General features: G+C 66.9%; 117 protein-coding genes, 1 tRNA gene and 1 pseudogene (1 of these 119 running past the window's edge). 72 read left to right on the forward strand and 47 right to left on the reverse strand.

The features are described 5' to 3' along the window. From ESD82_RS03290 to ESD82_RS03315, 6 genes are all read left to right on the forward strand, one after another. Positions 1 to 214, forward strand: partial view of a hypothetical protein gene (locus tag ESD82_RS03290; RefSeq protein ID WP_114669325.1) — the final stretch only. The gene continues 407 nt to the left of window position 1, outside the view; 214 of the gene's 621 nt are visible here — the last part of the coding sequence; the start codon falls outside the window, past its left edge; it ends in the stop codon at positions 212 to 214. Next, positions 211 to 516 (forward strand): DUF1971 domain-containing protein, encoded by a 306-nt coding sequence (locus ESD82_RS03295; protein ID WP_024845169.1) that lies wholly within the window; start codon positions 211 to 213, stop codon positions 514 to 516. Before ESD82_RS03290 ends, ESD82_RS03295 begins: the two co-directional genes overlap by 4 nt. A gap of 105 nt (positions 517 to 621) precedes the next feature. After that, on the forward strand, positions 622 to 1,617 hold the full coding sequence (locus tag ESD82_RS03300; protein WP_147429006.1) for an ABC transporter substrate-binding protein: 996 nt from the start codon (positions 622 to 624) through the stop codon (positions 1,615 to 1,617). After that, the gene (locus ESD82_RS03305) at positions 1,614 to 2,432 is read left to right on the forward strand and encodes an ABC transporter permease (RefSeq protein ID WP_147429005.1); all 819 of its coding nucleotides are present in this window, start codon (positions 1,614 to 1,616) and stop codon (positions 2,430 to 2,432) included. Before ESD82_RS03300 ends, ESD82_RS03305 begins: the two co-directional genes overlap by 4 nt. Then, positions 2,429 to 3,178, forward strand: a complete 750-nt coding sequence (locus tag ESD82_RS03310; protein WP_024845172.1) for an ABC transporter ATP-binding protein — start codon at positions 2,429 to 2,431, stop codon at positions 3,176 to 3,178. Before ESD82_RS03305 ends, ESD82_RS03310 begins: the two co-directional genes overlap by 4 nt. After that, the gene (locus ESD82_RS03315; RefSeq protein ID WP_147429004.1) at positions 3,175 to 4,344 is read left to right on the forward strand and encodes an NnrS family protein; all 1,170 of its coding nucleotides are present in this window, start codon (positions 3,175 to 3,177) and stop codon (positions 4,342 to 4,344) included. The genes ESD82_RS03310 and ESD82_RS03315 overlap by 4 nt, the downstream gene beginning before the upstream one ends. Before the next feature lie 19 nt (positions 4,345 to 4,363). Here the strand turns inward: ESD82_RS03315 and ESD82_RS03320 are convergent, their stop codons facing one another. Further along, positions 4,364 to 4,912, reverse strand: a complete 549-nt coding sequence (locus ESD82_RS03320; protein WP_024845174.1) for an FMN-dependent NADH-azoreductase — start codon at positions 4,910 to 4,912, stop codon at positions 4,364 to 4,366. Positions 4,913 to 5,047: 135 nt separating this feature from the next. Between ESD82_RS03320 and ESD82_RS03325 the strand changes: the two genes are divergently transcribed. After that, on the forward strand, positions 5,048 to 5,440 hold the full coding sequence (locus tag ESD82_RS03325) for a winged helix-turn-helix transcriptional regulator (protein WP_028710435.1): 393 nt from the start codon (positions 5,048 to 5,050) through the stop codon (positions 5,438 to 5,440). Here ESD82_RS03325 and ESD82_RS03330 read toward each other — a convergent pair. From ESD82_RS03330 to ESD82_RS03345, 4 genes and pseudogenes are all read right to left on the reverse strand, one after another. Further along, positions 5,424 to 5,856: pseudogene (locus ESD82_RS03330) on the reverse strand (IS5 family transposase); the annotation flags it as partial. The gene ESD82_RS03325 and the pseudogene ESD82_RS03330 overlap by 17 nt on opposite strands. 204 nt (positions 5,857 to 6,060) lie before the next feature. Then, a complete protein-coding gene (locus ESD82_RS03335; RefSeq protein WP_147427392.1) occupies positions 6,061 to 7,017 on the reverse strand; it encodes an IS5 family transposase in 957 nt (318 codons plus the stop codon). 35 nt (positions 7,018 to 7,052) lie between these two features. Further along, positions 7,053 to 7,595 (reverse strand): transposase, encoded by a 543-nt coding sequence (locus ESD82_RS03340; RefSeq protein WP_147429002.1) that lies wholly within the window; start codon positions 7,593 to 7,595, stop codon positions 7,053 to 7,055. A gap of 301 nt (positions 7,596 to 7,896) precedes the next feature. After that, the gene (locus ESD82_RS03345; RefSeq protein WP_024845887.1) at positions 7,897 to 8,208 is read right to left on the reverse strand and encodes an H-NS histone family protein; all 312 of its coding nucleotides are present in this window, start codon (positions 8,206 to 8,208) and stop codon (positions 7,897 to 7,899) included. A 556-nt stretch (positions 8,209 to 8,764) separates the two neighbouring features. On the opposite strand from ESD82_RS03345, the gene ESD82_RS03350 reads away from it, so the two are divergent. Together ESD82_RS03350 and ESD82_RS03355 are read left to right on the forward strand one after the other, a co-directional pair. Further along, a complete protein-coding gene (locus ESD82_RS03350; protein WP_147429001.1) occupies positions 8,765 to 9,826 on the forward strand; it encodes a YeeE/YedE family protein in 1,062 nt (353 codons plus the stop codon). Between the two features lie 121 nt (positions 9,827 to 9,947). After that, positions 9,948 to 10,532, forward strand: a complete 585-nt coding sequence (locus tag ESD82_RS03355; protein ID WP_147429000.1) for a rhodanese-like domain-containing protein — start codon at positions 9,948 to 9,950, stop codon at positions 10,530 to 10,532. Between the two features lie 51 nt (positions 10,533 to 10,583). Here ESD82_RS03355 and ESD82_RS03360 read toward each other — a convergent pair whose 3' ends face one another. The 13 genes from ESD82_RS03360 to ESD82_RS03420 all read right to left on the reverse strand — a co-directional run bounded on the left by ESD82_RS03360 (position 10,584) and on the right by ESD82_RS03420 (position 22,384). Then, positions 10,584 to 11,537 carry an MBL fold metallo-hydrolase gene (locus ESD82_RS03360; RefSeq protein ID WP_024845884.1) on the reverse strand — a complete coding sequence of 318 codons (954 nt, stop codon included), beginning with the start codon at positions 11,535 to 11,537 and terminating at the stop codon, positions 10,584 to 10,586. Continuing rightward, on the reverse strand, positions 11,537 to 12,448 hold the full coding sequence (locus tag ESD82_RS03365; protein WP_147428999.1) for an MBL fold metallo-hydrolase: 912 nt from the start codon (positions 12,446 to 12,448) through the stop codon (positions 11,537 to 11,539). The genes ESD82_RS03360 and ESD82_RS03365 overlap by 1 nt, the downstream gene beginning before the upstream one ends. Positions 12,449 to 12,465: 17 nt before the next feature. After that, a complete protein-coding gene (locus tag ESD82_RS03370; protein ID WP_147428998.1) occupies positions 12,466 to 13,728 on the reverse strand; it encodes an NAD(P)/FAD-dependent oxidoreductase in 1,263 nt (420 codons plus the stop codon). A gap of 53 nt (positions 13,729 to 13,781) precedes the next feature. Continuing rightward, positions 13,782 to 14,492 (reverse strand): c-type cytochrome, encoded by a 711-nt coding sequence (locus ESD82_RS03375; protein WP_024845881.1) that lies wholly within the window; start codon positions 14,490 to 14,492, stop codon positions 13,782 to 13,784. 3 nt (positions 14,493 to 14,495) lie between these two features. Beyond that, positions 14,496 to 15,650 (reverse strand): c-type cytochrome, encoded by a 1,155-nt coding sequence (locus ESD82_RS03380; RefSeq protein ID WP_024845880.1) that lies wholly within the window; start codon positions 15,648 to 15,650, stop codon positions 14,496 to 14,498. Further along, positions 15,634 to 16,926, reverse strand: coding sequence for a sulfite dehydrogenase (soxC, locus tag ESD82_RS03385; protein ID WP_024845879.1), 1,293 nt, complete (start codon positions 16,924 to 16,926; stop codon positions 15,634 to 15,636). Before soxC ends, ESD82_RS03380 begins: the two co-directional genes overlap by 17 nt. A 23-nt stretch (positions 16,927 to 16,949) precedes the next feature. Beyond that, on the reverse strand, positions 16,950 to 18,644 hold the full coding sequence (gene soxB / locus ESD82_RS03390; RefSeq protein WP_147428997.1) for a thiosulfohydrolase SoxB: 1,695 nt from the start codon (positions 18,642 to 18,644) through the stop codon (positions 16,950 to 16,952). 119 nt (positions 18,645 to 18,763) lie between these two features. Beyond that, positions 18,764 to 19,636, reverse strand: coding sequence for a sulfur oxidation c-type cytochrome SoxA (gene soxA / locus ESD82_RS03395; RefSeq protein WP_024845877.1), 873 nt, complete (start codon positions 19,634 to 19,636; stop codon positions 18,764 to 18,766). Positions 19,637 to 19,670: 34 nt separating this feature from the next. Further along, a complete protein-coding gene (soxZ, locus tag ESD82_RS03400; RefSeq protein ID WP_024845876.1) occupies positions 19,671 to 20,000 on the reverse strand; it encodes a thiosulfate oxidation carrier complex protein SoxZ in 330 nt (109 codons plus the stop codon). Between the two features lie 21 nt (positions 20,001 to 20,021). After that, positions 20,022 to 20,444: a thiosulfate oxidation carrier protein SoxY gene (gene soxY / locus ESD82_RS03405; RefSeq protein ID WP_024845875.1), complete on the reverse strand. Its 423-nt coding sequence runs from the start codon at positions 20,442 to 20,444 to the stop codon at positions 20,022 to 20,024. A 40-nt stretch (positions 20,445 to 20,484) separates the two neighbouring features. Further along, a complete protein-coding gene (gene soxX, locus ESD82_RS03410; RefSeq protein ID WP_024845874.1) occupies positions 20,485 to 20,958 on the reverse strand; it encodes a sulfur oxidation c-type cytochrome SoxX in 474 nt (157 codons plus the stop codon). A 114-nt stretch (positions 20,959 to 21,072) separates the two neighbouring features. After that, positions 21,073 to 21,633 carry a SoxW family protein gene (locus ESD82_RS03415; protein ID WP_028710431.1) on the reverse strand — a complete coding sequence of 187 codons (561 nt, stop codon included), beginning with the start codon at positions 21,631 to 21,633 and terminating at the stop codon, positions 21,073 to 21,075. A gap of 13 nt (positions 21,634 to 21,646) precedes the next feature. After that, positions 21,647 to 22,384 carry a cytochrome c biogenesis CcdA family protein gene (locus tag ESD82_RS03420; RefSeq protein ID WP_147428996.1) on the reverse strand — a complete coding sequence of 246 codons (738 nt, stop codon included), beginning with the start codon at positions 22,382 to 22,384 and terminating at the stop codon, positions 21,647 to 21,649. A 180-nt stretch (positions 22,385 to 22,564) separates the two neighbouring features. On the opposite strand from ESD82_RS03420, the gene ESD82_RS03425 reads away from it, so the two are divergent. The 3 genes from ESD82_RS03425 to ESD82_RS03435 all read left to right on the forward strand — a co-directional run bounded on the left by ESD82_RS03425 (position 22,565) and on the right by ESD82_RS03435 (position 24,411). Then, positions 22,565 to 22,846 (forward strand): thioredoxin family protein, encoded by a 282-nt coding sequence (locus tag ESD82_RS03425; RefSeq protein WP_231493225.1) that lies wholly within the window; start codon positions 22,565 to 22,567, stop codon positions 22,844 to 22,846. Positions 22,847 to 22,968: 122 nt separating this feature from the next. After that, the gene (locus ESD82_RS03430; RefSeq protein ID WP_231486941.1) at positions 22,969 to 23,292 is read left to right on the forward strand and encodes an ArsR/SmtB family transcription factor; all 324 of its coding nucleotides are present in this window, start codon (positions 22,969 to 22,971) and stop codon (positions 23,290 to 23,292) included. 69 nt (positions 23,293 to 23,361) lie between these two features. Further along, a complete protein-coding gene (locus tag ESD82_RS03435; protein ID WP_147428994.1) occupies positions 23,362 to 24,411 on the forward strand; it encodes a YeeE/YedE family protein in 1,050 nt (349 codons plus the stop codon). Between the two features lie 329 nt (positions 24,412 to 24,740). Here the strand turns inward: ESD82_RS03435 and ESD82_RS03440 are convergent, their stop codons facing one another. Next, complete coding sequence (locus tag ESD82_RS03440; protein WP_147428993.1) at positions 24,741 to 28,175, reverse strand: pyruvate carboxylase; 3,435 nt, start codon at positions 28,173 to 28,175, stop codon at positions 24,741 to 24,743. 96 nt (positions 28,176 to 28,271) lie between these two features. Then, entirely contained in the window at positions 28,272 to 28,721 is a 450-nt protein-coding gene (locus tag ESD82_RS03445; protein WP_024844432.1) for a nucleoside deaminase, read from the reverse strand. A 108-nt stretch (positions 28,722 to 28,829) separates the two neighbouring features. Between ESD82_RS03445 and ESD82_RS03450 the strand changes: the two genes are divergently transcribed. Then, complete coding sequence (locus tag ESD82_RS03450) at positions 28,830 to 30,293, forward strand: pseudouridine synthase (protein WP_147428992.1); 1,464 nt, start codon at positions 28,830 to 28,832, stop codon at positions 30,291 to 30,293. A 113-nt stretch (positions 30,294 to 30,406) separates the two neighbouring features. Here the strand turns inward: ESD82_RS03450 and hemP are convergent, their stop codons facing one another. Next, complete coding sequence (hemP, locus tag ESD82_RS03455) at positions 30,407 to 30,583, reverse strand: hemin uptake protein HemP (protein WP_010394206.1); 177 nt, start codon at positions 30,581 to 30,583, stop codon at positions 30,407 to 30,409. Positions 30,584 to 30,758: 175 nt separating this feature from the next. Next, on the reverse strand, positions 30,759 to 31,700 hold the full coding sequence (locus ESD82_RS03460; RefSeq protein ID WP_147428991.1) for a zinc ABC transporter substrate-binding protein: 942 nt from the start codon (positions 31,698 to 31,700) through the stop codon (positions 30,759 to 30,761). Positions 31,701 to 31,780: 80 nt separating this feature from the next. Here ESD82_RS03460 and ESD82_RS03465 point away from each other — a divergent pair, with 80 nt between their 5' ends. The 4 genes from ESD82_RS03465 to ESD82_RS03480 all read left to right on the forward strand — a co-directional run bounded on the left by ESD82_RS03465 (position 31,781) and on the right by ESD82_RS03480 (position 34,258). Further along, positions 31,781 to 32,275 carry a Fur family transcriptional regulator gene (locus ESD82_RS03465; protein ID WP_024844435.1) on the forward strand — a complete coding sequence of 165 codons (495 nt, stop codon included), beginning with the start codon at positions 31,781 to 31,783 and terminating at the stop codon, positions 32,273 to 32,275. Beyond that, entirely contained in the window at positions 32,272 to 33,036 is a 765-nt protein-coding gene (locus tag ESD82_RS03470) for a metal ABC transporter ATP-binding protein (RefSeq protein WP_147428990.1), read from the forward strand. The genes ESD82_RS03465 and ESD82_RS03470 overlap by 4 nt, the downstream gene beginning before the upstream one ends. A 6-nt stretch (positions 33,037 to 33,042) precedes the next feature. Next, a complete protein-coding gene (locus ESD82_RS03475) occupies positions 33,043 to 33,825 on the forward strand; it encodes an iron chelate uptake ABC transporter family permease subunit (RefSeq protein WP_147428989.1) in 783 nt (260 codons plus the stop codon). A 214-nt stretch (positions 33,826 to 34,039) separates the two neighbouring features. Continuing rightward, positions 34,040 to 34,258: a hypothetical protein gene (locus ESD82_RS03480; RefSeq protein ID WP_407672799.1), complete on the forward strand. Its 219-nt coding sequence runs from the start codon at positions 34,040 to 34,042 to the stop codon at positions 34,256 to 34,258. Positions 34,259 to 34,408: 150 nt separating this feature from the next. Here ESD82_RS03480 and ESD82_RS03485 read toward each other — a convergent pair whose 3' ends face one another. The 4 genes from ESD82_RS03485 to ESD82_RS03500 form a co-directional block, all read right to left on the reverse strand. After that, a complete protein-coding gene (locus ESD82_RS03485; protein ID WP_024844439.1) occupies positions 34,409 to 35,074 on the reverse strand; it encodes a YjbF family lipoprotein in 666 nt (221 codons plus the stop codon). Beyond that, positions 35,071 to 37,257: a YjbH domain-containing protein gene (locus ESD82_RS03490; RefSeq protein ID WP_147428987.1), complete on the reverse strand. Its 2,187-nt coding sequence runs from the start codon at positions 37,255 to 37,257 to the stop codon at positions 35,071 to 35,073. Before ESD82_RS03490 ends, ESD82_RS03485 begins: the two co-directional genes overlap by 4 nt. Positions 37,258 to 37,346: 89 nt before the next feature. Beyond that, positions 37,347 to 38,216 (reverse strand): hypothetical protein, encoded by an 870-nt coding sequence (locus ESD82_RS03495; protein WP_147428986.1) that lies wholly within the window; start codon positions 38,214 to 38,216, stop codon positions 37,347 to 37,349. Between the two features lie 127 nt (positions 38,217 to 38,343). Further along, entirely contained in the window at positions 38,344 to 39,726 is a 1,383-nt protein-coding gene (locus ESD82_RS03500) for an L-serine ammonia-lyase (protein ID WP_147428985.1), read from the reverse strand. Positions 39,727 to 39,954: 228 nt separating this feature from the next. On the opposite strand from ESD82_RS03500, the gene dusB reads away from it, so the two are divergent. The 9 genes from dusB to hflX all read left to right on the forward strand — a co-directional run bounded on the left by dusB (position 39,955) and on the right by hflX (position 52,292). Then, on the forward strand, positions 39,955 to 40,989 hold the full coding sequence (gene dusB / locus ESD82_RS03505; protein WP_024844443.1) for a tRNA dihydrouridine synthase DusB: 1,035 nt from the start codon (positions 39,955 to 39,957) through the stop codon (positions 40,987 to 40,989). Then, complete coding sequence (locus tag ESD82_RS03510) at positions 40,986 to 42,143, forward strand: two-component system sensor histidine kinase NtrB (RefSeq protein ID WP_024844444.1); 1,158 nt, start codon at positions 40,986 to 40,988, stop codon at positions 42,141 to 42,143. Before dusB ends, ESD82_RS03510 begins: the two co-directional genes overlap by 4 nt. 9 nt (positions 42,144 to 42,152) lie before the next feature. Beyond that, complete coding sequence (locus ESD82_RS03515; protein ID WP_147428984.1) at positions 42,153 to 43,595, forward strand: response regulator; 1,443 nt, start codon at positions 42,153 to 42,155, stop codon at positions 43,593 to 43,595. 85 nt (positions 43,596 to 43,680) lie between these two features. Further along, entirely contained in the window at positions 43,681 to 45,939 is a 2,259-nt protein-coding gene (locus ESD82_RS03520) for a sensor histidine kinase NtrY-like (protein WP_147428983.1), read from the forward strand. Then, complete coding sequence (gene ntrX, locus ESD82_RS03525; RefSeq protein ID WP_024844447.1) at positions 45,936 to 47,324, forward strand: nitrogen assimilation response regulator NtrX; 1,389 nt, start codon at positions 45,936 to 45,938, stop codon at positions 47,322 to 47,324. The genes ESD82_RS03520 and ntrX overlap by 4 nt, the downstream gene beginning before the upstream one ends. Positions 47,325 to 47,666: 342 nt before the next feature. Continuing rightward, a complete protein-coding gene (trkA, locus tag ESD82_RS03530; protein ID WP_024844448.1) occupies positions 47,667 to 49,043 on the forward strand; it encodes a Trk system potassium transporter TrkA in 1,377 nt (458 codons plus the stop codon). 8 nt (positions 49,044 to 49,051) lie between these two features. Continuing rightward, positions 49,052 to 50,674 carry a potassium transporter TrkG gene (locus ESD82_RS03535; protein WP_024844449.1) on the forward strand — a complete coding sequence of 541 codons (1,623 nt, stop codon included), beginning with the start codon at positions 49,052 to 49,054 and terminating at the stop codon, positions 50,672 to 50,674. A gap of 76 nt (positions 50,675 to 50,750) precedes the next feature. After that, on the forward strand, positions 50,751 to 50,984 hold the full coding sequence (hfq, locus tag ESD82_RS03540) for an RNA chaperone Hfq (RefSeq protein WP_017999735.1): 234 nt from the start codon (positions 50,751 to 50,753) through the stop codon (positions 50,982 to 50,984). Beyond that, the gene (gene hflX / locus ESD82_RS03545) at positions 50,985 to 52,292 is read left to right on the forward strand and encodes a GTPase HflX (RefSeq protein WP_147428982.1); all 1,308 of its coding nucleotides are present in this window, start codon (positions 50,985 to 50,987) and stop codon (positions 52,290 to 52,292) included. A 304-nt stretch (positions 52,293 to 52,596) separates the two neighbouring features. Here the strand turns inward: hflX and ESD82_RS03550 are convergent, their stop codons facing one another. Together ESD82_RS03550 and miaA are read right to left on the reverse strand one after the other, a co-directional pair. Beyond that, on the reverse strand, positions 52,597 to 53,715 hold the full coding sequence (locus tag ESD82_RS03550; RefSeq protein ID WP_147428981.1) for a helix-turn-helix domain-containing protein: 1,119 nt from the start codon (positions 53,713 to 53,715) through the stop codon (positions 52,597 to 52,599). Between the two features lie 134 nt (positions 53,716 to 53,849). Then, entirely contained in the window at positions 53,850 to 54,746 is an 897-nt protein-coding gene (gene miaA / locus ESD82_RS03555) for a tRNA (adenosine(37)-N6)-dimethylallyltransferase MiaA (protein WP_024844452.1), read from the reverse strand. 85 nt (positions 54,747 to 54,831) lie between these two features. Here miaA and pyrH point away from each other — a divergent pair, with 85 nt between their 5' ends. The 8 genes from pyrH (at position 54,832) to ESD82_RS03595 (ending at position 63,513) form a co-directional block, all read left to right on the forward strand. Next, entirely contained in the window at positions 54,832 to 55,566 is a 735-nt protein-coding gene (pyrH, locus tag ESD82_RS03560; protein ID WP_024844453.1) for a UMP kinase, read from the forward strand. A gap of 80 nt (positions 55,567 to 55,646) precedes the next feature. Continuing rightward, positions 55,647 to 56,210 (forward strand): ribosome recycling factor, encoded by a 564-nt coding sequence (frr, locus tag ESD82_RS03565; RefSeq protein ID WP_147428980.1) that lies wholly within the window; start codon positions 55,647 to 55,649, stop codon positions 56,208 to 56,210. Positions 56,211 to 56,215: 5 nt separating this feature from the next. Next, the gene (gene uppS, locus ESD82_RS03570; protein WP_024844455.1) at positions 56,216 to 56,950 is read left to right on the forward strand and encodes a polyprenyl diphosphate synthase; all 735 of its coding nucleotides are present in this window, start codon (positions 56,216 to 56,218) and stop codon (positions 56,948 to 56,950) included. Further along, a complete protein-coding gene (locus tag ESD82_RS03575) occupies positions 56,947 to 57,801 on the forward strand; it encodes a phosphatidate cytidylyltransferase (protein ID WP_147428979.1) in 855 nt (284 codons plus the stop codon). Before uppS ends, ESD82_RS03575 begins: the two co-directional genes overlap by 4 nt. A 4-nt stretch (positions 57,802 to 57,805) precedes the next feature. Continuing rightward, positions 57,806 to 58,978: a 1-deoxy-D-xylulose-5-phosphate reductoisomerase gene (gene dxr / locus ESD82_RS03580; protein WP_147428978.1), complete on the forward strand. Its 1,173-nt coding sequence runs from the start codon at positions 57,806 to 57,808 to the stop codon at positions 58,976 to 58,978. Next, positions 58,975 to 60,300: an RIP metalloprotease RseP gene (rseP, locus tag ESD82_RS03585; protein ID WP_147428977.1), complete on the forward strand. Its 1,326-nt coding sequence runs from the start codon at positions 58,975 to 58,977 to the stop codon at positions 60,298 to 60,300. The genes dxr and rseP overlap by 4 nt, the downstream gene beginning before the upstream one ends. Positions 60,301 to 60,403: 103 nt before the next feature. Further along, positions 60,404 to 62,734 carry an outer membrane protein assembly factor BamA gene (gene bamA / locus ESD82_RS03590; RefSeq protein ID WP_024844459.1) on the forward strand — a complete coding sequence of 777 codons (2,331 nt, stop codon included), beginning with the start codon at positions 60,404 to 60,406 and terminating at the stop codon, positions 62,732 to 62,734. Beyond that, positions 62,734 to 63,513 carry an OmpH family outer membrane protein gene (locus ESD82_RS03595; RefSeq protein WP_024844460.1) on the forward strand — a complete coding sequence of 260 codons (780 nt, stop codon included), beginning with the start codon at positions 62,734 to 62,736 and terminating at the stop codon, positions 63,511 to 63,513. Before bamA ends, ESD82_RS03595 begins: the two co-directional genes overlap by 1 nt. Before the next feature lie 31 nt (positions 63,514 to 63,544). Here the strand turns inward: ESD82_RS03595 and ESD82_RS03600 are convergent, their stop codons facing one another. Both ESD82_RS03600 and ESD82_RS03605 read right to left on the reverse strand, forming a co-directional pair. Then, positions 63,545 to 64,492 carry a nucleoside hydrolase gene (locus tag ESD82_RS03600; protein ID WP_024844461.1) on the reverse strand — a complete coding sequence of 316 codons (948 nt, stop codon included), beginning with the start codon at positions 64,490 to 64,492 and terminating at the stop codon, positions 63,545 to 63,547. A gap of 63 nt (positions 64,493 to 64,555) precedes the next feature. Beyond that, complete coding sequence (locus ESD82_RS03605) at positions 64,556 to 67,012, reverse strand: penicillin acylase family protein (protein WP_147428976.1); 2,457 nt, start codon at positions 67,010 to 67,012, stop codon at positions 64,556 to 64,558. 128 nt (positions 67,013 to 67,140) lie between these two features. On the opposite strand from ESD82_RS03605, the gene ESD82_RS03610 reads away from it, so the two are divergent. Continuing rightward, entirely contained in the window at positions 67,141 to 68,007 is an 867-nt protein-coding gene (locus tag ESD82_RS03610; protein ID WP_024844463.1) for an NAD(P)-dependent oxidoreductase, read from the forward strand. Positions 68,008 to 68,175: 168 nt separating this feature from the next. Next, positions 68,176 to 68,250, forward strand: a tRNA-Val gene (locus tag ESD82_RS03615). A 3-nt stretch (positions 68,251 to 68,253) separates the two neighbouring features. Here ESD82_RS03615 and ESD82_RS03620 read toward each other — a convergent pair. The 13 genes from ESD82_RS03620 to ESD82_RS03675 form a co-directional block, all read right to left on the reverse strand. Further along, positions 68,254 to 69,399: a tyrosine-type recombinase/integrase gene (locus ESD82_RS03620; protein WP_139294015.1), complete on the reverse strand. Its 1,146-nt coding sequence runs from the start codon at positions 69,397 to 69,399 to the stop codon at positions 68,254 to 68,256. Beyond that, on the reverse strand, positions 69,389 to 69,661 hold the full coding sequence (locus ESD82_RS03625; RefSeq protein ID WP_208852025.1) for a helix-turn-helix transcriptional regulator: 273 nt from the start codon (positions 69,659 to 69,661) through the stop codon (positions 69,389 to 69,391). The genes ESD82_RS03620 and ESD82_RS03625 overlap by 11 nt, the downstream gene beginning before the upstream one ends. Next, the gene (locus tag ESD82_RS03630; RefSeq protein ID WP_147428975.1) at positions 69,654 to 70,001 is read right to left on the reverse strand and encodes a hypothetical protein; all 348 of its coding nucleotides are present in this window, start codon (positions 69,999 to 70,001) and stop codon (positions 69,654 to 69,656) included. Before ESD82_RS03630 ends, ESD82_RS03625 begins: the two co-directional genes overlap by 8 nt. After that, positions 70,001 to 72,175 carry a DNA cytosine methyltransferase gene (locus tag ESD82_RS03635; RefSeq protein ID WP_147428974.1) on the reverse strand — a complete coding sequence of 725 codons (2,175 nt, stop codon included), beginning with the start codon at positions 72,173 to 72,175 and terminating at the stop codon, positions 70,001 to 70,003. The genes ESD82_RS03630 and ESD82_RS03635 overlap by 1 nt, the downstream gene beginning before the upstream one ends. Beyond that, positions 72,172 to 72,330: a hypothetical protein gene (locus ESD82_RS21705; RefSeq protein ID WP_167521691.1), complete on the reverse strand. Its 159-nt coding sequence runs from the start codon at positions 72,328 to 72,330 to the stop codon at positions 72,172 to 72,174. The genes ESD82_RS03635 and ESD82_RS21705 overlap by 4 nt, the downstream gene beginning before the upstream one ends. Next, complete coding sequence (locus tag ESD82_RS03640) at positions 72,327 to 72,668, reverse strand: hypothetical protein (RefSeq protein ID WP_147428973.1); 342 nt, start codon at positions 72,666 to 72,668, stop codon at positions 72,327 to 72,329. The genes ESD82_RS21705 and ESD82_RS03640 overlap by 4 nt, the downstream gene beginning before the upstream one ends. After that, on the reverse strand, positions 72,665 to 73,084 hold the full coding sequence (locus ESD82_RS03645) for a hypothetical protein (RefSeq protein ID WP_147428972.1): 420 nt from the start codon (positions 73,082 to 73,084) through the stop codon (positions 72,665 to 72,667). The genes ESD82_RS03640 and ESD82_RS03645 overlap by 4 nt, the downstream gene beginning before the upstream one ends. Next, the gene (locus tag ESD82_RS03650) at positions 73,081 to 75,726 is read right to left on the reverse strand and encodes a DNA methyltransferase (protein WP_147428971.1); all 2,646 of its coding nucleotides are present in this window, start codon (positions 75,724 to 75,726) and stop codon (positions 73,081 to 73,083) included. Before ESD82_RS03650 ends, ESD82_RS03645 begins: the two co-directional genes overlap by 4 nt. A gap of 4 nt (positions 75,727 to 75,730) precedes the next feature. Further along, positions 75,731 to 76,846 (reverse strand): DNA polymerase III subunit beta, encoded by a 1,116-nt coding sequence (locus ESD82_RS03655; RefSeq protein WP_147428970.1) that lies wholly within the window; start codon positions 76,844 to 76,846, stop codon positions 75,731 to 75,733. Between the two features lie 129 nt (positions 76,847 to 76,975). Then, entirely contained in the window at positions 76,976 to 77,173 is a 198-nt protein-coding gene (locus ESD82_RS03660) for a hypothetical protein (RefSeq protein ID WP_147428969.1), read from the reverse strand. Next, positions 77,170 to 77,430, reverse strand: a complete 261-nt coding sequence (locus ESD82_RS03665) for a hypothetical protein (RefSeq protein WP_147428968.1) — start codon at positions 77,428 to 77,430, stop codon at positions 77,170 to 77,172. Before ESD82_RS03665 ends, ESD82_RS03660 begins: the two co-directional genes overlap by 4 nt. Further along, positions 77,430 to 77,777 (reverse strand): hypothetical protein, encoded by a 348-nt coding sequence (locus ESD82_RS03670; RefSeq protein WP_147428967.1) that lies wholly within the window; start codon positions 77,775 to 77,777, stop codon positions 77,430 to 77,432. The genes ESD82_RS03665 and ESD82_RS03670 overlap by 1 nt, the downstream gene beginning before the upstream one ends. 76 nt (positions 77,778 to 77,853) lie before the next feature. Then, positions 77,854 to 78,165 carry a helix-turn-helix domain-containing protein gene (locus tag ESD82_RS03675; protein ID WP_147428966.1) on the reverse strand — a complete coding sequence of 104 codons (312 nt, stop codon included), beginning with the start codon at positions 78,163 to 78,165 and terminating at the stop codon, positions 77,854 to 77,856. Between the two features lie 99 nt (positions 78,166 to 78,264). Here ESD82_RS03675 and ESD82_RS22550 point away from each other — a divergent pair, with 99 nt between their 5' ends. From ESD82_RS22550 to ESD82_RS03770, 19 genes are all read left to right on the forward strand, one after another. Continuing rightward, complete coding sequence (locus ESD82_RS22550; RefSeq protein ID WP_407672802.1) at positions 78,265 to 78,546, forward strand: helix-turn-helix domain-containing protein; 282 nt, start codon at positions 78,265 to 78,267, stop codon at positions 78,544 to 78,546. Between the two features lie 31 nt (positions 78,547 to 78,577). Next, the gene (locus tag ESD82_RS03685; protein ID WP_116222056.1) at positions 78,578 to 78,853 is read left to right on the forward strand and encodes a hypothetical protein; all 276 of its coding nucleotides are present in this window, start codon (positions 78,578 to 78,580) and stop codon (positions 78,851 to 78,853) included. 265 nt (positions 78,854 to 79,118) lie between these two features. Continuing rightward, entirely contained in the window at positions 79,119 to 79,451 is a 333-nt protein-coding gene (locus ESD82_RS03690) for a hypothetical protein (RefSeq protein ID WP_147428964.1), read from the forward strand. After that, on the forward strand, positions 79,444 to 79,758 hold the full coding sequence (locus tag ESD82_RS03695; protein WP_167521692.1) for a hypothetical protein: 315 nt from the start codon (positions 79,444 to 79,446) through the stop codon (positions 79,756 to 79,758). Before ESD82_RS03690 ends, ESD82_RS03695 begins: the two co-directional genes overlap by 8 nt. After that, entirely contained in the window at positions 79,755 to 80,381 is a 627-nt protein-coding gene (locus ESD82_RS03700) for a hypothetical protein (protein WP_147428963.1), read from the forward strand. The genes ESD82_RS03695 and ESD82_RS03700 overlap by 4 nt, the downstream gene beginning before the upstream one ends. Position 80,382: 1 nt before the next feature. Further along, positions 80,383 to 80,586: a hypothetical protein gene (locus tag ESD82_RS03705; RefSeq protein WP_147428962.1), complete on the forward strand. Its 204-nt coding sequence runs from the start codon at positions 80,383 to 80,385 to the stop codon at positions 80,584 to 80,586. After that, a complete protein-coding gene (locus ESD82_RS03710) occupies positions 80,576 to 81,718 on the forward strand; it encodes a DUF7146 domain-containing protein (protein WP_147428961.1) in 1,143 nt (380 codons plus the stop codon). Before ESD82_RS03705 ends, ESD82_RS03710 begins: the two co-directional genes overlap by 11 nt. Next, positions 81,711 to 83,552: a DNA primase family protein gene (locus ESD82_RS03715; RefSeq protein WP_147428960.1), complete on the forward strand. Its 1,842-nt coding sequence runs from the start codon at positions 81,711 to 81,713 to the stop codon at positions 83,550 to 83,552. The genes ESD82_RS03710 and ESD82_RS03715 overlap by 8 nt, the downstream gene beginning before the upstream one ends. Before the next feature lie 458 nt (positions 83,553 to 84,010). Then, positions 84,011 to 84,769 carry a hypothetical protein gene (locus tag ESD82_RS03720; protein ID WP_147428959.1) on the forward strand — a complete coding sequence of 253 codons (759 nt, stop codon included), beginning with the start codon at positions 84,011 to 84,013 and terminating at the stop codon, positions 84,767 to 84,769. A 139-nt stretch (positions 84,770 to 84,908) separates the two neighbouring features. Further along, the gene (locus ESD82_RS03725) at positions 84,909 to 85,307 is read left to right on the forward strand and encodes an HNH endonuclease (protein ID WP_244314446.1); all 399 of its coding nucleotides are present in this window, start codon (positions 84,909 to 84,911) and stop codon (positions 85,305 to 85,307) included. A 113-nt stretch (positions 85,308 to 85,420) separates the two neighbouring features. Then, positions 85,421 to 85,912: a hypothetical protein gene (locus ESD82_RS03730; RefSeq protein ID WP_147428958.1), complete on the forward strand. Its 492-nt coding sequence runs from the start codon at positions 85,421 to 85,423 to the stop codon at positions 85,910 to 85,912. Then, a complete protein-coding gene (locus ESD82_RS03735; RefSeq protein ID WP_147428957.1) occupies positions 85,899 to 87,605 on the forward strand; it encodes a terminase large subunit domain-containing protein in 1,707 nt (568 codons plus the stop codon). Before ESD82_RS03730 ends, ESD82_RS03735 begins: the two co-directional genes overlap by 14 nt. Position 87,606: 1 nt before the next feature. Continuing rightward, on the forward strand, positions 87,607 to 88,848 hold the full coding sequence (locus tag ESD82_RS03740; RefSeq protein ID WP_147428956.1) for a phage portal protein: 1,242 nt from the start codon (positions 87,607 to 87,609) through the stop codon (positions 88,846 to 88,848). A 2-nt stretch (positions 88,849 to 88,850) separates the two neighbouring features. Then, on the forward strand, positions 88,851 to 89,723 hold the full coding sequence (locus ESD82_RS03745; protein WP_147428955.1) for a head maturation protease, ClpP-related: 873 nt from the start codon (positions 88,851 to 88,853) through the stop codon (positions 89,721 to 89,723). Between the two features lies 1 nt (position 89,724). Then, complete coding sequence (locus tag ESD82_RS03750; protein WP_147428954.1) at positions 89,725 to 90,942, forward strand: phage major capsid protein; 1,218 nt, start codon at positions 89,725 to 89,727, stop codon at positions 90,940 to 90,942. 64 nt (positions 90,943 to 91,006) lie between these two features. Continuing rightward, the gene (locus ESD82_RS03755) at positions 91,007 to 91,492 is read left to right on the forward strand and encodes a hypothetical protein (RefSeq protein ID WP_028710579.1); all 486 of its coding nucleotides are present in this window, start codon (positions 91,007 to 91,009) and stop codon (positions 91,490 to 91,492) included. Further along, a complete protein-coding gene (locus ESD82_RS03760) occupies positions 91,489 to 91,848 on the forward strand; it encodes a head-tail connector protein (protein WP_147428953.1) in 360 nt (119 codons plus the stop codon). The genes ESD82_RS03755 and ESD82_RS03760 overlap by 4 nt, the downstream gene beginning before the upstream one ends. Continuing rightward, entirely contained in the window at positions 91,848 to 92,177 is a 330-nt protein-coding gene (locus ESD82_RS03765) for a phage head closure protein (RefSeq protein ID WP_147428952.1), read from the forward strand. Before ESD82_RS03760 ends, ESD82_RS03765 begins: the two co-directional genes overlap by 1 nt. Continuing rightward, on the forward strand, positions 92,174 to 92,560 hold the full coding sequence (locus ESD82_RS03770) for a DUF3168 domain-containing protein (protein WP_028710582.1): 387 nt from the start codon (positions 92,174 to 92,176) through the stop codon (positions 92,558 to 92,560). Before ESD82_RS03765 ends, ESD82_RS03770 begins: the two co-directional genes overlap by 4 nt. Here ESD82_RS03770 and ESD82_RS03775 read toward each other — a convergent pair. Further along, complete coding sequence (locus ESD82_RS03775) at positions 92,557 to 93,009, reverse strand: hypothetical protein (RefSeq protein WP_147428951.1); 453 nt, start codon at positions 93,007 to 93,009, stop codon at positions 92,557 to 92,559. The two genes, ESD82_RS03770 and ESD82_RS03775, sit on opposite strands and share 4 nt — an antisense overlap. A gap of 20 nt (positions 93,010 to 93,029) precedes the next feature. On the opposite strand from ESD82_RS03775, the gene ESD82_RS03780 reads away from it, so the two are divergent. From ESD82_RS03780 to ESD82_RS03845, 15 genes are all read left to right on the forward strand, one after another. Next, positions 93,030 to 93,476 (forward strand): HK97 gp10 family phage protein, encoded by a 447-nt coding sequence (locus ESD82_RS03780; RefSeq protein ID WP_081750560.1) that lies wholly within the window; start codon positions 93,030 to 93,032, stop codon positions 93,474 to 93,476. Beyond that, positions 93,469 to 93,666 (forward strand): hypothetical protein, encoded by a 198-nt coding sequence (locus ESD82_RS03785; protein ID WP_028710583.1) that lies wholly within the window; start codon positions 93,469 to 93,471, stop codon positions 93,664 to 93,666. Before ESD82_RS03780 ends, ESD82_RS03785 begins: the two co-directional genes overlap by 8 nt. Before the next feature lie 69 nt (positions 93,667 to 93,735). After that, entirely contained in the window at positions 93,736 to 94,188 is a 453-nt protein-coding gene (locus tag ESD82_RS03790) for a phage tail tube protein (RefSeq protein WP_028710584.1), read from the forward strand. Further along, positions 94,188 to 94,580 (forward strand): gene transfer agent family protein, encoded by a 393-nt coding sequence (locus tag ESD82_RS03795; protein WP_051419738.1) that lies wholly within the window; start codon positions 94,188 to 94,190, stop codon positions 94,578 to 94,580. The genes ESD82_RS03790 and ESD82_RS03795 overlap by 1 nt, the downstream gene beginning before the upstream one ends. Before the next feature lie 38 nt (positions 94,581 to 94,618). Then, positions 94,619 to 94,750 (forward strand): hypothetical protein, encoded by a 132-nt coding sequence (locus ESD82_RS22415; RefSeq protein WP_269147200.1) that lies wholly within the window; start codon positions 94,619 to 94,621, stop codon positions 94,748 to 94,750. Continuing rightward, positions 94,750 to 97,644: a hypothetical protein gene (locus ESD82_RS03800; protein ID WP_147428950.1), complete on the forward strand. Its 2,895-nt coding sequence runs from the start codon at positions 94,750 to 94,752 to the stop codon at positions 97,642 to 97,644. Before ESD82_RS22415 ends, ESD82_RS03800 begins: the two co-directional genes overlap by 1 nt. 41 nt (positions 97,645 to 97,685) lie before the next feature. Continuing rightward, a complete protein-coding gene (locus ESD82_RS03805; RefSeq protein WP_244314447.1) occupies positions 97,686 to 98,324 on the forward strand; it encodes a hypothetical protein in 639 nt (212 codons plus the stop codon). Continuing rightward, on the forward strand, positions 98,321 to 98,887 hold the full coding sequence (locus ESD82_RS03810; protein WP_147428948.1) for a hypothetical protein: 567 nt from the start codon (positions 98,321 to 98,323) through the stop codon (positions 98,885 to 98,887). Before ESD82_RS03805 ends, ESD82_RS03810 begins: the two co-directional genes overlap by 4 nt. Continuing rightward, positions 98,872 to 99,243, forward strand: a complete 372-nt coding sequence (locus ESD82_RS03815) for a DUF6950 family protein (RefSeq protein WP_147428947.1) — start codon at positions 98,872 to 98,874, stop codon at positions 99,241 to 99,243. Before ESD82_RS03810 ends, ESD82_RS03815 begins: the two co-directional genes overlap by 16 nt. After that, positions 99,244 to 101,298 carry a phage tail protein gene (locus ESD82_RS03820; protein WP_147428946.1) on the forward strand — a complete coding sequence of 685 codons (2,055 nt, stop codon included), beginning with the start codon at positions 99,244 to 99,246 and terminating at the stop codon, positions 101,296 to 101,298. A gap of 62 nt (positions 101,299 to 101,360) precedes the next feature. Further along, positions 101,361 to 103,550: a hypothetical protein gene (locus tag ESD82_RS03825; RefSeq protein WP_147428945.1), complete on the forward strand. Its 2,190-nt coding sequence runs from the start codon at positions 101,361 to 101,363 to the stop codon at positions 103,548 to 103,550. Positions 103,551 to 103,554: 4 nt separating this feature from the next. Then, entirely contained in the window at positions 103,555 to 104,343 is a 789-nt protein-coding gene (locus ESD82_RS03830; RefSeq protein WP_147428944.1) for a hypothetical protein, read from the forward strand. 74 nt (positions 104,344 to 104,417) lie between these two features. Continuing rightward, positions 104,418 to 104,792, forward strand: a complete 375-nt coding sequence (locus ESD82_RS03835; RefSeq protein ID WP_072464399.1) for a hypothetical protein — start codon at positions 104,418 to 104,420, stop codon at positions 104,790 to 104,792. Positions 104,793 to 105,095: 303 nt separating this feature from the next. Continuing rightward, positions 105,096 to 105,356: a spike base protein, RCAP_Rcc01079 family gene (locus ESD82_RS03840; protein WP_147428943.1), complete on the forward strand. Its 261-nt coding sequence runs from the start codon at positions 105,096 to 105,098 to the stop codon at positions 105,354 to 105,356. After that, positions 105,356 to 106,189 carry a hypothetical protein gene (locus tag ESD82_RS03845; RefSeq protein WP_147428942.1) on the forward strand — a complete coding sequence of 278 codons (834 nt, stop codon included), beginning with the start codon at positions 105,356 to 105,358 and terminating at the stop codon, positions 106,187 to 106,189. The genes ESD82_RS03840 and ESD82_RS03845 overlap by 1 nt, the downstream gene beginning before the upstream one ends. Positions 106,190 to 106,212: 23 nt before the next feature. On the opposite strand, the gene ESD82_RS03850 is transcribed toward ESD82_RS03845, so the two are convergent. The 3 genes from ESD82_RS03850 to ESD82_RS03860 all read right to left on the reverse strand — a co-directional run bounded on the left by ESD82_RS03850 (position 106,213) and on the right by ESD82_RS03860 (position 107,511). Then, positions 106,213 to 106,419, reverse strand: coding sequence for a hypothetical protein (locus ESD82_RS03850; RefSeq protein WP_072464396.1), 207 nt, complete (start codon positions 106,417 to 106,419; stop codon positions 106,213 to 106,215). A gap of 59 nt (positions 106,420 to 106,478) precedes the next feature. After that, complete coding sequence (locus tag ESD82_RS03855) at positions 106,479 to 106,898, reverse strand: hypothetical protein (protein WP_072464395.1); 420 nt, start codon at positions 106,896 to 106,898, stop codon at positions 106,479 to 106,481. A gap of 415 nt (positions 106,899 to 107,313) precedes the next feature. Then, entirely contained in the window at positions 107,314 to 107,511 is a 198-nt protein-coding gene (locus tag ESD82_RS03860; protein ID WP_072464394.1) for a hypothetical protein, read from the reverse strand. A 504-nt stretch (positions 107,512 to 108,015) separates the two neighbouring features. Between ESD82_RS03860 and ESD82_RS03865 the strand changes: the two genes are divergently transcribed. After that, on the forward strand, positions 108,016 to 108,840 hold the full coding sequence (locus tag ESD82_RS03865; RefSeq protein WP_072464393.1) for an N-acetylmuramidase domain-containing protein: 825 nt from the start codon (positions 108,016 to 108,018) through the stop codon (positions 108,838 to 108,840). A 3-nt stretch (positions 108,841 to 108,843) separates the two neighbouring features. Then, a complete protein-coding gene (locus ESD82_RS03870; RefSeq protein WP_072464392.1) occupies positions 108,844 to 109,044 on the forward strand; it encodes a hypothetical protein in 201 nt (66 codons plus the stop codon). Positions 109,045 to 109,173: the final 129 nt, after the last annotated feature.

A 109,173-nucleotide genomic window follows, 5' to 3' on the forward strand; every position in this document is an offset into this window, starting at 1 on the left:
CGACAATGGCGATGGGGTGGTGGTGGACATCGACACCGGCCATGTGCCGCATGATCCCGCCATGGCCGGGCTGATGCCGCGCGCGGTCGCGGGGCGGGCCGATCCGGCCGAACTGGCCCGCTTCGCGGCGCTGTTCCAGGACCGGGTGCGGCGGATGCTGGCGGCGGCCGACGACCCCAAGCTGATCCATCTCTACGACTGGCCCGCGTCATGAGCCGCCCGGCCTGGCCCGGTGACGCCGCGCCCTATCGGCGCACGCCGGAATTCACCGAAACCACCGTGCCCAAGGGCCTGTTGCGTGCCCATGCGACCCGGCCCGGCACCTGGGCGCGGCTGCATGTGCTGGAGGGCCGGCTGGTCTTTCGCGACCTGGTCGGCGGCACCGAGATGCTGCTGGGGCCGGGCATCCATCCGCTGATCCATCCCGAGCGGCTGCACGAGGTCGCGGCCGCGGGCCCGGTGCGGTTTTTCGTCGAGTTCTGCGCCCGGCCGGGGGATTGCCCGGCGCCGACCTGATCTAAGTCAAGGCAGCCCGATCCCGGCCGCCTATGCTATCGCCAATCCCGCGCCAGCCCTCCGCCAGCGATCCCCGTTCATCTTGCGCCTGCCAGGAGGGCAGACATGTCCCCAATCCCTCGCCATCCCTCGCGCCGCGCCCTGCTTGCCGGGGCGGGCGCGCTTGCCGCCGCGCTGGCGGCGCCCGCCGTCCTGCGCGCAGCACCCCTGGCGCGCCTGGCGCTGTTCGGCCCGCCCGCCGGGCCCAGCATCACCCTGGCCCATGCCGTCGCCAGCGGCGCGCTGAAGGATCTGTCGGCCGAGGTATCGCTGACCGTATGGCGCAGCCCGGACGAGTTGCGCGCCGGCCTGACCTCGGGGACCATCGACCTGTCGGTGGTGCCGGTGCAGGTCGCGGCGAACCTTTACAACCGCGGCATGGGGCTGCGGCTGGTCAACACCATGACCGACGGGCTGCTGTTCATCGTGGCGCAATCCGGCGCGGTCGCGGATCTGGCCGGGCTGGAGGGCAGGCGCCTGGCCGTGCCCTTTGTCAACGACACGCCCGATTTCGTGTTGCGCGCGCTGCTGGCGCGGCAGGGCATCGCCGATAAGGTGGACCTGCTGCCCGTCGGCAGCCCCATCGAGGCGGCGCAGATGCTGCTGGCCGGCCAGATCGAGGCGGCGCTGCTCAGCGAGCCGGCCTCCAGCGTCGCGATCATGCGCGGCCGGGCGGCGGGCAAGGCTTTCGCGCGGGTGATCGACCTGCAAGAGGAATGGGGCAGGCAGGGCGATGTCGGCCCGCTGCTGCCGCAGGCCGGGCTGGCCGCGACCGATGCTTTCATGGCCGGCGGCGCCGAGTTGCTGGCGCCGTTGCAGGCCGCGCTGGCGCGGGCCAATGCCGAGGTGCTGGCCGATCCGGTGCAGGCCGCGACCGAAGCCGCCGGTGCCCTGGACATGCCCGCCCCGATCCTGGCGCTGTCGGTGCCGCATTCCCGGCTGGCCGTGCGCCCGGCCGGCGAGGCGCGCCCGGCCATCGAGGCGATCCTGTCGCTGATGGCGGAAACCGATGCCGCGATCATCGGCGGCAAGCTGCCCGACGACGGGTTCTATCTGCTGTGAGCCTGCTTTCGGCCTGTCTGGACCGGCTGGCGCGGCTGGGCCGGTTCCTGTGGTCGGCCTGGGCCGGGCTGGCGGGCCTGGCGCTGATCGGCGCGCTGTGGCAGGCCGGGCACGAGGCCTATGGCGATTTCATCCTGACCGCGCCGCTGGACACGCTGGCCGCCGCGGCGCGGCTGTTGCGCGAGGGCAGGGCGCAGGAACTGCTGGCCCTGACCACCGCCCGCGCGCTGGCCGGTTTCGGGCTTTGCGCGCTGATCGGCACGCTTTTCGGGGTGGTGGCGGGCTATTCCCCGGCTACGCTGCGGCTGTCGCGGCCGATCCTGACCCTGCTTCTGGGCGTGCCGCCGATCGCCTGGATCGTGCTGGCGATGATCTGGTTCGGTCCCTCCGACCTGACCGTGGCGGTGACGATCCTGATCTCGGCGACGCCGGTGGTCTTCGTCGGCGCGGTCGAGGGCGTGGTGACGCGCGACCGCGGCCTGGACGACATGGCGCGGGTCTTTGGCGCCGGCCCGCTGCGGCGCTTCCTGTTCGTCTCGGCCCGGCAGATTTCGGCGCAGCTGTTCCCGGCGCTGATCCTGGCGCTCGGCTCGGCCTTCAAGGTCGCGATCATGGCCGAGTTGCTGGCCAATGCCGGCGGCATCGGCGGCGCGCTGGCGCGGGCGCGGGCCATGCTGGACATCGCCGAGGCGCTGGCCTGGGTCAGCCTGGCCGTCGCCGCGCTGATCGCGGTCGAATATGTGCTGATCCGCCCGGTCCGGGCCGAGCTGGAACGCTGGCGCGAGGCGGCCGCGCCCTGGGGCGTCAAGCGATGAGCCTGCTGGAACTGAACCGCATCGGCCATGCCTTTTTCGGCCGCACCGTGCTGGAGGGCATCACGCTGGGCGTTGCCCGGCAAGAGATCGTGGCGCTGGTCGGGCCGTCGGGCTCGGGCAAGTCCACGCTTGCGCATATCGCCGCCGGGCTGGTCGAGCCGCGCGAGGGGCGCATCGCGCGCAACTACCTGCGCCACGCGATGATCTTCCAGGAGCCGCGGCTGATGCCCTGGGCGACGGCGGCCGGCAATATCGGCTTTCCGTTGCGCCTGTCGCGCGCGCCGCGCCGGATGCGGCGGCAGATGATCGCCGATGCTGCCCTGCGCGCCGGCCTGCTGCCCGAGGATCTGGGGAAATACCCGTCCGAGCTTTCGGGCGGCATGCGCCAGCGCGCCGCCATCGCCCGCGCCCTGGTGACGGACCCGGATTTCATCTATTTCGACGAGCCCTTCACCGCGCTGGACGTGGCGCTGAAGCGGCGGATGCAGGATCTGGTGATCGAGGCCGCCGCCTCGGCGCGCTTTGCCGCGCTGTTCATCACCCACGACCTGCTCGAGGCGATCCGCATCAGCCACCGCATCCTGGTGCTGGACGCGGGCGGGCGCGGCATCGCGGGCGAGCGCCTGCCGCCCGGCAGTCCCGGAACCCGCGACGAGGCGGCGATCTTTGCCCTGCGCCAGCATTACCTGACCGCCGACCCGCTGTTTGCGCATATCCACGACATAGACGAACGGCTGCGCCCATGAAGCCCTCTTTGCATCGCGTGCTGGCCGACGAAGGCTTCCGGCTGTTCTTTCCGCTTGCGGCGCTGCATGCGGCGCTGTGGCCGCTGCTCTGGGTGGCGCTCTGGTCCTTCGACCTGCCCTTTGCGCGGCAGATCCCGCCCGGGATCTGGCATGCGAACGAGATGATCTTTGGCGCCTGGGGCGCTGCGCTGCTGGGCTTTCTGACCACCGCCGCGCCGGAATGGACCGACACGCCGCGCCTGCGCGGGCGGCCGCTTTGGGTGCTGGCGGGGCTTTGGGGCCTGGCGCGGATCGCCGGGCTCCTGGGGGCGGATGCGTTGATCCTGCCGGCGACGGCGGCGGAGCTGGCCTGGCTGGTGCTGCTGCTGGCCTATTTCCTGAAAGTCTCGCTGGAGCAGCGCAGCACCCGGCTGCTCAGCTTTGCCGGCTGGCTTTTCGCTCTGACGCTGGCCGGGCTGATGGCGCGCATGGCCATGCTGGCGGGGCAGGCGGAACCGGCGGCGGAATGGCTGCGCATCGCGGGGCTGGTGTTTCTGGGGCTGCTTTCCCTGGCGCTGGCGCGCATCACCGTGCCGGTGACGAATATCGTGCTGGATCCCAGCGAAAGCACCTCGCCCTTCCGGCCGCATCCGGGGCGGCTGAACCTGTCGGCCGGGCTGGTGGCGCTGGCGCTGATCGGGCAGGTCGCGGGCCTGTCGCCGGCGGTTGCGGGCTTTCTTTGGATCGCTGCCGGCGCCGCCTTCATGGACCGGATGGCCGAGGGCTTTGTCGGTCCCGAGGCGTTTCGCGCCGAGATCATGGTGTTGATGGCGGCGGCGGGATTTTCCGGGGCGGGTCTGCTGGGGCTGGGCGCCGCAGCCCTGGGCGCACCCTGGGCCGAGGCCGGGCCGTTGCACCTGGCGCTGATGGGGGGCTTGGGCCTGGGCGTGCTGGCGGTGCTGGCGATCGCCGGGCGGTTCCATACCAGGCAGGGGCTGGGCCTGAACTGGCAGACCCGCGCGGCCTTCGTGCTGGCCGGCGCGGCGGTATTGCTGCGCGCCCTGCCCGAGATGGGACTGATGCCCTGGCCGCCCGGCCCGCTGCATCTGCTCGCGGCGCTGTTCTGGGCGGCGGCCTTCCTGCTGTGGCTGGCCGATTACTGGCCGGCGATACGCCGCCTGCCCTAAGGGGCGGGCGGCGCAGCCTTCAGGCGGCAAGCATCCGAGTCTGGCCAAGCGCCTGGTCAATGGCAGCCTGGCGCTGATCGGGGCCGATGCTGACGCCATCAGCCATCACGAATTCGGCCTCGATGCCGATGAAGGCAAAGACCGAGCGCAGGTAGCTTTCCAGATGCTCCAGCGCCACCCGCGCGTCGTCGCTGTAAAAGCCGCCACGCGCCAGGGCGACGATCACCCGCTTGCCGCCGGCCAGCCCCTCCGGCCCCTCGGCGGTATAGCGGAAGGTCTTGCCGGCCACGACGATGCGGTCGATCCAGGCCTTGAGCTGGCTCGGCAGGGTGAAGTTGTACATCGGCGCCCCGATCACCACCGTCTCGGCGGCCAGGAACTCGTCCAGGACCGATGTGTCGGCCAGCGCATCCAGCGTCAGATGCGGCAGCGGCGCGACGGCAAGGTCGCGGCGGATGACGGGGGTGCCGGGCCGGGCCTCGGCGAGCCGGTCGATGATCGCCTGGCTGACGATGCGGCTGACGCTGTTGTCGCCGGTGATGCTGCTGTCGATATGCAGGATGGTCACTCTTGCCTCCTAGGTATGGAATTTATACTGAGGCTGCTTAGATAACCATCGGCAAGACCCCCGCAAGAAGGCACAATCCTGTGCCGCAGTTACATGGCTGTGACCCGGTCACGGCCAGGAACCCGGAGAAACCAGATGCATGACCCCAACAGTTTCGGCTGCCGCGCCTTTGCCGCCGTCCTGCAGCGGATCGGCGACAAATGGAGCCTGCTGATCGTTTCGGTCCTGGCCGAGGGGCCCAGGCGGTTCAGCGAATTGCGCCGCGAGATCCCCAGCATTTCCCAGCGCATGCTGACGCTGACCCTGCGCGGGCTGGAGCGCGACGGGCTGGTGTCGCGCACGGTGACGCCCAGCATTCCGCCGCGCGTGGATTACGAATTGACCGAGCTTGGCCGCTCGCTGCGCAAGCCGGTCTGCGCGCTGGCGGAATGGGCGATGGCGAATATCGGCGCGATCCATGATGCCCAGGCCCGTTTCGACCGGGCGAGCGAAAGGGCGCTACGGCCAGGTCTCACAACCAATAGATGACGGTCGCGGCGAGGGCGCAGGCCGAGAGAAACAGGATGGGGCGGCGATCGTAGCGGGTTGCGATCCGACGCCAGTCCTTGAGACGTGCGAAGATGTTTTCGATCCGGCGGCGCAGGCGATAGAGGCTGGCGTCGTGCGGGATCGGGGCTTTCCGGCCGATGCGGGAGGGGATGCATGGCGCAATGCCTCTTTCGATCAGGGCATTGCGAAACCAGCCGGCATCGTAGCCGCGGTCTGCGAGCAGCGCCCCGGCCTGCAGGATCTGCGAGAGCGGCGCCCTTGCGCCGATGTAGCCGGAGGCCTGGCCAGCCGACAGAAGCATCCGGATCGGGCGCCCCCTGGCATCGGCCAGGACGCGCAGCTTCGAAGCTCAGCCCGCCCCTGGTGCACCCGATCAGCCGTCCGTGCCCCCCTTTGAACTGCAGGGCCCGACCGCCCGGGAACTGCGAAAGCGTGCCGGGATGTCAATCGTGCTGAGGATCGTCTGAACTACCGCTTCGGCTTCGCGGATTTTCGGGCAGAGGCGGTCTGACGAGGGCACGTCGACCGGGTATGCCGACGATTTCCGGGTATCGGCCCGTTCGAAGGGCCGGGATCGGCACCTGTGGGCAGACTCCACCTCATGCCAGCAGCCTTCGTCGGACGAGGAACAGGTTGCCGAGGGCGAACAGGGTGAAGAGCTGAGCACGGTTCTTTGCAAGCCCGCGGTAGCGGGTCTTGAGATACCCGAACTGCTGCTTGATTACCCGGAAGGGATGCTCGACCCGAGCGCGCACCCTGGCGATGACCCGGTTGATGTCCGCGTCGACGGGATGCAGCGCACCGCCCCTTGGCGCCTTGCGCATGACGCCCCAGAACTTGCCCGGCCCGGAGAACGCGGCCTCCCGCGCCGCGCTGACATAGCCCCTGTCCGCCCAGACTGATGTCTCCCCGCCGTGCAGGAGCGCGTCCCAGACCTGGCTGTCATGGACCTTCGCCGTCGTCGTCTCGAGGCTGTGCACGATGCCGCTGTCAGCATCGACGCCCACATGCGCCTTCATGCCGAAGTACCAGGTATTGCCCTTCTTCGTGGATGACATCTCGGGGTCGCGGGCCTTTGCCTCGTTCTTGGTCGACGAGGGCGCGTCGATGATGGTTGCGTCCACCAGTGTCCCGGAGCGCAGCGTGATCCCCTGATCGGCCAAATGGCTGTTCACCTCGGCGAACAGCTGCTCGGTCAGTCGGTGCTTCTCCAGCAGGTGGCGGAAGTTCAGGATCGTGGTCTCGTCGGGGATCCGATCGTCGCCAAGCTCGATGCCCGCGAACTGCCGCATGGCGTCGCTGTCATACAGTATCTCCTCGGCCAGCGGATCGCTCAGGGCGTACCACTGCTGCAGGAAGTAGACCCGCAGCATCGTCTCCAGCGGCATCGGGGGTCGCCCGCCCTTCGGCCCAGCCTTGGGGTAGTGCGGCTCGATCAGTGAAAGGAGGCGGCTCCACGGCACCACAGCCTCCATCTCGGCGAGGAACTTCTCCCGCCGCGTCTGCTTCTTCTTCATCGATTGGCGGAGGCCGGGAAAGGCAGGCTGCTTGGGCATCGGGGCGCATCCTCTGATGTCCCGCCCAGTCTACCTCAAGGCGCGCGAGGCGCGAGGTTTTTCAGACCTTCCCTGAGAAAGGCAAGTGATGTCACCGGCCCAACACCGGGGATCGACATCAGGCGCAGGCAGACGGTGTCGTCCCTGACAATATCCATCACCTTGCGGTGCAGCTGGGAGAAGGCCTCCCGGACCTTCCGTCTTGCGGCCGGCAAGACGCTGAACACCTCTTCCAGGTCCGGCAGGGCCTCGATGAGATCCTTCACTCGCGCTTCAAACCGTCCCGCATCAACAGTGCCCACCTTGAGGCCAAAGTTGCGCAACAGGACGCGGTGCTTCTGGCTGGCTACGGTCTTCACATGCACCGGGCGATACAGATTGACACGCATCATCTGGGCGATCCCGCGCGCGTCATTGCGGTCGATCTTGTCCACCTGCGCCTTGATGAAAGCCTTGGCGTGGCGCGTCTCGATGCAGATCGCCGGAAGGCCGGCCTTGGCCAGGCCCTCGGACAGCCACTGGGATAACGGACCAGCCTCCGGCCCGACCCTCTCAAGCCGGGCACCCACGCCATTCAAGGCGCGAAAGATGTCCTCCGGGTGGCTTATGACCTTGAGTTCCCGACGGATCCGGCCACCTCGTCGAGGATGCAGATCGCGGTCTCTTTTACCGATACATCCAGTCCGGCATTGTAGCTTCGTGCTGCGCTTCCTTCCCTGATGCTGGTGGCTGCTTCTCACAGACCACGCTCTACCATCGGCCCGAAGCGCAGCACCTCATGACGAGCGGGAAGGGAGGTGGGGCGCCAGCCGAATACCCCATCTGACCCGAGTCGGGCAAAAGTTTTGGCTCGATCCGCCAGACAGGTGGGAGTGCCGTTCAGATGGCGAAATCGTCCAGCGTCTTGCCGGCGGCCAATCCTTCGGCGATCCAGCGCGGTTTGCGGCCGCGCCCGCTCCAGGTCAGATCGGGATTCTCGGGGTGGACATATTTCGGCGCGGCCGCGGGACGCTGCGCTGCCGTCTCGATCAATTGCGACAGGGAAAAGCCGAATTGTTTCGCGGCCTCCTCGGCCTTGGCGCGGGCTTCGGCCTTGCGGCGAGCTTCGAAACTGGCAATCGCCTTTTCGACATCCTTGCGCAGCTGTTTCAGCTCGGCCAGCGACAGGGCATTCGGATCAAATTCGGTCATTTGCAGTTCCTTTCGATATGGCGATTGGCGCCTTGCGGCATTCGCGCCGGAAACGGCGGCCGGCGAAGGCACCGCGCGGATCGTCCGAAAATAGCTGCCAGCCGGTCGGTATATCAAGGTCCAGCCTCGCGCTTTTTCGACCGGCCCCTTGGCGCCATCGGGTATTTCACGCCCTTCGCAAATCGCGGCTGCGGCTTATGCGTTCACGCGATCTTAATCCCGGAAATTGTCCAATTTTGCTTTGGCCGGGCTGCTGGCGGCGCATTGTCATTCCGCACCTTTGCCTGGTTTCTTTTGTGCCGGCATGCGGGCATATCCGCGATCATGCGGCCGGTCATGCGATCCCGATCGGCCTGATCCGGAAAGCGCGGCGCTTGACCTTTCCGGCCGCACGCCTGGAAAATCGCCTTGCATTCATGCCTCGCGCGGGTCATCGGCGACAAGCCAGGCGGGAGGCCCCGCGCCGCGTTGATGGTTCGGCTTTCGCCGGCATATGATCCATGTCAAGGTGCGGCCGCGGCGGCCGGGGCCATATGTCGAAAATAGGGAGGCAGCCATGGATCTCGACCTTCTGCTTGAGCATGTTCCCGAGCCGCAACTGGCGGCGATCTTCGGCCTTCTGGTCGGGGCCGTCTTCGGCTTTTCCGCGGAACGGTCGTCCTTTTGCCTGCGCGCGGCGACGGTGGAATTCGCCCGCGGCAGCCTGGGGCCCAAGGTCGCGGTCTGGCTGCTGACCTTTTCGACCGCGGTGATCTGGGTCCAGGGGGCGGGGCTTCTGGGCCTGTTCCGCACCGAGCAGGCGCGGATGATGGCCGTCACCGGCAGCTGGTCGGGCGCGATGATCGGCGGGCTGATGTTCGGCGCGGGCATGGTGCTGGCGCGGGGCTGTTCGGGGCGGCTGCTGGTGCTGGCGGCGACGGGGAACCTGCGCTCGCTGGTGTCGGGGCTGATCTTCGCGGTGGTGGCGCAGATGGCGCTGCATGGCTGGCTGGCCCCCCTGCGGCAGGAACTGGCGGGGCTGTGGACCACGCCGGGCGGGCGCAATGTCAGCCTGCTCATGGCGCTGCCGCTGCGCGAATCCGGGGCCATCCTGGTCGGCATCGGCTGTGCCGTGCTGGCGCTCTGGCTGGCGCGGGCGAACCGGATCGGCCTGCCGGTGCTGATCTTTGCCTCGGGCGTGGGCTTTGCGGTGGCGCTTGGCTGGGTGCTGACCTTTTCCCTGTCGCAGCAGGCCTTCGAGCCGGTCAGCGTGACCTCGGCCACCTTTTCCGGGCCTTCCGCCAGCACGCTGATGTTCTTCCTGACCGAAAGCCCGGTGCTGGATTTCGACATCGGCCTGGTGCCGGGCGTCTTTGCCGGCGCCTTTCTGTCGGCGGCGCTGAAGCGGCGGCTGAAGTTCCAGGGCTTCGAGGGCGAGGGGCAGATGCGGCGCTCGATGCTGGGGGCGGCGCTGATGGGGTTCGGCGCCATGCTGGCCGGGGGCTGCGCCATCGGCGCCGGGGTCTCGGGCGGCTCGATCTTCGTGGCGACGGCCTGGCTGGCGCTGCTCTGCATGTGGATCGGCGCCGTCATCACCGACTGGCTGGTGGATCAATCCGCGCATCGGGCGACGGCGTGACCGGGCGGGGGCCGGAAAAAGGCGGGGCCCGGAAAATGCCGGCCGGGCGCATGAAATCACTTCGTAATATCGCTTAAGCCGTATATTCGTATCTTGCTATATAAGCAGGAGAGGATTTCACATGCGTGCCATTCTTTTTGGCCTGGCCTTGTCGGCGCTGTCGCCCCTGGCGCCGGCCTGGGCCGATGATGCGGCGGCCTTGCCCGAAAACAAGCAGACGGAGCAGAAGCTGTATCTGACCGCGGCCGAAGCCTATGAAAAGGTTGTGCAGTCCCCGCAGGAGGTGCTGTTTCTTGACGTGCGCTCGCCCGGCGAGGTGGCCTTTGTCGGCATGGCGACCGTTGCGGATGCCAACGTGCCCCACATGATCCAGCCCGCCTCGCCCGCCTGGGACGACAAGCGCGCGACCTTCAAGATGGAAAGCAATCCCGGCTTCATCGACGAGGTCCGGGCCCGGTTGCAGGCCAAGGGCCTGGGCCAGGATGCGGCCATCGTCCTGATCTGCCGGTCGGGCGACCGCAGCGCCAAGGCGGCCAACGAGCTGGCCAAGGCGGGTTTCGGCAATGTCTGGTCGGTGACGGACGGGTTCGAGGGCGATCTTGCCAAGGACGGGCCGCTGGCCGGGACCCGCAGCGTCAACGGCTGGAAGAACGCGGGCCTGCCCTGGAGCTACAAGCTGGACAAGGCCAAGATGCACGGGATGTAACCCGGCGCCCCCGTGCGGCCGGGCAGGGCAGGTGCCCGGCCGGCCGCAGTCTTATTCGAACTCCATCTCGGCAAAGACCACGCCGGCATTCTTGGTCGCCAGTTCCTCGAACGTATCGAGCCGCGACCAGCGCGACTGGTCGACGTAATAGGCGCCGCCCAGATCGCCGCCCTCCTCGATATGCGCGCCGATCTTTTCGCGCAGATCGACCAGGTAGTCGCGGGTATAGCGCGCGACCTGCGCCAGGTTCGTCGGATGGCCGTGGCCGGGAATGACATAGGCCGGCGCCAGCGGCGCGAATTTCGTCTCCCATGTCTCGATCCAGCACGAGGTGCAGGTGCCCTCGAAGATCGGCGGCATGCGCTCGTGAAAGGCGATGTCGCCGGCGATCATCATCGACCATTGCGGGATCCAGACCTGGGTGTCGCCGGGCGAATGCGCGGGCCCCAGGTGCAGCACCTCGATGGCGACGCCGCCCATGGTGATGTCCTTGCGGTCGGTGAAGGTCTCGGTCGGATGGGCGATGACCGTGCCCTCGGCCCTTTCGCGGGCATAGTTCTGCAGGCCGGCCAGATCCTGCGGCGCGCCGTCGGCGAATTCGGCGGCGGCCTCTGCATGCGCCAGGATCGGCACGCCCTGCGCCGCCCAATAGCCGTTGCCCAGCATGGCGTGGCCCTGGCCGTTTTCGTTGATGACCAGCTTGACCGGCTGGTCGGTGACGGCGCGGATTTCCGCGTGCAGCGCCTCGGCCAGTTTCCACGAGGCGCCGGAATTGACCACGATCACCCCTTCATCCGTGACGATGAAGCTGAGGTTGTTGTTGTGCCCGGCATTGTCATAGGTCGGCGGCGCGGTGGCGCCGATGGCCGAAAAGACATGCGGGATCACCTCGACCGGCTTCGAATACAGCACGGATTGCGGGTATTGATCGGGGATGTCCTCGGAGGCGAAGGCAGGCGCGGCGAAGGCGGGCGCGGCGACTAGGCAAAGGATCAGGCGGCGCATCAGATCTCTCCCGTGAAGCGATAGCCGGTCTCGGTCTTTTCGACCCGGCCGATGCCGCCTTGCGGCAGGTGGTAGCCGATGAAGGGTATGGAATCCGCCGCCAGCCGCTCCAGCAGCGCGACGCGGCTGGCGGCGGCCAGCGGCGGATCCTGGTCCGAGGGCGAGGGCCAGTCCGGGCGCTCGAAGGCGATGTGGTGGTTGCCGATCGCATCGCCAACGACCATCAGCGCGCCCTCGGGCGTCGCGATCTCATAGGCCAGGTGGCCGGGGGTATGGCCGGGGGTCAGCCGCGCGGTGATGCCGGGCAGGGCCTCTTCGCCGTCGGCGAGCTTACGGATGCTGTCGGCCACCACCTCCAGCCGGCGCGAGGCGCCGATGGCAAAGCTGGCGCGTTCCTCGCCGATGCTCTCGACGGTGGCGGGATCCATCCAATAGTCGAACTCGGCCTGGCCGATCATGTATTCGGCCTGGGCAAAGACCGGCTCGTCGAACTCGTCCAGCAGGCCCCAGAGGTGATCGGGGTGGCCATGGGTGATCAGCACATGGGTCACGTCCTCGGGCGTCAGCCCCAGCGCCTCCAGTGCCTCGATCACCTTGCCGGCGGTCGGCATGAAGTCCGGGCCCGATCCCAGGTCGAACAGCACCGTGTTGGTGCCGTCGCGCAGCAGCGTCAGGTTGCAGGGCGGCGTCAGCCCGCCCGCCGCCAGCCCGTGCCGGGCCATGAGGGCCGAGACCTCGGCCTCGGGCAGGTCGGCGAAGGCGAAGTCCAGCGGCAATTCCAGATGCCCGTCCGACAGGCTGTCGATCCGCACCGGACCCATGGCGACGGTGGTGGCGGCCCAGGCCCGCCCGTAGGGCAGGGCCAGCGCAGCGGCAGAGGTTGCAAGGAAATGGCGGCGGCTCAGGTGCATGGGGTTCTCCTTCCGGTTCAGCCGAAGATGTCGGCGGTGATGCCCGCATACCAGCCGAGGCTTTCCTCGTAGGTCAGCTTGCGCAGCGCCGCATCCTCGCCGGTGTTGCTGATGAAGTTCTCGACGCTGGCGATCCGGTCGCCGTTCGGCTGGTAGGACGCGCCCAGCTTTATGCCGTCATCGGGGGCCAGCAGCGACCAGCAGGTGTTGGAATACTTGGCCGGGAACACCCGCGACCCGGTCAGCTCGCCCCGGATCGCCATGGCGGCGACCTTGGCCTGGCTGTTGGCCGAGAAGGCGGATTTGGGCATGTCGCCCTGGGCGCTGGAATCGCCCAGGATCCAGACATTCTCGTCCATCCGCGACTTCATGCTGTCGGGATGGACCGGGGCCCAGCCGCTCTCGTCGGTCAGCCCGGCGATGGCGGCGATCCGGCCGGCGCTCTGGGCCGGGATCACGTTGCAGCAATCGACCTTTTGCGCCGTGCCCTCGACCAGCACCTCCATGCTGTCTGGGCGCACCTCGACGGCGCCGCCGCCGAATTCGGGGCCGATCCATTCGACCATGCCATTGTAATGTTTCCCCCAGCCCTCCTCGAACAGCGCCTGCTTGGAGAACTTGTCCTTGGGATCCAGGATGATGATCTTGGCGGTCGGATTGGTCTGCTTGAGCAGATGCGCGACCATGCTGACCCGCTCATAGGGGCCCGGCGGGCAGCGATAGGGGTTGGGGGGCGCGACCATGGCGAAGACGCCGCCCTGGGGCATCGCCTCGATCATGCGCCGGAGCAGCTGGGTCTGCGGCCCGGCCTTGTAGGCATGGGGCATGATCTCGGCCGCCTCCAGCGACCAGCCGGGGACCGAATCCGGCTTGAACTCGATGCCGGGCGACAGCACCAGCCGGTCATAGGGCAGCACCTGCCCGCCCGCCAGAGTGACGGTCCGCGCCGCGCGATCCACGGCGACGGCGGTGTCATTGACGACGGCGACGCCGGCGGCGGACAGCTTGTCATAGCCGTGCTGAAGGCTTTCGAAATCGCGGAACCCGCCGATATAGAGATTCGAGAAGAAGCAGGTCGTATAGACCGGATTGGCCTCGACCAGGGTCACGTCCAGCGCGCCTTGGGAATCCCTGGCCATGTAATGGGCCGCGGTGCCGCCGCCGGCGCCGCCGCCGATGACGACGACCTTCGGCTTGCCCTGTCCCAGGACGACGGGCGCATAAAGCAGCCCGGTGGCGGCGGTGGCGCCCGCGATCAGCGATCGTCTCGTCAGGATCATCTTTTTCTCCTCCCTGATGAACGGCCCGGCGCATGGCGCCGGCCGCTTTTCGGTCATTCGAGCGTGGCGAAGAAGGCCGCCAGCGCCGCGATCTCTTCCTCGCTGAGCCGGCCGGCCATCATCTGCATCACCGGATGCGGCCGCAATTTCTGCTTGTAGGCGTGCATCGCGACCACGAAATCCTCCTGCGGCCAGCCGGCGATCGAGGGGATGCCCTGGTCCGAGCCGTCGCGCTGGTGGCAGGTCGTGCATTCCGCCGACAGATAGGCGCCGAATTCGGGATCCCCGCGCAGGGCCAGAACCTCCTCGGACAGCACCGGCGCGTTGCGCCGCGCGGTGGGCTCGGCCTCTGGAATGTCCTGGGGCCGGTCGGAATGGTCGCGCATATAGGCCATCAGATCGGCCCGCGCCTGGGGATCGGCCAGGCCGCGATAAGACATGCGCGTCCCTGTCACCAGGGCCTTGGGGTTCTCGATATAGGCGTCGAGCGTTTCCAGGGTCCAGGTCAGGCCATCATTGCCCTTGCGCTTCATGGCCCTGGAATAGTTGAAATCGGCAAGAGCGGCGGCACGGCGGCCGAAAACGCCGTTCAGCCTTGGGCCGACGGCATTGCGCGCGTCCTGGCCGATCCGGTGGCAGATCGCGCATTCCTTGCGAAACAGGACCGCTCCATGAACCGTATCGCCGATTTCCTCGGCTGCGGCCGGTGTGGCACCGGCCGCGGCAACCGTGAACAGCGCGGACAGGAGTTTGCGCTGTCTCATGCGTCACTTGGCGAAAGTGGCGAGATAGGCGATGACGGCGGCGCGCTCATCCTCTTTCTTCAGCCCGGCAAAGGACATCTTGGTGCCCTTCATGAAACCCTTGGGGTTTTCCAGGAAGGCGTGCAGCGATGCATCGTCCCAGACCAGCCCCTCCGAGGCCATGGCAAGCAGGGGCTTGGAATATTTGAAGCCCTCGATGTCGCCCGCGGCCCGGCCGACGATGCCGTTCAGCAACGGGCCGGTGCCGTTTTTGGCGTCGTCGCCGACCTTGTGGCAGGCGGCGCATTTCTTGAACACCTTTTCGCCCTCGGCCAGCAGCGTCGGGTCCGCGGCGGTGGCGGCCCCTGCCGGGGCCGGGGCTTCCGGCGCCATGGCGGCGGCCTTGACCACGACCTCGGGCGCGGCGGCGGGGGCGGGTGCCTCGGCCGGCGCGGCCTCGGCCTTCTTTTCGACCGGCTCGGCAGGTTCGGCCGGTGCGGCGGCCGCGCCCAGGTCGGGCATGCTGCCGGCCGGGCGTCCGTCGGGATCTTCGGGCGTCACGTTCAGATCGACCGCGCGCTTGGTGATCTCGACCCCGACCGCGCAATCCGTCATGCAGGGCTCTTTCGAGAACAGCGGATATTCGGTCTGGTCGCGGTCGTCGGGATAGAAGCCCTCGGCATTGGGCAGCACGACCTGGGTGAAGTTCTCGTGCGTCAGGACGAAATCGTCCTCCACCAGCCCGTTGGAATAAAGCAGGAAGGCGGTGATCGCATAGGTGTCGTCCACCGACAGGGTCTGCGCCGAGCCGAAGGGCATCGAGCGGTGGACATAGTCATAGACCGTCGAGAGATAGGGCCAGTAGCTGCCGATGGTCTTGACCGGGCGCGGATCGGTCAGGCTGCCGTCGCCGCCCGCCAGCACCGGCCAGCTGTCCAGCCCCTCGGCGAAATCGCCATGGCACGAGGCGCAGTTGTCGGCGAAAAGCGCGTCCCCCGTCGCGACATCGCCCGAACCGGGGCGCAGCCCCTGGCCGTCGGGCAGGACCGCGGTGTCCCAGGCGCTGATCTCTTCGGGCAGGGCCTCGCGGCCCAATCCCAGCTTGTCGGCCATGGCCGGGCCGGCAAGCACCGAGGCCGCCAGCACCGAGCCCAGGAACAGCTCAAGCGATTTCGACATTCTCGACCTCCCCGTCGGCCTTGACCCACCAGGTCTGGATGCCGTTGTTGTGATAGACGTTGTTGCGGCCGCGGATGGCGCGCAGCGCATCCTTGGTCGGCTGGACATAGCCGGTCTCGTCCACGGCGCGCGATTGCAGCAGCATTTCCGAACCATCCCAGTCGATGTCGAGATGGAAGCGGGTCAGCGCCTTGGGCAGGGCCTGGCCGGTGATCCGCGCCGTGGTCCAGTTCTTGCCGCCGTCCAGCGAGACATCGACGCGGGTGATGCGGCCATTGCCGCTCCAGGCCAGGCCCGAAATCACCAGCGGTCCCTTGCCGTGGCGAATGGGCACCTGCGGGCTGGGCGAGGTGATGACCGATTTCGCATCCATCACCCAGGTCCATTTCCGTGCCCGGCCGTCCGGCATCAGGTCGGTATATTTCGAGGTCTCCTCGCGGCTTTCCACAGCCTTGTCATAGATCCCCAGGCGGCGGACCCATTTCACCCACATATTGCCCTCCCAGCCCGGCACGACCAGGCGGGCGGGATAGCCATGTTCCTTGCGCAGCGCCTCGCCATTGGCGAAGAAGGCCAGCATCACGTCGTCCATCACCTTTTCCATCGGAAAGGAACGACCGTTGGACGAGGCATCCGCGCCCTCGGCGTAAAGCCATTTGCCCTCGGGCTTGACCCCGGCCTCGGCCAGCAGCACCGACAGCGGCACGCCGACATATTCCATGTTGTGGATCATGCCCTGGGTATACTGGCAGCCCTCCAGCTGCGCGCCGCCCCATTCCATGCCGCCGTTTGCCGCGCATTCGCAGAATGCGGTGGTGGTGGTGCGGGGGAAGCGCAGCAGATCCTCGAAGGTGAAGACCAGCGGCTTTTCCACCAGCCCGTTGATCATCAGCCGGTAGTCCTGCTTGCTCAGCTCGATGGCACCGGAATGGTGGCGTTCAAAGGCGCAGCCCTGCGGGGTGATCGTGCCTTCCAGCGCATGGATCGGCGTGAAGTTGATCGAGGAAACCGGGCTTTCGGTCAGCCATTCCACATATTGCCGCTTCACATGCGATTCGAAATGGATCGGCAAGCCGTAGGGATGGGCATCGACGGCCTCGCCGAATTCCGAGGCCCAGGGCTGGATCTCGGTGATCAGCGGGTCGGGGGTTCCGGCGGCGCGGGCCAGCCCGGCACCGGCGACAAGGCCGGCACCGGCCACCGCACCCCCGCGCAGAAAGGCGCGGCGCGAGGTGCCGACGGCGTCCTTGCCGTCCTTGGTGAGCTCGTCTTTCATGGGCGAACGCTCCTTCGTGATTGTCAGACCCCGGTCACGGTGACCGAGGTGTTGGGTTGCAGGCGGACGGTGCCGATCTTGCGGATATGCGCCTCGACCACGTCCCAGATTTGCGGGCCCTCGGTGCCTTCGTTGACCGAAGCCCAGCCGGCGACTGTGTAGGATTTCGCAGGTTCGATGGCCTCGCCCGTGTCGGCCAGCGCCATGGCGCCGATCCGGCTGCCCATCGGCTTGGACACGTCGATCGCATAGGCCAGCCCGCCCACGCGCACCATGTCGCCGCCCTGCTGGTAATAGGGATCGGTATTGAAGATGTTGTCGGCCACGTCTTCCAGCACGGTTTTCAGCGTCTCGCCGGTCATCTCGGTGCGGTAGACCGCGCCATAGGTCATCGAGGTGACGTTGTGGATGTCCTCGCGCGTGATCGCGTCGCCGGGCAAGAGCGTGGTGCCCCAGCGCACGCCCGGCGACAGCGCGATCTGCACGTCGCGCTCGGTGCGGATGGCGTCACAGATCAGATCGTCCCAGGAGCCGTTGAAATTGCCGCGGCGGTAGAGCAGGCTTTCGGTGGTGCCGATCCTTTCCTCGAGCTGCGCCTTGAAGGGCGCGCGCTCGGCGTCGATCAGCGCGGCCATGTCGGCATCCGGCGTGATCACGTCCGAGAAGATCGGGATCAGCTTGTGGCGGAAGCCCATCATCTTGCCGTCGCGCACGTCCAGGTCGACGCGGCTGACGAATTTGCCGTTCGAGCCGGTAGCGATCAGGATCGTCTCGCCGATCAGGATCGGCTCGGGCACCGCGTCATGGGTATGGCCCGACAGGATCACGTCGATGCCCTTGACCCGGCCGCCCATCTTCTTGTCCACGTCGAAGCCGTTATGCGACAGCACCACGACCAGGTCGACGCCCTCGGCGCGCAGCTCGTCCACGACCTGCTGCATCCGTTCCTCGCGGATGCCGAAGCTGTATTCGGGGAACATCCATTTCGGGTTGGCGATGGGCATGTAGGGGAAGGCCTGGCCGATGACGCCGATGCGCTGGCCGCCGCGCTCGAAGATCTTGTAGGGCTCGAAGGCCGGCTCGTCCCACTCCACGTCGAAGATATTTGCGCCCAGGAAGGGAAACTTCAGTTGCGTCTCGACGATTTCCTTGACCCGCTCGGTGCCATAGGTCCATTCCCAATGGCTGGTCATGGCATCGACGCCAAGCGCGTTCATCACATTGACCATGTCCTGTCCCTTGGTCAGGAACGAGGTCATGGAACCGTGCCAGGTGTCGCCGCCGTCGAGCAGGATCGAGTCGGGCCGGGCGGCGCGGATCGCCTTGACCACGGTCGCGACCCGGTCCATGCCGCCCATCCGGCCATAGCCGCGCGCCAAGGCCTCGAAATCCGGGTAGCTGAGCGCATAGGCATCGCCCGAGCCGGGCGCGATGCCGAACATCTTCTGGAACTCGGCGCCGGTGACATGGGGCACCTGGCCCTTGGCGTCGCCCACGCCGATGTTGATTTCGGGCTCGCGGAAATAGATCGGTTTCAACTGGGCGTGGATGTCGGTCACATGGATCAGCGTCACATTGCCAAAATCGTCGAATTGCAGCAGCTGGTCCTGGGTCAGCGCCTGCTGCGCCGCCACCCGCGACCATGTCCCGAAACCCGAGGCCCCGACCAGGGCCGAGGAGGCCATGGCGACCTGAATGAACTCACGTCGGGTAATCATGCCCCGGTTACTCCTGTGCGTTTCGGACAAGACTCTCCCGTCGCGCCAAGGCGCGCCGAAGCATTGCCCTTTCGATTGGTAAGGAACGGGCCGCCGGCTGGGCCGGCGGCCGCAAGGCTTCAGTGCCGGACCGAGACGCCTTCGACCGAAAGGCCGTTGCCGCGCGAGGCGACGTAAAGCTCCAGCGCCTTGAAGTCGTCCGAGCCGGCCTTGAAGGTCTCGGCGCGGGTGTCGCGGACGCAGCCGACGAAGCGGTGCTGCGCCGTCACCATGCCCGAATCCTTCAGGCGATAGGTTGGAAAGCCGTTGATCTGGCCCTGGCTCAGGTGGTCGGCGCGGATCATGTTGCCGGCATTGTCCTCGTGGCAATTGGCGCAGGACATTTCCAGCTGGCCATAGCGGGTATAGTAGATTTCCTTGCCATGTTCCCAATAGGGGGCAGCGGGACCGTCGATCTTGACGTTGACCGCCATGCCGCGCGACTGAAGCGAGATCAGCGACAGCATGTCCTTCATGTTATCCGAGGTGACGCCCCATTTCTCCAGGCCCATCCGCTCGGTCACGCAGGCGTTGACGTAATCCTCCATGATCATCAGCTTGCCGGTATGCTCGTCGACCCGCGGCATGACGGCGCGCAGGCCGGCCATGGATTCAGGCCCCTGGTGGCAGCTGGCGCAGCTTTCGCCGTTGACGCCCATGGCCGCGTTCCACTTGTCGAGGCCGCGATCCACGAAGACCATGGCGGGGTTGTCGAAATCGTCCCGCTCAAGATCCCGCGTGCTGTCGTCGCGAAAGTGCCAGCCGGAATAGATCGTGTCGAACGTATCGGCCAGAAAGGCGGGCGGTGCGGTCTTGGTCACGATCTCGACCGGTCCGCTGTCGGTTTCGATGACCAGCCCGTCCTCGACCGGGTCCGCGAAGGCCGCGCCCGCTAGGGCGAGGCCAAGGGCCGTGGCGGCCAAGGTGCCTTTTGTCTTGGTAAAGCGCGGCATCGCGTCTCCTCCCTGGATCTGGATGTTGCGGCGCTTAGGCGACTGCGATCGGCTTCACGTCTTCGTAGACGGAGCCGTCGTCGTCATACCAGGTGAACTTGAACTCTCCGGCCGCATCGACCTTGGCGTCGAACTCGAAATAGGGATTGGTCGAGACCGCCGGGTCGATCGCCACGTCCACCACGTTCACCCCGTTCAACTCGCAAGTGAAGCGGTTGATGATCGAGCGCGGGATCAGCTTGCCATCGGCATCCTTGCGCTGGCCCGATTCCATCTTGTGCGAAATCAGCGCCTTGACGGTGACCGTTTCGCCGGCCTTGGCCGAGCTCGGAACCTTCACGCGGGGCTTTGCATCATCTGCCATCGTAATCTCCTGTTACTGGACTCAGCCGCCGCAGCCGCCGATGGTGACTTTGACGGTGGTCTGGGCCTTCACGACCGAGCCATCGGCCATCTTCGCCAGGGCGATCACGTCCTGGGTCTGGGCCAGGCGGATGCGGGTGGCGGCGCGCTGGTCGGCGGCGGCGGGACCGAAGTTGAAGGTGGCGACCGCCGGCTCGGGGTTGCCCGCGGCCAGCAGCATGATCGCCACCGCGCCCGGAGCCTTGACCTCGATCGGCACGGTATTGCCGTTCTCGGCGATTTCGGGCGCGGTCAGGGTCAGCCCGCCTTCGCCCGTCGCAGCGCCGCCGGTGAAGGCTGCGGTCAACTCGTCAACGGTGCTCGCCATCACGGCCTTGCCCGGCAGGGCGGCGGCGGCAAGCCCGCCAAAGCCGATCCAGAGCGCCTCGCGTCTTGAAAGGATCATGTCGTTCTCCTTGGATTGTCGAGCCTGTAGAGATCAGGCGTCATTCCTTCAGCGTCACGAGGAAGGCCACGACATCCTCGATCTGCTGCGCGTTCAGGATGGGGGCCAGCGGCTCGGCCCCGGCCTTGCCGGAAAAGCCGTCGCCGGGCCGGACAAAGCCGTCCACCTTGTAGAAGGCCGGCATGAAGGTGCCCTCGAAGGTCATCTTCGCATTGGCGACGATGCCGCGTAGCTGGGCCTCGGTCCAGCGATCGCCTGCGCCGTCCAGCGGCGGGGCGATGGTGCCCGGAAACTCGACGTCCGGCAGCGCCCCGATCTGGTGGCAGGCCACGCAGTTGCCAAGCGCGTTGGTGGTCATGATCCGCACCCCTTCCTCGGGGTTGCCTGGGGCGCCGGTCAGGGAAGCCTCGACCGCGCCTTCGACATAGACCACTTCCTTAGGTGCCGTTTCACAGATGGCAGGCGTGGCAATGGCCATGGCCACTACCGACGCATACCATAGATGGCTGCTCATGCTGTCCTCCCTGTGCTCTCCCTGGGGTGATGATAGCGAATGGATGCCGATCCTTACAACAGAAATATAGCAATTTTTGAATATTTATATGTATGCCTGTTCGAAAGGGATGACTCAGTTCTTGTGCTCCAGCTCCCGCGCCAGAAACTTTTGAAAATGCTCGCCATTTTCATAGCCATGCGCGCGCACCCAGGTCAGCAGGGCGCTGGTGGTGCCCTTGCCGAACGCGCCCGGCATCATCGCCACGGCCGCCTGGGCGGCGGTCTTCTCTGCCGGCACCTCTTCGGGCAGGAAGATCATCGTCGGCGTGAACATGACGCCCCAGCGCACGGCCATGTCCTTTTCCGAAAGGGCGGTGCCGTCGAAATCCGTGACCTCGACATCGCCGAACAGGTTCATCTGCACGACGAAATAGCCGTCGCGGATCAGCGCATCGATCTCGGGGTCGGGAAAGACCTTCTCGTGCATCTCGGCGCAATAGATGCAGCCGCGCTGCTCGACCAGGATCAGCAGGCGCTTGTCCTGCGCATTGGCCTCGGCCAGATCCTCGCGCAGATCCTTGAAGGTCTCGCGCAGCCAGGTGGGCTTGTGCAGGCCGTCGTCGCCGATTTCGGCGGCGGCTGCGGGTGCTGCCGCCAGTAGCAGGCAGGCGGCCAGGGCGCGGATCGGTTTCATGGTCGGGCTCCTCTCAGGTAAGCGTGGCTGTCCAGTCGAAGTTGCGAATCATCCAGTCGGCGATGGCATTGACGGAATTGGTGGCGATCAGGATGCCGAAGACGATCAGCATCACCCCCATGGCCTTTTCCACATGCCCCATCACCGCGCGGTGCCGCGCGACCCAGGACAGGAACGGTGCCGCGAAGAACGCCGCCAGCACGAAGGGCAGGGTCATCGCCAGGCCGTAGACCACCAGCAGCAGCCCGCCGCGCCACAACTCGCCCATGCCCGAGGCCACCATCAGGATCGCCGCCAGCGCCGGTCCCACGCAGGGCGTCCAGCCAAAGCCGAAGGCCAGCCCCATCACATAGGCGCCGATCAGGGTCGAGGGCTTGGCCTCGGTCTGCACCCGCGCCTCGCGATAGAGCAGGCCGATCCGCAGCACGCCCAGGAAATGCAGGCCGAACAGGACCAGCACTCCGGCCGCCACCCAGGACAGGGTTCCCTTCCATTGCGCGAAGGCCTGACCCAGCGCCGTGGCGCCCAGGCCCAGCATCAGGAAGATCGTGGTCACGCCCAGGGCAAAGGCCAGCGCGCGCAAAACCATCCGCTGGCGCGCTCCTGCCGCCACGGTACCGCCGTCGCGCAGTTCGCGCACCGACGCCCCGGCCATGTAGGACAGGTAGAACGGCACCATCGGCAGGATGCAGGGAGAGAGAAAGGACAGCAGCCCCGCCAGTGCGGCCCCGCCATAGGTGACATCAAGCATCGGCTCCCCCCGAGTGCTGCCGGGCTGCCGATGCTTGCCCGGCCGCCGGCGTTATATTAGAATATTCCTATGTTCAAATTATGGCGTCAATCCCGTTGTGGAATCTCCCTGCCCAGGCCCCTGCTGCTGGCGCTGCTTGCCGCGGCATGGCCGGCTGGGGCGGCAGAGCTGCGGCTCTTGATGTTCGAACAGCCCGGCTGCCTTTATTGCGCGCGCTGGGACGCCGAGATCGCGCCGCAATATCCGCTGACCGACGAGGGCAGGGCGGCGCCGGTGCAGCGGCTGCAGATGCGCGACCCCTTACCCCCGGGCCTGGAACTTGCCCGGCCCGTGACCTTCACGCCCACCTTCGTGCTGATGGCCGGCGACGTCGAATCCGGGCGCCTGGAAGGCTATCCGGGCGAGGATTTCTTCTGGCCCATGCTGGCCAGGCTGATCGGTCAGGCCGAGCCGGGGCAATGATCCCCGCGCCCTGGATCCGCGATAAATTGGCCCAGTCCTCCGGTTGGGGTTGCCGCGCGCCGGCTTACCCGGCATTTAGGAAAGAAGGGAATGGGGATGAGCCCTTGGGCGGTATCGAGAACATCCGGCAGGAACCGGAACAGGAAGCCGATTTCGACGCGCTGATCAAGGCTGCGAACGATGCCTCGACCTTTCTGAAGGCGCTTGGCCATGACGGCCGCCTCATGATCCTGTGCTATCTGATGAGCGGCCCGAAAAGCGTGACCGAGCTGGAAAACCTGCTGTCCTCGCGGCAGGCCGTGGTCAGTCAGCAATTGGCGCGGCTGCGCCACGAGGGGTTGGTCAGCGCCAGGCGCGACGGTCAGACGATCTTTTATTCGATCCTCGATCCCAAGGTCGTTGACTTGCTTGCCGTTCTGAAAAAGCTGTTCGAGACGGATTGCTGACCCGCGGGGAGGCAGGGGCGGCACCGGGAGGCCGCGGAACAGGACTTCCGCGGGGATGGGAGAGACGCGATGGATGAGCTGCCCTATGGAGTGCTGGCCGCCCTGGTCGGGCTGGCAGGCGGGATCGTGCTGGGACTTGCCGCCCGGCTCGGGGATTTCTGCACGCTCGGCGCGCTGGAATCGGCGGTCTATGGCAAGGATGCCCGGCGGCTGCGGCTTTGGGGGGTGGTGTTGGGCGTGGCGATCCTGACCACGCAGGCGTTGGCCCTGATCGGCTGGATCGAGCTGGAGAACAGCTTCTATCACACGATCCAGTGGAACCCCTGGGCCTCGATCGTCGGCGGGCTGGTGTTCGGCTATGGCATGGCCATGGCCGGGAATTGCGGCTTCGGCGCGCTGGTGCGCTTCGGCAGCGGCGACCTGCGCTCGCTGGTGGTGGTGGTGGTGATGGCGATCATCGGCTTCATCGTCCTGTCCGGGCCGCTGGCGCCGCTGCGCGTATTGCTGTTCCCCCAGCCCGAGGCAAGCGGCCCGCAAGGCATCGTCCACGACCTTGGCCTGCTTGGCCTGCCGGCACCGCTTACGGTGGTGCTGTTCGGTGTCGCGGCGTTGGCCTGGGGGCTGGGATATGCGCCGCTGCGGGCAAGGCCGCAGATGATCGCCTGGGGCGCGGCTGCGGGCCTTGCGGTCAGCTGGTGCTTTTTCGGCACCAGCTGGCTTTACGATCACAGCCTTGGCGCGGTGCAGATCGAGGGGCCCTCCTTTACCGCGCCGGTGGGCCGGACGCTGATCTACCTGATGACCTCGACCGCGGGCGGGATCACCTTTTCCGTGGGCTCGGTCGTCGGCGTCATGGCCGGGGCGCTGATCGGCTCGATGATCCGCGGCCTGTTCAAATGGGAGGCTTGCGAGGATCCCCGCGAGCTTGGCCGGCAGGTCGGCGGCGCGGCGCTGATGGGCGCCGGCGGCGTGGTGGCGATGGGCTGTTCGGTCGGCCAGGGGGTTTCGGCTTTCGCCGCCTTGGCATGGTCCGGCCCCGTCACGCTGATCGCCATCGCGGCTGGCGCCGCATTCGGGCTGCGTCGCCTGATCGGCGGCTTCCAGAACGCCGTGGACTGAAGCCATTCGTCCTGCCGGTCGGGCTACGGGCGGCAGCGTCCCGCAGGCACGCAAGGGGCGGGCGGTCTTCGCCTTGCCGCAGGACCGGGCCGGAGGCTTCGATCCCGCCCGACCGCGCAAGGTGCCGGTCGTTTCCGTGCGGCTCCGTCTCGCGTCGGTCCCAGGGGCGATGTCCTGCCGGGCGGCCAAGGGGGCGGGCCGCAGCGAAAGGCGGCTCCCGCCCGGGCAGTCATCCTGTCCGCCTGCGCTTCGGGACTGCGATGCCGCTGCCGCGCGCCTTGAAACGCGGGGTTGCGGCCGGGGCGCCTGTCGCGCCCCGGCCGATTGTCTCACTCCATCTCGATCATGAGGTCTTTCGCGTCGATCTGCTCGCCCGGCCGGACATGCAGCGCCTTGATCACCCCGGCTCGGTCGGCATGGATGGCGGTTTCCATCTTCATGGCCTCGATGGTCAGCAGCAGGTCGCCAGGGTTGACCTTCTGGCCTTGCGTGACCGCGACCGAGGCGACGACGCCGGGCATCGGGGCGCCCAGGTGGCCCTCGTTCGCCGGGTCGGCCTTGGGACGGGCGGCGGTCTGCGACTTGACCAGGCGGTTCGGCACCCGGATCACCCGGGGCTGGCCGTTCAGCTCGAAGAAGACCTTCACCTCGCCCTTCTCGTCGGTCTCGCCCACGGTCTGCAGGCGGATCTCCAGCGTCTTGCCGGGGTCGATCTCGGCCTCGATCTCCTCGCCCGGCTCCATGCCGTAGAAGAAGGTCCGCGTCGGCAGCACCCGCACCGGGCCGTATTGCCGGTGCCGGCCCATGTAGTCCAAAAACACCTTGGGATACATCAGGTAGCCGTTCAGATCCTCGTCATCGACCGCCTTGCCTTCCAGCTGGCGGATCAGGTCGGCGCGGGTGGCCTCCAGGTCCACCGGCGGCATCGCCGCGCCGGGGCGGGCGGTCAGGGCTGGCTCGCCCTTCAGCACCTTCTTCTGCAAGGCCGCCGGCCAGCCCCCGGGCGGCTGGCCCAGGTTGCCCTTCATCATGTCGACGACCGAATCGGGGAAGGAGACCTCGACGCCCGGATCCTCGACCTGCGCCCGGGTCAGGCCCTGGGCCACCATCATCAGCGCCATGTCGCCCACCACCTTGGAACTGGGCGTGACCTTGACGATGTCGCCGAACATCCGGTTCACCTCGGCATAGGCCTGGGCCACCTCGTGCCAGCGGTCCTCGAGGCCGAGCGAGCGCGCCTGGGCCTTGAGATTGGTGAACTGGCCCCCCGGCATCTCGTGCAGCCAGACCTCCGAGGCCGGGGCCTGCAACCCGCTCTCGAAGGCGGCGTAATGCTCGCGCACCGCCTCCCAGTAGTTCGAGATCCGGCGGATCGCCTCGATGTCCAGCCCGGTGTCGCGATCGGTATGGCGCAGCGCCTCGACCACCGAGCCCAGGCAGGGTTGCGAGGTATTGCCCGACAGCGCGTCCATGGCGCAGTCCACCGCATCCACCCCGGCCTCGGCCGCGGCCAGGATCGAGGCGCCGGCAATGCCGCCGGTGTCATGGGTGTGGAAATGCACCGGCAGGCCGATCTCCTCCTTCAGCGCGCGGACCAGAATCGAGGCCGAGGCGGGCTTCAACAGCCCCGCCATGTCCTTCAGCCCCAGCACATGCGCGCCGGCGTCGCGAAGCTCGCGCGCCATCTTCAGGTAATAGTGCAGGTCGTATTTCGAACGCGCGGGATCGAGCAGGTCGCCGGTATAGCAGATCGTGCCCTCGCAGATCTTGCCGCTCTCGATCACCGCATCCATGGCGACGCGCATGTTCTCGACCCAGTTCAGGCTGTCGAAGACCCGGAACACGTCCACCCCGGTCTTCGCCGCCTGGCGGACGAATTCCTGCACCACATTGTCGGGATAGTTGGTGTAGCCGACGCCGTTCGAAGCCCGCAGCAGCATCTGCGTCATCAGGTTGGGCATGCGGGCGCGGATGTCGCGCAGCCGCTGCCAGGGGCATTCCTGCAGGAAGCGATAGGCGACGTCGAAGGTCGCGCCGCCCCAGCATTCGACCGAGAAGAGGCCGGGGAGGTTCGCGGCATAGGCCGGCGCCACCCGGATCATGTCGATCGAGCGCATCCGCGTCGCGAGCAAGCTCTGGTGGCCGTCGCGCATCGAGGTGTCGGTGATCAGCAGCCGCTTCTGGTCCAGCATCCAGTCGGCGACGGCTTTCGCCCCCTGTTCCTCCAGCAGCTGCCTTGTGCCCGGCGCCGGCTCGGCCTTGGCCGCGGGCGGCACGGGAATGCGCGCCTCGGCCGGCGGCAGCGGGCGGCCGGCGGTCTCGGGATGGCCGTTCACGGTGATGTCGGCGATATAGACCAGGAGCTTCGTCGCCCGGTCGCGGCGCTTGCGGAACGCGAACAGGTCCGGCGTGGTGTCGATGAACTTGGTCGTATAGCTGTCGTCGAGGAAGGTCGGGTGCTTCAGCAGGTTGATGACGAATTCGATATTCGTCGCCACGCCGCGCACCCGGAACTCGCGCAAGGCCCGGTCCATCCGCGCGATGGCCTTTTCCGGCGTCTGGGCATGGGCCGTGACCTTGACCAGCAGAGAATCGTAATAGCGGGTGATGACGCCGCCGGAATAGGCGGTGCCGCCATCGAGCCGGATGCCGTTGCCGGTCGCCGAGCGATAGGCGGTGATGCGGCCGTAATCGGGGATGAAGTTGTTCAGCGGATCCTCGGTCGTGACCCGGCATTGCAGGGCATGGCCGTTCAGATGCACGTCCTCCTGCCGGGCGACGCCGGTGGCCTCGGCCAGCGTCGCGCCCTCGGCGATCAGGATCTGGCTCTGCACGATGTCGATGCCGGTGACCTCCTCGGTCACGGTATGCTCGACCTGGACGCGTGGGTTCACCTCGATGAAGTAGAACGCCTGGCTGTCCATATCCATCAGGAACTCGACGGTGCCGGCGTTGCGGTAGCCGACGGCGCGGCCGATCCGCAGCGCCAGTTCGCAGACCTCGGCGCGCTGTTCGGGGGTCAGGTAGGGCGCCGGGGCGCGTTCCACGACCTTCTGGTTGCGGCGCTGCACGGTGCAGTCGCGTTCATAGAGGTGATAGAGCCCGCCATGGCCGTCGCCCAGAAGCTGCACCTCGACATGGCGGGCGCGCAGGATCATCTTTTCCAGGTAGCCCTCGCCATTGCCGAAGGCGGCCTCGGCCTCGCGCCGTCCCTCGCGCACCTTCTCGGGCAGCTCCTCGGGGCCCATGATCGGCCGCATGCCGCGCCCGCCGCCGCCCCAGCTGGCCTTGAGCATCAAGGGATAGCCGATCTCGGCGGCCTCACGCTTGATCGCCTCCATGTCCTCGCCTAGCACCCCGGTGGCCGGGATCACCGGCACGCCGGCCTGGATCGCCACGCGCCGCGCGCTGGCCTTGTCGCCAAGCGCCCGCATGGTGTCGGCGCTCGGCCCGATGAAGGTGATCCCCGCCGCGGTGCAGGCATCGACGAAATCGGGGTTCTCGGACAGAAGTCCATAGCCCGGATGGATGGCATCGGCGCCGGATTCTTTCGCCACCCGGATGATCTCGGGGATCGACAGATAGGCCGCCACCGGCCCCAGGCCGCCGCCGATGCGGTAGGCCTCGTCCGCCTTGAAGCGGTGCAGGCTCAGCTTGTCTTCCTCGGCATAGACCGCGACCGTCTTCTTGCCAAGCTCGTTCGCAGCCCGCATCACGCGGATCGCAATCTCGCCACGGTTCGCTACCAGAATCTTACGGAACATGCAGTCCCCCCTTGTTCGCCCGGCGGGCATCCTATCCATGCTGCGGTGCAGCGCAAGCACCCTTCGCGACGCTTTCGTGACGCGGGTTTTCTCATCTCAGCGGCGTTCGCGAAAGAATTCTTGCAGCAGCCGGCGCGATTCTTCTGCCGAAATGCCGTCCACGATCTCGGGCCGGTGGTGACATTGTGGATGGTCGAAGACCCGTGCGCCATGATGCACGCCGCCCATGCGCGGATCCTCGGCCCCGTAATACAGTACCGCGATCCGGGCGGCCGAAATGGCGGCGGCGCACATCGGGCAGGGTTCCAGCGTCACCCAGAGCCGCGCGCCGGGCAGGCGTTCCGAGCCCAGGGCGGCGCAGGCAGCGCGGATCGCCAGGATCTCGGCATGGGCGGTCGGGTCGCGCATCTCGCGCGTGCGGTTGCCGGCCTGGGCCAGCACCTGCCCGTCGGCGCCGATCAGCACGGCGCCCACCGGCACCTCGCCGCGCCGGGCGGCGGCGCGGGCTTCCTCCAGTGCGGCGGGCATGTGCGAGGCAAAATCCATGCGCGCTTTTCGCCTGCGCGTGCCCCTTGCGCAAGAACTGCTTTCCATCCTGCGGCGTTAAGCGTAAAAGCACCGCTTTGCCACCGCAGAGATGCGCAGGAGATCGCCATGACCGACACGCCCGAAACCGCCCCGAAACTCGCCGCCGCCAAGCCTGCCGCCAAGCCAGAGCGCATCGCAAAGGTGATGGCGCGTGCCGGCGCCGCCTCGCGCCGCGAGGCCGAGCGGATGATCTTGGAGGGCCGCGTGACGGTGAACGGGCAAAAGATCGACAGCCCGGCGCTGGACGTGACACCCTCGGACAGGATCCGTGTCGACGGCAAGCCGCTTGACGAGCCGCAGGAGACGCGGCTGTGGCTTTACTACAAACCGGTCGGTCTCGTGACCTCGGCCTCGGACGAAAAGGGGCGGCAGACGGTGTTCGACGCCCTGCCGCGCGATCTGCCGCGGGTGATGACCGTGGGCCGGCTCGACCTGAACTCCGAGGGGCTGCTGCTTCTGACCAATGACGGCGAGCTGAAGCGCCGGCTGGAACTGCCGACCACCGGCTGGCTGCGGCGCTATCGCGTGCGGGTGAACGGCCAGCCCAACGACCTGACCTTCGCGCCGCTGCGCCGCGGGGTCACCATCGATGGCGAGGAATTCGCGCCGATGGAGATCAGCCTGGACAGCCAGCAGGGCGCCAATGCATGGCTGACCGTCGGCATCCGCGAGGGCCGCAATCGTGAGATCCGCCGCGCCATGGCCCATGTCGGGCTGATCGTGAACCGGCTGATCCGCATCGGCTATGGCCCGTTCAAGCTGACCGGGCTGGAGGAGAACGAGGTGCGCGAGGTCAAGCGCAAGGTGCTGCGCGACCAACTGGGCGGGCTTCTGACCGGCGAGGCCGAGGACAAGCCGCGCAGCTTCCGCGAGCGCGGCGCGGCCGAGGGCGATGCCCGCCCGCGCAAGCCGCGCGAGGACGGCGAGCGCAGGCCCTTTGCGCGCCGCGAGGATGGCGAGCGCAAGCCATTTGCCCGTCGTGAGGATGGCGAGCGCAGGCCCTTTGCCAAGCGGGCCGAGGGCGACGCCCGTCCGCGCAAGCCACGCGAGGATGGCGAGCGCAAGCCCTTTGCGCGCCGTGAAGACGGCGAGCGCAAGCCTTTTGCCAAGCGGGCCGAGGGCGACGCCCGTTCGCGCAAGCCGCGCGAGGATGGGGAACGCAAGCCCTTTGCGCGCCGCGAGGATGGGGAACGCAAGCCTTTCGCCCGGCGTGAGGATGGCGAGCGCAGGCCCTTTGCGCGCCGCCCGGAGGGCGAAGGCAAGCCCGCGCGCGATACCAAGCCTTTCGGCAAGGGTCCGCGCGGCGGTCAGCCCGGTTTCAAGGGCGGCGCGAAAGCCGCCGAGGGCGAGCGCGGCTTCAAGCCGCGCGGCGAGGCAGGCTTCAAGCCCAAGGGCCAGGGCAAGCCTGCCCGCGGCTTCCAGCCCGGCAAGCCCGGCGCAAAATCCGGCACCAAACCCGGCGCCCCAAAAACCAGTCACGCCCCCGGAAAGGGAGCGCGGCCAGAGGGAAAAGGCCCGCGGCGCGGATGATCGCGCCGGCGCGGATGATGCGACATCGCGGAACGTCGGGATGATCGCGGCCCCGCTGCATCGCGCAATGCGGAGGAAAGGCCCGCCTGCGGGGCCGGTCCCTCGCCTGCGGCTTACTTGGTCAGGATCAGCTTGCCGGCGCGGGTGATGCGCAGGTTGTACACCTGGTCGCCCAGCACGATCAGCGCCTGATTGCCGCCGGCAGTCAGCAATTCAGCGTCATATTCGGGAAGTCGTTGCAGGGCGGTCACGCCGGGACGCGTGAATTCGGCGGGGCGGGTCGCGGTCATGTCCAGTTCCTCGTTTCTGTCGCGGTGAGTGCAACCTGACAAATTTTCTAAGAGATGTCAAAGGAAAATAGTCGGGAATTGTTCATGACGCAATAGCCTGATTTAAAAAGAGAAAAGCGGGCCATTTCAGGCCCGCCTCTCCGTCGCCCCTGGATGCGGCGCTGGTTTTGACAGATCAGTCTGCTCCCAGGCAATCGGCCAGCGCCGAGGCCATGCCGCGCAGGATCTCGACGTAAAGCCCGGCGCCGGGGCGCGCGCCGGCACCTTCCGGGTCGAGCGCGGCACCTTGGCGAACGTCGCTGCCTTCGATCACCGCGGCGATCAGTTTCGGATCGTGATTCGCCTCGGGAAAGGCACAGACCGCGCCCTTTTCGGCGATCTCGCCGCGAATCGCCTGGAGCCGCGCGGCCGAGGGTGCCGAGGCATCGCCCAGGCTGACCGCGATGGTCGGCTCCAGCCCGTAATGCCCGGTGAAATAGCCATAGGCATCATGGAAGACGATGAAACGCTTGCCCTGGACGGGGGCCAGCATGGCCTTCAGTTCCTCGTCCAGCGCGGCGATCTGCTCGGTCGCCTTCGCGGCATTGGCGGCATAGACGGCGGCATTGTCGGGGTCGCGGCGGGACAGGGTTTCGGCGATGGCGGCCAGCCAGGCTTGCCCGTTCGCCGGGTCCAGCCAGGCATGGGGATCGGTGCCGCTGTGATCATGGCCTTCATGCCCATGTTCCTCGGCGTGGCCGTGATCGTGGTCATGGTCATGCGCGCCGCCGGCATAGTCCCGGCGTTGCGTGGCGGGCAGGTCCAACAGGGTCAGCATCTCGCCCTGCGGGGCAAGGCTCGTGGTTGCGCGTTCCAGCCAGGGGGTCAGTTCCGGGCCGACCCAGACCAGCAGGCCGGCATCCTGTAGGCCGCGCGCCTGGCTGGGGCGCAGCTGATAGTCATGCGGATCGCCGCCGGATTGCAGCAGGATCTCGGGCTGGCCCAACTCGCCCATGACCTGCTGCACCAGGGCGCCGACGACCGGGATGTCGGTCACGACACGCGGCACCTCGGCCCAGGCGGGCAGGGCGGTGCTGCCCAAGGTGGCGGCAAGAAGCAGGGAAGAATATCGGATCATGGCGGACTCACTTGCGGAAACGCCAAGGTTATTTATGTTATATCGTAACTCGTCAAGCGGAAATGTAACGATATAACATCATGGCCAGCCCGGACTCCCCCCCCGACCCGTTCCACGAACACGACCATGCCCATTGCGCGGCAGCGGTGCTGCGCCGCGCCGAGGAACAGGCAAGGGTCGAGGGCGTGCGCCTGACCCCGGTGCGCCGGCGCGCACTGGAGATCCTGCTGGAATCGCATCGCGCCATGGGCGCCTATGAGGTGCTGGAGCGGCTGTCGGCCGAAGGCTTCGGCAAGCAGCCCCCCGTGGCCTATCGGGCGTTGGATTTCCTGGTCGAGCAGGGGCTGGCCCATCGTGTCCAGCGGCTGAACGCCTATGCCGCCTGCCTTTCGGCCGAGCGCGACCATTCGCCCGCCTTCCTGATCTGCCGCGGCTGCGAGCAGGTGGCCGAGGCCGATGCACCCGATCTGCGCGCGGCGCTGGACCGGCTGGCCGGGGCCTCGGGCTTTCGCATCGAGCGCAGCACCGTCGAGCTGCTGGGCCTTTGCGCGCGCTGCACCGAGGCCGGCCTGTGACGGCGCTGATCCATGCCACCGACCTGTCGGTCAGCCATGGCGGCGACCTGCCGGTGCTGAACCATGTCGATTTCCTGATCCGCCCCGGCGAGATCGTCACCGTGGTGGGGCCGAACGGCTCGGGGAAATCGACGCTGGTGCGGGCGCTTCTGGGCCATGTCGCGCTGGCCTCGGGCCGGGTCGAGCGGGCGCCGGGGCTGCGCATCGGCTATGTGCCGCAGCGCGTGCATATCGAGCGGGCGATGCCGATGACCGTGCGCCGCTTCCTGTCGCTGCCGCGCCGGGTGGGCGATGCGCAGGCCGCCGCGGCGCTGGAACGGACCGGCGTGCCGGGGCTGGAGCGGCGGCAGATCACCGCGCTCTCGGGCGGGCAGTTCCAGCGCGTGCTGTTGGCCCGCGCCCTGCTCAGCGACCCGCAGCTTCTGGTGCTGGACGAGCCGACGCAGGGCCTGGACCAGCCCGGCATCGTCGCCTTCTACAAGCTGATCGAGGAGGTCAGGGCCGAGACCGGCGCCGCCGTGCTGATGGTCAGCCACGATCTTCTGGTGGTCATGCGCGCCTCGGACCGGGTGGTGTGCCTCAACGGCCATGTCTGCTGCGAGGGCACGCCGCAGGCGGTCAGCGCCGCCCCCGCCTATCGCGCCATGTTCGGCGCCGAATCGCAGGGCACGCTGGCGCTTTACCAGCATCACCACGACCACGACCACGACCATGTCGCAGAGGGCCATCGCCACGGCCCGGCCTGCGCCCATACGCATTGAGGCCCCATGCTTGACGATTTCCTGACCCGAGCCGTGCTGGCGGGGCTTGGCCTTGTACTGGCGACGGGGGCGCTGGGTTCCTTCGTGGTCTGGCGCCGCATGGCCTATTTCGGCGATTCGACCGCCCATGCCGCGATCCTGGGCGTGGCGCTGAGCTTCGTCTTCTCGCTGCCGATCTATCTGGGCACGCTGGCGGTGGCGGTGGCCATGGCGCTGATCGTGGCGCAGCTTACCGCGCGCGGGCAGTCCATGGACACGGTGCTGGGCGTCATGGCCCATAGCGCGCTGGCGCTGGGGCTGGTGGGGGTCAGCTTCGTGCCCTCGCTGCGGGTGGGGCTGGACGCGTTCCTGTTCGGCGACATTCTGGCCGTGACCCGGACCGACCTGGCCTGGATCTGGGCCGGCGCGGCGGCGGTCCTGGGATTGCTGATCTGGCGCTGGCAGCGGCTGGTGACGGCTTCGGTGAACGAGGAACTGGCCATGGCAGCGGGAATCGATCCGGCGCGCGAGCGGCTGATCCTGTCGCTTGCGCTGGCGCTGGTGGTGGCCATCGCGATTCGGATCGTGGGGGCGCTGCTGATCTCGGCCATGCTGATCGTGCCGGCAGCGGCGGCGCGGGGATTCTCTGCAACGCCCGAGCGGATGGCGGGTTCCGCCACCCTGATCGGCGCGGTTTCGGTCCTTGGCGGACTTTGGGCAAGCCTTTGGTTCGACACGCCCGCGGGTCCCTCGATCGTGGCCTGTTCGGCGCTGATTTATGCAGCAACATTGGTGGCTTGCAGGAAATGATCCAGGCTTGCGCGCAGGCGGGAACCCGCGAGTTTCCGCCGATCCGGCGGCGGCATCTCGCCGAGCGCAAGAGGTGTTGGCTATTATGCAACAGTCGCCCGAGGCGCGCGTGATTTCCCGATCAAGACCGCTTTCCAAGTCCTTGGGATTATGCGACTGTCTCAGCGATGTTGCCGGAAACGGCAGCCGTCAAAGTACTGAACGGAGCATGATCATGACCAAATTCGCTACCTTCGCCCTGGCCCTGGGCCTGTCGGCTTCGACCGCTCTCGCCGGTGGCTATGTTGCCCCGGTCGTTGAAGTCGAGCCGGTTGTCGTTGACGAGAAGCCCGCTTCGACCAACGCTGGCCTCGTCGTTCCGGCTCTGCTGCTGCTGGGCGTCATCGCCGCCATCGCCTCGGATGACGACGACAGCTCGACAGCTGATCGCTGAACGGAACCTCGGTTCCGCGAAGTTTCAGAGGGGCTGGCCATTGGTCAGCCCCTTTTTTCATGTCCGACGCCTTGCCGTTCGCCGCCCGGCCGGAGGCATGAAAAAACCGGCCGCGCGGGGCCGGTTTTCATGTCGTCTCTCGCGGGCCCGTCAGGGGCGCAGCACCTGGATGGTGATATAGCCCAGCCGCGGCCCGAGCCATTGCCGCGACACCGGCAGATGCCCGCCCTGCGGCATGAAGCTGTTCTGGAAACGTGCCCCGTGGCCCTCGCAGCTTTCCAGGATCACGCCCGCCGCCGGTCCCGGCCCGGTGGTGCAGTTAAAGCTCAGCGGCCTCTCCAGCCCGTCACCGCTGTAATAGCGCATGACGCGCGGGGCCGAGCCCGAGCGGCCGGCGCGGATCAGCGCCTCGGTCTGCGGCTCGGCGACGGACAGGTCGTTGCCCAGCCCCCGCGTGCCGATCACCATGCCGTCGCGCAGGATCAGCGCCTCTTTCGAGGGCGCCATATAGGTGCGCATGGCGCCGTTCTGGCCGGTCATCGCCATGACCTGCGTCCGGCCAAGCGATTCGAAGCCCACCAGGATCAGCGGCGCCGGGTTGACCCGCAGCGCCTCGGCGGCCATCTGCTCGGGCGTGCGCGGGGCCGGGGCCTCCTGCGCCTCGCCGCCGCGCATTCCGGCCAGGGTGCTGCCGGCCGTCTTGGCGGCAATCAGCAGCGGGTTGGCCTCCCGGCCGGTATCGTCGTTGCCGCAGGCGGCCAGGCCGGCGATCAGCAGCGCCGAAAGGGCGGCCTTGTGGATACGGGTCGCGATCATCGCCAGAACCTCCCCCAGCCTTGGTAAAGTTTGACGGATTGCGCGTCCCGGACCTTGTCGTAGAGCCGCCCGTCCACGTTCACCCGCGCCCCGCCGTCACGCGACAGCGACCGCAGCGTGCTGCTTGCGCGATCCCGCGTCGGCGTGCCCGCGGCCCAGGAAATCGGCAGCGAGATGGTGATGCCCTTGTCGAACGAGCCCTCGCCGAACTGCTCCTCGCTCATGTCGGTCTTGGTGGCGAAGGCGCCCACGCGCCAGCCGTTGGCGAATTCCCGCGTCAGGGTGATGGTCGCGCCCTTGTCGCCGGCCAGGTACTTGCCGACATCCAGCTGTGCGGTGAAGCCGTTGGCGAACTCGTAATAGGCCGACAGATGCCCGGTCGTGACCTCGTAGTCGCGGAAGCCGAAGATGTCCTCGAAATCGCGCTTCTTCACCCGGTTGATCTCGGCCCCGAAGGCCAGCGGCGAATTGGCCGGCTTCCACAGCACCTCGCCCGAGACGCCGCCATAGGCGCGTTCCAGCAGGCCCACGGTCAGGCGGGTATAGACCGTCTCGGTGGGCTGGGCATACCAGGCCAGCGTCAGCTCGGGGATGGTCGGGCTGTCATTGCCGGTATACATGCGCGTATCCGAGCGGACCCGAGGCACGCCCCGGAAGAACTCGTTAGCCGGATCCGAAATGTATTCTTCGGGCGTATAATGATGGCCACGCTCTCCGCCCACCAGCTCGGGGGGGATCCCCGGCCCGCGCTGCTCCATGCTGCCGAAGGCGCGCTGGCGCAGCGTTCCTGACAGGATCAGGCCCGGCGTGATCTCGTAACTGGCCTTGAGTTGCGCGCCGACCTCATAGCGCAGCGGATCTTGCGGATCGAACAGCCCCAGTTCCAGATAGGGCCCGAGGTTCCAGCGGAAGCGCGGGAACAGGCCCGGCGTCGTCACCAGATCGCCCGGCCGCGGCTCGGCATCGACCAGTTGCGCGGCCTGGGCGATGCGGCCGGCCTCGGTATTTTCCAGCCGCTCGACATCCGAACGCTTCAGCACCACGGACGAGGTCGCCATGCCCTCGGCGTTCGAGGTGATGACCAGCGTCTCGACCGAAGGCGGCAGGGCGCGGGTCATCAGCCGCGCGGTGCGGCCCACGGCCTCGGACTGCTGGATATAGCGGGTATTGCGGATGCGGACCTCGGCCCGGTTCGCCGACAGGGCCATGGATTCCAGCACCTGGCCCTCATCGGCCAGCGCGTCTTTCAGCGCGGTCTGGATCGCCGGTTGCGCGGTCGGATCGGCCGACCAGGCGCCCGACCAGCCCTCCGGGTCGGCGGCGGGTGCAGGGCGCGGCCTGACCGGCGCCGGCGCCTTTTCCAGCCCCGAGGGGAAGGGCGCGTTGCGCGGGTTCAGCGCAAAGCTGAACTGCGCGCCGAAGATGTCCCCGCCCAGCGTATAGAGGCCCAGCTGATATTGCGGGTTGAAGGTGTAATAGGCGCCCAGGTTGAACTGGCTGCCAGGGGCTTCCTCGGTCCCCCTGCGCGTCTCGGGCCGGTATTTGTCGCTGGAATATTCCGCGACCAGGCTCAGCTTGTCGTTGACCTGCCAAGTGACCGAGCCGAAGGGCTTGGGACTGCCGGAGAACCAGTCCTCGACATTGGGCTTGCCACCCTCATCGCCATCGGGTTCGCGAAACTGGCCGGCCAGACGGCCCCAGCCGATGCCCAGGCTGGCGCGGATGTTGGGGGTGATGGTCTTGCTGGCGACGATGTATTCGCCGGAATAGACCCCAGTGCCCAGGAAGTCCTGAAGCCCGACCGCGACGGCGGGGCGCCAGCCGGCCTCGTCCAGGAATTGGAAGCGGATGTCGAAGGACCGGTCCCAGATATGACCCAACTGATTGTGGTCGGTCATCCCCTCGACCCGGGAATAGCGCAGCGCGGTGGTGATGCGCGGGTGCAGCTGGAAGACGACGTTATGGCGCCGCCCCAGCTCGTTATAGGACACGGTGCCGCCCAGGGTGCCGTCGGGCAGCATCTCGGCCGTGGGGGTTTCGACCCCGCCCGGCAGGCCATAGCTGTTCAGCACATCGCCTATCAGCGGATCGGTGCGGGCCGGGCTGGTGCCGAGACCCAGAAGCAGCGCAACTGGCACGGTCGAGGCCAGCAGGCGACGGGTAAGCATCGAATGGGCGCGCATCGCGGCTCCTCTCAGGTCGTGGCCCGCAGCGGGGCGGCGGGTTGGGCCGGCGCCGCGCGGGCCTTGCCGCACGGCGCCCGGATCTTGGCTCATTCGCTCGGGGCGGGCGGCTCGGGCAGGATCAGGGCCGGGGCCGGGACGCCGCCGGCCGCATCCGACCCGCCGGCAGCCGGAGCGGTCCCCGGCGCGGCCGGGCTGTCGGCAGCGGGCGCTTCGGCATCGGCCGCCGTGCCGTTGGCCGGGGTCTCGGCCGTGCTGTCCGCCGAGGGGGCGGTCGAGGACGTGCTACCGGGCGCCGTGGTCGCGGGCGCGGTGCCGGTCGCGGGCGTGGTGGGACCGGTAGGCTCGGCCGGAGTGGTCGCCGGGGTTTCCGTCTCGGGCGCTTCCGCCGCCGCCTCGGTCTCGGGCTTGGCCGCGGGCGCTGCCGGCTTCGGCTGGGTCTTGGGCTTGGGGGCCGCGGACGAGGCGCGCACCTGTGCCTTGGGCATGGTGTCGGTCGGAGCGGCGCAGCCGCTCAGGCGCTGGCTGCCGACGCGCAGCCGCGCGGTGAAGGGTGTCTTCTGCCCGCCCATCTCGCATTCCGCCGCCTGGATGTTCAGCGCGAAGACCGAACCGTTCATCGAGCCGATGAACTCGACCCCCCGGCCATAGGCCATGCGCCGCACGGTGACGCCGACGGATTTCGCGCCGGGCCGTTCATAGACGGCGGTCTTGTCGGCGGCGGTCACGGTCCAGCCCGACCCCGCGGCGCGGAACATGGCGGTGCCCAGCGTGCTGGCCTCGGCGGTGGCGACGGGCTTGCCCTCGGCGCCGGTCTCGATCGGCTGTTCCAGCGGCGAGACGCTGGGCGGGCCGGAATGGGCGGGGGTTTCGGGTTCGGAGGACTGGAAGGGCAGTTCGCCGCAGGCGGCAAGGGCTACAGTCATCGTAAGAACGGCGAATGCCGAACGGAATTTCATCTGCTCAGTCCCGGTTCCGTAGGTTTTGCTTATGCTGATTGGCTACAGGAAGGGCAGGGCCGGGGCAAGCGCCGACAGGGGGCGGTCCGCGCCAAACCCCCGCTTTGCGCGATTCTTCGCACGCGACTCAGCAGTTCGGCACATTGACGGCCAGACCGCCCAGCGAGGTTTCCTTGTATTTGTCGCTCATGTCGCGGCCGGTCTGGCGCATGGTCTCGATGGCGGCGTCCAGCGGCACGAAATGCTGGCCATCGCCGCGCAGGGCCAGGCTGGCCGCCGAGACCGCCTTGATGGCGCCCAGGCCGTTCCGCTCGATGCAGGGCACCTGCACCAGCCCCTTCACCGGGTCGCAGGTCATGCCCAGGTGATGCTCCAGCGCGATCTCGGCGGCGTTCTCGACCTGGGTGGGGCTGCCGCCCATCGCGGCGCAGATCCCCGCTGCCGCCATGGCGCTGGCCGATCCGACCTCGGCCTGGCAGCCGCATTCCGCGCCCGAGATCGAGGCGTTGTGCTTGATGAGCCCACCGATGGCCGCCGCCGTCAGCAGAAACTCGTCGAGTTGGCGTTCCGAGGCGCCCGGCACGTGGTCCAGCCAATAGCGGATCACCGCCGGCACCACGCCCGCCGCGCCGTTGGTGGGTGCGGTCACCACCTGGCCGCCGGCGGCGTTCTCCTCGTTCACCGCCATGGCATAGATCGACATCCAGTCGTTGATAACATGCGGCGCGGTCAGGTTCATGCCGGCCTCGGCCCTCAGCGCCTCGTGGATGGCGGCGGCGCGGCGGCGGATCGACAGCCCGCCGGGCAGGATGCCGCCGGTCGCCAGCCCCCGGTCCATGCAGTCGCGCATGACTTGCCAGATGCGGCGGAGGCCGGCGGAAATCTCGGCATCGCTGCGAAAGACCCGCTCGTTCTCGCGTTTCATCTGGGCGATGGACCTGCCCGATCTTTCGGCCATCTCCAGCATCTCGGCGGCCGAGGCGAAGGGGAAGGGCACCTTGGGCGAGGCGTCGGTGCGGGTGTCGTCGCCGCGCGCCGCCAGCTCGGCCTCGGTCATCACGAAACCGCCGCCGATCGAGTAATAGACCTCGCGGAAGATCACGTCGCCCTGCGCGTCGGTCGCCATCAGCACCATGCCGTTGGCATGGCCGGGCAGGGCGCGGTCATAGTCGAAGATCAGGTCGCGCGCCGGGTCGAAGGCCAGGTCGCCCAGTCCCTCGGGCGACAGGATCCTGGTTTCGCGGTTGCGGGCCAGCGCCGCCTCGGCGGCCTCGGCATCCATGGTTTCGGGCAGGAATCCGGCCAGGCCCAGGATGGTGGCGCGGTCGGTCGCATGACCCTTGCCGGTGAATGCCAGGCTGCCATGCAGGCTGGCGCGCAGCCCGTGCGCGCGGAACGGCTGCTGGCGCAGTGCGTCCAGAAAGCGGCCTGCGGCCACCATCGGCCCCATGGTATGGGACGAGGACGGGCCGACTCCGATCTTGAAGATGTCGAAGACGGAAAGAAACATCGCGCACTCCCTGGCTGGCGCGGCAAGCCTAGCCGCGGACCCGGCGGCAGGCCAGAGCGGTTGCGACAGCGCGCCTGAAGCTCCGCGACATTTGACGAATCCGGGCCTGCCGACTATTTAGGCATCAAGCATTAAAAAGCGGCAAATTCGAGCGCGTCGGGAAAGCCTGCCGATCGGGCGCAAGCCGTTTTCTTTCGCATCCCCGCCGGCTGGCCTACGAGTTTTCCCATGACATTGCCCGAACCCATCATCCTTGGCTCCACGCGGCTCGGCCCGCCGGTCTTCCTGGCGCCCATGGCCGGGATCACCGACCTGCCCTTTCGCCGCGCCGTGGCGCGCCATGGCGGGGCGGGGCTGATGGTCAGCGAGATGGTCGCCTCGACCGAGATGGTGACGCCGCGCCCCTCGACCCGCGCCGCCGTGCGCGCCAAGGCGCTGACCGAGGGCGAATTGCCGGTCAGCGTCCAGATCGCCGGGCGCGAGGCGGGGGCGATGGCGGAAACCGCGCGAATCGTCGCCGGCATGGGCGCGCGCATCGTCGACATCAACATGGGCTGCCCGGCCAAAAAGGTGACGGGGGGGCTGTCGGGCGCTGCGCTGATGCGCGATCTCGACCACGCGCTGGGGCTGATCGACGCGGTGGTCGCCGCCGTGCCCGACCTGCCGGTGACGCTGAAGATGCGGCTGGGCTGGGACGCGGATTGCCTGAATGCGCCAGAACTGGCCGCCCGCGCCGCCGGGGCGGGAGTCAGGATGCTGACCATACACGGCCGCACTCGCGCGCAGTTCTATACCGGCAGCGCCGACTGGAATGCCATCCGCGAGGTCGCGAACCTGCCCGGCCGGCCGCCGCTGGTCGCCAATGGCGATGTGGTGGACGCGGCCTCGGCTCGCGCGGCGCTGCGCCAGTCCGGCGCCGATGCGGTCATGGTGGGCCGCGGCGCCCAGGGCGCGCCTTGGCGGCTGGCGCAGATCGCGCATGCGCTGTGGAACACGCCGGCGCCGGACATTCCCCAGGGCGCCCGCCTGGCCGAGGCGGTGGCCGAGCATTACGACGACATCCTGTCGCTTTACGGGCGCGAACTGGGCCTGCGCGTCGCCCGCAAGCACCTGGGCTGGTATGCCGAGTCGAACGGCGCCCCGAACCGCGCCGAACTCTTGCGCGCGCCCACGCCCGAGGCCGCGCTGGCCGCGATCCGCGCCGGTTTCGGCGATGCCGATGCCGCCCATGCCAATGCCCAGGCGACCGAGGTGCCCTCATGACAAGCCGGCCCAGGTCCGACATCCTGCCCGATCCCGAGATGGAGGCCGGCGGCGGTTTCACCCCGGCAGAGGTCGGGCCGAACTGGGCGGCGCTTCCCTTGCCCGCGATCATCCTGGACGCAGAGGGCCGGATCGCCGCGATGAACGACCTGGCCGAGGCTTTCCTGAACATCTCCTGCCGCTCGTCGCTGGGGCAGGCGCTGGAAGGGGCCGAGATGCTCAAGCGGCTGCGCATCGTGCCCACACTGGGCTCGATCCTGGAGCGGATGCGCGAGGGCCATGACGCGCTGAACCGCGCCGGCGTGCGTTTCGAGATCGGCGACCGCTCGGGCGGGCATTCCGACCGCATCGGCACCATCCATGCCGGCCCCGCGCCCAGCCCGGCGGGAGGCACGGTGATCCTGATCTCGCCCCTGGAGGGGGCCGGGCGGCTTGGGCAGGGGCAGGCGGCGCGCTCGGCCGCGCGTTCGGCCATCGGCATGGCCGAGATGCTGGCGCATGAGATCAAGAACCCGCTGGCCGGCATCCGCGGCGCGGCGCAGCTGATCGGCATGAACCTCAAGGCCGAGGACCGCGACCTCGCCGACCTGATCGTGGCGGAATCGCGCCGCATCGTCGAATTGCTGGACCAGGTGGAACGCTTCGGCGACACCTCGGCGCCGCGGCTGGCGGCGGTGAACATCCATGACGTGCTGGAGCGAGTGCGCCGCTCGGCCGCGGTGGGCTTCGGCAAGGGGTTGCGCATCGTGCCCGATTACGACCCCTCGCTGCCGCCGGCGCTGGTCGATGCCGACCAACTGGTGCAGGTCTGCCTGAACCTGGTCAAGAACGCCGCCGAGGCCATCGGCCGGACGGGGCAGGGCGGCAGCATCCGCCTGCGCAGCTTCTACGACGGCACCCTGCGGCTGGCGCCGACCGAGGCCGAGCCGCAGGGCCGCAGCCTGCCCCTGCAGATCGAGATCGAGGATGATGGCCCCGGCATCCCCGAAACGCTGATCGCCGAGGTCTTCGAGCCCTTCGTCTCGGGGCGCGAGAACGGCACCGGCCTCGGCCTGGCGCTGGTTTCCAAGATCATCACCGACCACGGCGCCTGGATCGCGCTGGAATCCCGCCCCGGTCGCACCGTTTTCCGCATTTCACTGCCCAAAGCCTGAGGTTTTCCCATGGACGGCACCGTTCTGATCGCTGACGACGACCGCACCATCCGCACGGTCCTGACCCAGGCCCTGACCCGCGCCGGCTGCCGGGTCCATGCCACCGGCTCGCTGGCGCAACTGCTGCGCTGGGTCGAGGAGGGACGGGGCGACCTGGTCATCACCGACGTGATGATGCCCGACGGAAACGGCATCGACATGATCCCGGCGATCCGCAAGGCGCGGCCCGACCTGCCGGTGATCGTGATCTCGGCCCAGAACACCATCGTTACCGCCATCCGCGCCACCGAGGCCGCTGCCTTCGATTACCTGCCCAAGCCCTTCGACCTGCCGGACCTGATGGCGCGTGCCGGCCAGGCGCTGTCGCGGCGGCTGCGCAAATCCGATCCCGCACCGGCACCGGCGGTGCCCGAGACCGGCGCCGATCCCGCCTTGCCGCTGATCGGCCATGCGCCGGCGATGCAGAACCTGTTCCGCATGGTCGCGCGGGTGCTGAACGCCGACCTGCCGGTGATGATCGCCGGCGAGGCCGGGGTGGGCAAGACCGTGGTCGCGCGCTCGTTCCACGACCTGTCGGACCGGCGCGAGGCGGGATTCGTCGTGCTGACCTCGGCCGACCTGTCCGAGGAGACCATCCATGGCACCGCCGACCGCGCCCAGGGCGGCACGCTGCTGATCGAGGATCCGGCCGGTTTCGACGCCGCCGCCCAGGCCCGGCTGATCGGCATGATCGAAGCATGGGAGGTCGGCCCCGGCCGCAACCTGATGCCGCGCCTGATTTCCACCACCGGGCCCGATCCGCAGGCCGATGTCGCCTCGGGCCGGCTGCGGGCCGATCTGTATTACCGGCTGGCGGGCGTGACGGTCACCGTGCCGCCGCTGCGCGCCCGGCTGGACGACATCCCGCCGCTGGCGCGTCACCTGCTGGCCCGCGCCGCGGCGCAGGGCCTGCCGCTGCGCACGCTTTCCGAAGGCGCGGCGGCGCTGATCCGCGCCTATCCCTTTCCGGGCAACGTGCGCGAGCTGGAAAACCTGATGCGGCGGCTGGCGCTGACCGCCGCGGCCGCCGAGATCACCGAGGCCGAGACCCGCGCCGCGCTGGCGGAATCCAGCCCCATCGTGCCGCCGGCCGCGGTTGCCGCGCCCGCCGCCGCGATGGCGGCCAGCCCCGCCGTCACGCCGCTGGGCGAGCCCGCGAACATGCGGCTGGCGCAATCGGTCGAGATGCATCTGCAACGCTATTTCGACCTGCATGGCGACGACCTGCCGCCGCCCGGCCTTTACGACCGCATCCTGCGCGAGATCGAAAAGCCGCTCCTGGAGATCGCGCTGGACGCCACCGGCGGCAATCAGCTGCGTTGTGCCGATCTTCTGGGCATCAATCGCAATACGCTGCGCAAGAAACTGACCGATCTGAATATCGAGGTGACACGGCGCCGCAAACTGATGTAAAACAGCCACAGATGGCCTTGCGAGAGTCGCTTAACGGCCACAGGAAGGCCGCGGCACAGCGGCGAAACCGTGAGGACGGGCAAAGGTGGCGGGAACGCTGTCCAGGGACACATGGGAACGCGTCGCACGGCTGCGGCGCCTGCGGCTTTATCGCAATACCGCGACGCTTGGCCTTGCCCTGCTGGGCCCGGCGCTGGCCGGCCTGACCTTCGCGGTGATGGGGCCGTTCGCCGGCGCCACCTCGGGCGGCTCGGTGCTGCGGCTGGTGCTGCTGGCGGACCTGCTTTACCTGATCGTGCTGACCGGCCTGGTCGTGGCGCGCATGGCGCGGATCGTCGCGGCGCGGCGCAAGTCGGCGGCGGGCTCGCGGCTGCACATGCGGCTGGTGGGCGTGTTCGCCACCATCGCGCTGGTGCCGACGGTGCTGGTGGCGCTGTTCGCCGGGCTGACGGTGAACATCGGCCTGGAAGGCTGGTTCTCGAACCGGGTGCAGCAGGTGGTCTCGACCTCGCTCTCGGCCGCCGAGGCCTATCAGGACGAGCATCGCCGCGACCTGACCAACGATGCCAAGCTGCTGGCCGGGGCGCTGACCCAGGCCGCGCGGCAGAACCCGATGCTGGACGACGGCGACCTGCGGCTGCTGCTGTCGGACTATCAAAGCCAGATCCAGCGCGGGTTGCGCGAGGCCTATATCGTCGATGGCCGCGGCACCATCCGCGCGCGGGGCGAGCGCAGCTATCAGTTCTGGTACGAGGAGCCCTCTCCCGCCCAGTTTGACGAGGCGGCGATGCGCGGTCTGGTGCTGATCGAGGATTGGCAGAACAACGAATTCCGCGCCCTGGTGCCGCTGGTGCCCCTGGCCGACCGCTATCTCTACGTCACGCGCGACGTGGACGGCAGCCTGCTGGGGCTGTTGGACGACACCCGCCAGACCGTCGGCGAATATCAGCGCCTGGAGCAGGAACGCGGCCGGGTTCTGTTCGAATTTTCCTTGCTGTATCTGGGGTTTGCCCTGCTTCTGGTCGCGGCGGCGATGTGGCTGGGCCTGTGGTTCGCCGACCGGCTGTCGCGGCCCATCGGCCGGCTGGCCGAGGCCTCCGAGCAGGTGGGCGAGGGCAACCTGGACTTCCAGATCCCCGCGCCCGATACCGGCGACGAGATCCAGACGCTGGGCGAAAGCTTCAACCGCATGACCCGGCAGTTGAAGCAGCAGCGCCAGGAACTGGTCGAAAGCTATCGCGCTGCCGACGACCAGCGCCGGCTGTTCGATTCCGTGCTGTCCTCGGTCACGGCCGGGGTGATCGGTCTCGACGCGGCGGGAGAGATCGACTTCCTGAACCGCTCGGCCGCCCGGCTGCTGGGCCTCGACCCGGCGGCGGCGCATGACCGGCTGCTCTCCGAGGCGGTGCCGGAATTCGCGCCGCTGTTCGAGCGGCTGGCGCAATCCGTGAACGAATCGGTGCAGGACGAGATCCGCCTGACCCGCGAGGGTCGGGTGGAGAGCCTGCTGGTGCGCATGGCGATCCGGCGCGGCGCGGCCGGCGGCCTCGAAGGCTATGTGGTGGCGCTGGACGACGTGACCGACCTGGTCTCGGCGCAGCGCATGGCGGCCTGGGGCGACGTGGCGCGCCGCGTCGCGCATGAGATCAAGAACCCGTTGACCCCGATCCAGCTTTCGGCCGAACGGCTGAAGCGCAAGTTCGGCCCCATCGCCGGCGAGGAACGCGAGGCGCTGGAGCAATATACCGAGGTCATCATCCGCCAGACCAACGACCTGCGCCGGATCGTGGACGAGTTCAGCCGCTTCGCCCGCATGCCCGAGCCGGACCGCAAGGAAACCGACATCGCCAAGCTCTTGCGCGATGCCGAGCTGATGCAGCGCGACGCGCTGCAGGGCGCGCTGGTCTCGGACATTCCCGACGAGCCGGTGATCGTGGATGCCGATGCCGGCATGATGCGGCAGGTCTTCACCAACCTGTTGAAGAACGCGGGCGAGGCGCTGGACGAGCTGCGCGCGAACCCGCCCGAGGGCTGGGTGCCGCAGGTCCGGGTCTCGCTGCGCTCGGCCCCCGATGCGGTGACGATCCGCATCGCCGACAACGGGCCCGGCCTGCCGCAGGACCGCACCCGGCTGTTCGAGCCCTATGTGACGATGAAGCCCGGCGGCACCGGCCTCGGCCTGCCCATCGTCAAGAAGATCGTCGAGGAACACGGCGGCAGCCTGATGCTGACCGACACCCCCGAAGGACGCGGCGCCATGGCCGAAATCCGCCTGCCGCGCGAACGCCAGCCGGTGCGGCTTTCCGCGCGCCGCCAGAAAAACGAGCAGGAAGCAATGAAATGAGCGATATTCTGATTGTCGACGACGAGCGGGACATCCGGGAACTGATCTCCGACATCCTGCGCGACGAGGGCTTCTCGACCCGCCTTGCCGCCAATTCCGACCAGGCGGTGGCCGAGCTGAACGCGGCCGAGCCGGCGCTGATGATCCTCGACATCTGGCTCAAGGACAGCAAGATGGACGGGATCGACATCCTCAAGCAGGTCAAGCGCAACAATCCCGAGGTGCCGGTGGTCATCATCTCGGGCCATGGCAATATCGAGATCGCGGTGGCGGCGATCAAGCAGGGCGCCTACGACTTCATCGAGAAGCCCTTCAACATCGACCAGCTGCTGGTGGTGATCCGCCGCGCCATGGAGACGGCGCGGCTGCGCCGCGAGAACTCGACGCTCAGGCGCGGCGAGGCACGGGCGGCCGAGATGCTGGGCAATTCCGCGCCCTTCCGCCGGCTGCGCGAACAGCTCGACAAGGTGGCGAAATCGAACGGCCGGGTGATGCTGACCGGCGAGCCGGGGGCGGGCAAGGAGATCGCCGCGCGCTATGTCCACGCCCACAGCCCGCGCGCGCGCGAACCCTTCGTCACCGTGCCCTGCGCCACCATCGAGCCCGAACACATGGAGGAGGTGCTTTTCGGCCGCGAAACGCCCGAGCGCGGCATCGAGGCGGGTCTCCTGGAGCAGGCGCATGGCGGGGTGATCTATTTCGACGAGGTGGCGGACATGCCGCTGGGCACCCAGCCCAAGATCCTGCGGGTGCTGACCGAGCAGCAGTTCCAGCGCGCCGGCGGCACCGACAAGGTGCGGGTGGACCTGCGGGTGATCTCCTCGACCAATCGCGATCTTTCGGCCGAGATCGCCGCGGGCCGCTTCCGGCAGGAGCTTTACGACCGGCTGAACGTGGTGCCGGTGGCGGTGCCCTCGCTGGCCGAGCGGCGCGACGATATCCCGCTGCTGGCCTCACATTTCATCGAACAGTTCCATGCCGGCCAGGGCCTGCCGCTGCGCGCGCTGCCCGAGGAGACCTGCGCCGCGCTGCAGGCGATGAACTGGCCGGGCAATATCCGCCAGCTGCGCAATGTGATCGAGCGGGTGCTGATCCTGGGCGACGGCACCGGGCCGATCCAGCCCTCGGAACTGGAAGGCCAGAACGGCAGCGCCAGCACCAGCGAGGCCCTGGCGCTCGGCCCGCAGATCACCAGCCTGGCGCTGCGCGAGGCGCGCGAACTCTTCGAGCGCGAATACCTGCTGGCGCAGATCAACCGCTTCGGCGGCAATATCAGCCGCACGGCGCAATTCGTCGGCATGGAGCGTTCGGCGCTGCATCGCAAGCTCAAGTCGCTCGGCGTCGTCGGCGGCATGCGCGTCGAGGAGGAACTGATGGGGAAATGATGGCGGCGCCATGCCGGTGGCGCGGTCGCATGGGTATTTATGGAACAGAGAAGCACGGGAACTGCGCCCCGGCCACCCCCGCGGATCAGGCGGGACAGGTTCTGGCCAGGTGACCGGGGCGACTTCTCCGTTCGCGGTCATCGGCTCCCCAGCCTGTACCGCGCAACCAGGCTAGGCGGAAAAGATTGAGGAATCCTTAACGGCTTCTTCGTTCTGCAAATACCCATGCGGCGATGACGCAGGCGGTATGGCTGCACGGCTGGTCCTGATGTTTTCGCTGTATCCGTCGCCTGCGGCCCGCGCTAGGATCGCGCTTCACGAAGGGGTTGAACCGGGGCCGGAATGAAGATCATCATCTGCGGGGCGGGGCAGGTCGGCTGGCATATCGCGCGCCATCTTGCGGGCGAGCGCAACGATGTCACCATCATCGACACCAATGCCGAGTTGATCCGGCGCGCCACCGATGCGCTGGACGTGCAGGGCGTGACCGGCTTTGCCAGCCATCCCGACGTGCTGGACCGCGCCGGCGCGCGCGATGCCGACCTGATCATCGCCGCAACCCATTCGGACGAGGTCAACATGGTCACCTGCCAGGTCGCCCATTCCGTCTTCCAGGTGCCGAGGAAGATCGCGCGGCTGCGCAGCTCGGCCTATCTGGACGCGATCTGGTCCGATCTCTACCGCACTGACCACCTGCCCATCGACGTCGTCATCAGCCCCGAGCGCGAGGTGGCGCGGGCGGCGATGCAGCGGCTTTCCGCGCCCTCGACCTTCGATGCCGAGACCTTCCTGGAAGGGCGGCTGCATCTGCTGGGGATCTCGCTCGAGCCTGACAGCCCGGTGCTGAACACGCCCCTGCGGCAGCTCAACGACATGTTCATCAGCCTCAGCGCCATCGTCGCCGGGGTGCGGCGTGGCGGCAAGCTCTTCGCGCCCGAGCCGGGCGACCAGCTTTTCGAGGGCGACCAGGTCTATGTCTTCACCCTGACCGAGGACGTGGCGCGCACGCTGGAGATCTTCGGCAAGCCCATGGCCAAGCAGGAAAGCGTCGTCATCATCGGTGCGGGCAATGTGGGCCTGGCCGTCGCCCAATCGCTCGAGGCGCGCCCCGAGCGCATCCGCGTCAAGCTGATCGAGCGCAGCCGCGCCCGCGCCGAGGATGCGGCCGATGCGCTCAACCGCACCATCGTGCTGAACGGCGACGGGCTGTCGGCCGAATTGCTGGAGGAGGCGGCCGTGCCGCGCGCCGATGCGGTCCTGGCCATCACCGACGACGACAAGACCAACATCCTGGCCGCGGTGCGCGCCAAGCAGGCGGGCGCGAAGCTTGCGATCTCGCTGGTCAACGACCCCACGCTGATGTCGCTGATGGAGCCTCTGGACATCGACGCCTTCATCAACCCGCGTGCCAGTACCGTCTCGACCATCCTGCGCCATATCCGGCACGGACGGGTGCGCGACATCTATTCCATCGGCGATGCCGAAGCCGAGGTGATCGAGGCGCAGGTGCTTTCGACCTCGCCCATCGCCGGCCGGGCCGTGCGCGACATCGAGTTTCCCGAAGGCGCGCTGATGGGCGCCGTGCGCAAGGGCGAGCGCGTGGTCAAGCCGACGGGCGACCTGCGCATCGAGGAGGGCGACATCGTGGTGATCTTTGCCCTCGTCTCCGACATTCCCGAGGTCGAACGCCTGCTGCAGGTTTCGATCGACTTCTTCTGAGGCCGGGGATGGGGTTTTTGCTGCGCCTGCCGCTTATCGTGATCCTGGGGGGCATCGGCGCGCTGGCGATGGTGGTGCCGGGGCTTTACGCCCATGCGCTGGACAGCCACAAGATCGGCTCGATCTTCCTGGGCGCGGCGGGGCTTTTCGTGATCCTGGCCGCGATCCTAGGGCTGGCGACCGCCGACCGGCCCGAGGGGCCGCGGGCGCGCAGCGTGCTTCTGACCATGCTGGGTACCATGGTGCTGCTGCCGGCCATGCTGGCCGTGCCCTTTGCCATGGCCTTGCCCGATACCGGCTTCTTCAATGCCTGGTGGGAGATGATCTCCTGCCTGACCACCACCGGCGCCACGCTTTACTCGGCCGATCTGCTGCCGGCGCCGCTGCATCTGTGGCGCGCCATGGTCGGCTGGCTGGGCGGGCTGTTCATGCTGGTCGCGGCTATCGCACTGCTGGCGCCCCTGCGGGTAGGGGGATTCGAGATCATGTCCTCGCCCTATGGTCGCAGCGAAAGGTTCGAGCGCCTGCCGCGCTCGGCCGAGGGCCCGGATGCCCTGGCCCCGCTGACCCATCCCGCCTTCCAGACCGAACTGGCCGATCCGGCACATCGGGTGATGCGGGCGGGCCGGGTGGTGCTGCCGGTCTATGCCGGGCTGACTCTGCTGATGTGGACGCTGCTGCTGATGCTGGGCGAGACCGGGCTGGTGGCGCTGACCCGCGCCATGGGCACGCTGTCGACCAGCGGCATCAGCCCGGTCGCCGGCCCCGCCGGGCAGGGCAGCGGCATCGCCGGCGAGGTGGTGATCTTCCTGTTCCTGATCCCTGCGCTGTCGCGCCGCTTCTGGCCCGGCGGCGGCGAGCTGAAGGCCAGCGAGAGTTGGATCGAGGATCCCGAGCTGCGCATGGCCGCTGGCGTGGTGCTGCTGGTCTCGGTCCTGCTGTTCGCGCGGCATTTCGCCGGGGCCATCGGCGTTTCCCCGACCGGGGCCAAGGGGGTGCTGGACACGCTCGACAGCGCCGCCTCGGCCGCATGGGGAGGTATCTTCAACGGGCTGAGCTATCTGACCACGACCGGCTGGAACTCGGTCGAATGGCAAGGCGCGCGCAACTGGTCGGGGCTGAGCTCGCCCGGGCTGATGCTGGCGGGGCTGGCGATGATGGGCGGCGGCGTCGCCACCACCGCGGGGGGCGTCAAGCTGCTCAGGGTCTATGCGCTCGCCCGCCATTCCGAGCGCGAGCTGGAGCGGATCGTACACCCGGCCTCGGTCGGCGGCGGCGGGCTGATGGCGCGGCGGCTGCGGCGCGAGGGGGCCTATCTCGCCTTCATCTTCTTCATGCTCTTCGCCAGTTCCATCGCGGTGACGGTGATGCTGATCTCGCTGCAGCGCATCGAGTTCGATTCGGCCACCATCCTGTCCATCGCGGCGCTGACCAATACCGGCCCGCTGGCCGGCGCGATTCCGCTGACACCGACCTTCCAGGGCTCGGCCGGCATGGCGGGGGCGCCCTGGGCGGGCTGGGCCGGGCTGCCGGGGCTGACCAAGGCGGTTCTGGCCGGGGCCATGGTGGTCGGACGGGTCGAGACGCTGGCGATCCTGGCGCTGGTTTCGCCCGAATATTGGCGCCGCTAGCCCGGATCACATGCTTGCAAGCCGCTGCCCGCTCGCCTAAGTCTTGAAAACCAGCGATAAGAACAAGGTGCCCCGAATGGCCGGCGACAAACAGAACCTCCAGGACGCTTTTCTGAACCATGTGCGCAAGGGCAAGGTCCCGGTGACGATTTTCCTTATCAACGGTGTGAAATTGCAGGGTGTCATCACCTGGTTCGACAATTTCTGCGTGCTTTTGCGCCGCGATGGGCAATCGCAGCTTGTCTACAAGCACGCCATCTCGACCATCATGCCGGGGCAGCCGATCAGCCTCTATGACGGCGAGGACTGATTGGCCGAGCCGTCGGAAACCCGCGAGCGGCCGACCCGGGCCTATGTGATCCATCCCGATCTGGGCAATTCGCGCACCCGCCGCTCGCCCGAGCTGGCGCTGGAGGAGGCGGTGGCGCTCGCCCATGCGCTGCCCGCCATCGAGGTGGCCGGGGCCGAGGTGGCGCGGCTGCGCAATCCCGATCCGGGCATGCTGTTCTCCAAGGGCAAGCGCGAGGAGATCGGCCAGCACCTCAAGGCCGCCGCCGAGGGCGAGGGGGCGGAACTGGTGCTGATCGACGGGCCGGTGACGCCGGTCCAGCAGCGCAACCTGGAAAAGGAATGGGGCGTCAAGATCCTCGACCGGACCGGGCTGATTCTCGAGATCTTCGCGGATCGCGCCCAGACGCGCGAGGGCGTCTTGCAGGTGGAACTGGCCGCGCTGGCCTATCAGCGCACCCGGCTGGTCAGGGCCTGGACGCACCTGGAGCGCCAGCGCGGCGGCTTGGGCTTCGTCGGCGGTCCCGGCGAGACGCAGATCGAGGCCGACCGCCGCGCCATCGACGAACAGGTGGTGCGCCTGCGCCGGCAGCTCGAGCGGGTGGTCAAGACCCGCGAGCTGCACCGCAAGGCCCGCGCCAAGGTGCCCTATCCCATCGTCGCGCTGGTCGGCTATACCAACGCCGGGAAATCCACGCTTTTCAACAAGCTGACCGGGGCCGAGGTCTTGGCGCAGGACCAGCTTTTCGCCACGCTGGACCCGACCATGCGGCAGATGGTGCTGCCCGGCGGCCGGCGGGTGATCCTGTCCGACACGGTGGGCTTCATCAGCGACCTGCCGCATGAGCTGGTCGCCGCCTTTCGCGCCACGCTGGAGGAGGTGCTGGCGGCCGACCTGATCCTGCATGTGCGCGACATCAGCCATCCCGAGACCGAGGAGCAGGCCGGCGACGTGGGCGAGATCCTCGATTCGCTGGGGGTCGAGGAGGACGTGCCGCTGATCGAGGTCTGGAACAAGATCGACGCGCTGTCGCCCGAGACCCGTGCCGCCCTGCGGCGCACCGATGCGCGCACCGAGGGCGTGCAGGCGATCTCGGCCCTGTCGGGCGAGGGGCTGGACGATCTGCTGGCCGCCGTCGAGGCGCGGCTGGCCGAGGCGCTGGACGAGCCGCGCCGCGAGGCCGAACTGGTGCTGCCGCATTCGGACGGCCGGCGCCGGGCCTGGCTGCATGAGCAGGGCGTGGTCGCGGCCGAAGAGGTCGCCGAAGAGGGGGTGCGGCTGCGGCTGCGCTGGACGGACCGGCAAAGGGCGGCCTTCGAGGGGCTTTGAGGACGAATTCTCGCTGGGCGAGGGACAAGGGCCTTGGCTGGCCGAAGCCCGGCGGCGCGACTGCCCGCCCCGGCAGCCTTTCTCGTGCCCTCGGGCCTTTCATCTGCGTCCCGATGACCGCGACCCGCAGCGCGGCCGCCAGTCGCAGCCGACAAGGGTGGCGCAGTTGCCTGCCCCGACAGGCTTTTCCGTTCGCCCGCAGGTCTTCCGACTGCGTGCCGTTTCCTCATCGCCGATCCGCGGCGTGCCGGGCTCCCATGGCGGGACGATGCGCGACGCATGATGCTGCCCGAAGGCGCGGGAATCAGCCGGCGGGGCGATCGCCGGGGCGGCTGTGGGTTTCCCGCATCAGCGCCCGGTAAGCCTGGGGCGTGCGGCCCGTCGCGGCCAAGAAGGCGCGCATGAAATGGCCAAGTCCGCTATAGCCCAGCCGCGCCGCGATCTGCGCCATCGGCAAGTCGCCGTCGCGCAGCGCCTTGCTGGCGCATTGCAGCCGCAGGTCGTAGAGCAGCTCCAGCGCGCTGCGACCCCGGCTCAGGCGGCAGGCGCGGTCGAGCTGCGCCTGCGAGCAGCCCAGCCGCAGCGCCAGTTCGGCGATGGTCTGGCCCGATTGCAGCTCGGCCTGCGCCAGTTGCAGGAAATGCCCGGTCAGCGCCCGGGCCTCGGCCAGGCCGGCGGGCGAAGGTGCGGATGGCGCCAGCCCCGCGCCCTGTCCATCGCCCAGCCGCGACAGCACGGCTGCGATCAGCCCCAGCCCGCGTGCGGTCGCGGCATTCTGCGCGGGGGCGCGCGGCATCCCCGCACCCAGCGCGGTCATTGCCGCGTCCAGCAGCTCGGCATCCGCGGCGCCAGGCAGGCCGTGGCGCAAGCCCTGCGGCAGCGTCAGCCCCCGGCACATGGCGGGCGGGATCAGCAGCGCCAACCCATGCACCTCGGGCGGCGGGTTCAGCGAAAAGGCGGTGCCCGCGGGAATGAAGGCGATGCGGCCGGCCGGCAGCACATGGTGATGGCCTGGAAACATGATCGCGACCGTGCCGCCGGTCGGGCGAAGCAGCACATGGTCGCCGCGGACCCGCGGGCTGCGCGGCGCGGCCGGGCTGCGCACCGGCCCGCCCCAGTGAAGGCCGGCCAGCGGGATCAGCCGCAGCCCGCCGCCCGGCCGCCCGCCCGGCAAAGCGCAGCGGGGCTGGAGCGCCGCCGCCTGACCCGGCCCGGCCGGGCCGGGGAGAAGGTCGCGGAACGGGCTGGGGGCCAGGCAGGGGGCCGGGGCCAGCGGCCGGCCGAAAGCAGCCGGCGTCAGGGCCACGTTCGGCCGGGGATCGGGGTCCGCCGGCTCGGGGATGGTTTCCAGGGTGATGCCGGCCGCGGCCAGCCGCGCCAGCACCGGATCGGGCGGGATCAGGTGGCGGCGGGCTTCATCCATCAGCCGCGGCTTTCAGCGGATCCATGACCAAGGGCTATCTCCGTGACGCGAGTCCATGAAGAATATACTCATCCCAGGGTTGCCAAAAGATGAATATGTCTTTGCCGTGCGGCATGCACCACGGGCCGCGCCGGTCAGGGGTCGATCCCGATCCGCTGCCAATCCCCCAGCCGGCCGCGAAAGAAGCTGCGCTGCGCCTTGGCATATTGCCTCGTGGCGATGACCGCGCGCCGGATTGCCTCGTCCAGGTCGATCCGTCCCTGCAGATGCGCGACCAGTTCCGGCGCGCCGATGGCCTTGGCCCAAAGCGCATCGGGGCTCCAGCGCGGCAGCAGGGCGCGCACCTCGTCCAGCGCGCCCTGGTCCAGCATCAGCCGGAAGCGGCGCTCGATGCGCTCGGCCAGCCAGTCGCGGTCGGGCTCCAGCACCAAGAGATGCGCGGCGGCGGGGTCGATCAGCGGCGGCGGGGTCTCGGCCTGCCAGGCGGCGATGCCGCGCCCGGTGGTGGTCAGCACCTCCCAGGCGCGCTGGACGCGCACCGGGTTTTTCAGGTCGATGCGTGTCCGGGTCTGCGCATCAAGATCCGCGACCATGCGTGCCAGGCCGCCGGGTTCGCGCACGAGCTGGTCGGCCCAGGCGCGGATTTCGGGCGGGGTGGCGGGAATCGCCGCCAGTCCGCGGCTGAGCGCATGCAGATAAAGCCCGGTGCCGCCGGTCACGATCAGCCGGCCGATGCCCCGGTCCATCAGCGCCGCCACCTCGGCCAGCCAGGCGCCGACGGAATAGCCGCGGTCGCAGGGCACATGGCCGTAAAGCACATGCGGCGCGCGCGCCTCGTCATCAGGCGAGGGCCGCGCGGTCAGCACGCGCCAGCAGGACCAGACCTGCAAGGCGTCGGCATTGACGATGGTGCCGCCCTGACGCTCGGCGATCTCCAGCGCCAGGGCGGATTTGCCGCTGGCGGTGGGCCCGGCAATCAGGACATGGCGGCGGGGCTCCAGCCCGGCCAGGATCGGGTGACGCGGGGTCATTTCGGGGCGGGTCGGCAGTGGTTGAACATGGGGCCTGTTTGCGACATTTTGCCCGGCAATGAAACAGCCGCAAAAAGGTGAACCCATGTCGGAAAGCGCGTCCAAGACCCGCGGAAGCTATTCGCGCGTGATGTTGAAGATTTCGGGCGAGGCGCTGATGGGGGACCAGGGTTACGGCCTGCACCCGCCGACCGTCGCCCGCATCGCGCAGGAGGTCAAATCCGTCCATGACATGGGCGTCGAGATCTGCATGGTCATCGGCGGCGGCAACATCTTCCGCGGCCTTCAGGGCAGCGCGCAGGGCATGGAGCGGGCGACCGCCGACTACATGGGCATGCTGGCCACGGTGATGAACGCGCTGGCCATGCAGGCGGCGCTGGAGGCGCTGAAGATCCATACCCGCGTGATCTCGGCCATCCGCATGGACGAGGTGGCCGAGCCCTATATCCGCCGCCGCGCCGTGCGCCACCTGGAAAAAAAGCGTGTCTGCATCTTCGCCGCCGGCACCGGCAACCCCTATTTCACCACCGACACCGCCGCCACGCTGCGCGCCAACGAGATGAATTGCGAGGCGATCTTCAAGGGCACCAAGGTCGATGGCGTCTATGACAAGGATCCGAACAAGTTCCCCGACGCGCGGCGCTATGACGACGTGACCTATGACGAGGTGCTGCAAAAGCATCTGGGGGTCATGGATGCCTCGGCCATCGCGCTGGCGCGCGACAACGACCTGCCGATCATCGTCTTCTCGCTGGATGAACCGGGCGGTTTCCGCGGAATCCTGGCCGGCACCGGCACATATACGCGCGTGCACGGCTGAAAAACCCGTATAGGCTTTGCCATGCCGGCGTGGCTCGGCTAAAAGCGGCGAAAATCACAGCACAGAGGCCATGACCGAGCATGTCCGACGAGATCGAGATCGACACCGACGACCTGGAACGCCGCATGAAGGGCGCGATGGAATCCCTGCGCCATGAATTCGCCTCGCTGCGCACCGGCCGTGCCTCGGCCAGCATGGTCGAGCCGATCATGGTCGATGCCTATGGCTCGCCCACGCCGATCAACCAGATCGGCACGGTGAACGTGCCCGAGCCGCGGCTGGTCACGATCAACATCTGGGACAAGGGCCTGGTCGGCAAGGCCGAGAAGGCGATCCGCGAATCGGGCCTGGGCATCAACCCGCAGCTCAACGGCACCATCATCATGCTGCCGATCCCCGAGCTGAACGAGGAACGCCGGCGCGAACTGACCCGCGTCGCCGCGCAATATGCCGAGCACGCCCGCGTCGCCATCCGCAACGTGCGCCGCGACGGCATGGACCAGATCAAGAAGGCCAAGTCCTCGGGCATGTCCGAGGACGACCAGAAGTTCTGGGAAACCGCCGTGCAGGAATTGACCGACAAGATGATCGCCTCGGTGGACCAGGCGCTCGAGGCCAAGCAGGCCGAGATCATGCAGGTCTGACCCGGATGGCCGAAACCGCAGCCAGCCTGTCGAAATCCGGCGGAGGGGACCAGCGGCCCCGGCATGTCGCCATCATCATGGATGGCAACGGCCGCTGGGCCAAGAACCGGGGCTGGCCGCGGCTGGTCGGGCATCGGCGCGGCGCCGAGCGCGTCAAGCAGATCGTGCGCGCCTGCCCCGACCTGGGGGTGAACTGGCTGACCGTCTATGCCTTTTCGACCGAGAACTGGAAGCGCTCGACCGAGGAGGTGCTGGGCCTGATGGGCATCTTCGCCCGCTATATCGAGCGCGAGGCCGACGGGCTTTCGGCCGAGGGCGTGCGCATGCGCTTCATCGGCGGGCGCGAGCGGCTGGAGCCCAAGCTGCAGCGGCTGATGGCCGGGATCGAGGCGCGCACCGCCGGCAATACCCGGCTGAACTTGACCGTGGCGATCAATTACGGCGGCCGGGACGAGCTGACCCGCGCCGCGGCGCGGCTTGCCGCCCGCATCGCGCGGGGCGAGGTGGCCGAGCCGACCGAGGCCGACCTGGCCGATTGCCTGGACACCGCCGGCCATCCCGACCCCGACTTGGTGATCCGCACCTCGGGCGAGACCCGGACCTCGAATTTCCTGCCCTTCCAGGCGGCCTATTCGGAATATGAGTTCACCCAGACGCTCTGGCCGGATTTCACGCCCGAGCACCTGGCCGAGATCCTCGACCGTTACGGGTTGCGCGAACGGCGCTTCGGCGGCGCATGAGCGGCGGCGGGTCACAGCCGGGCCGGCTGCGCGACGCCTTGCAGCGCGGGCGCGACAAATGGGCCGATCTCTGGCCGCGCCTGCTGTCGGGCGTGGTGCTGGCGGTGCTGGGGCTGTTGCTCCTGCTGTCCTCGGGGCTCTGGATCCGACTGGGCGTCTCGGCCGTGATCGGGGTGATGATGTGGGAACTGGCGCGGCTGACCGGCTGGCGCCACCCCGAGTTCCGCAGCCCGCGCCATCCCGTGCTGATTGGCATCCTGTCGGGGCTGGTGATGCTGGCCATGCTGGTGCTGCCCGGCGACTGGCCTATGGCGCTGGCGCTGGTGCCGATGATCGCCGGCTGGCACGGCACGCATGAACACGAGTGCCCGGCCTATCTGCTGTTCACCCTGGCCATCCTGGGCGCGGGCTACGGGCTGGTGGTGATCCGCGAGGTGATGGGCCTGCCGACGCTGGCCTGGATCGTCGGCACCGTGGTGCTGTCGGATGTGCTGGGCTATTTCATCGGCCGCAAGCTGGGCGGTCCGCGCTTCTGGCCCGCCGTCAGCCCCAAGAAGACCTGGAGCGGCACCATCGCCGGCTGGGCGGGCGCGCTGGTGCTGGCGCTGGTTCTGCTGCTGGCCGGGCAGGCGCCCTGGCCGGTGCTGGTGTTGGGGCCGCTGGTCGCCTTGGCCGGGCAGTTCGGCGACATCGCCGAAAGCTGGCTCAAGCGCCGGGTGGGCGTCAAGGACAGTTCCGAGCTTATCCCCGGCCATGGCGGCGCCATGGACCGGTTCGACGCCATGTCGGGGGCGCTGCTGCTGGCGCTTGTGTTGTTGATCGGCAATCTTTTACCCGTGATCGGAGGCTGAAGGAATGCGCAGCATATCGGTGCTGGGCGCGACCGGGTCGGTCGGTGAAAGCGCGTTCGATCTGTTGATGCGGGCCGGCGGGCCCGAGCGGTTCCGCACCATCGCCCTGACCGGCGGCGCCAATGTCGCGCGCCTGGCCCGGATGGCCCGCGCGCTGCGGGCCGAGATCGCCGTCACCGCCTGGCCGCAATGCCTGGCCGACCTGCGTGCCGCGCTGTCGGGCAGCGGCATCGAGGCCGCGGCGGGGCCGCAGGCCGTGGCCGAGGCCGCCGCGCGCCCGGCCGACTGGACGCTTTCCGCCATCATCGGCGCCGCCGGCCTGCCGCCGGGGCTGGAAGTGCTGGCCCGCAGCGGCACGCTGGCGCTTGCCAACAAGGAAACCCTGGTCGCTGCCGGGCCTCTGGTCATGGCGCGTGCGCGGCAAACCGGCGCCCGCATTCTGCCGGTCGATTCCGAACATTCCGCGATATTCCAGGCGCTTCAGGGTGAAAACCTTGAAACCGTCGAGCATGTGACCATCACCGCCTCGGGTGGCGCCTTCCGCGACTGGCCGCTGGAACGGCTGGCGCAGGCCACCGTGGCCGAGGCCAGCCGGCACCCGAACTGGGACATGGGCCAGCGCATCACCATCGACAGCGCCAGCATGTTCAACAAGGCGCTGGAAGTCATTGAAGCGCATGAGTTCTTTGGCATCGGCGCCGAGCGTTTGCGGGTGCTGGTGCATCCGCAGTCGATCATCCATGCCATGGTCACGCATCGCGACGGCGGCTCGATCGCGCATCTGGGGGCGCCGGACATGCGCCATGCCATCGGCTATGCGCTGAACTGGCCGGCGCGCGCGCCGCTGCCGGTGCCGGCGCTGGACCTGGCGGCGCTTGGCAGCCTGACCTTTGCCCAGCCGGACGAGGCGCGCTGGCCCGCCCTGCGCCTGGCGCGCGAGGCGATCGAGGCCGGCGGCGCCGCCGGCGCGGTGCTGAACGCCGCCAAGGAACAGGCGCTGGACGATTTCATCGCCGGGCGCATCCGCTTTACCGACATGGCCCCGGCGGTCGAGCATGCGCTGGCCCTGGCCGCGCGCGAGGCGGGTTTCGGACAAAGCCCGCGCGAGCTGGCCGAGGTGCTGCATTGGGACGGTTTCGCCCGGCGGGCGGCGGCGCAATGGCAGGGGGCGGCATGAGCCTGGCTCTGGACATGATGGGTGGTTTCCTGTGGACCGCGGCGGCCTTTGTCGTGGCGCTGTCGGTCATCGTTACCGTGCATGAATATGGCCATTACATCGTCGGCCGGCTTTGCGGCATCAAGGCCGAGGTGTTTTCGCTGGGCTTCGGGCCCCGGCTGGTCTCGCGCCGCGACCGGCACGGCACGGTCTGGCAGGTGGCGGCGATCCCGCTGGGCGGCTATGTCCGTTTCCTGGGCGATGCCGATGCGGCCAGCGCCGGCTCGGTGCGGGTCGAGCCGGCCCGTGCGCGCCAAAGCCTGACCGGGGCGCCGCTCTGGGCGCGCTTCGCCACCGTGGCGGCGGGGCCGGTGTTCAACTTCGCGCTGTCGATCCTGGTCTTCGCCGGGATGGCGATCTGGCAGGGCCTGCCGGTGGACGAGGTCCGGGTGGGTCGGCTGCACCCGACGCCGCCCGGCGTCGAGATGCAGCTGCAACCCGGCGACCGCGTTCTGGCGCTGGACGGCCGGCCGGTCACGAGCTGGCGCGATCTGGGCGCAGCGGCAGCCGAGCTGCCCGCGCGGCCCGTCCATGACTGGACCGTGCTGCGCGAGGGCGCCGAAATCACCGTGCCCGGCCCCGATCTCATGCCGCCCCTGGTCATCGGCATCGCGCCGCGCAGCCCGGCGGCCGCGGCCGGGCTGAAGCCAGGCGACGTGATCCTGGCCATCGACGGCGAGCCGGTCTCGCGCTTCGACGAACTGCGCGCGCATGTGGCCGAGGCCGAGGGCCGCCCGGTCCTGCTGCGCGTCTGGCGCGAGGGCGAGGGGGAAGCCGACTATACCCTGGCCGCGCGCGAACAGGATCTGCCGACCGACGACGGCTATACGCGGCGCTGGCTGATCGGCGTGACCGGCGGCGGCACCTATTTCGAGCCGGCGACGCGGCCGGCCGGCGCTGCCGAGGCGCTGGGGATCGGCGCCGCGCGCACCTGGGACATCATCGCCTCGTCCGTCTCGGGGCTTTGGGCGATGATCACCGGCCAGATCGGCAGCTGCAACCTGGGCGGCGCGATCTCGATCGCCGAGACCACGGGGCAGGCGGCCTCGGCGGGGGGCGGCAACTTCATCTGGTGGATCGCGGTGCTGTCGGCGGCGATCGGTTTTCTGAACCTGCTGCCGGTGCCGGTGCTGGATGGCGGGCACCTGATGTTCTATCTCTACGAGGCCGTGGCAGGGCGGCGGCCCTCGGACCGGGTGATGGACATCCTGTCGGCGCTGGGGCTGGCGGCGGTGCTGTCGCTGATGGTTCTGGGCCTCACCAACGATCTTTTCTGCCCCTGAACGGCGCTAGGCTTTTGACAGTGTGGCCCGCTTCGCGGTATCCATCGGGGCAAATATGGCGGGGCCAACCCGCCGGGAAACGCATTACTCGCGAGGGGCGGCGATGACGGACAGGAAACTCGGCAAGGGCGCGCTGGCGCTGATTTCGGCGCTGGCGGTGGCCGCGCCGGTCGCGATGGTGGCGACCCCCGCCTCGGCCTATGTCTTCAGCAATGTGCGGATCGAGGGCAACCAGCGCATCGAGCCTGCGACGATCCTGTCCTATCTGGACCTGCCGCGCGGCCAGGACGTTTCGGCCGGGGCGCTGAACGACGCCATGCAGCGGCTGCAGAACTCGGGTCTGTTCGAGACGGTCGAACTGGTGCCCTCGGGCGGGACGCTGGTGGTCAGGGTGGCGGAATACCCCACCATCAACACCGTCGCCTTCGAGGGCAACAGGCGTCTCAAGGACGAGAACCTGGCCGAGATCGTCAAGTCGCAGTCGCGCCGGGTCTATTCCCCCGCCCAGGCCGAGGCCGATGCCGCCACGATCAGCCAGGTCTATGCCTCGCAGGGGCGCCTGGCCGCCCGTGTCGATCCGCGCATCATCCGCCGCGGCGGCAACCAGGTCGATCTGGTCTTCGAGATCCGCGAGGGCGACTTGACCGAGATCGAGCGTATCGGCTTCGTCGGCAACCGCGCCTTTTCCGACCGCCGGCTGCGCAACGTGCTGCAAACCAAGCAGGCCGGCATCCTGCGCACCTTCATCCGCCGCGACACCTTCGCCCCCGAGCGGGTGCCGCTGGACGAAAAGCTTCTGACCGACTTCTACCGCTCGCGCGGCTATGCCGATTTCCGCGTGCAGGCGGTGGCGCCGGAACTGGCGCGCGAACGCGACGCCTTCTACATCACCTTCCAGATCCACGAAGGCCCGCGCTATACCTTCGGCACCATCAACACCGTCAGCGAGATCCCCGGCGTCGATGCGGCGGAATTCGCCGCCCAGAACCGGGTCAAGCGCGGCGCGGTCTACAACCCGACCGATATCGACACCACCATCCGCCGGATGGAGGCGCTGGCGCTGCGCAAGGGGCTGGATTTCGTCAATATCGAGCCGCGCGTCACCCGCAACGAGCGCAGCCAGACCCTGGACCTGACCTTTGCCCTGACGCGCGGCCCGCGCGTCTTCGTCGAGCGCATCGACATCGAGGGCAACACCACCACCCTGGACGAGGTGATCCGCCGCCAGTTCGCCACCGTCGAGGGCGACCCCTTCAACCCGCGCGAGATCCGCAACTCGGCCGAGCGGCTGCGGGCGCTTGGCTATTTCTCGGATGTGCAGGCGGAAAGCCGGCCGGGCTCCACGCCCGAGCAGGTGATCGTCGACGTGAACGTCGAGGAGCAGCCGACCGGCAGCCTGAACTTCGGCGTCAGCTATGGCGTTTCGACCGGGGTGGGCTTCAACATCTCGCTGTCGGAAAAGAACTTCCTGGGCCGCGGGCAGCAGGTTGACCTGGCCTTTTCGACCGGCACGGACACGCAAAGCTCGGGCCTGACCTTCGTCGAGCCCTATTTCCTGGGCCGCAATCTCAAGGCGCGGGTGCAGGCCTGGTATAACACCACCGACCGGCTGAACTCGGATTACAACACCCGCACCGTCGGCTTCCTGACCGGGATGGAATTCCCGGTGTCGGAGAACGGCCGGCTGGAGCTGCGCTACAAGCTCAGCAAGGACACGCTGTTCGATGTGGAAGAGCCGCATATTGAGGATGGCGAACTGGTCGGTTCGTCGCAGATTCTTTTCGATGAACAGGGCGGCTATTACACCTCGGCGCTCGGCTATACCTACAGCTATGACAGCCGCATCGCCGGGCTGGACCCGGTGACCAGCTATCGGCTGCGGTTCAGCCAGGATTTCGCCGGGCTGGGCGGGGATGTGAAATCCGTCACCAGCACGCTTTACGCCGGCGTCGAAAGCCGCGCCTGGCGCGAGAACGTCACCATGCTGGCCGAGTTCGAGACCGGCGCCGTCCACATGCTGGACGACCAGGACAGCCGCTTCCTGAACCGCTTTACCGGCAACGGCAAGATCCGCGGCTTCGAGCCGAACGGCTTTGGCCCGCGTGACCTGGCGGCGCCGAACGAGGATGCGCTTGGCGGCAATTATTACTGGGCGCTGCGCACCGAGCTGCAATTCCCGCTGGGCCTGCCCGAGGAATATGGCATCACCGGCGGGCTTTTCGCCGATGCCGGCTCGGTCTGGGGGCTGGACCGGACCAGTGGCACCAACGGGGTCGAGGTCGACGACGGCATGAAGGTCCGCGCCGCGGTCGGCGCCTCGATCTTCTGGACCACGCCGATCGGGCCGCTGCGCTTCAACTTCGCCAAGGCCCTGAAGAAAGAGGACTATGACGAAGAGCAGTCCTTCGACCTGACGATCTCGACCCGCTTCTGATGGCTTGGGGACGCGGCATCGCGGTGCTGCTCCTGGCCGCGCTGCTAGCCGCGCCCAGGGGGGCGTCCGCCCAGCCCGTGCCGGAGCCCTCCGAGCAGCCCGAGACCCTGGCGCCCGAGGCGGCGCCCATCGTGGTCGAGACGCCGCCCCCGAACGGCCAGGCGGTGCTGCCGGTCCTGACGCTGGATCAGGATGCGCTGTATCTGCATTCGCTTTGGGGCCAGCGCGTGCAGGCCGACCTGGAGCGGCGCGGAAGCGAGATCGCGGCCGAAAACGAGCGGCTGGTCGAACAGTTTGCCGCCGAGGAGCGCGAGCTGACGGCGCTGCGCCAGACCCTGCCGCCCGACGAGTTCCGCAAGCGCGCGGACGAGTTCGACAAGCGCGTCGTCGAGGTGCGCCGCGCCCGCGACGCCGCCCCCCGCGCCTTGCAGGCCGAGGCCGAGGAAGAGCGCCAGGCCTTCTTCCGCGCCGTGCTGCCGGTCCTGGCGGCGCTGATGCGCGAAAGGGGCGCGGTGGTGGTCTTGGATCAGCGCGCGATCTTTGTCGCCTCGCAATCCATTGATGTCACCGAGGAACTGATCGACCGCATCGACCGCGAGATCGGAGCCGGCCCGCTGGCCGATCCGCCCCAGGCGGATGCGCCGGAGCAGGCGGGGAATGCTGCGCGGCAGGGCGCATCGGGACAGGAGGCGGTCGAGACGCCTGCGCCGGAGGAAGGGGCATCCCCCGCGCCCGAGGTCCAGCCCGGCGAGACGCAGCCCGGTCCGGCGCAGGAATAGGCCCCCTCGGCCCAGGGGGAGGGATCGGCGGCTAGCCCGACCGGCGGTCCAGATCGCCGATCCGTTCCGTCAGCAGCGCGAAAAAGGCATCGGCATCGACATCGCGGATGAAGGTGGCGTTGGGCGTCCGCCCGCTGACCCGCCACCAGTCGGCGACAGTCATGCCCAGGGTGTATTCGCCCTGGGTCTCGATCTCGACATTGATGTAGCGGCCGGTGAACAGTTCGGGCTTCAGCAGCCAGGCGATGGTGCAGGGATCGTGCAGCGGCGCGCCCTGGCTGCCGTATTTCTCGCGGTCGTAGCGTTCGAAGAAATCGGTCCAGCTGGCGACGGCCTGGCCGATGCGGCCCATGGCGCGCATGCCCTCGACCCAGGCGCGACTGGTCAGGGCGCGATGCGTCACGTCCAGCGGCATCACCGTCAGCGGCGCGCCGCTGGCAAAGACGATCTTCGCCGCCTCGGGATCGACATGGATGTTGAACTCGGCCGTGGGGGTGATGTTGCCGACCTCGAAATAGGCGCCGCCCATCAGCACGATCTCCTGCACGCGCGGGACGATGTCGGGCGCGCGCCGGAAGGCGGTGGCGATATTGGTCAGCGGGCCGATGGGCACCAGCGTCACGCTGCCCGGTTTTTCGCGGCGCAACGTCTCGATCAGGAAATCGACGGCATGGCCGGGGGCGAGCGGCATGGCCGGCTCGGGCAGGGTGACGCCGTCGAGCCCGGTCTTGCCATGCACATGCTCGGCCGTGATCAGCTTGCGCTGCAAGGGCGCGTCGCAGCCGGCATGGACCGGAAGGTCGGGCCGGCCGGCCAGCTCGCAGATCATCCGGGCATTGCGCTGGGTGTGGTGCAAGGGCACGTTGCCCGCGACCACGCTTAGCCCCAGCACCTCGATTTCGGGGCTGGCGAGCGCCAGCAGGATCGCCACGGCGTCGTCCTGGCCGGGATCGGTGTCGATGATGATCTTGCGCGCCATGGGCTGTCCTTCGCTGCGTTGCGGGATGCAGGGAAGCCCGGCCGGGCGCGGGATGCAAGCCCTCTAGTTGCCGGCAGGCCGCAGGTGGGTGATGCCCGCCGCCGCCGCCCGCGCCAGGGCCGGGTCCAGCGACATGACCACATATTCGCCGCGCCGCCACAGCTCGGCCATGTCGTCGTAATGGCGCGAGAAGGGATGGCCCGACTGCCCGGTCGAGATGATGAACACCGAACTGTCGGGATCGGCCAGGTCGTAGACCCCGCGATAGGCGGCCCCGGTCACGTTGAGCCAGGGATTGCGGCCATGGCCGAGGAACCCGGCCTGGGCGATGGTGGAACTGCCGCCCGAAGTCGGCTGGATCAGGTTCACGATGTAGGAGATGCCGCGCATGTCCCCCAGCGCCGGGTGGACATGGCGGGCGCGGTGCAGGTCACCCCAGCGCCAGCTGGCAAGGTCGGGGCCAAAGCGCGCCACCAGCTCCAGCAGCGCCGCGTCCAGCGCCTGCCGGGCGATCTGGGTGCAGGTCTCGACCGGGGCGGACTGGCGGATGTCGCACCATTCCGAGGCGCCGCCCGTGTCGCGGAATACCCGGTCGATGAAAACCGGGAAAAGCTCGGTCAGATCCTGCGCCAGCGGGCCGAGGTCGTCGCGCACCAGCCGGTCCTGCAAGGCCCGCATCCAGGCGGCATAGATCAGCGGCTCGGGCAGATGCTCGCTCATCGCGCCGTCCCAATTGGCCAGAAGCGCCAGTGCGTCCTGGCGCAGCCGCTCGGGCGTGCCCTGGGCTGCGGGTTCGCCGGTGAACCATAGTTCGGCCCCGACCAACGGCAGCAGGCCGCGGGCCACCGGGCTGACGATGTCGGTCTGTGCGGCGATGAAGCTGTCTCGCGAATGCACCTCGCGCGATTCGATCAGGTGGCGCAGCCGGCCCAGCCGGTAGCCGTCGGCCCGGTCGTGGCCAAGCCCGGCCCAGCCCGTCTCGGCCGCCCCGGTCGCGGCGACGATGCCGCTTTCGGGGCTCAGCTCGGCCCGTTCGGCGGGCGCGGGGCCGATCCCCTGCCAGCGGTTCTGCACGACCCAGCCCGGCGTCGGCATGCGGCCCGCCGTCTGGTGCCCGGCCGGACGATGCGGCAGGGCGCCGGCCAGAACCTGACCCACGCCCTGCGCATCGGCCAGCGTCACGGTCAGGGCCGGGGCGACCATCCCGCGCAGCGCCTGGGCCGCCGCCCGGCGGTCCTGCGCCCGCATCAGGCCGATCAGCGCCGACATGCTGCGGTCCTCGCCATGGCCGCCGGTCCAGGACAGCGCCGCGACATGGCCGGCGGGCAGGATGGTGGCAAGGTCCAGATGCGCGGCGGGGATGACCGGGCCGTTCTCGGTCTCGCGCAGGGTGATGGTCTGCGGATCAGCGCCGCGGATGCGCAGCGTCTCGCGCCGGGTGGTGAACTCGGTCCAGCCGTTCGCGCCGCGATAGCGGTTGGGATCGCCGGGCTGGACCTCTTCGATATACAGATCCTGGTCGTCGACCCAGGCCGGGGTGATGCCCCAGGCCAGGCCGGGATTGCGCCCCGAGAGGATCGCGGGAATGCCGGGAATGGTGCCGCCGATCACCCCGCCCGATTGAAGCTCGATCCGTGCCAGGTACCACAGGCCCGGCGCGGTCAGGGCGAATTGCGGATCGTTGGCCAGAAGCGCGCCCCCCGCCGCCGTGCGCCCCGCCGCGGCGGCAAAGCCGTTGGCCGAGGCTCCCGCTGCCGGTGCCAGGTAGCCGGCCAGCGTCGCCGTCCAGTCCCGCGGTCCGGCGCCGCGGTCCGGCGCGGCGAAGCGCGCGCCTGGGAAAAGCGAGGCATAGCCGGGCAGCGGTGGCTCGCCGGGCATGGCGACCAGATCCTGCCCGCGTTCGGGCGCGGCCAGCGACAGCCGGGCCCGCAGCACCTCGCGGCGCATCTGCACGGTCGAGGATGCCGCCAGCAGCTTCAGGATCGCCAGCGAATCCGCCGGCTCCCAATAGGCGATGTCGTCGGGATACAGGAAGAACTCCGGCGCCCCGCGCCCGCGCGCGCCCAGGTTGACCTGTTCGATCCAGGCATTGACGCCCTCGGCATAGGCCTGCAGCGCCTCCAGCACCTCGGGATCCTGGGCCTGCAGCGAGGCGCGGGCGTTGCGGTAAAGCCCCAGCCGCCGCGCCAGGTCGTCGGCGGGCAGCGCGCCCATGCCATAGATCTCGGCCAGCCGGCCCTGCGCCGCCCGGCGCAGCACGGTCATCTGGAACAGCCGGTCCTGGGCATGGGCAAGGCCGAGCGCGAAGAACATGTCGCGGTCGCTTTGGCCGAAGATATGCGGCACGTCCTCGGTCGTGCGCACGATCTCGACCGGGGCCGAGATGCCCTCGACCGTATAGGTGCCGTCGTAATCGGGCAGCGAGCGGATGGCGAAATACCAGGCCAGCGCCACCAGCGCGATGGTCAGCAGGATCAGCCCGACCGTCAGGCGCACAAGCCAGCGGAAAAGTGTCACCATGAAAAGGCACGGTCCCGAGCTTGGGCACGAGAGGTTGACCCCCGCGCCGGGTGATGAAATTCATGGGGTGAATAGGGCAGGGCGCGGGCCGGATCAACGCGCCTTTTCGACGGGAAAGGAAGAAACCGATGGCGCGCGTGGCATTTCTGGGACTTGGGGTGATGGGCTTTCCCATGGCAGGCCACCTGGCCGCCGCGGGGCATGAGGTGACGGTCTGGAACCGCAGCCCCGCCAAGGCCGAGACCTGGGCCGCAGCCCACAGGGGCCGCGTGGCCGTCACCGCGCGCGAGGCGGCCGAGGGCGCCGAATTCGTCATGGCCTGCGTCGGCAATGACGACGACCTGCGCCAGGTCTGCCTGGGCGAGGCCGGCGCCTTTGCCGGCATGGGGAAGGGCGCGGTCTTCGTCGATCACACCACGGTCTCGGCCGCGGTCACGCGCGAGCTTTCCGCCGTCGCCACCGAGGCCGGGCTGGGCTTCGTCGATGCGCCGGTCTCGGGCGGGCAGGCGGGAGCCGAGAACGGCCAGCTTTCGGTGATGTGCGGCGGCACCCCCGCCGATTACGCCCAGGCCGAGCCGGTGATCGCCGCCTATGCCAAGATCTGCAAGCTCATGGGCCCCTCGGGTGCGGGGCAGCTGGCCAAGATGTGCAACCAGATCGCCATCGCCGGGCTGGTGCAGGGCCTGTCGGAATCGCTGCATTTCGCCGAGAAGGCCGGGCTGTCGATCGCCGAGGTGGTCGAGGTCATCAGCCAGGGCGCCGCCGGCAGCTGGCAGATGGCGAACCGCCATCAGACCATGGCCGAGAACCGTTTCGACTTTGGTTTCGCGGTGGACTGGATGCGCAAGGATCTGGGCATCTGCCTGGCCACCGCCGACGAGACCGGGGCGAGCCTGCCGGTGACGGCGCTGGTCGACCAGTTCTACAAGGAGGTGCAGGCCATGGGCGGCGGGCGCTGGGACACCTCGTCGCTGATTGCGCGGCTGCGCCGGTGACGCCCGTGCTTGCCAAGGGCGCCGGGATCGCGCTATCAGCCGGCACGGGGGCGGTTAGCTCAGTTGGTAGAGCGTCTCGTTTACACTGAGACGCTTGACCGCGAAGCGCCGGGAAACTAAAGGCAAAATCACGGCTTGTTCCCAATTCTGCAAGCCGTGTTCCCAATCGGGGCGGTAGCTCAGCGGTAGAGCGACACGTTTACACCGTGTTGGTCGGGGGTTCGATCCCCTCCCGCCCCACCATTTTCACGCCTCATCCTGCTCCCCGATCCATGCCGGCGTGCTGCCGATCTCGGGGATCAGCAGCAGGGTTTCGGCGTTCATATGCTCGACCTCGGCCCGGCGCGCGTAGTGCTTCGCCATCTTCTCGGACAGGTGGCCCAGCATCGATTTCACCCGCTGGATGCCGCCGAACACCTCGGGGTTCCTGGCCACGGCATTGGCGATCTGGGTCGCGTTCGTGTGCCGCAGGCCGTGGAAGGTCGGTGCGAACGCCCCCTCCTCATATTTGTCCTTTCGATCCGGTCTCAGCTTAAGGCGAATCAGTTCGGTTCGCCATGAAGCTCCGAAGCCGCTGCTCGTCCACGGCCGGCCGCGCGAGTTGGTCAGCAGCGGGCGGCGCGGATCCACGACGCCGGCCTTTCGGCGCCCGGCACGCTCCATGTCCAGGATCGACAGCACCACCGGGTGCAGCGGAATCGGCGTAGCGCTGCGGGTCTTGCCCTGCTGGAGATACCAGGTCCCGCCGTCAATCCGGCTGTCGCTCAGGCGCAGCACCACGTCGCCGCGCCGCTGGCCGGTGTAGATGGCGACCAGGGCGACCTTGACGATCTCCCGCTTACCCTTTCCGATCAGCGTTTGCAGCGCATCCTCCGGCCAGGGCTCATAAGCCCCCTCGCTCTGCACGCGATCGATCCCGCTGCACGGGTTGGCATCGACAAAGCCGCGCGGCTTGCTCCATGCAAAAACAGCGCTGATATCGTCCAGTCGACGGTTGGCCGTGGCCGGTCGATCCGCGAGGCTGTCATAGAGCGCCTGCACATGGATCGGCCGGATCGCCCCGGCCTCGAAGCTGCCCCAGCGCGCTTCCATCAGCGCCAGCGCCAAATCGCGCATCGCCTTGGACTGTCTGGGCAGCGTCTTATACCGCTCGCTGTCCCGGTGCTGGCGAATCATGGCGGCGATGCCTGTCGGACTTTCGGCCTCGCCAGGTGCCGCACCAAACACCTTGCGGTGCGCATCGTCATATGCGGCGCGGTATTCGGCCGAGAACGGGTGCGGCAGCGGCGCCCGCTCCTCTTTGCCGTTACGCACCACCCTGAAATAGAAGAACTCCCGGCCGGCGCGAACCTTGCGCTGCACGTATTTTTCAAGCCTCAGTTCAGCCGCCACGGCTCGCCCTCAAGATCGGATCGTCATCGCCCTGATCCTCGGGGGCGATCCGCTTCTCAACTTCCGCCCATTTCCATCGCGAGGAAACCCCGATTTTCACCGGCCGGGGCAGGTGGCCTTTGCGCACCCACTCCCACAGCGTGCTCTCGCTGATATCGAGCATCTCGCAAAGCGTCCTGGAGCCGACATAGGCTATGATGCGAGGCTCCAGGTTGGCGCGCTCGGGCATTGTCGAGGGCTGGATGTGCTGGTGCTTACCCACCTTTCGGCCCTTTCTTGTGCTGCCTCCTGTATTCGGCCACGGCTGCGTTATGTGCGAACAGCCCTTCCACGGGGATCAGGTGCTGGTTTTCCTTCGTGACGATGTAACCGGTTTTCTCAAAGGCATAGATCAGTTCCTCAGGAAGGCCCGCCTGTCGAAAGGCATTGACCATCATCTTCGTCAGCACATCCTCATCCATGGGTTGCGGGGTATCTGCGTCGGGGTCGAACAGAATCGGGTCATCCGGCCCAGGTTCGCGGCCAAACTTCTCGATGAACGCCAATCGGCTTTCCTCCAGCGCGTCCTTCAGTCGCGGGGTAAGTGGGGTTTTCTTCGGCATCACGCCATCCTCCTCTCTTCTTCGATTGCAATGTGCTGGCAGTTCGCGCCGACGATTGCGGCGGCGATGGGCGGGCAAACGCTGTTGCCGCAACACGAGACCTGCACGTCCTTGGCGAAGGCCTGCCAGCGCCACTCGCCGTCCTCGTCCTGGTGCCAGACGCCCTCGATCACATAGTCGTCGGGGAAGCCCTGGGCGCGGAACAGCTCGCGCGGGGTCAGCATCCGCATGCCGATGTCGATCACGACATAGGACGTGCCCTCGACCTCCAGCGTGACGAACTCGCCGCCGTCCCAGGCGCCGTGCTCGCGCAGGAACTCGGCCACCTGGCGGGCGCGGGCATGATGCTCGGGCGCGAAGGGCGGCGCGGCCAGCGCGGCCTGCATGTGCGCCATCCGGTCTTTGACTGTGATGGTGTGCATCGGCTCGTCCGTCCGCGCGCCGTCGCCGGTGCCGTAGTATTTGGCGAAGAACGCTGCGACCGGCGTCTGATGGCTGCCCGAGGCCGCGATGGTGCTGATTGGGTCGCGCAAATCGTGGCCAGCGTGCGCATCCATGCGCGGCCCGCCGTTCTGCTGCGCGAGGAAAGCCGCAACGGGATAGTGCTTCACCCCGCCCGCAACCACCGTGTTCAACGGCGCGCAGACATCCAGCGCCCGGGGCTTCTGCCCGGCTCGCTCACCATTGCCGACATGCACCATGGTCGCGGCGATCAGGCTGTTCTGGTCTTTCTTGCTGGCGCAGATCGTGTGGTGCGGATCGGTTGCCGGCCGGTTGCCGCCGCCCTGCTGGGCATAGGTCAGCACTGGGGCGATCAGGGCGTGCTGGATGCCGCCGACCGTGACGGTGCCGAGGGGATCGGCCAGCGGGTATTCCCGCCGCCCGCCACTGTCGCCGTGCGCGATACTGGCCAGATAGGGGGCGGTGAGCGTCAAGCCGGCGCCGCCGGCCGTGATTGTGTGGGTCGGCTCGTTTGCGCGCTGCCATGGCTTTTGGCTATTGCGCATCGTGGCCAGATAAGGCGCCAGCATCCCCAGTGGCGCGGCGCCGCCCGGTTTCTTGATCCAACTGTTGGCCGTGACCGTTGCCATGGGGTCGCGCAGGTCCTGGCCGGTCGCGCCGCCGTTGAAACGCTGGATGCTGGGCGCCAGCGTGGCCGTCGCGATGCAGGCGTCGGCCTTGGCGGTCACCGTCGCGAAAGGCTCATCCCCGCCGCGCGGCCTGCTTTGGCCGGCCCGGCCGCCGCAGCCGACAATGCTGGGAACGACAAGCGCGCTATGCCCGCCGCCGGCAAGGACGGTCGGATGCGGCGCGTCTACTGGCCGGTCCCGCCGATCCGTCCCCTTGAGGTTGACCAAGAACGGCGATTCCGCCTCGATCACGTAACGCCCCATGCCGCGCGCCACGCGTGCCAGCGTGTTCTTCGCCAGCGGCCTGACGGCACGCAGGCCGTGCTTGGCCATGATCTCGGGCCCGGTGTCGAAGATGCTGGGGCACGGCAGGGACCAGTCGATGCAGGTATGCGCGCCGACCCAAGGCAGCAGCTTGCCCTTGCGAACCTCTTTCGACTTCGGGTCGCCGTGCGTGGGCTTCGGCCAGACGATGGGGCGGCCGTCGCGGCGCGCAATCAGGAACCAGCGCTTGCGGATCGTCGGGGCGCCATAGTCGCAGGCGCGCAACTCCTTCCACTGGACCTTGTATCCGGCCTTCCGCAGCCGCTTCAGCCAGAGGTCGAAGGTGACGCCAGCCAGTTCCTTGATCGGCTGGCCATCATTGTCGAGCGGCCCCCAGGTCACGAACTCCTCGACGTTCTCCATGCAGATCACGTCGGGCTTGGCGTCCTCGGCCCATTTGACCACGACCCATGCCAGGTCGCGGATATTGCGGTCGCGGGGCGCGCCGCCCTTGGCCTTCGAGAAATGCTTGCAGTCCGGGCTGGCCCAAAGCAGGCCGACATGCCGGCCCTTGGTGACGCTGAGCGGGTCCACGTCCCAGATATTGCTGTCCAGATGCAGTGTCTCGGGGTGATTGGCCGCGTGCAGCGCCAGCGCCTTCTCGGAATGGTTGATGGCCACGTCGGGCGACCGGCCAAGGGCCATCTCGATCCCGGCCGAGGCGCCGCCGCCGCCGGCGAAGCTGTCGATGATCAGGGGGAAGTGCGGTTGGAAGGTCATGTCCGATCCTCCCCCGGCTTCTCGCCCTCGGCAGTAGGCAAAAACCCCGTGCCGCGCAGCCATTCCCATTCATCGTCGGTGCCGAGGTATTCGACCCATTCGCCCTCGCCGCGGAACTGGCCTGGGCCGGGTTGCTTGATCCAGCGATCAGTCATCGGTCGGGCTCCTGCGCCTCGGGCTGCCGCGAGAGGCCGTCACGTTCGCCAGCCTCATACCCCGCGCTGAACGCGGCGCACTCGGCCATCTCGGCGCTGCGATCGCCAACGAATGCCAGAAGATGCCGGACAGCGGTCCTTACAGCATCTTCGTCGGCTGCGGACAGTTCTCTACCCCCGTAGCATTCGGTCTCGATCCTGACGATCTGCTCGCCGCCCGTTTCGACGGTCACCGCCCAATGCGGATGTTGCGCCAGCCGCGCTCGCCGCGGCGCCTCCTCGGCCGGTCCCTGCCAGGTGCTGCGGCCGATCTCGACGGATACGATGGGGCTGGTCATGCGTCACCGCCTTCCGCGGCTTTCGCCCAGGCTGCGATCTCGGGCTTATCGCTGCCGCTGAACCGCCACGGCATCGGGGACAGCTGATGGGCAACCTGCCATTCGTCGATCGCAGCCCGGACGCGGGCCTGCAGATCGAGGTTGACCGCTGGATCGAAATACAGGATCGGATCGCCATCTTCGTTGCAGAGGTCATACAGGCTTTCCTCGGCCGCCTCGAAGAACTCGCCCTGATCGAAATGCTGCGACACGCGGACCGGCACTTTCGCAGCCTGCATGATCAGCCGATGCCCACAGGCTTTGGCCTCTGCTTCAGCCTCATCGCGGGTGGCATAAGGCCCACCGGCCCAGACCTCATCGTCATTCGAGGAATACCAGGCGGTCTCGGGGGCGGTCAGTTGTTCGATGGTTTTCATGCGGTCCTCCGCAGCTTCTGGTTTTCGGGTTGATCGGCATCAAGGAGGTCGAAGAGGCTGGGCATGCCGGCCTCGCGCGAGGCGGCCTCGACGTATTTGCAGCCGTCGAGCCAATAGCCCTTGTTCAGTTCGACCCCGATGCCCTTGCGCCCGAGCTTCACGGCGCGGAAAGGCACGGTCATGAGCCCGCCGAACGGGTCGTAGACCCACTCGCCCGGCTCGGTGTATTGCGCGATGGCCCGGTCGACGATGTCGTATTGCAGCGGGCACAGGTGCATCTCGTTGCCCTTGCGCGCCTGCTCGGCGTTGATGGTCATCATGCGCGCGACATCGGTCCACACGTCGGGATGTGCGCTGTGCGGCGGCAGCAGCATGAAGGTCGGCGGCAGCCGGCCCTTCTTCTCCAGCGCCTCGCCTATCCGGACGTGATGCTCGAAATCGTAAACCTGCTGGAGGTTGTAGGCTTTCCAGACCTTGTAGACCTGGTCGGCGTCCAGCCCCTCCAGTTCCTCGGGCAGCAGGGTCCGGTCGCCGTTCGACCGCATGTAGCCGTGGGCATCGATCTGCCAGCGGGCGCGGCTATAGCCGCCCTCGTTGCGCCAGTCCTTGGCTTCCGGGTCCCATTCCTTCTTGGCCTTCTTCACCGGCCGGTCGGCGTAGCCGTTGCTGGTGTCGCTGGGCGGCCGGCGGAAGATCAGCAGGTATTCCGGCACGCCGCAGCCCATGCGGCTGCCGTCCTTGCACTGTTCCGACCAGCCCAGGCGATGGGTCTGCTTGTTCTCGCGCACCACGTCCGTCGTGATGGTCTTCATGCCGAGATAGGCCCAGCCGTGGCGCTGGAACTCGTGCACGCAATCCATGTGCAGGGTCGAGAGGGTCTGGAAGCCGAAGCCGTTGATACCGCCGGGGATGATCCGGTCCTTGACGTGGATCGCGCAGATCCGGCCCGGCTCCAGCACGCGCAGCAGCTCGGGGATCAGGAACCCCATCTGCTGCCAGAAATGCGGATCGTCGTCGGTATGGCCGAAATCCGCATAGTTCGGGCTGTATTCGTATTGGGTGCTGAACGGGATCGACGTGACGATCAGCTGCACCGAGGCGTCAGCCATGCTGCGGGTCTCGGCCACGCAATCGTTGTGCACGCAGCGATAGTCGGGGCCCGAGGCCTCGACTCGCTCGACGCCCAGGGCGCGGACAAGCGCCTGCTGCATCGCGACCTCGGACAGGCCGAATTCCTTGATGATGTCGATCATCTTGCTCACCATCTCCTCGTGCTGACGCCATTTGCGCTCGAGGCTGCGGCGCACCTCGCGCTCGGCCTCGGTGTAGATCAGGTCGAGCCGCACGCTGTCCGCGGTCTGGCCGAAGCGCCGCAGGCGGTGGACTGCCTGGATAAAATCGTTGAACTTGAAGCCGATCCCGAGGAACACCGACCAGGCGCAATGCCGCTGCAGGTTGGTGCCCGAGCCGAGCATCACCGGCTTGGCGCCCAGTTCCCGCACCCGGCCGTCGGCGAAATCGCCGATCAGCTCCTCGCGCTGATCGAGGTCTTGCGAACCATACACGGTGGCGATGGTCGGGATCGCCTTCTCCAGCGCCGCGCGCTCGGCCTCGAGGTCGTGCCAGATGATCCGGTGCGCGGCCGGGTCCTCGGCCCGGATCTCCATCATCTTCTCGACCCGCGCCGGCAGGCTCTCGCGCTTTTCGCGCGCCGCGGCCGAGAGGTCCGCCGTCGCGTCCTTGAACATGCGCTTCTGGCCGCTCTTCTCGATGGCGGAGCCGGCCAGGTGATCGACCGGCAGCTCGTGCCAGCGCACGTCGAGCGGCGGCAGGTCATAGCCCTCGTCCGAAAACGACGGGTCCAGATCGCTGGGCTTGGTGACGAACAGCGCCCAGGATGCGACCCACAGCCAGAACTCGCGTTCCTTGTGCTGCATCAGGGTCAGCTGGTCGGCCTTTTCCGAGTTGCGTTTGAAGAACCGGGTCTTGGCCTGGCCGATATCCATCACGTCGAGGAAGCCGGCATAGGACAGCAACTCGATATAATCGTTCGGGCTGGGCGTGGCGGTGGCAACGAAGCGATACGGCACGCCGGCGGTCTTGACCCTGTTCGACTGGTCGCGCCGGTCGTCGCCGGCAAAGAGCGCCATGAACTCGCGGAAGGTCTTGGTGCCGCCGAACCCGCGCAGGATCGCCGCCTCGTCGAGGCTGACGCCGATGAACGGATCGGGGGCGACCTTGCCCTCGCGCACCGATTCGTAATTGGTCAGGTAGATGCCCGGGCCGTCCACCTTGTCGGTGTCGCGGATGAATTTCAGGTCCACGGCATAGCTGCCACGGAACCGCTCCTGCGCCTCGCGCATGAACTCGCGGCGGACCCCGAGCGGGGCGGTGATCAGCGTCGGCTGGCCCGTCGTCTCGGTCAGAACGCGCATCGCCTCCAGCTGCGTCGCGGTCTTGTGCAGGCCGAAGTTGGCGAACCAGGCGCGACGGCCACCCTGCAGGCCCCAGCTCACCATGCGGCGGGTATGGGGTTTCAGCGCCGGGTTCAGCGTCGCCTCATCCACCTGCATGCCGCCAAAACGTGGCGCGATGGCGGCCTTGGCGCGCAGAAACTCGTCATAGGAGGGCTGCTGTCTCATCGCCTCACATCCTCAACGGCATGAGGACGACGGTCAGGTCGGGATCCTCGGTCAGAAGAAGGGCGGCGTCGCGCGAGGTGCTGGCTTCGATGCGCACGGTGCCAAAGTTCTGCACCGCCTCGCGAACATAGCTCTGGTTGAAGCCGATGCTGAAATCGCCGTCGGCCTCAATCCTGGCCTCGACTTCCGGTCCGAAGGAGACGGACGACAGGCTGGCTATGCGATTCTCCAGGTCAAACTTGATGCCATCGCGGACGTGGCGGAACACGTTGGGGTTCGGAAAGCGCCGCAGCAGCGCGCGGTTGATGACGGCATGCCCGCGCATTGCGCTGCGAACCGGGATCACCCGCGTGTAATCGGGATAGGTGCCGTCGATGCATTTGGCGAACAGCGTCCAGCCGCTGCCGACAAGCCGCATGGCCGGCTTGGTCGATCCGCCGACGCGAATGTGCCGGTTGCCGCCGGCGGTCAGAAGGCTGCGCAGTGCCGCGACCGAGTGGCGCGGGAAGATCAGATCGGGCAGAGGCCAGTCGGCATCGGTCTGATACAGGGCCAGCCGATGGCCATCCGTCGCGGCCCCCGCCAACCGCCTGTCGCGGCCGTGCATGTAGATGCCGTTCAGGTAATAGCGCGTCTCTTCGGTCGAAATCGCCCAGCGGACGCTGTCGATCATCTTGGCCAGCGCGGTTTCGGGCACGTCGGACCAGATCATGCCGTCGGTGCCGGGCTCGGCCGGCCAGTCGGCCGCATCGATCAGCAGCCGCAGCCGGATCGTGGTCGGGCCGATCCGCATGGTCACGATATCGGCGGCCCGGTCGATGCTGATGCTGTCACTCGTCTCGGCGCCGACCAGCAGGGCGCGCAGCACGAAAGCGTCCAGCAGGAACGGATCGGCCGCCGCGCAGGTGGCATCGCAGTCGACCGTCAGCCAACTGTCGAGGTCGGTGGCCTCGATCTCCAGCAGGCCGTCGCGCGGGGTGATCCGCAGGCAGCTGAGGACCGGGATGGTGTTGCGCCGCTGGACAATCGAGGCGGCGGCGATCACCGCGCGGCGCAGAGCCGCGACGGTGCAGGTGATCCCGGCCGTGGCGGCGGGCTTGATGGGCTCCATCAGGGTCATGGGTGGCCTCAAGAACTTTGGCCGAACCGGCCGTATTGCAGAAAAGAGCCCCCGGCCCGAGCAGAAGCCGGGGGCCAGTGATGCCCGGCAGGACAGGCGAGCGACCGGCGGGCAGGGAACTTGGGAGAACTAGAGTTTTTTGTTGCCCGGATGCCGCTCGGCGGCGTCCAGAAGGTCTCTGATTTCAAAGGCCAAGGGCATATTGCCGATGGCCGGAACCTCGGCCAGGACGCGCTTGTGCAGGGCGAGCGCGCGCAGGTAATTCGCCATCATCTCTGGCATGCCGCCCGCAAAGTCGCGCGACATGAGTTCCACGGGATGGCTCATCTCGCCCCCTCCGAAAGCGCGGCCCAGCCGGCGTCCCGCGCCTGGACCGCCGTCGGAGACAGGTAGTCCAGCACGGTGCCGGCCGCGGGCAGGTAGGACCAGATCGCGAAGCCGGCGAGGATCAGCCAGAAAACGATGCCGGCGATGAACAGGATGCGGACGAACCAGCAGGCGGCACAGGCGCGCTGGTCTCGCTCGGCGGGCACCCGGCGGGCGAAGTCCCGGAGCTGGAAGTCGGTGTTGGCAAGGGCGGCCATCACGCATCCTTCCGCGTGTTCGCCGGCCGATGGCGCTGGCGCTGCATCACGCCATGAGCGCTGGCGGCGACCATGTAGGCGAGGCGTCGCAGGCTCTCGGGCGCGTCGGCCGCCAGATCGGCATTGGAGATGATGGCGCGCGCCGCAGAGACCGCGCAGGGGGTCAACGTGAGGGAGGGGAGTTGCATCAGGCGCTCCATCCAAGGGTTGTGGATGGCTTGAAAATGACTGTCAGGAATATTCCTGTCAATCCTAAAAATTCTTGCTAGGAATTTTTCCAGAATGGGCAAATTATTGCCGGGTCCCCGCTTGCACGCATAGTGAGCAGCGGGGCAGTATTTGTTCACCTAATGTTCTTGGAGGCAGGTATGAGCAACGAGGAAAGGTTCGCTGCACTGTTGAGCGCTATGTCGGCCGACCAGCTTATTGCTCTTGTTTCGACCCTGTATCGCCGTCGTGAGCTAGGGCCTCTGCAAGATCCAGCCATCCCTGCTGACGTTCGGGAGAGAGAGTTCGAAACGCGCGAATAAGTGCTGCCTCTGCGCGAGTTCGATCATCGGCAAAGAGGTCCGAGACCTCCACTTCAAGTGCGGCAGCGATTTGCTTCAGCACCCGCAGCGTAACCCCGTCGAAGCCACCTTCGATCTTGGAGATTGTCGACTGCTTAACGCCGGCCATTTCGGCCAGCTCATCTTGGTTTAGGTCGCGATCACGGCGCAAGCGTTCCAGGTTCATGGCGCGATGATCTTTTGTTTCGCGGAAAGGTGCAAACGCGCGACAGGAATATAATGCTTGACGGGAATATTCCCGACAGTCATATCATGCGCCATGACTATGCTCGAACATCATCTGAGAGCTTCTGAGGAAACGCAGGCACAATTCGCCTCGCGCATCGGGGTGCGGCAAGGAACCGTGTCCAAGCTGATGCGCGGGCTCGTGACGCCGAGCCTGAAGCTCGCACAGAGGATCGAGCGAGTCACTAACGGCGCTGTTCCCGTCTCGTCCTGGGTTGATCCTGACCCTGCAGACACATGGGACGCGCAACTCCCTCAACCCGCCGCCACGGCGGCACAACCCCAAGAGCATCCTCATGTCCCTGATCTGCAAAATCCCTGATCGTCCCCGATCTGTCCTGCCTTCGCGGCAAATGTCCTTCACGCCCCCGGTCGGCGGTCGCGGCCGCTCGGCTGCTGCCCGGCGCCGTGCGCATGTCCACGCGCAGCGCGATACCGACGATTTCCTGCGGCGCTGGTCGATGCTGATGATCGTCAGCTTCGCCACCGCCGAGGCCTGCGGCCAGCATTTCGGCGTGACCAAGCAGACCGGCTGCAACTGGCGCGAGGGCACGCATCGTCCCTGCGGCGATGCCGTGGATTTCGCCATGCAGACGCTGCCCCGCTACGCCGAGATCATGTGGGGGTGATGATGGGTTTCGGGCTTTCAGGTTGCCCGGGGCGGGGGAGTAAGCCGGGGCGCAGCACCTGGTCCACCCGTCACGATTCCGGCCGCCTCGGGCGGGATTGACCGGGATCGTGGAACCTGCGGCTGGCCCGGCCGAGAGCCGCCCCGAGGCGGCAGGGCAAAAACACACGCCGGATCGAGGCAGCGGGTCAGGGCGTGTCAGGCGGGGCGGCCAATCCTCCTCCCTAGGGTCGCCCCGCCGATCAACGCGCCAAGAGGATTTGACCATGCATGCCCATCCCCGAGATCTGAAAAGCAACACCGCGGCGCGGCTGATGTCGATTGCGGCGATCCGGGCCCGGTTGTCGATGCTGTCGGTGGCCTATTCGGCCCGCATCGGCGCGGTGAACATGAACGACGTCCACGCGACGGTGGACCGGATCACGTCGGTATTCGGCCAGGATCATGAGCTGTCGCGTGAGATGCTCGCCTTCGTGGCGGGGCTGCCCGAGTTGCGCCGCCATGTTCCCGATCTGGCGGCCGCCGGTGATCGGCTGATCCGGGTGGTCGAGCGCACGACCTGGCCCGATGATGCTGGGAGGGCCGATATCCATGGCTGATCCGCTGCGCCTCTCGCTCGCCGACCAGGCGATGATCCATGCCCTGGGCGTGCTGTCCCGGCCGCCGATCACGGATCGGTCCGGTCTCGACATGGTCGTCGGCATCATGCGCGACCTGATGCCGGGCGTGACGCGCGAGAACCCGCGCCTGCTGGGGCTGACCCAGACGGCCGATCAGTTCCTGTCCTGCCGCGTCTCGGTGCCGGGATGCTACGGCAGCCTGCATGACCGGGCGTGGAAGGTCATGAACGACTGGGATCGCCGCCGGCTGGCCGAGGCCTGGGACCGGGCGCGGGGTGCGAAATGATCAGGGCCATCCAGGGAAAGGGCACGAACCGGGCGCGCGTCATCTGCGACGAGTGCGGGCGAGAGGACGTGGTGACCTGCGACTATCAAACGAGGTCGAACGGAGTTTCCGAACCGCATGCCGGCCAGATCCACAAGAAGCTCACCCGGCAAGGCTGGGACGTTCGGAAGGGGAAGCTGCATTGCCCCACCTGCGCCGCTCACCGCCGCGCCTTTGCACAACAGGAGGGTCAGGAGGTGACCGTGACCAAAGCAAGCGTCGAGGCCTGCGAGCCGCCGGAAGCGTCGCGCGAGCAGAAGCGTCTGATCATCATGGCGCTGGAGGAGGCTTATGATGTCTCCGCGCAGCGGTATCGCGGCGGCCAGACGGATGCGACCCTCGCCACCGAACTCGGAAACGGCATCCGTGCGGGCTGGGTGGCTGAAAAACGGGAGGAGCTGTTCGGGCCGGCCGGCGGAAACGAGGAAATGGACGCGATCCGGAACGAGGTCGCGGCGATCGAAGGCGCGCTGTCCGATGGCCTCGAAGGCATTCGCAGCGAGATGCTCGGCCGGATATCGGCACTGACCAAGCGCCTGGATGCGGTATGTGCGGCAGTGGGTCCGCGCGCCGGGAAGGTGTGACATGAGAACGCACCGGGATCGGCACGGCAATGCGTATCGGGCCGGCGCTCGTGAGGCCGTCGGGGACTTCCTCGCCGATCTTCTGGCGCTGACGCCGCCATCGACCCATGACGATCTGAAAAGACTGGCCCGCAACGTGCTGGCCCGGCCGAAATATCGGCGCATCCCGAAGGCGGTTCCGAATGGGGGCTCGGATGACGCGTGACGATCACCGCCTCGACGAAGCCAAGGCCATGCCCATCGCCGATGTGGTGGCGCGGCTAGAGCTGTCCGGCTTGGTCCGCACCGGCGGCGAACTGGTCGGGCCGTGCCCGCAATGCGGTGGCCGGGATCGCTTCGGCGTCAACCTGAAGGACGGGGTGTTCACCTGCCGGAAGGAGTGCGGGCCGCACGCCCGGGGCGACCAGATCGCGCTGGTGCAGCATGTGCTGGGGCTGGATTTCCGCGCCGCGCTGGAATGGCTCTGCGGGCCGGCTCAAGGCCTGTCCGATGCCGAGCGCGCCGAGCGGCGGCGCAAGGCCGAAGAGAATCGGCGCAAGCAGGCCGATATCGCCCGGCGGGCGCGCGAGAACTCGATCCGGGCCGCGCGGGATATCTGGTTCGCCGCCGGCCTGGCCGAGGGCACTCTGGTGCGCGACTACCTGACCCTGCGCGGCATCGTTCCCGGGCTCTATCCCGATCTGCCGCAGGTTCTGCGCTTCGATCCTGCGGCGCGTTACATGATCCCGGTCGAGGGCAAGGCGCAGGAATGGCAGACCGTGCATGTCGGGCCGGCCATGGTCGCGGCGGTTGTCGATGCCGGCAACCGGGTCACCGCAGTGCATCGCACCTGGCTCGACCTGGATCAGCCCAAGGGCAAGCTGGTGCTGCCCGATCCGCGCAAGTCGGGCGAGACGCTGCCCAGCAAGAAGGTCCTGGGCTCGAAGAAGGGCGCCGTCATCCGGTTCCTGACGCCGCAGGACTGCGACACCATGATCATGGCCGAGGGGGTCGAGACGACCCTTTCCGCCTTGATCGCGGAGGCCATGCCCCGGCGCTGCGCCTATTGGTGCGGCGTCGATCTGGGCAACATGGCCGGGCGCATGCAGCGCGGCCCCGGCCTGAAATATGCCGGCCTGCCCGACATGGACGATTCCGAGGCCTGGCTGCCGCCGGTCTGGGTCAAGACGCTGATCTTCGTCCAGGACGGAGACAGCGATCCGAAACTGACGCGCGCCAAGCTCCTTGCAGGGATCCGGCGCGCCAAGATCAAGCGGCCCGGCCTGCGGGGCTACATCGTCCATGCGGGCGACGGCCGCGATCTCAACGACATTCTGATGGGACAGCGAGATGAGTGATGATGACGCGCTCGGGCAGGTCCGGGCCGTGATGAGCAATGCCGAAGAGGTCGATCTGCCCGAGGGGATGAAGCCTGACGGCCATGATGACGGCTACCCGGATGACTATGCTCCCCCGCCACCCCCTCCAGATGAAGGCGGCGGCGAAGGTGAGCCCGAAGATCCGGTTTCCCGCGCCTCGCGCGAGCCGCTGAACGACTTCGGCAATGGCCGCCGCTTCGTCATCCACTTCGGCGACGATATCCTGTTTGTTTCTCAGGTCGGCTGGTTCGTTTGGGACGAAACCCGCTGGCGGAAAGACGATGAGATCAGCCGCGATGTGTCGCCGCTGATCCGGGCGCGGGCGCAGAAGGTGTCCTCGCTCATTCTTCAGGAAATCGATTGGCTCCAGCCATCCGACCGGGACCGGAAGCTGCTGGAGGAGGAGGGAGACCTCAAGGTCCGCCGGCGCGAGATCGAGCACACACCCGGTTATGCGGCCGACGAAGCGCTGATGAAGGAGCTGGCGGCGATCGCAGGCAGGATGCGTGGCCTGGAGGCGGCTTTGAAGTCCCACCGATCACTGATCGGCCGGCGGCTGACCTGGGCGAAGGACGCCGGCAACTCCAGCCGGATGTCGAACATGATCGCCGAAGCTCGGGTCATGCTGGCCCGCGCAGTCGATGATATGGATCAGGGCGCACTCGACGTGAACACCCTGTCCGGCGTCCTGCGCTTCACCCGCATCCCCAACGATCCGGAAGCAGGCATGACCGGCATGTCCAGCGTCGAACTGGTCCCGCACGACCGGGCGCAGTTGCTGACGAAGATCATGCCGGTGATCTATGATCCGGACGCCAAATGCCCGCGTTTCGACAACTTTCTTGAGCAGATACAGCCGAATATCGAGATGCGCCGGTTCCTGCAGCGATGGTTCGGGCTCTCCATGACCGGGCTGGCCATACAGAAGCTCGCATTCTTCCACGGCGGCGGCGCCAACGGCAAATCCGTTCTGGTCGACCTGATGGCGAGGATGTTCGGCGATTACTCGGCCTCTGCCCGTATCGAATCGCTGACCGGCAAGAACAAGAAATCCGGCTCAGATTCGCAGCCGGACCTGATGCCCCTGATCGCCGCCCGCTTCGTGCGAACGTCGGAGCCGGAGGATGGAGAGCGCCTGCAAGAGGGCCTGGTCAAGGCCCTGACCGGCGGCGAGCCGATGATGATCCGTGCGCTCTACAGCGACTTCATCATCTTCCGGCCGATCTTCAAGCTGACCATTTCCGGCAACCACCTGCCCGAAATCCGGGGCGGTGACGACGGTATCTGGCGTAGGGTCATGCTGGTGAACTTCCCGGTCCAGATCCCGGAAAAGAAGCGCATCCCGAAGGAGGAACTGGACGAAATCCTCTGGCAGGAGAGGTCAGGTATCCTCAACTGGCTCATCCAGGGGCTGATCGACTTTCTCGACGGCGGCCTTCAGGAGCCGGACGATGTCACCAGCGCGACCGAGGGCTACCGGGCCGAAAGCGATCCGATCGGCACCTTCCTCGGCGATGCCACCGTGGTGACCGGGTTCGAGGGCGACTTCATGACCGCCCGGGAACTGATCGAGGCCTTCAACTTCTGGATCGAAGAGCGGGGCGAGACGCGCTGGGGCAATCGCACGGTGTCGAACAAGCTCAAGGCCAAGTCCGGAACATGGCGGCATCCCGAAACGAACAAGACCTTCGCGCCGGGGAAATCGGGTGTCACAGGCTATCGCGGCATTCGGCTCGATGACACGTTCCTTTCCCGCAAGCGCTCGGCCGAGGCGTCGTCGTCCCAATCGTCCTGGGGAGGTTCGCCACGATGACCCCGCACCCCATTCTTCACCTTCAATCGACCTGGCGGGCCTGCGGGCCCGTCACGCGTCTTTGTGCCATCGCATCGCTGTTGGGCCTGACGGGCCTGACGGGCGGCGGCGGTGGGCCTGAAATCCTTCGGGGGTCAGGGGGTGCCGTTTGCGCAATATCAACGGCTTAATCCCGATTTTTGGGCCTGACGGGCCTGACGGGCCTGAAAAATCGACATGCACGCATGCGCGAGAAACAGCGGGGTAAGGGGGAAATGCCTCATGCGTAAAGGTTAGATTTTCAAGCCCTTCAAGCCCGTCAGGCCCAAAAAACAAGGTTAACCCTTTGAAAACAAACGAACGAAGCAAGGCAAAATAGCCCATTTTTCAAGCCCAAACCCGCACATTTCAAGCCCGTCAAGCCCAACTCCGACCCGAAGAAAACAAGATATAGCTGATCGCCAGAAGGAATGCACAAGATGATGAATAAAGCAGAGAGGATCGCGGCGGGAAGGTTGCTTGTGCAGGCTGCGCAGGAGGCGCGCGAAGCTTGGCGGGCCGAGGAAGCCGCCCGGCTCGCCGCCATCCGGGACGCCAGCGCGATCCCCGATCAATGCGGCCCGGATACCATCGCGGCGCCGGCGCGCGGCCCGTTCGTCGTAGAGCCGCAATTCACCATGGTGCCGAACGGGGTTGATAAGCACGGTCTGGACAAGTGGGCGGCGGCGGCCACGGGCTACGGCCACAGGGCCAGCGTCCGCGCGGCCGATGTCTTCGACCGCATGATCGCCTCGGCGCTGCGGCGAAAGCGGCCTTGCCCGCTGACCCATGGCCAGATCGCCATGGGCCGGCACTATGCGATGCTGGTCGAACTGGCGGCGGCCGATGGCACCAAGGTTTCGCGGCTCGATGCATCGCGGGCGGGCGGAGACAGCATGGGCTGGATGGATCGGCATATCGACATTGCAGAAGAACTGGCAATCCTGCGTCGCCGCATCGGATCGCGCGCGGCCATGGCTGTTCGCCGTATCAGGCCGACAGATCGGGGCGAGATGCAGCGAGGCCCGATCATGGATCGCGTGCTGGTGGACATGGTTTGCATCAAGGGCTGCGCGCTGGGGGATGTCCTAGCTTCCCATGGGTGGAAGAAGAATGCTCGGTCCTACAAGGCTATCACGGAGGCGCTGAGCGGGGCGCTGGACCGCATGATCGGGTATCGGGGGCAAAAAACTTCTTGACCGCTTACGTCACTCTGTGAGACAGAATTGCATAGTATCACGAATTGCGCCCGCAGGGATCATGTCCCGAGCGGGCGTTGTCATTTCCGGGATACCCGAGCGCGCCTGCCGACATGCGCGACCAGAAGGGCCAGCTGCAGTGGCAGGGTGGCTGGCCCGTCATATCAGCGAGGCGATCATGGGCAGGCTCAAGCAGCTGGCGCCGCGCGTCGGCTCGTTGTCGTCGCGGGTCTCGTCTATCGGCGCCGGGGCTGATCGGCTCAAGCGCCGCGACCAGATGGTGCCGTGGCGCAAGTGGTACAAGACGGCCGAATGGCAGCGGCTCCGCTGGGACTGTCTGGTCTCCGCGCTGTTCACCTGCACCCGATGCGGTCTCATTGGTGAGAGCCGAGACCTGGTGGCCGACCATGTTCGCCCGCATCGCGGGGACCGTGAACTGTTCTTCGATCCCGGCAACCTGCAATGCCTTTGCGCGACCTGCCACAACCGGGACAAGCAGCGCGAGGAACGGGCGGCCGGCCGCGACGTCGCGATCTGACCTCGAAATCGGGCAGATCGGCCCCTCGGACCCCCAAGGGAGGGGGTGGGTCGAAAGTCAGGGGGCCAATCCGGCCCGGACCCGCGCCCCCCTCATCTGGAGATTTTTTTCTGATGGAAGAGGTTTTCGACCTGTTCGGAAACCCCGTTGAAGCGGGGTCCGGCAAGCCCGGCCGTCCCCGCAAGGTGGCGACGCCGGAAGATCGCAATAAAGTCAAGATGTTGCTTGCGGTCGGCTGGTCCAATGAACGGATCGCGGCCGTGCTGCGCATGTCGCTGCCGACTTTTCGGCGGAATTTTTTTCAGGAGCTGAAGATTCGCCCGGTGGCGCGCGACATGCTCGACGCGCGCCGGCTGGAGCTGGCTCTGGCCGCTGCCCAGGCCGGCAATGTCGGCGCCATGCGCCAGGTGGATCGGCTGTTGGATCGGTTCGACCAGATGGAGGCGGAACGCGCCTATGCGTCGCGACCTAAGGATCAGCCCGAGTCCAAGGAAAAGCTGGGCAAGAAGGTGCTCGACGAGGTGCTGGCGCTCGATGCCGACGCCGCGCTGATGAAAGAGCTGGACCTGGAGACCAAGGGTGGCGGGGGCAATGTCCGCCATTGAGGCGCTGCCGCGCTTCGCTTGCCCGGATTGGTGGGAAAAGCTTCAGGCCGGCGAGGTACCGATCGGCGATGTGCCGGTCAACGAAGCGAAGGCGGCACGGGTGCTGGCGTTCTTCAACCGATTGCGACTGCCGGACGTGCCAGGCAATCCGCCGATGTCGGAGGCCTGTGGTGACTGGTTCAAGACCATCCTGGTGGTGTTCTTCGCCAGCGAGGATCCGGAGACCCATCGCGAGCTGGTCTGGGAACTGCTCTGCATGGTCCCGAAGAAGAACTCGAAATCCACCTATGTGGCGGCGCTCGGCCTGACGGCGCTCTACATGGAGGAGGCGCCGAACCGGCAGATGCTGCTGGTGGGGCCGAGCCAGAACATTTCAGAGCGTTGCTTCGACCAGGCGCAGGGGATGATCAACCTGGACGACAAGCTGAAGCTGATCTTCAAGGTCCAGGAGCACCTGAAGACGGTGACGCGGCGCAAGACCGGCTCGAAGCTGGAGGTGAAGACCTTCGATACCTCGATCGTCACCGGGGAAATCCCGGTGCTGACGATCATCGACGAACTGCACGAGCTGGGCAAGAAGGCCAAGGCGGCGAAGGTGATGCAGCAGATCCGCGGCGGCGGCATCACCAAGGTGCGCGGCAAGGTCTTGATGATCACCACCCAGTCGGACGAGATGCCGACGGGGATCTGGAAGTCGGAGCTGAAGAAGGCGCGGGCCATCCGCGACGGTCAGGCCGGATCATCGCCGATCATGCTGCCGGTGCTCTATGAGTTCCCCGAGGAACTCCAGCGCAACGAGAAATACTGGCGCGACCGGGACAACTGGCATCTGGTCTTGCCGAATCTCGGTCTGTCGATCGACGAACAGGCACTCGAGGACGATTACGAGAACAATGGCAAGGTCTCGAAGGAGGCCGAGCAGATCTGGGCCAGCCAGCATCTCAACATCGAGATCGGCGTTGGCCTCGGCGGCGATGCCTGGTCTGGCGCGGTGCATTGGGAACCGGCCGCAGCGGGTTGGATCACCCTCGACCGGCTGCTGGACGAAAGCGAGGTCTGCACCATCGGCGTGGACTGGGGCGGCGCCGACGACCTCGCGGCGCTCGCTGTGCTGGGCAGGCGGGCGCGGGACAAGGTCTGGCTTCTATGGGTTCGCGCCTGGGCGCGCGAGACGGTGTTCAAGTCCAGGCCGCAGATCGCCGACGCGTTGCGCGGGTTTGAGGAAGACGGCGACCTGCGCGTCGTGTCCTCGCCCGAGTTGCAGGCCGCCGAGGCTGCCGAGATCTGCGACCGGGTGCGGTTGGCCGGGCGGCTGCCCGAGGCCGGCGGCATCGGCCTCGACGCGGCAGGGATCGCGCTTCTGCTCGATGCGCTTGAGGAGATGGGCATGGTCTCGCCCCTGGTGCAGGCGGTGCAGCAGGGCTGGAAGCTCCAGACCGCGATTTCGACGGTGCCGCTGAAGCTGGAGTCGCGGCGCATGCTTCACGCCGACCAGCCGATCATGAATTGGGCGGTCGGCAACGCCAAACAGGAACTCAAGGGGAGCAACTACATGGTGACGAAGCAGGCCTCCGGCGCTGCCAAGATCGATCCCCTGATGGCGGCGTTCGATGCGGCGATGCTGATGTTCAACAACCCGCAGGCCGCGCCACCGATCGGCGACTTCCTGGCCAACCCGATCATGGTGATCTGAGATGGACCTGCCACGGGGCATCGTCGATCGCTTCGGCAGGCCGATGGCGGCGCTGTCCGATCTGACCAAGGAACAGCGTCTCACCCTGCAAGGCGGCGACCTCGGCTATTACGTCGCCAGCAATGCCTCGGGCAAGGTGGTGACGCTGTCGGCAGCGCTGACCATCTCGGCAGTATGGGCCTGCATCGTGCGCAGCGCCCAGGCCATGGCGTCCTTGCCGCTGGACCTTTATCGCAAGACCGCTGGCGGACGGCAGCGGCAGGACGGGGCGCTGGCCGACCTGATCAGCCTGTCGCCGAATGCCGACCAGACGCCGGTCGAGTTCTGGGAGGGCATGTTCTCCTGGATGCTGGCCACCGGCAACGCCTATGCCGAGATCGACCGGGTCAACGGCCGGCCATCCTCGCTGGTGCCGCTGCCCGCCACCCATGTCCGGCCGTTCCGCAACAAGGTGAGCGGCGAGTTGTTCTACGAGGTGCGCGAGCCCGGCACGTCGCGCCCGCGCGTCATCGGCCGCGAAGACATGTTCCATCTGCGGGGCTGGGGCTTCGGCGGCGACGAGGGCATGTCGCCGATCCGCTGGGGCACCCAGTCGCTCGGCGCCGCCATGGCCGCCGACGAGGCCTCGGCCAAGATGTTCGGCTCGGGCATGCAGGCTTCGGGCGTGCTGAAGACCAACCAGCGCATCTCGCCCGAACAGCGCCCGCAATTGCAAGCGATGATGAGCGAATACGCCGGATCGACCAAAGCCGGCAAGCTGATGATCCTCGAGGCGGGGATGGAGTTCGAGCAACTGACGCTGAACCCGGACGATGCCCAGATGCTGGAGACGCGGCGGTTCTCGATCGAGGAGGTTTGCCGCTGGTTCGGGGTGCCGCCCATCGTCATCGGTCATTCGGCCGAGGGGCAGACCATGTGGGGGACCGGGGTCGAGGCAATCTTCCTGTCCTGGATGCAGCTCGGCATCAACCCGGTGCTGAAGAAGGTCGAGCAGCGGATTCGCAAGCAGCTGATCCCGCTGCGCGAGCAGCGCGACACCTACGCCGAGTTCAACCGCGAGGCCATGCTCCAGATGGACAGCAAGGCGAAGGCGGACTTCATCCGCGCGATGGTGACGATGGGCGTCATGAAGCCCGACGAGGCGCGCGACAAGCTCAACATCGAGCGCGAGGGCGGCGCGGCCGATCTGCTGTGGATGCAGGGCGCCATGAAGCCCATGGACATGATTCTCAAGGGGAAGTGACGATGGCCAAGAACCATATGCCGGTCGCGCATTTCGGTGTGCGGCCCGATGACGTGCGCGCCGAATGCGCCCCGCCCAAGGCGTTCGAGAAATGGCAGCCCGAGCTGCGCGCCCGCGCCGAGGCTGTGGGCGATGATAGCGGCCCCTTCACCATCGACGTTATGGATGTGATCGGCGACACCTGGGACGGCTACGGCGTGACCGGGCGCAAGGTGGGGGCGCTGCTGCGCGCTGCCGGCGAGCGCGAGGTGGTGGTCAACATCAACAGCCCGGGCGGCGATGTGTTCGAGGGGCTGGCGATCTACAACATGCTGCGCGGGCACAAGGCGGATGTGACGGTGCGCATCGTCGGTCTTGCCGCCTCTGCCGCCTCGGTGATCGCCATGGCCGGGGACCGCGTTGAAATCGCCCGGGCCGGCTTCCTGATGATCCACAACACCTGGGTGTGGGCTGTAGGTGATCGGAACGACCTGATGACCGTTGCCGGTCAGCTGGCGGCCTTCGACGAGGTTCTGGCGGACCTGTATTCTGTTCGCACTGGCATCGATCCCGCGGAAATCGGCACGAGGATGGATAAAGAGTTCTGGGTGTCGGGGCGAGCGGCTGTCGAGCAGGGATTTGCCGACGACCTGCTCGAAGCGGATCATATCACGTCCTCGAGTGGGGCAAAGGCGCAAGTTCAGGGCCTGCATCGCAATCGCCGCGCCGAAGCGGCTATGGCGTTGGGTGGCATGCCCAGGTCCGAGCGTCGCGCGTTTTTCAAGGCTCTTACCAGCAAGCCGAGCGCTGCTGACGACGACATGCCGCGCGCTGTCGAGACCATGGCCAACCTGACCGGGTGGGCCAAATCGCTAACGGCCAAGATGGAGAACTGACATGGCCTTTGACATGGAACAGGCGTTCGGCGAGTTCAAAGCCGAATTCGACAAGGTCACCGACAAGATCAATCGCAGCGCCCAGAATGCTCTGGACGAGGCGAAGCGCCTTGGCGTCCTGACCGAAGAGACCAAGGCGAATGTCGATAAGGCACTTGCCGAGCAGGGCGATCTGAAAACCCGCCTCGACGACATGGAGGCTTCCGCCCGTGATCTCGCACAGCGCTTCGCCAGCGGCCGCCGCAGCGGTGCCGGTGGCGCGAAATCGCTGGGCCAGCTGGTGGTTGCCGAGGCCGAGGAGAAGATCAAGGCCGCGGCCAAGGGCGGCGTGAACGGCGACGTGTCGCTGGGCTTCTTCAACGCCATCACCTCGCTGCCTGGCTCTGCCGGCGAGCTGCTGCCCGAACGCCGCGAGCCCGAGATCATCGCCGAGCCCGACAAGAAGTTGGTGGTGAAAGACCTGATCACGGTGGGCGAGACGGGCCAGCCGCTGATCAAGTATTTCCGCGAGGTCTCGCGCACGGGCGCCGCCGGCATCGTGCCGGATGACGGCACCACGGTGAAGCCGCTGATCGACAAGACTTGGACCTCGGAATCGGCCGAGGTGAAGACTATCGCCGGCCGGATGGAAATCCACAAGCACATGCTGGACGACATCCCGGCGCTGCGGACCGATATCGACACCACGCTGACCTATGAGGTCAACAAGGTCGAGAACGCGCAGATCCTGGCGGGCGACGGCACCGGAGAGAACTTCTCGGGCCTGATCACCAATGCCACGGCCTATGGCCAGAGCGCCCGCGAGCCCTCTGGCGCGACGATCCTCGACCGGTTGCGCCTTGCCATGCTGCAGGTGTCGGCGGCGGGCTATGTCGTCGATGCACATGTCCTGAATATCTGGGACTGGGCCGCGGCCGAGATGCTCAAGGACACGACCGGGCGCTACATCTTCGGCAACCCCTTCATGGAGACGCCGACGCCGCGCCTCTGGGGTCGTCGGGTGGTCGATACCGAGGACATGCCGGAAGGTGATTTCCTGACCGGGGCCTTCAAGCTGGCCGCCACCTACTACCAGCGCCAGGACATCGAGATCCTGCTGTCGTCGGAGAACCGCGACAACTTCGACAAGAACATGCTGACCGTGCGCGGTGAGAAGCGCGGCGTCGTGGTGGTCAAGCGCCCGCTGGCGCTCTGCTACTACACCGCCCCGGGCGGCTGATCATGGTTGCGGGCGCGGCATCGTCTGCGCCCGCCGCAATTCCCTTCACGAAAGGAATACGGACATGCCGAAGTTGAAAGCACTCCGCGGCTCGATCGGCGCCTATGGCCGGGTCAAGGCCGGCGGCATCGTCGAGGTTGACGACGATGCGGCGAAAAAGCTGCTGGCCACCAAGCGTTTCGTCCCGGCCCGCGCCGAGGATATCGCGGCCGCCACCAAGGCGCAGGAGGAATACCTGAAGGTCGAGACGGTCGGCGTCACGCCGGGTTTCGCGCCCTTGCCCGAGGCGCCCCAGCCAATCGAAAGCGCCACGGCCGGTCTCGAGCTCGATGCGCGGGAGAAGCTGCTCGAGGAACGTGCCACGCAGCTCGAGGCGGATGCCAAGCGCCTGCACGATCTGGAAGCCTCTTTGAAACAGCGTCAGGCCGAACTCGATGCGCGGGAGAAGGCGAATGCCGATCTGGATCAGACGACGGTGGCTTCCGCCGCTGCTGCCGAGGATGCGGCGACCGAGGCCAAGGACGCCCCGAAGGGCAAGGGCTCGAAATGATCGTTCCGCTGCCCGATCTGAAGGACTACCTGCGCGTCAGGCGAGATCACGAAGACGAGACCATTGCCGCCATCGGAGAATCGGCTGAATTGCAGGTGCGGAACTGGATCGGGCGGCCCATTTATGCCTCATTGGCCGACATGCCGCTTCCGGGGGCTCCGGGGTATAGCCAATATCAAATGGTTGCGGATAGGGCGATCATGGTAGCGATCATGATGCTAGCCGAGAGAACCTATTGGCAACGCGGAGGGGAGGGCGGGGCCTCGGAGGATGCAGTGCCGCCCGCGACGGTCAGGGCGATACTGTCCGGGTATCGGGTATTCCATCCTCTGCCCACCTCCGAGGATGGCGCCTGATGATCAGATCCGGCGATCTCTCCAAACTGGTCGTTTTCCTCGCGCCCTTCAAAGAAACCGATGCCAACGGAAAACGCATCCAGCGATATGAACAACGGTTTTCGGATTGGGCCCATGTCCGCCCCCTACGTGGTGGTGAAGCCGTCATGCAGTCTCGGCTGGCCTCGAAAGGCCCCGCCATTGTGACCATCATATTTTCAGCAGAGGGTTTCCAGATCACTTCGGAATGGCGGGTCGATATCGACGGTCGGGTCTATGACCTGAAGGAAGACCCGCGCGAGGCCCAAGGCGGTGCCGTTCTGGAAATGCTCGTGGAGCGGGTAGGATGATCGACATAGAGCCGTTGATCCAGGTGATCCGCGCCCGGCTGATCGTCCAGGTGCCAGCCTTGGGAGGTCGCGTTTTCGACCGCGCCACCGAGGGCGACGAGACGCCCTATGCCGCTTTCGACACCTTCTATGGCGTGGCGGCGGATGCGGAATGCATCGAGGCCGAGGACTGGACCGTCCAGATCGGCATCTATCATAGCATGACCAGCAAGGCCGAGGTCGGGAAGATTGTTGGCCAGGTGAAGGCCGCCCTGCATGGCTGGGCCGACACCGATGCGCTGACCATGCATCCGATGCGCGTGACGCTGGTGCGCGTCATGGACGATCCTGATGGCGCGTCAGTGCATGGCGTGGTGCAGGTCGAGGCGATGGTGGAAGGTTAGTTGGCCGGAAGTCCCGTTGAAAAGAAGTATTGGTAACACAATTGATTGGTTATCGCGGTAATTTCATCCCTCTCATAAAGTCGCTCACAGGAATCGGCAAGCTTCTTCATTACCGCGAGTTCTCTCTCTGCTTGGCGTTGTTCCAGTGCCTTGATGCTTTTCTGTATTGCCTCCTCTGCTTCAATATTCTTTTGCATATTTGATGTGCTAATAAATTCCTTCGATGAAGGGATATAGGTATGTTCCTCGCCGGTGTGTATTTTAATGCATTCTTCTGCGGTCTTCGCCTCTCGTCTATCGAATGTGCGCCCGCCCTTTAAAATTGCTTCGGCCCAATGGTCGCCGCCTTTTTTGTTCCCTGCCTTGTATTCCTCAACGCACCAATCCGCTATTCCGGAATGCGCCGGTGTTGCGAAAGAAAAGAGCATGATAGCGAGATAGATACGCATGCGATCCTCCGGAGTGTGCAATGGCCCAGCTTAACCCCCGGATCATGGCGAAACTCAAGCGAATTCCTGATGTCGCGGTCGAGGCTGCGCGCCAAGCGATGGAGGAGGGGGCTGAAGAGGTCTGCGAATATATCCGCAACATGGTCCGCTCAACCTTCACCCAGCGATCCGGCGACATGGTCCAGTCGATCGGCTGGACCTGGGGCGAGTTGCCGCCCGGCACCTTCATGATCGACGAAATCCGTAGCGGCAAGAACAAGGGTGACCAGTATGCCACCTTGCGGATCAGGATCTATGCCGGTGCTGGAGATGGCTTCTATTTCCGGTTCCACGAATTCGGAACCAAGGATGGAGTGCCTGCACGCCCGACCTTCTATCCGGCATGGAAGGCGAAGCGGGCCGAGTTCCGCAAGCTGATCCGCGACCGCGTCCGGGCGGCAATCAGGGAGGAGTTGCGCCGTGGCTAAGGCGATATTCACGCGCGAGTTTCATTATACCAGCATGACGCGCAATGCAGGCTGGTCCGCCTATCCCAAGGACGATCCGCAATATTACCCGCGCGAGTTCATCGATGCGGCCGTCAAGGCTGGCTGCGCGACAGAGTCTCCGCCTTCGGTTCGCAAGGGCCGGGCAAAACCGGCCGCCGAGGCCGATTAATCGGGCGCGATTTCGAGCCCTTCAAACCGACATGCCGCCCTGGGGCGGCATTTTTCATGGAGCTGAGGCATGGCAAAACCGATTACCGAGAAGTTCGAGCAGATGACGCTCGAGGTCGCCACCGACGAGGCTGGCACCACCTGGACCAAGATCTGCGGCCTGGTGGGCGTCACAATCACGCGCTCGGCGACATTCGACACCAGCGAGGTTCCGGCAGATTGCGACGATGAATCTCTGCCCCTCGATCAGGAGCGGGCGCTTCGCTCGCTGCAGGTGTCGGTTTCTGCCGACGGTGTCTGGGCGCAGCAGTCCCACGAGATGATGCTGGACTGGTTCTACGGCGGCCAGAGCAAGCTCATCCGGCTCGGCAACCAGAATGCCGCGGTTGGCGATACGCAGTACGAACGGGGCCCGGCGGTCATGACCACGCTGACCAACCAGCGAACCAAGGGCCAGAAGGTCACGGCATCGATCGCGCTGGAATTCGATGGCACGCCGACCCGCCTGCCGAGGGCTGCTTGATGGCGCGCGTCGTCATGCGATGGGCGGGCGGCGAACACGCTGTCCGCCTCGGCATCGCCGAGGCCGAGGTGATCCAGCAGCACACCGATTGCGGTCCCGAGTTTCTGCTGAACCGCATCAGCCTTGGGCAATGGGAACTGCCTCATCTGATGGAGGTGATCCGCAACGGGCTGATCGGTGGCGGCATGGACGAGGTCGATGCCAAGCGGCTAGTAGACCGGGTCGTGGCGCAGCAGCCGTGGATCGCGCTGAAGCGGCCCGCGATGGAGATCCTGTCCCTCGCCCTTTACGGCCCGCCGGATGATCCGGTGGGGGAGGGTTTGCCGGCGGGCGATCAGACGCAGGAACCCTCCCTCGCGGAAAGTGGAAGTTCAGCACCTATTACGGGTTAGGTGCGGTGCTGGGGTTCAGCCCTCGTCAGGTGGGCGAGATGACCCCTTGGCAGTTCCGCGCCTGCCTTGATGGCTATGGCCGGGCCCATGGCTGGAAAACGAACGGGGACGGTGCGGCAGACGCACTGTCCGACGCCGATCTCAAGGAAATGGGCATTGTGGGCTTCTGATGGCTGAAGAACCGGATCTGATCATATCGGCGGGCTTTTCGGACGCCCAGCTTGTCGCCGAATCCAACAAGGTCGTCGCCGAGTTCCGCAAACGCGGCGAAGAGGCGCAGAAGGCGTTCCAGGACGCCCAGGGCCGGGTGACCGATACCCAGGCCGCGCGGGCACATGCCCGTGACCTCGATCGTCTCGCCCGGCAGTACGATCCGGTCTATCGCGCCGCCAAGCGTTATGAGGAAGAGGTCAAGCGCCTGGATCGCGCCCTCGATGTCGGTGCGATCAGCCAGCAGCGCTATACGTCCGAGGTCGCCAAGGCCGCCCGGCAGATGCACCAAGCCGGCGAGACCATGCAGGACACCGCGCGCAAAGGCCAGCAGATGGGCACCGGATGGCAGAACCTCGGCTGGCAAGTTGGGGATTTTGCCACACAGGTAGGCGCTGGCACCAGCGCGGCTCAGGCATTGGGTCAACAGCTTCCCCAGCTTCTTGGCGGTTTCGGCACCCTGGGCGCGCTGATGGGTGCTGGCGCGGCCATCGCCATCCCTCTCGGCGCGGCCCTGCTGAAGGTGGCGATGGACACCGAGACGCTGGACGAAAAGCTCGACGGCCTGGAGAAGACCACTGGCGCCTATCTCGATGCGGTCGAGGCGGCCGAAACCCCGTTGGAACAACTCCGCCTGCAATATGGCGATCTGGCAGATGAGATTGCCAGGGTGAACGAGCTTACCGCAACCCTGACATCTGTGCAGGCACGCGCCGATCTGCTGGGATCGGCCAGGACGTTTGCTGGCACGGTGTTCCCCGGCGAGGCTGTGTCTCGTGCCCCCGGGCTCTCGGATGCTGAATGGTCCGCCGTTCAGGAGGCGCAGGCCCGGAAACTCGCCCGGGCAACCGGTGCCAGCGTCGAGCAGGTCGGGCTGCTGCAAATGGCCATGCGCAGGCTCGAGACCAGCAACAGCATCGAGGTTGTGCAGAAGGATGCAGAGAATTTCCGTGACGTGCTGATCCAGATTTCAGGGAGCGCCGAGGCGGCGGCGCAAAAGTTCCCCGAGCAGATGGGGACGCTGAACACGCTGATCACCTCGGCTGCCGATCAGCTTGCGGCAGCGGACCGCCAACGACGCGAGGCACAGCAGGATCTTCTGGAAACCTATGATGCGAATACGCAGAAGCTGAAGAAGCTGGCCGATGAGCGGCGCCTTGCCGAGGAAAGCCAGACCGAGGCGGTGAAGGCAGGGAAGGAGGATCAGGCAGAGGCTTATGGCCGCGTGATCAAGGCCATCGACAAGGAAGTTCAGGCGGTCCGGCAGTCCATTGCCGAGATGGACGGCACCTTCGAGGCCAGCGTCAAGCGGATGCAGGAGCTGGCCGGCGGCCTCGGCGGTACGATCAATGACGCCATCAAGCAGTGGACGGGGCTCAATCTCCGCGAATGGGGGCAGGCCGGGACCGCTGCGAACAAGGGCATCCTCGACCTGATCGCGCAGCGGGAAAGCCGCGGCGATTACAATGCCACGCTCGACGACGGGCGTTGGACCGGCGGCGCGCGCAATCTGGTCAACATGACGCTGCGAGAGATCCGCGCCCTGCAGGAGTCGATGAAGACGCCGGAAAACCGGGCGCTCTATGGCAATGGTGCCGGATCGTCGGCCTTGGGCCGGTATCAGATCGTCGGCTCAACCCTCGATGACCTGATGAAACGGCTCAAGCTGACCGGCGACGAGCTGTTCACGCCCGAGTTGCAGGACCGGCTGGCGATGGAGCTGCTGCGCCAGATCAAGCCTGGCGATGTGGATGGTATCCGCAAGGTTTGGGCGGGCCTGGAAAATGTGCCTGCGCCGCTCATCCAGCAGGCTTGGGGCCAGCAGTCCATTTCTCGGGTTGATCCGGAGGTGCAGAAGGACCTCGACAAGGAAATCAAGGATCGTGAGCGTCTCGCCGAACAGGCCAGGCGATATGGCGAGCAACTGGCGCAGAACCTCCTGACCGAGAAGGAAACGGCACGGCTGGCGTCCGAACAGGCAGATCAGATCGCCGCGATCAAGGCGTCCGGCATGGACGAAGAGGCGCAGGCGCGTGCCATCGCTGCCGTGACGGCCGAAACGGAACGCCAGCGGGTTGTCATGACCCTCCTGGCGGAGGCCAAGCGCCGCAATGTCGATCTCGATGCTCTGCTTGCCGATGGGTCGATGACCTACAAGGAGGCCATCGAGGCCTTGGGCGAGGCGAAGAAGGCCGACATCATCGCCACCAACGAGCGTGCGATTGCTGAAGGCAAGGCGGCTGAAGCCCAGCAGATGATGGCGGATACGCAGCAGCAGGTGAAACAGGGGCTGCTGGATTCGGTCCTGGCCGGCGAGAGCTTCGCCGACGTGCTCGCCAATGTCGGCAAGATGTTCGCGCGTGCCGCGCTCGAGGCCGCGCTGTTCAACGAGGGCGCCTGGTCCTCGGCCGGTGGCGGCAAGGGGCTGCTCGGCGGCATCGTGGGCGCGATTTTCAGCGGCTGGTCATCAGGCGGCTATACCGGCCCCGGCGGCAAGCACGAGCCGGCCGGCATCGTACACAAGGGCGAGGTGGTCTGGTCGCAGGACGATGTGCGTCGTGCCGGGGGCGTTGGCGTTGTCGAAGCCATGCGCCGCGGCTCGCGTCTTCCCGGGCTTGCTGACGGCGGGGTGGCCGCAATGCCCATGATGCGGCTCCCGCAGATCCCCATCGGCGCTGCGGCGCCGCGGGGCACGGCCGTCAATGCCACCTTCGCGCCGAACATCAGCATCGCGCCCGGCGTCACCCAGGCCGAGCTGGGGATGACAATGGCTGCCGCTCGGCAGGAATACGAGAGGAATTTCCTGCCCATGCTGCAAAAGCACCTGCCCAGCTATAACGAGCGGTACGCCTGATGCCCGAAGTGATCGCCTGGCCGTGCAGCCTGACCCGGCCGATGGATGTCAGCTATTTCATCCAGTGGACCTCGCGCGACGCCGGTGCCAATCTGGCCGGCGTTGCGCAGGTTCTCGCGCCGGGCATGGGCGCCTGGCGGGTGGATATCACCATCCCGCGGGATTTCGACGGAACCAGGGTCAAGGAGCTGGAGGCCTTGGTCTCGGAAATGCGCGGCCGCTACAACGTGGCGAACCTCTGCATCTGCGATCCCTACAAATATGGCCCGCGCGTGAGCCCCGTGCAGACCCCGTTCAGCGATGGAACATGGTTCAGCGACGGCACAGGTTTCACCGACCCGGCGGCGGGCATGCAACCGCTGCTGACCTCGGCCGCGGTCGCGGCCGGGGACAATGAGCTTTATGTGGACCTGACCAACCCGGTGCGGCCCTCCCTGCGCATCGGCGACATGTTCTCGGTCAATGGCTTCCTCTACCGGGTTGTGCGACGCAATTCTGCCGGATGGGTAAAGTTCGAGCCGTCCGCCCGGCGCCCCATTGCTGCGGGAACCGCCCTGACCACCAATCCGCCGCGCTTCTTCGGCCGCTTTGTCGACGACATGCAGGGCCAGCGCACCCGTGAGATGCTCAAATGGGGCCAGAGCATCACCATTTCCTTCATCGAGGCGTTCGACAGATGAGCCCAGAGCTTGCCGCTTTCCTCGAAAGCGACCCCGAGGTGGTGCCGCTGGTCCGACTGTTCCATCTCAATTTCGGGTCGGTGCAGTATTACCTTAACGAAACCGAGGTGCCGCTGACCTTTGCCGGCCAGATCTGGCAGCCCTCGATGGGCTGGATCGGCGCCGACCCGCTCAGCCTGTCTGCCAACCCCTTCGATGCCAACCCGGCCTATTACACGGTCTGGAACGTCGGCAACAAGGAGGGCGAGGATCTGGCCTATGAGGCGCTGAACAACCCGGCGTCCTGGTCGGACAAGCTGGTCCGGCAGCTTTGGGCGGTGCGTGGCTTCCCGAGCGACGCCATCGTGATGCATGCCGGTCGGATCGTCGATGTGAAGCCGCGCGAGAATGCCGGGCTGGCCGAGATCCGCGTCCGCGCCGAAACCATCGCCGCGGCCCGGAACTACACGCCGCTCGGCGAATATACCGACCGCGACCAGCAGCGCCGTCATCCGGGCGACCTCGGATGTCAGTATGCGGCCTCGCTGGTCGGCAAGAAGATCAAGGGATGGCTGATCGGCTAGCGGCCTTTGTCGAGGCCACCGCCGCGCGGCCCTGGGACTGGGCCGCCGAGAACTGCACCTTCTGGGTCGCGGATTGGGGGCTGGTGCGCTGGGGCATGGATTTCGCGGCCCGGTATCGCGGCAGGTGCCGCAGCGAGGAGGATTCCGACGCGCTGGTGGGTGGTGATTTGGTCGCGCTGGTCAGCCCGGAAATCCCGCTGCCGCGCAAGGATGCCCCAGCCGAGGGCGATATCGGCGTGATCGAGTTTCGGGGCCGTCAGGTCTCGGCCATCTGGTCCGGCAGCCACTGGCTGATCAGGACGCCCCGCGGCATCGCCATGGTGCGCGCCAGGGCAATCGCAATCTGGGGTGATTGAATGCCAGCAGTAGGAGGATGGCTCGCTGCCGTCTGGACGGGAGCCAGCGCGGCCGGCGCCGTGGGTGCGGCCCTGCTGAAGTTCGCGGTTGGCGTCGCGATCAACATGGCCGTCGCCAAGATCATGGCTCCGAAAGGGCCTCGACCGCAAGAGTTGCAAACCGAGTTGCGGTCCAGCAATGCGCAGCGCATCCGGCATCTCGGCCGCGTCCGGTCCAGCGGCGCGGTCATGTTCTGGGACTGGGCCTATGTCGGCGGTGAACGCCGCCTGTTCAAGCTGCTCGCGGTAGCCCAAGGCGGGATGAGCAATGTCCAGCAATGGTATCTGGACGGCGAGCCCGTCGAGGTCGATGCCAACGGCTATGTCACCACGGCACCGTGGAACAAGGGCAATATCCGTCTCCGCTGGCGGAAAGGCATCCAGGGCGATCAATGGGACGGCGGCGACTATGCCGACCTTCGCGCAGCCTTCCCCTCGCAATGGACCGAGGCGCATCGCCTGCGCGGCGTCGGCACGATCCTGGCCACCTTCGATGCGGTGGGCGGCGAGGATATCGCCGAGGTTTATTCCGGCGGCGAGCCAGAGGTCTCGGCGCTGATCGATGGGGCAGGTGCCTATTGGGTTCTGGATGGCTCGACCGTCAATGGCCGCAATCCAGCAGTGCACCTGTCCGATATCCTGACCAACCCGGTCTATGGCGCTTTGGCTCCAGCCGACATCGATGTGAGTCTGCTCGCCATCGCCCGAACCGATTGCAGTGCCTTGGTCCCGACGGATGGCGGCACGCGCAGCCGCTACCAGTCCGGCATCAGCTACGCGCTGTCCGATCCGATCAAGGATACGGCGCAGAAGCTCCTGGATGCCATGGGCGGCCGGGCTTGGATCACGCCGGAAGGCAAGCTCGCCGTCGAAGCGGGCGTCTGGCGGGCGCCGAGCATCACCATCGAGGAGCGCCATATCGTCGAAATGGAATATGGAGCCGGGACCGAGCGCATCAACCGGGTGACGACCCTGGTGCCGACCTATGTCGCGCCGCAGGTGCGGTGGCGGGAAACCACGGCCGATCCCGTCGACGATGCCGATGCGATCGCGCGTTGGGGCGAGGGACAGCCAAAAAGCGTGGATCTGCTGGCGGTGCAACATCACGGTCAGGCCGCTCATGTCTGCAAGCAAATGCTGGCACGGATGAACCCGGATCGTCGCATGTCCATCAAGTTGAGGGCTTTTGGCCTGCGGCTGATCGGAGAGCGCGTGGTGGCCGTCAACCTGCCGCGGCTGGGCCTGGCATCGGTGCCGTTCTGGATCGACGGCCTGGCCTTCGACGGGAGCAATATCACGGTCGATCTGATCGAGGCCGAGCCAGCGTCATTCGATTGGACGGCGAGCGAGGAGGGGGAACCGCCGGCCATCCTCACCGATATAGACCGGGGCGTCGCGACGCGAGATGTGGCGATTTCCGGCGTGACCCTGATTACCGACGACGGGCCGGTTTATATCCGGATCGAGGGAACGCTTGCGGCGCAACGCGGTGATCGGCTGATCGCGCAATATCGTCGGACGGGGAGCCTGGTGTCCTGGACCGACATGATCAGCGAGGGCACGTCCGGAAACGGGTTTTCGTTCAGGACGATGCCACTGGGCGACCTGTCCGAATACGATTTCCGGGTCTTCTTCGGCCGCTACAGCAACGGGTCCAGTGGCCGCGAGCTGCAGATGCTGTCCGTCCCGGTTGTCGTGACCGGGGTTGACGTCGTGACCAACGGTAACCCGCCGGATGAGCCTGTCGTCATATCCGCCAGCGGCAGCGCGGGAGACAACCTGATCGTCACCTTCAGGGTAGACCTCGGCGCGAACTACCACCGCACCGGGCTTTATCGCGCCGCGTCCGGGGCGCCCTTCGGCTCCGCAACGCTGGTCAAATGGTCCTTCGACCAGTCTTCGCAGGTGACGATGACGGCCTCCATTCCGCCTTCCGGTGCGCGGTTCTGGCTGCGCTCCGAAAACGAATCCCAGGTCGCGTCCGACCCGGTCGAAGTCGGCAACTATCCCGCCTGATCAAGCGCAAATCCAGCAAACAGCAGCGGTCCTCTGGGGCCGCTTTTCCATGTGAGGCATGCATGTCATACGCGAGCGATGCGAACACGACCTATGTGAACGGCCAGCCCGTCGATAAGGCAGACGTTCGCAACCTATGGGCGTCTGTCGATGGGATCGTGGCCGCCAGCAACCTTGGCGACGTCCTTGCCCTGCAGACCGATACCGAGGCGAGCACGGCGCAGCTGGTGGTGGCGACCGTCCCGGCCGCGCAGTCTCATATCTCGCTCACGGCGGGGCAAATGCTGCGGTTCCGCTGCCCTTACCCAAACACCGGACCCGATCCGATCATCACCATCGGCGGCGATGAGTTCGTCATCAAGGCGCGCAATGGGAGCACGTTGGCCGCTGGCGATCTGCCGGGCGGCCAACGATTGCTCGGCTATATCTACTGGAATTCGACCGACAGGAAGGAAGTTCGCCTGTCAGAGTCCGTGCGCATTCCCGATATCAGCGGCCTGGCAATTGCCCTTTCCAACAACGGAAAAGCCTTCACTTCGCGCACTGCCGCCGTGAACTTCGGCCAGGCCAACCTGCCCGGTTCGCTCAGTCTCATCACGACGATCGAGGGCGAGTATCTTGCGGTGCGCAGTTTCAGTAACGCCGCCGACGATCCTCTGTTCGAGACGCAACCTAGTTGGGGCGTGGCGTTGAGATTGCCGCGCCGCGAGTTGCTGGACAATGAGGTTTCCGCCCGTTCCTCCATGATCCGCCCTGTGGCCGACGTGAGCGGATATATTCTGGCCTCGGTGGATCGCAACGGCAACTACGTGATGCCGGGCTGGGCGCAGGAGAGCGATGGCGGTTGGCCGTCATGGATCTACGACGAGATCTGGACCAGGGTCGAACCCATGCTCCCCGAGCTTCCGCCGAGCGGCGTGATCCGTGAAGTCGGCGGCGAGTATATTTTCAGCCAGCATGACGCGAACGGCAACTTCATCATGCCGGGCTGGGCGCAGGAAAGCGACGGTGGCTGGCCCGCCTGGATCTATGACGAGATCTGGGCCGATACCAGCAGCCGCATGCCTGATCTGCCGCCGAGCGGCGTGATCCGCGAAGTCCAAGGATCGGGGTTGATCTTCAGCCAGCACGACCGCGACGGCAACTATGTGATGCCGGGCTGGGCACAAGAGAGCGATGGCGGCTGGCCGGCTTGGGTCTATGACGAAATCTGGGACAATCTCAGCGATCGCATTTCCGATCCGGGCTCGGCCGCTCAAGAACTCGACTCGCCGTTCTACGACCGATCCGCCCAAGTGACCTTCGCACGGGCCCGGTCCGATCTGACCAAAATCGCCGTCATCGGATCGTCCACGCCCTGGGAAATGCGGACGGAAATCGCTGGTGCGTTCGACGGTCTGATCCCGGCTTACGGTGGGGTTGAGGTCGTTGACGTGACGAACGACTGCAAAAGCGGCGAGCGTTCGATGCACACGGCTGCGCGCCTCGGCGCCATCCCGGCGCGCCTGACCATAAACGGGGGCGTCATTCCCGCGTCGGGCCCCGTGTTGGTTACTGCCGTCAACATGACAGGCAATAATCAGCTGAAAGCGTTCGATGGGAGGCTGAACCGCTGGACCGATGACGCGAATACCGGCGGTCAGATCCCTGGAACTCTGTCCTGGTCGGCGGATGACAGTTCTCTGGTCTTCACCCGTGCAAACGCCGGATCGGAAATTTCCATAGGCTGGGAAGTTTCGTTCTTTCCCACGCTCGGACCCACCCTGCGGGACCGCTTCTTTGTCATCCATACCGGTTGGAACGATGCTCCAGGTGGATCGACTTGGGAAGAAATCCTCGGACGGCGCGAAGCCATCGTGAACTATCTCGATGCGCGGGATATTCGCTTTTCGATCTGGACGGACATGTGCGACATGGATTGGGCCCCCGAAAACCCGAACCGAGCAAAGTTCGCCAGTGGCAATGCCGCCATGATCGCGAAATGGGGGCCGCTGGTCTGGGATATGAACGCCTATTTCCTCGGGGCGCAGGTGTGGACCGATGCCGCGGCAATCCCGTCTGATATTCTGAACGGCCTCGCTCCCGGTTTCACCGGCCCGACCACGGAAGATCTGGCGCAACAGGCGGCCGGCAATCGCTGCCCGTCGCTTTCGCGCGACGCGGGCCACTTCAACGCACTCGGGCGCTATCTCGCGGCGCAGGAATTCCGCCGCCATCTGATCAACAACAACCTTTATCGCACGGAGAGCTAAGCCGATGCCCGATACCGTCGCATTTTTCGGCCAGAAGGCGATCACTGGCCCGATCCCGCTGACGCGGCCCAACATCTACGACAAGGATGCGCTGATCATCCTCGATCCTGGCCGGTTGACTGGCGCTTCGCCTGGGGTTCGCCCGGCGGTCATGGCCCGAGGCAGGGCGCCCTACGCAGCCAGGAACTTCGACCAGGTGATCAACGACAGCCTGCGCCCCGAATTCGTTTGGAACGGCGGGCCGGATAACCTGGGCGTCCTGGATTTCAGCGGGGACCGTTCGCTGACAACGGAAGGCCGCGTCAACATCAACACGGGCGAATGCACGATCATCCTCACCGTCCGCATCCGCGCCTATGGCCCGACCTCATCCAACCTTAGGATTTTGGAACCGGGTGATACGCCAGGCGGATCGCCCGCAATTCGACCCGTTGCCGATGCTGACGGGGTAACGAACCCACGTGTCGCGGTTTTTGCGTCGGGGGCGACCGGCGTTTATGTCCCGACCAGCAACCCGAACGACTGGAAAGTCATCGGCGCGTCGATCAGCTCGACCGGCCCCAGCTATACCTACAAGACCGGGGATGCGCTGCATACCCGCGCCGCCGCTTACCCAGAGGTCACTGAAATCAGGCATCCCATCTTCGGCTGCGATATTCTCGGTCGCGGCCTTTCCACCGGAGGCGCGGGCGATTTCCTGCTTCGTGAAGCCCGGTTCTTCGATCGGGCGATGGGGGCGGATGAATTGACCGAAGATTGTCAGCGGCTGGAATCGCTGTTCGGCATTACCTGAAAACCGAAGGCATTCCCCCGGCATCTCAACAGCCCCGCCCAGGCGGGGCTTCTTCTTTGGCAAGCGGAGAGACGATGGATACCCCGCCTGAACCCGGCCTGCTTCAGCAGGCGCTATTCTATGCCGCCATGGTCGGAGCCTGGATCACGGGCGAGGCGGGCAGGGCGGCGCTTGCCGGCGCCGCTGGCGGCCTGGTCCGCTGGTGGATGACCGTGGGAAAGTGCCGGCTGCGCGACGGTGCCGTGATGGCCGCGGCAGGCAGTCTGATGTCGCTCTATTTCAGCCCCGTTATGCTCGCGCTGCTGGAGCGGTGGATCGGAGAAATCCGCGGTGATGCCGCCGGCGCCGCCGGGTTTGCCTCGGGACTGGCCGGCATGTCGCTGGCCAAGCTGGTGTTGGGCGTGATCGAGGCGCATGCCCGCAAGCTTGGAGGGCGCCCGGATGCCTGATTGGTTCAAGACCTGGCTGCGCGAGGAAGCGCGGGCATGGGCTTTCGCCGTGGCCCTGATTGTCGCCTGGTTGGTGCTGCGGATGTTGTGAGAAAGCCCCGGCTGCCAGCTGCATTGCAGCCGGGGCTTGCTTCGTTTCATCCCAAAACGAAGCGCGCAGACCCTATCCCGCTATTCCGAAATCGCAACACCCCAGCTCGGCCGCCCGTCTCGCCAGGCCGGCAATCGTGGCCTTCCAAGCTCCAGGACTTTTGTCCCGTTTCCCTTTCTGCCGTAGATCGGCACATCCTCATGAGGTAAAAAATGGCAAACAGGTTCAGCACCTTCTTGCTCGGGGCCAATGCGCCAGCGCTCGGCTCCTATGTCGTGACCCCCAGCGATGACGCGGATCTCCCCGAGGCCATCCGCGCCGTGACCCTCGGTACGGCCGGCACATTGGCTTGGCGCGGCACTGATGGCGAGAGCTATGTGACCGCCACGCTGCCGCCTGGAACCTATGCGCTTGGCGCGGATCGCATTCTGGCCACCGGGACAACGGCCGCCGACATCACGGGTTGGGTTTGATGCGGATCGGATTGGGCATCGGCATAGGGTTCTCGCAAGGCGTTGCCGCGTCGGCGGGTGGCCCACGACATCCTCGACGCGCCACCAGCCCCAGCGCCACCATCCTGTTCGCCGGGCACAGCTTTGTGCAGACCGCCTATGGTGCGCCTGCGGGGGAGGAAGCATGGCCCTTTGGCGGTGTGCTGGATACCGACTGGCCCGGCACGGCGCTGTCCGACTACGTCAGCTATGGCTCGCTGCAGGATGTCCGGGCGCTGAACGGCCACCTGCGCAACTCGGCCTATGACGCGGTGATCGTTTCCGAGTTCACCGATCCGACCGGCCCCGGCTTTCCGGCCTTCGACAGCACAGAAGGCAGGAACACCCTCCAGCAAGCATACTGGGACGCGCTGGACGCTTCCGCCCGTGGTGCCGAGTTGATCCTCCAGGACATCTGGCCGCCGCAAGGTCGCGATGACCTCTATGGCAACGCCACGGGCTTTTCACAGGGCCTGCGGCAATGGCTGGAGCTGCACACTGGGCAGCAGGTGTGGATCATCCCCGCCTTCCCGTTTGTGGCGGCGATGCGTGCCGAATACGGCGACGCGATCTATTCGGACGGGCTGCACCTGGCGCGGCCGGACAGCCCCTATCCGCGCGGAATGTCCTATCTGGTCTACAGCTTCCTGACCCAGGAGCGTTGCCCGTTCGTGCGTGCAGGCGACGAGACCGTCGACCAGATGGCTTGGGACACGCTTCTTGCCCATGAGTGCGCCGGCATGGGCGGGGCGGTCGAATACAGATCGTCGCTGGTCGGAGATCCGTTGCCCGAACCGGAGCCGCTTCCAGGCTGATCATCGGATCGAGCGCTGGTGGGTCAATCGAAGGGCGCAGTAATGCCCAGCTCTGCCGCCAGCCCCTCCAGCGCGGCAATCGTCGCGTCGTAGCTGTTCCCGGCCTTGGGAAGCCGCGCCTTGCGGCTGCGATACCAGCGCAGCCATTTCGGCAGCTCGTCCAGAGGATAGGTTGCCGACCAGATCTCGCCGGTCAAGGTGAAGGTGGTTTCGTCATGCGTCGCTTTCATGACGTGTGTTTTGCGGCGGGGCGCGGGCGGGCGCCAGACTGCCTGAAGCCCGGCCTCTCTCAGTTCGCGAAGGCGTCGATCAGGTTCAAGACGGCGAGGATCTTCCGGGTGCCGCTGTCGATCCGATAGATGCGGTCGTCATCCCTGTAGTAGCTCCAGCCGTTACGCCGCTTCAAATCGTAGCGGTCAAAGTCGCGGATGAGCACATAGTCTCCGATGCGGAGCGTGTCGCCCACGCGCGTACCAAAGCGCTTGCCTACCTGCCCCGGTGGAACGCAGGGTGGGTTCTTTTTGGCGAGACCCGGTGGACAATCTGCCACGTAGCGGGTTTGCACGCGGTGGACCTCTCGGGCCCCCCGTTCATGATGGTGGCGTCCAGAGGCACCTTTGCCATTCCCGCGGCCCGGATCGGCCGCGACCGGGGCGGCTCCCATCGTGGCGATCACCAAGGCGGTGATCAGTTTCGTTGTCAGCTTCATCGTTCAAGCTCCAAGGCAGTCTCGGAGAGATATAGCGCCAGCCTCCGCGAAGGCTGCATCACAAAAAAAAGCATCGGCGAAAAAGAGCCCGCGAAATGCTCTGGATCGGCCCCCGTCGGGTGAAGAAGCGTGAGACGGAGGCCGACACCCACGACGCTAGAGGCGAGCTGGTATCAACCCATCAGATAAACCCGCTAACACCAAGGCCTCTGCCGATGTTGCACACAAGAGGCAGAGTCCCCGGTCCGCCGAGAGAATGCTCGGACGGGCTTCAGCATCATACCACATCGAGGGCTGCGCGTTGCTTGGAAAGTGATCGGCTCCCAGCACATCGGCCAGGACCTGCCGGGAGCCGAGATTCGCGCGTTTCAAAAGTGCGAATCGAGGCGATCCTATAGCAACCGCCTTCGCCCCGCTACCAGCCGCGAAACCGCTCGTCTATACCAAAGGTCGAAGGCTTGACGGGTATGAGCCGTATGGTGCCATCGTCGTGGATCAGTTTGACCAGGTCGCCGTTCTTGTGGTGCTTGATGCCTTCCAGATTCCACGGCGGCCGAGAGAATATTTCGGTGATACCGCTAAAAGCGTCGGTAAGCGCAATAGGGCTGAACATCGGAACCTCACTGTTTGATGGATGAGACGGCGGACCGAGATCCGCCGTCCACCTTCCGGCTTTTTAATGCCGCATACCGGAACAGGCATGACGTCGCCTGACCTTGTTGCGAGAATTTACCGGAAGCTCTGCATCCCTTGAATTAACGCGAATCGTCGCAACGGCCGCGTTACGATTGTTCGGGTTTGTCAGGTTCGCCGCGCGGGTCGCGGACTTCTTCATCGCCGATGGGGCGTTTCGCCAGCTCATCACTCTGCTGCTGGGGCGGATGTTCTCGGGTCGGTTTCGTGCGTTCTCGGTCGGCACCCATATACTGGGTCCTCCATAACACCGCCGGACCATACCGGAGGATACACTTAAAACTGGTGCGGCTCGCTCCGAATTACATCGGGAGCGCGACAACAATCGTGCAGCGCTTAGTAAAGCCCCGAAAGAAACCCGACAGCTCACTCCCGAGCGATCAAAACCGCCCCGCCTCGCGCGGGGCTTTTCCATGGAGAAGCCATGTATCCAGCAGGGTTCAAGGGCCGCGCGCAGCGGCTCACCGATATCGATGTGGCCCGCGTCGGCCGCATTATCGGCGCGGGCGAGGATGAGATCCGCGCCGTGATCGAGGTCGAGACCTCCGGCGGAGGCTTCGACAGCCAGGGCCGGCCGAAGATGCTTTTCGAGCCGCATGTGTTCTGGCGCGAACTCGGGCCCGGCCAGAAGCGCACCGCGGCCGAGGCCTCGGGTCTCGCCTATCAGCGGTGGGGCAGCGCACCCTATCCCAATGACAGTTATCCGCGCCTGGCGCTGGCCATCAAGATCGACGCCAATGCCGCGCTGCGGTCGGCCAGCTGGGGCCTGGGCCAGATCATGGGCTTCAACCACCGCGCCGCCGACTACGCCACGCCGGGCGATATGGTCGCTGCCTTCTGCGACAGCGAGGCAGCCGGCCTCGAGGCGATGATCAGCTTCATCATCTCCGAGGGGTTGGATGACGAGCTGCGCCGCCACGATTGGACCGCTTTCGCCCGCGGCTACAACGGCGCCGGCTATGCGACCCATGACTATCACACCAAGCTTGCGGCGGCCTTCAAGCGCTGGCAGGCCATCCCCGATACGCTGGCGCCGGCCTGCCCGAAGATCGGCCTTGGTAGCCGCGGGGACGCGGTGCGCCACGCCCAGCAGCGCCTGACCGCGCTTGGCTTCGACACCAAGGGCGTGGACGGCATCTTCGGCGCCAATACCCGCGCCGCCACCATCGCCTTCCAGAAATCCGCCGGCCTCAAGCAGGACGGCATCATCGGGCCCAAGACCTGGCCCGCCCTTCTCAAGGAGAACTGATCCATGAGTTCCGTTTTCGTCCGCATGGCGATCTATGTCCTGTCGCCGCTGCTCACCATGCTGGCCGGCCTGCTGGGCGGCTGGGGCGTCAGCTATGACGCCGCCACGCACATGCTGACCATCAACGTCGAGGCGGTGATCGCCGCCGCTGTCGCCGCCGCCGGCCTGTCGGGTGCGATCTTCGCGAGATGGGGGGTGAAGTAGTGCGCTCGCCCTATGAGGTCGCGCTGGCCGCGTCTCTGGTTGCCGGCCTCGCGGTCGGCGCCGCCGTTGCGCGGCCGCGCCGATCCCGGCTCAGGCGATGGGGCGGTCAGTTTTCCATGCCGGCGCCGG

The organism is Paracoccus pantotrophus (assembly GCF_008824185.1).
Classification (GTDB): Bacteria; Pseudomonadota; Alphaproteobacteria; order Rhodobacterales; family Rhodobacteraceae; genus Paracoccus; species Paracoccus pantotrophus.

Excerpts from the sequence above, each read along its gene's own strand:
- ESD82_RS03315 (WP_147429004.1), top strand. The coding sequence starts at position 3,175 with ATGAAGCCCTCTTTGCATCGCGTGCTGGCCGACGAAGGCTTCCGGCTG.
- ESD82_RS03350 (WP_147429001.1), top strand. The coding sequence starts at position 8,765 with ATGGATCTCGACCTTCTGCTTGAGCATGTTCCCGAGCCGCAACTGGCG.
- ESD82_RS03450 (WP_147428992.1), top strand. The coding sequence starts at position 28,830 with ATGACCGACACGCCCGAAACCGCCCCGAAACTCGCCGCCGCCAAGCCT.
- miaA (WP_024844452.1), bottom strand. The coding sequence starts at position 54,746 with ATGACCCCGCGTCACCCGATCCTGGCCGGGCTGGAGCCCCGCCGCCAT.
- soxC (WP_024845879.1), bottom strand. The coding sequence starts at position 16,926 with ATGAAAGACGAGCTCACCAAGGACGGCAAGGACGCCGTCGGCACCTCG.
- ESD82_RS03800 (WP_147428950.1), top strand. The coding sequence starts at position 94,750 with ATGGCTGAAGAACCGGATCTGATCATATCGGCGGGCTTTTCGGACGCC.
- ESD82_RS03795 (WP_051419738.1), top strand. The coding sequence starts at position 94,188 with ATGGCGCGCGTCGTCATGCGATGGGCGGGCGGCGAACACGCTGTCCGC.
- ESD82_RS03850 (WP_072464396.1), bottom strand. The coding sequence starts at position 106,419 with ATGAAAGCGACGCATGACGAAACCACCTTCACCTTGACCGGCGAGATC.
- ESD82_RS03690 (WP_147428964.1), top strand. The coding sequence starts at position 79,119 with ATGCATGCCCATCCCCGAGATCTGAAAAGCAACACCGCGGCGCGGCTG.
- ESD82_RS03595 (WP_024844460.1), top strand. The coding sequence starts at position 62,734 with ATGGCTTGGGGACGCGGCATCGCGGTGCTGCTCCTGGCCGCGCTGCTA.
- frr (WP_147428980.1), top strand. The coding sequence starts at position 55,647 with ATGTCCGACGAGATCGAGATCGACACCGACGACCTGGAACGCCGCATG.
- ESD82_RS03490 (WP_147428987.1), bottom strand. The coding sequence starts at position 37,257 with ATGCGCGCCCATTCGATGCTTACCCGTCGCCTGCTGGCCTCGACCGTG.
- ESD82_RS03820 (WP_147428946.1), top strand. The coding sequence starts at position 99,244 with ATGCCAGCAGTAGGAGGATGGCTCGCTGCCGTCTGGACGGGAGCCAGC.
- ESD82_RS03710 (WP_147428961.1), top strand. The coding sequence starts at position 80,576 with ATGACGCGTGACGATCACCGCCTCGACGAAGCCAAGGCCATGCCCATC.
- ESD82_RS03445 (WP_024844432.1), bottom strand. The coding sequence starts at position 28,721 with ATGGATTTTGCCTCGCACATGCCCGCCGCACTGGAGGAAGCCCGCGCC.
- ESD82_RS03425 (WP_231493225.1), top strand. The coding sequence starts at position 22,565 with ATGTTCGAACAGCCCGGCTGCCTTTATTGCGCGCGCTGGGACGCCGAG.
- ESD82_RS03495 (WP_147428986.1), bottom strand. The coding sequence starts at position 38,216 with ATGAAATTCCGTTCGGCATTCGCCGTTCTTACGATGACTGTAGCCCTT.
- ESD82_RS03740 (WP_147428956.1), top strand. The coding sequence starts at position 87,607 with ATGGACCTGCCACGGGGCATCGTCGATCGCTTCGGCAGGCCGATGGCG.
- ESD82_RS03345 (WP_024845887.1), bottom strand. The coding sequence starts at position 8,208 with ATGACCGAATTTGATCCGAATGCCCTGTCGCTGGCCGAGCTGAAACAG.
- ESD82_RS03660 (WP_147428969.1), bottom strand. The coding sequence starts at position 77,173 with ATGAGCCATCCCGTGGAACTCATGTCGCGCGACTTTGCGGGCGGCATG.
- ESD82_RS03375 (WP_024845881.1), bottom strand. The coding sequence starts at position 14,492 with ATGAGACAGCGCAAACTCCTGTCCGCGCTGTTCACGGTTGCCGCGGCC.
- ESD82_RS03500 (WP_147428985.1), bottom strand. The coding sequence starts at position 39,726 with ATGTTTCTTTCCGTCTTCGACATCTTCAAGATCGGAGTCGGCCCGTCC.
- soxX (WP_024845874.1), bottom strand. The coding sequence starts at position 20,958 with ATGAGCAGCCATCTATGGTATGCGTCGGTAGTGGCCATGGCCATTGCC.
- ESD82_RS03870 (WP_072464392.1), top strand. The coding sequence starts at position 108,844 with ATGAGTTCCGTTTTCGTCCGCATGGCGATCTATGTCCTGTCGCCGCTG.
- ESD82_RS03865 (WP_072464393.1), top strand. The coding sequence starts at position 108,016 with ATGTATCCAGCAGGGTTCAAGGGCCGCGCGCAGCGGCTCACCGATATC.
- ESD82_RS03630 (WP_147428975.1), bottom strand. The coding sequence starts at position 70,001 with ATGCCGAAGAAAACCCCACTTACCCCGCGACTGAAGGACGCGCTGGAG.
- ESD82_RS03805 (WP_244314447.1), top strand. The coding sequence starts at position 97,686 with ATGGATGTCAGCTATTTCATCCAGTGGACCTCGCGCGACGCCGGTGCC.
- ESD82_RS03600 (WP_024844461.1), bottom strand. The coding sequence starts at position 64,492 with ATGGCGCGCAAGATCATCATCGACACCGATCCCGGCCAGGACGACGCC.
- ESD82_RS03840 (WP_147428943.1), top strand. The coding sequence starts at position 105,096 with ATGGCAAACAGGTTCAGCACCTTCTTGCTCGGGGCCAATGCGCCAGCG.
- ESD82_RS03720 (WP_147428959.1), top strand. The coding sequence starts at position 84,011 with ATGATGAATAAAGCAGAGAGGATCGCGGCGGGAAGGTTGCTTGTGCAG.
- ESD82_RS03420 (WP_147428996.1), bottom strand. The coding sequence starts at position 22,384 with ATGCTTGATGTCACCTATGGCGGGGCCGCACTGGCGGGGCTGCTGTCC.
- soxY (WP_024845875.1), bottom strand. The coding sequence starts at position 20,444 with ATGATCCTTTCAAGACGCGAGGCGCTCTGGATCGGCTTTGGCGGGCTT.
- ESD82_RS03815 (WP_147428947.1), top strand. The coding sequence starts at position 98,872 with ATGGCTGATCGGCTAGCGGCCTTTGTCGAGGCCACCGCCGCGCGGCCC.
- ESD82_RS03825 (WP_147428945.1), top strand. The coding sequence starts at position 101,361 with ATGTCATACGCGAGCGATGCGAACACGACCTATGTGAACGGCCAGCCC.
- ESD82_RS03335 (WP_147427392.1), bottom strand. The coding sequence starts at position 7,017 with ATGCCCAAGCAGCCTGCCTTTCCCGGCCTCCGCCAATCGATGAAGAAG.
- ESD82_RS03605 (WP_147428976.1), bottom strand. The coding sequence starts at position 67,012 with ATGGTGACACTTTTCCGCTGGCTTGTGCGCCTGACGGTCGGGCTGATC.
- ESD82_RS03475 (WP_147428989.1), top strand. The coding sequence starts at position 33,043 with ATGCTTGACGATTTCCTGACCCGAGCCGTGCTGGCGGGGCTTGGCCTT.
- soxB (WP_147428997.1), bottom strand. The coding sequence starts at position 18,644 with ATGATTACCCGACGTGAGTTCATTCAGGTCGCCATGGCCTCCTCGGCC.
- ESD82_RS03700 (WP_147428963.1), top strand. The coding sequence starts at position 79,755 with ATGATCAGGGCCATCCAGGGAAAGGGCACGAACCGGGCGCGCGTCATC.
- ESD82_RS03295 (WP_024845169.1), top strand. The coding sequence starts at position 211 with ATGAGCCGCCCGGCCTGGCCCGGTGACGCCGCGCCCTATCGGCGCACG.
- ESD82_RS03860 (WP_072464394.1), bottom strand. The coding sequence starts at position 107,511 with ATGTTCAGCCCTATTGCGCTTACCGACGCTTTTAGCGGTATCACCGAA.
- ESD82_RS03750 (WP_147428954.1), top strand. The coding sequence starts at position 89,725 with ATGGCCTTTGACATGGAACAGGCGTTCGGCGAGTTCAAAGCCGAATTC.
- ESD82_RS03435 (WP_147428994.1), top strand. The coding sequence starts at position 23,362 with ATGGATGAGCTGCCCTATGGAGTGCTGGCCGCCCTGGTCGGGCTGGCA.
- ESD82_RS03745 (WP_147428955.1), top strand. The coding sequence starts at position 88,851 with ATGGCCAAGAACCATATGCCGGTCGCGCATTTCGGTGTGCGGCCCGAT.
- ESD82_RS03415 (WP_028710431.1), bottom strand. The coding sequence starts at position 21,633 with ATGAAACCGATCCGCGCCCTGGCCGCCTGCCTGCTACTGGCGGCAGCA.
- ESD82_RS03735 (WP_147428957.1), top strand. The coding sequence starts at position 85,899 with ATGTCCGCCATTGAGGCGCTGCCGCGCTTCGCTTGCCCGGATTGGTGG.
- ESD82_RS03575 (WP_147428979.1), top strand. The coding sequence starts at position 56,947 with ATGAGCGGCGGCGGGTCACAGCCGGGCCGGCTGCGCGACGCCTTGCAG.
- ESD82_RS03695 (WP_167521692.1), top strand. The coding sequence starts at position 79,444 with ATGGCTGATCCGCTGCGCCTCTCGCTCGCCGACCAGGCGATGATCCAT.
- ESD82_RS03300 (WP_147429006.1), top strand. The coding sequence starts at position 622 with ATGTCCCCAATCCCTCGCCATCCCTCGCGCCGCGCCCTGCTTGCCGGG.
- ESD82_RS03380 (WP_024845880.1), bottom strand. The coding sequence starts at position 15,650 with ATGTCGAAATCGCTTGAGCTGTTCCTGGGCTCGGTGCTGGCGGCCTCG.
- ESD82_RS03365 (WP_147428999.1), bottom strand. The coding sequence starts at position 12,448 with ATGCACCTGAGCCGCCGCCATTTCCTTGCAACCTCTGCCGCTGCGCTG.
- dusB (WP_024844443.1), top strand. The coding sequence starts at position 39,955 with ATGACATTGCCCGAACCCATCATCCTTGGCTCCACGCGGCTCGGCCCG.
- hemP (WP_010394206.1), bottom strand. The coding sequence starts at position 30,583 with ATGACCGCGACCCGCCCCGCCGAATTCACGCGTCCCGGCGTGACCGCC.
- bamA (WP_024844459.1), top strand. The coding sequence starts at position 60,404 with ATGACGGACAGGAAACTCGGCAAGGGCGCGCTGGCGCTGATTTCGGCG.
- rseP (WP_147428977.1), top strand. The coding sequence starts at position 58,975 with ATGAGCCTGGCTCTGGACATGATGGGTGGTTTCCTGTGGACCGCGGCG.
- ESD82_RS03480 (WP_407672799.1), top strand. The coding sequence starts at position 34,040 with ATGACCAAATTCGCTACCTTCGCCCTGGCCCTGGGCCTGTCGGCTTCG.
- dxr (WP_147428978.1), top strand. The coding sequence starts at position 57,806 with ATGCGCAGCATATCGGTGCTGGGCGCGACCGGGTCGGTCGGTGAAAGC.
- ESD82_RS03510 (WP_024844444.1), top strand. The coding sequence starts at position 40,986 with ATGACAAGCCGGCCCAGGTCCGACATCCTGCCCGATCCCGAGATGGAG.
- ESD82_RS03550 (WP_147428981.1), bottom strand. The coding sequence starts at position 53,715 with ATGGATGAAGCCCGCCGCCACCTGATCCCGCCCGATCCGGTGCTGGCG.
- pyrH (WP_024844453.1), top strand. The coding sequence starts at position 54,832 with ATGTCGGAAAGCGCGTCCAAGACCCGCGGAAGCTATTCGCGCGTGATG.
- ESD82_RS03855 (WP_072464395.1), bottom strand. The coding sequence starts at position 106,898 with ATGAAGCTGACAACGAAACTGATCACCGCCTTGGTGATCGCCACGATG.
- ESD82_RS03655 (WP_147428970.1), bottom strand. The coding sequence starts at position 76,846 with ATGACCCTGATGGAGCCCATCAAGCCCGCCGCCACGGCCGGGATCACC.
- ESD82_RS03325 (WP_028710435.1), top strand. The coding sequence starts at position 5,048 with ATGCATGACCCCAACAGTTTCGGCTGCCGCGCCTTTGCCGCCGTCCTG.
- ESD82_RS03370 (WP_147428998.1), bottom strand. The coding sequence starts at position 13,728 with ATGATCCTGACGAGACGATCGCTGATCGCGGGCGCCACCGCCGCCACC.
- ESD82_RS03810 (WP_147428948.1), top strand. The coding sequence starts at position 98,321 with ATGAGCCCAGAGCTTGCCGCTTTCCTCGAAAGCGACCCCGAGGTGGTG.
- ESD82_RS03665 (WP_147428968.1), bottom strand. The coding sequence starts at position 77,430 with ATGGCCGCCCTTGCCAACACCGACTTCCAGCTCCGGGACTTCGCCCGC.
- soxZ (WP_024845876.1), bottom strand. The coding sequence starts at position 20,000 with ATGGCAGATGATGCAAAGCCCCGCGTGAAGGTTCCGAGCTCGGCCAAG.
- ESD82_RS03610 (WP_024844463.1), top strand. The coding sequence starts at position 67,141 with ATGGCGCGCGTGGCATTTCTGGGACTTGGGGTGATGGGCTTTCCCATG.
- ESD82_RS03780 (WP_081750560.1), top strand. The coding sequence starts at position 93,030 with ATGGCCCAGCTTAACCCCCGGATCATGGCGAAACTCAAGCGAATTCCT.
- ESD82_RS03845 (WP_147428942.1), top strand. The coding sequence starts at position 105,356 with ATGCGGATCGGATTGGGCATCGGCATAGGGTTCTCGCAAGGCGTTGCC.
- ESD82_RS22415 (WP_269147200.1), top strand. The coding sequence starts at position 94,619 with ATGACCCCTTGGCAGTTCCGCGCCTGCCTTGATGGCTATGGCCGGGCC.
- ESD82_RS03535 (WP_024844449.1), top strand. The coding sequence starts at position 49,052 with ATGGGGTTTTTGCTGCGCCTGCCGCTTATCGTGATCCTGGGGGGCATC.
- ESD82_RS03790 (WP_028710584.1), top strand. The coding sequence starts at position 93,736 with ATGGCAAAACCGATTACCGAGAAGTTCGAGCAGATGACGCTCGAGGTC.
- soxA (WP_024845877.1), bottom strand. The coding sequence starts at position 19,636 with ATGCCGCGCTTTACCAAGACAAAAGGCACCTTGGCCGCCACGGCCCTT.
- ESD82_RS03765 (WP_147428952.1), top strand. The coding sequence starts at position 91,848 with ATGATCAGATCCGGCGATCTCTCCAAACTGGTCGTTTTCCTCGCGCCC.
- ESD82_RS03715 (WP_147428960.1), top strand. The coding sequence starts at position 81,711 with ATGAGTGATGATGACGCGCTCGGGCAGGTCCGGGCCGTGATGAGCAAT.
- ESD82_RS03465 (WP_024844435.1), top strand. The coding sequence starts at position 31,781 with ATGGCCAGCCCGGACTCCCCCCCCGACCCGTTCCACGAACACGACCAT.
- ESD82_RS03485 (WP_024844439.1), bottom strand. The coding sequence starts at position 35,074 with ATGATCGCGACCCGTATCCACAAGGCCGCCCTTTCGGCGCTGCTGATC.
- ESD82_RS03645 (WP_147428972.1), bottom strand. The coding sequence starts at position 73,084 with ATGAAAACCATCGAACAACTGACCGCCCCCGAGACCGCCTGGTATTCC.
- ntrX (WP_024844447.1), top strand. The coding sequence starts at position 45,936 with ATGAGCGATATTCTGATTGTCGACGACGAGCGGGACATCCGGGAACTG.
- ESD82_RS03675 (WP_147428966.1), bottom strand. The coding sequence starts at position 78,165 with ATGAACCTGGAACGCTTGCGCCGTGATCGCGACCTAAACCAAGATGAG.
- ESD82_RS03640 (WP_147428973.1), bottom strand. The coding sequence starts at position 72,668 with ATGACCAGCCCCATCGTATCCGTCGAGATCGGCCGCAGCACCTGGCAG.
- hfq (WP_017999735.1), top strand. The coding sequence starts at position 50,751 with ATGGCCGGCGACAAACAGAACCTCCAGGACGCTTTTCTGAACCATGTG.
- ESD82_RS03355 (WP_147429000.1), top strand. The coding sequence starts at position 9,948 with ATGCGTGCCATTCTTTTTGGCCTGGCCTTGTCGGCGCTGTCGCCCCTG.
- ESD82_RS03515 (WP_147428984.1), top strand. The coding sequence starts at position 42,153 with ATGGACGGCACCGTTCTGATCGCTGACGACGACCGCACCATCCGCACG.
- ESD82_RS03730 (WP_147428958.1), top strand. The coding sequence starts at position 85,421 with ATGGAAGAGGTTTTCGACCTGTTCGGAAACCCCGTTGAAGCGGGGTCC.
- ESD82_RS03830 (WP_147428944.1), top strand. The coding sequence starts at position 103,555 with ATGCCCGATACCGTCGCATTTTTCGGCCAGAAGGCGATCACTGGCCCG.
- trkA (WP_024844448.1), top strand. The coding sequence starts at position 47,667 with ATGAAGATCATCATCTGCGGGGCGGGGCAGGTCGGCTGGCATATCGCG.
- ESD82_RS03755 (WP_028710579.1), top strand. The coding sequence starts at position 91,007 with ATGCCGAAGTTGAAAGCACTCCGCGGCTCGATCGGCGCCTATGGCCGG.
- ESD82_RS03770 (WP_028710582.1), top strand. The coding sequence starts at position 92,174 with ATGATCGACATAGAGCCGTTGATCCAGGTGATCCGCGCCCGGCTGATC.
- ESD82_RS03705 (WP_147428962.1), top strand. The coding sequence starts at position 80,383 with ATGAGAACGCACCGGGATCGGCACGGCAATGCGTATCGGGCCGGCGCT.
- ESD82_RS03650 (WP_147428971.1), bottom strand. The coding sequence starts at position 75,726 with ATGAGACAGCAGCCCTCCTATGACGAGTTTCTGCGCGCCAAGGCCGCC.
- ESD82_RS03635 (WP_147428974.1), bottom strand. The coding sequence starts at position 72,175 with ATGACCTTCCAACCGCACTTCCCCCTGATCATCGACAGCTTCGCCGGC.
- uppS (WP_024844455.1), top strand. The coding sequence starts at position 56,216 with ATGGCCGAAACCGCAGCCAGCCTGTCGAAATCCGGCGGAGGGGACCAG.
- ESD82_RS21705 (WP_167521691.1), bottom strand. The coding sequence starts at position 72,330 with ATGACTGATCGCTGGATCAAGCAACCCGGCCCAGGCCAGTTCCGCGGC.
- ESD82_RS03835 (WP_072464399.1), top strand. The coding sequence starts at position 104,418 with ATGGATACCCCGCCTGAACCCGGCCTGCTTCAGCAGGCGCTATTCTAT.
- ESD82_RS03310 (WP_024845172.1), top strand. The coding sequence starts at position 2,429 with ATGAGCCTGCTGGAACTGAACCGCATCGGCCATGCCTTTTTCGGCCGC.
- ESD82_RS03760 (WP_147428953.1), top strand. The coding sequence starts at position 91,489 with ATGATCGTTCCGCTGCCCGATCTGAAGGACTACCTGCGCGTCAGGCGA.
- ESD82_RS03360 (WP_024845884.1), bottom strand. The coding sequence starts at position 11,537 with ATGCGCCGCCTGATCCTTTGCCTAGTCGCCGCGCCCGCCTTCGCCGCG.
- ESD82_RS03775 (WP_147428951.1), bottom strand. The coding sequence starts at position 93,009 with ATGCGTATCTATCTCGCTATCATGCTCTTTTCTTTCGCAACACCGGCG.
- ESD82_RS03685 (WP_116222056.1), top strand. The coding sequence starts at position 78,578 with ATGTCCTTCACGCCCCCGGTCGGCGGTCGCGGCCGCTCGGCTGCTGCC.
- ESD82_RS03460 (WP_147428991.1), bottom strand. The coding sequence starts at position 31,700 with ATGATCCGATATTCTTCCCTGCTTCTTGCCGCCACCTTGGGCAGCACC.
- ESD82_RS22550 (WP_407672802.1), top strand. The coding sequence starts at position 78,265 with ATGCTCGAACATCATCTGAGAGCTTCTGAGGAAACGCAGGCACAATTC.
- ESD82_RS03440 (WP_147428993.1), bottom strand. The coding sequence starts at position 28,175 with ATGTTCCGTAAGATTCTGGTAGCGAACCGTGGCGAGATTGCGATCCGC.